General features: G+C 72.1%; 113 protein-coding genes and 2 pseudogenes (2 of these 115 only partly in view). 83 read left to right on the forward strand and 32 right to left on the reverse strand.

Annotation, left to right across the window (positions count from 1 at the left end; all coding sequences use genetic code 11):
* The 26 genes from rpsC to truA form a co-directional block, all read left to right on the forward strand.
* Positions 1-130, forward strand: partial view of a 30S ribosomal protein S3 gene (gene rpsC, locus ACNTMW_RS08700; RefSeq protein WP_426632914.1) — the 3' end only. Its footprint begins 704 nt before the window's first position; only the last 130 of its 834 coding nucleotides appear in the window; its start codon lies beyond the left edge, outside the window; its stop codon occupies positions 128-130.
* Positions 131-133: 3 nt separating this feature from the next.
* Positions 134-559 (forward strand): 50S ribosomal protein L16, encoded by a 426-nt coding sequence (gene rplP / locus ACNTMW_RS08705; RefSeq protein WP_167925039.1) that lies wholly within the window; start codon positions 134-136, stop codon positions 557-559.
* On the forward strand, positions 559-792 hold the full coding sequence (gene rpmC, locus ACNTMW_RS08710; protein WP_426632915.1) for a 50S ribosomal protein L29: 234 nt from the start codon (positions 559-561) through the stop codon (positions 790-792). Before rplP ends, rpmC begins: the two co-directional genes overlap by 1 nt.
* Positions 789-1058, forward strand: coding sequence for a 30S ribosomal protein S17 (gene rpsQ / locus ACNTMW_RS08715; protein WP_426632916.1), 270 nt, complete (start codon positions 789-791; stop codon positions 1056-1058). The genes rpmC and rpsQ overlap by 4 nt, the downstream gene beginning before the upstream one ends.
* Positions 1059-1132: 74 nt before the next feature.
* The gene (gene rplN / locus ACNTMW_RS08720; RefSeq protein WP_168116194.1) at positions 1133-1501 is read left to right on the forward strand and encodes a 50S ribosomal protein L14; all 369 of its coding nucleotides are present in this window, start codon (positions 1133-1135) and stop codon (positions 1499-1501) included.
* Positions 1502-1504: 3 nt separating this feature from the next.
* A complete protein-coding gene (rplX, locus tag ACNTMW_RS08725) occupies positions 1505-1819 on the forward strand; it encodes a 50S ribosomal protein L24 (protein ID WP_426632917.1) in 315 nt (104 codons plus the stop codon).
* Entirely contained in the window at positions 1819-2388 is a 570-nt protein-coding gene (gene rplE, locus ACNTMW_RS08730; protein ID WP_426632918.1) for a 50S ribosomal protein L5, read from the forward strand. The genes rplX and rplE overlap by 1 nt, the downstream gene beginning before the upstream one ends.
* 3 nt (positions 2389-2391) lie before the next feature.
* A complete protein-coding gene (locus ACNTMW_RS08735) occupies positions 2392-2577 on the forward strand; it encodes a type Z 30S ribosomal protein S14 (RefSeq protein ID WP_167925044.1) in 186 nt (61 codons plus the stop codon).
* 138 nt (positions 2578-2715) lie between these two features.
* Positions 2716-3123, forward strand: coding sequence for a 30S ribosomal protein S8 (gene rpsH / locus ACNTMW_RS08740; RefSeq protein ID WP_426632919.1), 408 nt, complete (start codon positions 2716-2718; stop codon positions 3121-3123).
* A 12-nt stretch (positions 3124-3135) separates the two neighbouring features.
* Positions 3136-3678 carry a 50S ribosomal protein L6 gene (gene rplF, locus ACNTMW_RS08745; RefSeq protein WP_426632920.1) on the forward strand — a complete coding sequence of 181 codons (543 nt, stop codon included), beginning with the start codon at positions 3136-3138 and terminating at the stop codon, positions 3676-3678.
* Positions 3675-4070 (forward strand): 50S ribosomal protein L18, encoded by a 396-nt coding sequence (rplR, locus tag ACNTMW_RS08750; protein ID WP_426632921.1) that lies wholly within the window; start codon positions 3675-3677, stop codon positions 4068-4070. The genes rplF and rplR overlap by 4 nt, the downstream gene beginning before the upstream one ends.
* A 13-nt stretch (positions 4071-4083) precedes the next feature.
* Positions 4084-4704 (forward strand): 30S ribosomal protein S5, encoded by a 621-nt coding sequence (gene rpsE, locus ACNTMW_RS08755; RefSeq protein ID WP_426632922.1) that lies wholly within the window; start codon positions 4084-4086, stop codon positions 4702-4704.
* The gene (rpmD, locus tag ACNTMW_RS08760; protein ID WP_167925049.1) at positions 4704-4886 is read left to right on the forward strand and encodes a 50S ribosomal protein L30; all 183 of its coding nucleotides are present in this window, start codon (positions 4704-4706) and stop codon (positions 4884-4886) included. The genes rpsE and rpmD overlap by 1 nt, the downstream gene beginning before the upstream one ends.
* Positions 4887-4890: 4 nt before the next feature.
* Positions 4891-5346 (forward strand): 50S ribosomal protein L15, encoded by a 456-nt coding sequence (gene rplO / locus ACNTMW_RS08765; protein ID WP_426632923.1) that lies wholly within the window; start codon positions 4891-4893, stop codon positions 5344-5346.
* A 247-nt stretch (positions 5347-5593) separates the two neighbouring features.
* Positions 5594-6919, forward strand: a complete 1326-nt coding sequence (gene secY, locus ACNTMW_RS08770; RefSeq protein ID WP_426632924.1) for a preprotein translocase subunit SecY — start codon at positions 5594-5596, stop codon at positions 6917-6919.
* Positions 6920-6956: 37 nt separating this feature from the next.
* Complete coding sequence (locus tag ACNTMW_RS08775) at positions 6957-7610, forward strand: adenylate kinase (RefSeq protein ID WP_426632925.1); 654 nt, start codon at positions 6957-6959, stop codon at positions 7608-7610.
* 23 nt (positions 7611-7633) lie between these two features.
* Positions 7634-8488: a type I methionyl aminopeptidase gene (map, locus tag ACNTMW_RS08780; RefSeq protein WP_426632926.1), complete on the forward strand. Its 855-nt coding sequence runs from the start codon at positions 7634-7636 to the stop codon at positions 8486-8488.
* A gap of 58 nt (positions 8489-8546) precedes the next feature.
* On the forward strand, positions 8547-9062 hold the full coding sequence (locus ACNTMW_RS08785) for a DUF1707 SHOCT-like domain-containing protein (protein WP_426632927.1): 516 nt from the start codon (positions 8547-8549) through the stop codon (positions 9060-9062).
* 335 nt (positions 9063-9397) lie between these two features.
* On the forward strand, positions 9398-9619 hold the full coding sequence (gene infA / locus ACNTMW_RS08790) for a translation initiation factor IF-1 (protein ID WP_007073013.1): 222 nt from the start codon (positions 9398-9400) through the stop codon (positions 9617-9619).
* Positions 9620-9770: 151 nt separating this feature from the next.
* Positions 9771-9884, forward strand: coding sequence for a 50S ribosomal protein L36 (rpmJ, locus tag ACNTMW_RS08795; protein WP_167925053.1), 114 nt, complete (start codon positions 9771-9773; stop codon positions 9882-9884).
* Between the two features lie 270 nt (positions 9885-10154).
* Positions 10155-10535, forward strand: coding sequence for a 30S ribosomal protein S13 (rpsM, locus tag ACNTMW_RS08800; RefSeq protein WP_426632928.1), 381 nt, complete (start codon positions 10155-10157; stop codon positions 10533-10535).
* Between the two features lie 24 nt (positions 10536-10559).
* On the forward strand, positions 10560-10970 hold the full coding sequence (rpsK, locus tag ACNTMW_RS08805; RefSeq protein ID WP_167925055.1) for a 30S ribosomal protein S11: 411 nt from the start codon (positions 10560-10562) through the stop codon (positions 10968-10970).
* Positions 10971-10990: 20 nt separating this feature from the next.
* A complete protein-coding gene (rpsD, locus tag ACNTMW_RS08810) occupies positions 10991-11617 on the forward strand; it encodes a 30S ribosomal protein S4 (RefSeq protein WP_426632929.1) in 627 nt (208 codons plus the stop codon).
* Positions 11618-11695: 78 nt separating this feature from the next.
* On the forward strand, positions 11696-12718 hold the full coding sequence (locus ACNTMW_RS08815) for a DNA-directed RNA polymerase subunit alpha (protein WP_426632930.1): 1023 nt from the start codon (positions 11696-11698) through the stop codon (positions 12716-12718).
* Positions 12719-12858: 140 nt separating this feature from the next.
* Positions 12859-13383, forward strand: a complete 525-nt coding sequence (gene rplQ, locus ACNTMW_RS08820; RefSeq protein ID WP_426632931.1) for a 50S ribosomal protein L17 — start codon at positions 12859-12861, stop codon at positions 13381-13383.
* 261 nt (positions 13384-13644) lie between these two features.
* A complete protein-coding gene (gene truA, locus ACNTMW_RS08825; RefSeq protein ID WP_426633154.1) occupies positions 13645-14466 on the forward strand; it encodes a tRNA pseudouridine(38-40) synthase TruA in 822 nt (273 codons plus the stop codon).
* Between the two features lie 44 nt (positions 14467-14510).
* Here truA and ACNTMW_RS08830 read toward each other — a convergent pair whose 3' ends face one another.
* Positions 14511-16958: a hypothetical protein gene (locus ACNTMW_RS08830; RefSeq protein ID WP_426632932.1), complete on the reverse strand. Its 2448-nt coding sequence runs from the start codon at positions 16956-16958 to the stop codon at positions 14511-14513.
* A gap of 165 nt (positions 16959-17123) precedes the next feature.
* Between ACNTMW_RS08830 and ACNTMW_RS08835 the strand changes: the two genes are divergently transcribed.
* From ACNTMW_RS08835 to ACNTMW_RS08930, 20 genes and pseudogenes are all read left to right on the forward strand, one after another.
* Positions 17124-17756 (forward strand): class I SAM-dependent methyltransferase, encoded by a 633-nt coding sequence (locus ACNTMW_RS08835; protein WP_426632933.1) that lies wholly within the window; start codon positions 17124-17126, stop codon positions 17754-17756.
* A 129-nt stretch (positions 17757-17885) separates the two neighbouring features.
* Complete coding sequence (locus tag ACNTMW_RS08840; protein WP_426633155.1) at positions 17886-19562, forward strand: ATP-binding cassette domain-containing protein; 1677 nt, start codon at positions 17886-17888, stop codon at positions 19560-19562.
* A 26-nt stretch (positions 19563-19588) separates the two neighbouring features.
* Positions 19589-20386, forward strand: coding sequence for a bifunctional hydroxymethylpyrimidine kinase/phosphomethylpyrimidine kinase (gene thiD / locus ACNTMW_RS08845; RefSeq protein ID WP_426632934.1), 798 nt, complete (start codon positions 19589-19591; stop codon positions 20384-20386).
* 381 nt (positions 20387-20767) lie between these two features.
* Positions 20768-21472: a hypothetical protein gene (locus tag ACNTMW_RS08850; protein WP_426632935.1), complete on the forward strand. Its 705-nt coding sequence runs from the start codon at positions 20768-20770 to the stop codon at positions 21470-21472.
* Positions 21473-21657: 185 nt separating this feature from the next.
* The gene (gene rplM / locus ACNTMW_RS08855) at positions 21658-22101 is read left to right on the forward strand and encodes a 50S ribosomal protein L13 (protein ID WP_426632936.1); all 444 of its coding nucleotides are present in this window, start codon (positions 21658-21660) and stop codon (positions 22099-22101) included.
* Positions 22102-22247: 146 nt separating this feature from the next.
* On the forward strand, positions 22248-22652 hold the full coding sequence (gene rpsI / locus ACNTMW_RS08860) for a 30S ribosomal protein S9 (protein ID WP_426633156.1): 405 nt from the start codon (positions 22248-22250) through the stop codon (positions 22650-22652).
* A gap of 90 nt (positions 22653-22742) precedes the next feature.
* On the forward strand, positions 22743-24095 hold the full coding sequence (glmM, locus tag ACNTMW_RS08865) for a phosphoglucosamine mutase (protein WP_426632937.1): 1353 nt from the start codon (positions 22743-22745) through the stop codon (positions 24093-24095).
* Between the two features lie 69 nt (positions 24096-24164).
* Positions 24165-24929, forward strand: a complete 765-nt coding sequence (locus tag ACNTMW_RS08870; RefSeq protein WP_426632938.1) for an SDR family oxidoreductase — start codon at positions 24165-24167, stop codon at positions 24927-24929.
* Positions 24930-25067: 138 nt separating this feature from the next.
* On the forward strand, positions 25068-26939 hold the full coding sequence (gene glmS / locus ACNTMW_RS08875) for a glutamine--fructose-6-phosphate transaminase (isomerizing) (protein WP_426632939.1): 1872 nt from the start codon (positions 25068-25070) through the stop codon (positions 26937-26939).
* An 81-nt stretch (positions 26940-27020) separates the two neighbouring features.
* On the forward strand, positions 27021-27413 hold the full coding sequence (locus ACNTMW_RS08880) for a holo-ACP synthase (RefSeq protein WP_426632940.1): 393 nt from the start codon (positions 27021-27023) through the stop codon (positions 27411-27413).
* Positions 27410-28882, forward strand: a complete 1473-nt coding sequence (locus ACNTMW_RS08885) for an NAD(P)H-hydrate dehydratase (protein WP_426632941.1) — start codon at positions 27410-27412, stop codon at positions 28880-28882. The genes ACNTMW_RS08880 and ACNTMW_RS08885 overlap by 4 nt, the downstream gene beginning before the upstream one ends.
* Positions 28883-29039: 157 nt before the next feature.
* The gene (locus ACNTMW_RS08890; RefSeq protein ID WP_426632942.1) at positions 29040-29795 is read left to right on the forward strand and encodes a hypothetical protein; all 756 of its coding nucleotides are present in this window, start codon (positions 29040-29042) and stop codon (positions 29793-29795) included.
* Positions 29796-29847: 52 nt separating this feature from the next.
* Positions 29848-30975 (forward strand): alanine racemase, encoded by a 1128-nt coding sequence (gene alr / locus ACNTMW_RS08895; protein ID WP_426632943.1) that lies wholly within the window; start codon positions 29848-29850, stop codon positions 30973-30975.
* Positions 30968-32026: an alpha/beta fold hydrolase gene (locus ACNTMW_RS08900; RefSeq protein WP_426632944.1), complete on the forward strand. Its 1059-nt coding sequence runs from the start codon at positions 30968-30970 to the stop codon at positions 32024-32026. The genes alr and ACNTMW_RS08900 overlap by 8 nt, the downstream gene beginning before the upstream one ends.
* Positions 32023-32514: a tRNA (adenosine(37)-N6)-threonylcarbamoyltransferase complex ATPase subunit type 1 TsaE gene (gene tsaE / locus ACNTMW_RS08905; protein WP_426632945.1), complete on the forward strand. Its 492-nt coding sequence runs from the start codon at positions 32023-32025 to the stop codon at positions 32512-32514. Before ACNTMW_RS08900 ends, tsaE begins: the two co-directional genes overlap by 4 nt.
* A 47-nt stretch (positions 32515-32561) precedes the next feature.
* The gene (gene tsaB / locus ACNTMW_RS08910; protein WP_426632946.1) at positions 32562-33224 is read left to right on the forward strand and encodes a tRNA (adenosine(37)-N6)-threonylcarbamoyltransferase complex dimerization subunit type 1 TsaB; all 663 of its coding nucleotides are present in this window, start codon (positions 32562-32564) and stop codon (positions 33222-33224) included.
* Positions 33221-33667, forward strand: a pseudogene (rimI, locus tag ACNTMW_RS08915) (ribosomal protein S18-alanine N-acetyltransferase); the annotation flags it as partial. The gene tsaB and the pseudogene rimI, both read left to right, overlap by 4 nt.
* 92 nt (positions 33668-33759) lie before the next feature.
* Positions 33760-34806: a tRNA (adenosine(37)-N6)-threonylcarbamoyltransferase complex transferase subunit TsaD gene (gene tsaD / locus ACNTMW_RS08920; protein WP_426632947.1), complete on the forward strand. Its 1047-nt coding sequence runs from the start codon at positions 33760-33762 to the stop codon at positions 34804-34806.
* A gap of 62 nt (positions 34807-34868) precedes the next feature.
* Positions 34869-35123: a hypothetical protein gene (locus ACNTMW_RS08925; protein ID WP_426632948.1), complete on the forward strand. Its 255-nt coding sequence runs from the start codon at positions 34869-34871 to the stop codon at positions 35121-35123.
* Between the two features lie 386 nt (positions 35124-35509).
* Positions 35510-35641, forward strand: a complete 132-nt coding sequence (locus ACNTMW_RS08930) for a hypothetical protein (protein ID WP_426633170.1) — start codon at positions 35510-35512, stop codon at positions 35639-35641.
* A gap of 72 nt (positions 35642-35713) precedes the next feature.
* Here ACNTMW_RS08930 and ybaK read toward each other — a convergent pair whose 3' ends face one another.
* A complete protein-coding gene (gene ybaK / locus ACNTMW_RS08935; protein WP_426632949.1) occupies positions 35714-36193 on the reverse strand; it encodes a Cys-tRNA(Pro) deacylase in 480 nt (159 codons plus the stop codon).
* A gap of 115 nt (positions 36194-36308) precedes the next feature.
* Between ybaK and ACNTMW_RS08940 the strand changes: the two genes are divergently transcribed.
* A complete protein-coding gene (locus ACNTMW_RS08940; protein WP_426632950.1) occupies positions 36309-36608 on the forward strand; it encodes a hypothetical protein in 300 nt (99 codons plus the stop codon).
* Positions 36609-36708: 100 nt separating this feature from the next.
* On the opposite strand, the gene ACNTMW_RS08945 is transcribed toward ACNTMW_RS08940, so the two are convergent.
* A complete protein-coding gene (locus tag ACNTMW_RS08945; protein WP_426632951.1) occupies positions 36709-37887 on the reverse strand; it encodes a class I SAM-dependent methyltransferase in 1179 nt (392 codons plus the stop codon).
* A gap of 195 nt (positions 37888-38082) precedes the next feature.
* Positions 38083-38280 carry a DUF1918 domain-containing protein gene (locus ACNTMW_RS08950; RefSeq protein ID WP_426632952.1) on the reverse strand — a complete coding sequence of 66 codons (198 nt, stop codon included), beginning with the start codon at positions 38278-38280 and terminating at the stop codon, positions 38083-38085.
* A 442-nt stretch (positions 38281-38722) separates the two neighbouring features.
* Between ACNTMW_RS08950 and groES the strand changes: the two genes are divergently transcribed.
* The 3 genes from groES (at position 38723) to ACNTMW_RS08965 (ending at position 42600) form a co-directional block, all read left to right on the forward strand.
* The gene (gene groES / locus ACNTMW_RS08955; RefSeq protein WP_168116236.1) at positions 38723-39037 is read left to right on the forward strand and encodes a co-chaperone GroES; all 315 of its coding nucleotides are present in this window, start codon (positions 38723-38725) and stop codon (positions 39035-39037) included.
* A gap of 85 nt (positions 39038-39122) precedes the next feature.
* Positions 39123-40766: a chaperonin GroEL gene (groL, locus tag ACNTMW_RS08960; RefSeq protein WP_426632953.1), complete on the forward strand. Its 1644-nt coding sequence runs from the start codon at positions 39123-39125 to the stop codon at positions 40764-40766.
* A 172-nt stretch (positions 40767-40938) separates the two neighbouring features.
* The gene (locus ACNTMW_RS08965) at positions 40939-42600 is read left to right on the forward strand and encodes a molybdopterin-dependent oxidoreductase (protein ID WP_426632954.1); all 1662 of its coding nucleotides are present in this window, start codon (positions 40939-40941) and stop codon (positions 42598-42600) included.
* Between the two features lie 415 nt (positions 42601-43015).
* Here ACNTMW_RS08965 and ACNTMW_RS08970 read toward each other — a convergent pair.
* Positions 43016-43387, reverse strand: a pseudogene (locus ACNTMW_RS08970) (WhiB family transcriptional regulator); the annotation flags it as partial.
* Positions 43388-43558: 171 nt separating this feature from the next.
* Here ACNTMW_RS08970 and ACNTMW_RS08975 point away from each other — a divergent pair.
* Positions 43559-44323 (forward strand): helix-turn-helix transcriptional regulator, encoded by a 765-nt coding sequence (locus tag ACNTMW_RS08975; protein ID WP_426632955.1) that lies wholly within the window; start codon positions 43559-43561, stop codon positions 44321-44323.
* A 133-nt stretch (positions 44324-44456) separates the two neighbouring features.
* On the opposite strand, the gene ACNTMW_RS08980 is transcribed toward ACNTMW_RS08975, so the two are convergent.
* Complete coding sequence (locus tag ACNTMW_RS08980; protein ID WP_426632956.1) at positions 44457-44849, reverse strand: DUF5319 domain-containing protein; 393 nt, start codon at positions 44847-44849, stop codon at positions 44457-44459.
* A gap of 170 nt (positions 44850-45019) precedes the next feature.
* Here ACNTMW_RS08980 and guaB point away from each other — a divergent pair, with 170 nt between their 5' ends.
* Both guaB and ACNTMW_RS08990 read left to right on the forward strand, forming a co-directional pair.
* Entirely contained in the window at positions 45020-46510 is a 1491-nt protein-coding gene (gene guaB / locus ACNTMW_RS08985; RefSeq protein WP_426632957.1) for an IMP dehydrogenase, read from the forward strand.
* A 27-nt stretch (positions 46511-46537) separates the two neighbouring features.
* Positions 46538-47656 carry a GuaB3 family IMP dehydrogenase-related protein gene (locus ACNTMW_RS08990; protein WP_426632958.1) on the forward strand — a complete coding sequence of 373 codons (1119 nt, stop codon included), beginning with the start codon at positions 46538-46540 and terminating at the stop codon, positions 47654-47656.
* A gap of 182 nt (positions 47657-47838) precedes the next feature.
* Here the strand turns inward: ACNTMW_RS08990 and ACNTMW_RS08995 are convergent, their stop codons facing one another.
* The 4 genes from ACNTMW_RS08995 to ACNTMW_RS09010 form a co-directional block, all read right to left on the reverse strand.
* Positions 47839-48768 (reverse strand): hypothetical protein, encoded by a 930-nt coding sequence (locus tag ACNTMW_RS08995; protein ID WP_426632959.1) that lies wholly within the window; start codon positions 48766-48768, stop codon positions 47839-47841.
* A 133-nt stretch (positions 48769-48901) separates the two neighbouring features.
* Entirely contained in the window at positions 48902-49741 is an 840-nt protein-coding gene (locus ACNTMW_RS09000) for a S1C family serine protease (protein WP_426632960.1), read from the reverse strand.
* A gap of 371 nt (positions 49742-50112) precedes the next feature.
* Positions 50113-50532, reverse strand: coding sequence for a roadblock/LC7 domain-containing protein (locus ACNTMW_RS09005; RefSeq protein ID WP_426632961.1), 420 nt, complete (start codon positions 50530-50532; stop codon positions 50113-50115).
* A 36-nt stretch (positions 50533-50568) separates the two neighbouring features.
* The gene (locus tag ACNTMW_RS09010; RefSeq protein WP_426632962.1) at positions 50569-53415 is read right to left on the reverse strand and encodes a sensor histidine kinase; all 2847 of its coding nucleotides are present in this window, start codon (positions 53413-53415) and stop codon (positions 50569-50571) included.
* A 253-nt stretch (positions 53416-53668) separates the two neighbouring features.
* Here ACNTMW_RS09010 and ACNTMW_RS09015 point away from each other — a divergent pair, with 253 nt between their 5' ends.
* The 5 genes from ACNTMW_RS09015 (at position 53669) to guaA (ending at position 61048) form a co-directional block, all read left to right on the forward strand.
* Complete coding sequence (locus ACNTMW_RS09015; RefSeq protein ID WP_426632963.1) at positions 53669-54895, forward strand: ABC transporter substrate-binding protein; 1227 nt, start codon at positions 53669-53671, stop codon at positions 54893-54895.
* Positions 54892-56043 carry a substrate-binding domain-containing protein gene (locus ACNTMW_RS09020; protein WP_426632964.1) on the forward strand — a complete coding sequence of 384 codons (1152 nt, stop codon included), beginning with the start codon at positions 54892-54894 and terminating at the stop codon, positions 56041-56043. The genes ACNTMW_RS09015 and ACNTMW_RS09020 overlap by 4 nt, the downstream gene beginning before the upstream one ends.
* A gap of 110 nt (positions 56044-56153) precedes the next feature.
* Positions 56154-57860: an FAD-dependent oxidoreductase gene (locus ACNTMW_RS09025; protein WP_426632965.1), complete on the forward strand. Its 1707-nt coding sequence runs from the start codon at positions 56154-56156 to the stop codon at positions 57858-57860.
* Between the two features lie 146 nt (positions 57861-58006).
* Positions 58007-59452 carry an ammonium transporter gene (locus ACNTMW_RS09030; RefSeq protein ID WP_426632966.1) on the forward strand — a complete coding sequence of 482 codons (1446 nt, stop codon included), beginning with the start codon at positions 58007-58009 and terminating at the stop codon, positions 59450-59452.
* A 42-nt stretch (positions 59453-59494) separates the two neighbouring features.
* Complete coding sequence (guaA, locus tag ACNTMW_RS09035) at positions 59495-61048, forward strand: glutamine-hydrolyzing GMP synthase (RefSeq protein WP_426632967.1); 1554 nt, start codon at positions 59495-59497, stop codon at positions 61046-61048.
* Positions 61049-61064: 16 nt separating this feature from the next.
* Here the strand turns inward: guaA and ACNTMW_RS09040 are convergent, their stop codons facing one another.
* A complete protein-coding gene (locus ACNTMW_RS09040) occupies positions 61065-61316 on the reverse strand; it encodes a PspC domain-containing protein (protein ID WP_426632968.1) in 252 nt (83 codons plus the stop codon).
* Between the two features lie 161 nt (positions 61317-61477).
* Here ACNTMW_RS09040 and ACNTMW_RS09045 point away from each other — a divergent pair, with 161 nt between their 5' ends.
* The 3 genes from ACNTMW_RS09045 (at position 61478) to ACNTMW_RS09055 (ending at position 64726) form a co-directional block, all read left to right on the forward strand.
* Positions 61478-62443: an NUDIX domain-containing protein gene (locus tag ACNTMW_RS09045; RefSeq protein ID WP_426632969.1), complete on the forward strand. Its 966-nt coding sequence runs from the start codon at positions 61478-61480 to the stop codon at positions 62441-62443.
* Between the two features lie 123 nt (positions 62444-62566).
* Complete coding sequence (locus ACNTMW_RS09050; RefSeq protein WP_426632970.1) at positions 62567-63379, forward strand: NUDIX hydrolase; 813 nt, start codon at positions 62567-62569, stop codon at positions 63377-63379.
* A gap of 306 nt (positions 63380-63685) precedes the next feature.
* On the forward strand, positions 63686-64726 hold the full coding sequence (locus ACNTMW_RS09055; protein WP_426633157.1) for a CDP-alcohol phosphatidyltransferase family protein: 1041 nt from the start codon (positions 63686-63688) through the stop codon (positions 64724-64726).
* Positions 64727-64811: 85 nt separating this feature from the next.
* On the opposite strand, the gene ACNTMW_RS09060 is transcribed toward ACNTMW_RS09055, so the two are convergent.
* From ACNTMW_RS09060 to ACNTMW_RS09070, 3 genes are all read right to left on the reverse strand, one after another.
* Entirely contained in the window at positions 64812-66065 is a 1254-nt protein-coding gene (locus ACNTMW_RS09060) for a phosphatidylserine decarboxylase (protein ID WP_426632971.1), read from the reverse strand.
* Positions 66066-66226: 161 nt separating this feature from the next.
* Positions 66227-66493 (reverse strand): hypothetical protein, encoded by a 267-nt coding sequence (locus ACNTMW_RS09065; RefSeq protein WP_426632972.1) that lies wholly within the window; start codon positions 66491-66493, stop codon positions 66227-66229.
* Positions 66490-68400: a PspC domain-containing protein gene (locus tag ACNTMW_RS09070; RefSeq protein WP_426632973.1), complete on the reverse strand. Its 1911-nt coding sequence runs from the start codon at positions 68398-68400 to the stop codon at positions 66490-66492. Before ACNTMW_RS09070 ends, ACNTMW_RS09065 begins: the two co-directional genes overlap by 4 nt.
* Positions 68401-68563: 163 nt before the next feature.
* On the opposite strand from ACNTMW_RS09070, the gene ACNTMW_RS09075 reads away from it, so the two are divergent.
* From ACNTMW_RS09075 to ACNTMW_RS09085, 3 genes are read left to right on the forward strand one after another with little or no spacing between them, the layout of a single operon-like run.
* Positions 68564-69808, forward strand: a complete 1245-nt coding sequence (locus ACNTMW_RS09075; RefSeq protein WP_426632974.1) for an ATP-binding protein — start codon at positions 68564-68566, stop codon at positions 69806-69808.
* The gene (locus tag ACNTMW_RS09080) at positions 69801-69932 is read left to right on the forward strand and encodes a hypothetical protein (RefSeq protein WP_426632975.1); all 132 of its coding nucleotides are present in this window, start codon (positions 69801-69803) and stop codon (positions 69930-69932) included. The genes ACNTMW_RS09075 and ACNTMW_RS09080 overlap by 8 nt, the downstream gene beginning before the upstream one ends.
* Positions 69929-70579 carry a response regulator gene (locus tag ACNTMW_RS09085; protein WP_426632976.1) on the forward strand — a complete coding sequence of 217 codons (651 nt, stop codon included), beginning with the start codon at positions 69929-69931 and terminating at the stop codon, positions 70577-70579. The genes ACNTMW_RS09080 and ACNTMW_RS09085 overlap by 4 nt, the downstream gene beginning before the upstream one ends.
* A gap of 75 nt (positions 70580-70654) precedes the next feature.
* Here the strand turns inward: ACNTMW_RS09085 and ACNTMW_RS09090 are convergent, their stop codons facing one another.
* Positions 70655-71395 carry a PIG-L deacetylase family protein gene (locus tag ACNTMW_RS09090; protein WP_426632977.1) on the reverse strand — a complete coding sequence of 247 codons (741 nt, stop codon included), beginning with the start codon at positions 71393-71395 and terminating at the stop codon, positions 70655-70657.
* A gap of 143 nt (positions 71396-71538) precedes the next feature.
* The gene (locus ACNTMW_RS09095; protein ID WP_426632978.1) at positions 71539-71850 is read right to left on the reverse strand and encodes a chorismate mutase; all 312 of its coding nucleotides are present in this window, start codon (positions 71848-71850) and stop codon (positions 71539-71541) included.
* Positions 71851-72374: 524 nt separating this feature from the next.
* Between ACNTMW_RS09095 and pcrA the strand changes: the two genes are divergently transcribed.
* The gene (pcrA, locus tag ACNTMW_RS09100; RefSeq protein WP_426632979.1) at positions 72375-74753 is read left to right on the forward strand and encodes a DNA helicase PcrA; all 2379 of its coding nucleotides are present in this window, start codon (positions 72375-72377) and stop codon (positions 74751-74753) included.
* Between the two features lie 211 nt (positions 74754-74964).
* On the forward strand, positions 74965-75369 hold the full coding sequence (gene icmB, locus ACNTMW_RS09105) for a coenzyme B12-dependent isobutyryl CoA mutase small subunit (protein ID WP_426632980.1): 405 nt from the start codon (positions 74965-74967) through the stop codon (positions 75367-75369).
* A 94-nt stretch (positions 75370-75463) separates the two neighbouring features.
* On the opposite strand, the gene ACNTMW_RS09110 is transcribed toward icmB, so the two are convergent.
* On the reverse strand, positions 75464-75634 hold the full coding sequence (locus tag ACNTMW_RS09110; RefSeq protein ID WP_426632981.1) for a hypothetical protein: 171 nt from the start codon (positions 75632-75634) through the stop codon (positions 75464-75466).
* Positions 75635-75818: 184 nt separating this feature from the next.
* Here ACNTMW_RS09110 and sucC point away from each other — a divergent pair, with 184 nt between their 5' ends.
* The 3 genes from sucC to ACNTMW_RS09125 all read left to right on the forward strand — a co-directional run bounded on the left by sucC (position 75819) and on the right by ACNTMW_RS09125 (position 79412).
* Complete coding sequence (sucC, locus tag ACNTMW_RS09115; protein WP_426632982.1) at positions 75819-77000, forward strand: ADP-forming succinate--CoA ligase subunit beta; 1182 nt, start codon at positions 75819-75821, stop codon at positions 76998-77000.
* A gap of 7 nt (positions 77001-77007) precedes the next feature.
* Complete coding sequence (sucD, locus tag ACNTMW_RS09120; protein WP_426632983.1) at positions 77008-77895, forward strand: succinate--CoA ligase subunit alpha; 888 nt, start codon at positions 77008-77010, stop codon at positions 77893-77895.
* A gap of 107 nt (positions 77896-78002) precedes the next feature.
* Complete coding sequence (locus ACNTMW_RS09125) at positions 78003-79412, forward strand: cell division protein PerM (protein ID WP_426632984.1); 1410 nt, start codon at positions 78003-78005, stop codon at positions 79410-79412.
* Positions 79413-79490: 78 nt separating this feature from the next.
* On the opposite strand, the gene ACNTMW_RS09130 is transcribed toward ACNTMW_RS09125, so the two are convergent.
* From ACNTMW_RS09130 to ACNTMW_RS09140, 3 genes are all read right to left on the reverse strand, one after another.
* Entirely contained in the window at positions 79491-79745 is a 255-nt protein-coding gene (locus ACNTMW_RS09130; RefSeq protein ID WP_426632985.1) for a hypothetical protein, read from the reverse strand.
* Between the two features lie 124 nt (positions 79746-79869).
* A complete protein-coding gene (locus ACNTMW_RS09135) occupies positions 79870-80616 on the reverse strand; it encodes a DUF4190 domain-containing protein (protein WP_426632986.1) in 747 nt (248 codons plus the stop codon).
* 87 nt (positions 80617-80703) lie between these two features.
* Positions 80704-81009 (reverse strand): CD225/dispanin family protein, encoded by a 306-nt coding sequence (locus tag ACNTMW_RS09140; RefSeq protein WP_426632987.1) that lies wholly within the window; start codon positions 81007-81009, stop codon positions 80704-80706.
* A gap of 414 nt (positions 81010-81423) precedes the next feature.
* On the opposite strand from ACNTMW_RS09140, the gene purN reads away from it, so the two are divergent.
* Together purN and purH are read left to right on the forward strand one after the other, a co-directional pair.
* Positions 81424-82047 (forward strand): phosphoribosylglycinamide formyltransferase, encoded by a 624-nt coding sequence (purN, locus tag ACNTMW_RS09145; RefSeq protein ID WP_426632988.1) that lies wholly within the window; start codon positions 81424-81426, stop codon positions 82045-82047.
* Positions 82044-83612, forward strand: a complete 1569-nt coding sequence (purH, locus tag ACNTMW_RS09150; protein WP_426632989.1) for a bifunctional phosphoribosylaminoimidazolecarboxamide formyltransferase/IMP cyclohydrolase — start codon at positions 82044-82046, stop codon at positions 83610-83612. The genes purN and purH overlap by 4 nt, the downstream gene beginning before the upstream one ends.
* A 62-nt stretch (positions 83613-83674) precedes the next feature.
* Here the strand turns inward: purH and ACNTMW_RS09155 are convergent, their stop codons facing one another.
* Entirely contained in the window at positions 83675-84661 is a 987-nt protein-coding gene (locus ACNTMW_RS09155) for a serine hydrolase (RefSeq protein WP_426632990.1), read from the reverse strand.
* Between the two features lie 68 nt (positions 84662-84729).
* On the opposite strand from ACNTMW_RS09155, the gene ACNTMW_RS09160 reads away from it, so the two are divergent.
* Positions 84730-85908, forward strand: coding sequence for a DNA glycosylase AlkZ-like family protein (locus tag ACNTMW_RS09160; protein WP_426632991.1), 1179 nt, complete (start codon positions 84730-84732; stop codon positions 85906-85908).
* Between the two features lie 218 nt (positions 85909-86126).
* Positions 86127-87344, forward strand: coding sequence for an NADP-dependent isocitrate dehydrogenase (locus tag ACNTMW_RS09165; RefSeq protein WP_426632992.1), 1218 nt, complete (start codon positions 86127-86129; stop codon positions 87342-87344).
* A 291-nt stretch (positions 87345-87635) separates the two neighbouring features.
* On the opposite strand, the gene ACNTMW_RS09170 is transcribed toward ACNTMW_RS09165, so the two are convergent.
* On the reverse strand, positions 87636-88652 hold the full coding sequence (locus ACNTMW_RS09170; protein WP_426632993.1) for a sulfotransferase: 1017 nt from the start codon (positions 88650-88652) through the stop codon (positions 87636-87638).
* A gap of 52 nt (positions 88653-88704) precedes the next feature.
* On the opposite strand from ACNTMW_RS09170, the gene ACNTMW_RS09175 reads away from it, so the two are divergent.
* Both ACNTMW_RS09175 and ACNTMW_RS09180 read left to right on the forward strand, forming a co-directional pair.
* On the forward strand, positions 88705-89460 hold the full coding sequence (locus tag ACNTMW_RS09175; protein WP_426632994.1) for a WecB/TagA/CpsF family glycosyltransferase: 756 nt from the start codon (positions 88705-88707) through the stop codon (positions 89458-89460).
* A 49-nt stretch (positions 89461-89509) separates the two neighbouring features.
* On the forward strand, positions 89510-89656 hold the full coding sequence (locus tag ACNTMW_RS09180; protein ID WP_426632995.1) for a hypothetical protein: 147 nt from the start codon (positions 89510-89512) through the stop codon (positions 89654-89656).
* A 6-nt stretch (positions 89657-89662) separates the two neighbouring features.
* Here the strand turns inward: ACNTMW_RS09180 and ACNTMW_RS09185 are convergent, their stop codons facing one another.
* From ACNTMW_RS09185 to cysC, 3 genes are all read right to left on the reverse strand, one after another.
* Positions 89663-89815: a hypothetical protein gene (locus tag ACNTMW_RS09185; RefSeq protein WP_426632996.1), complete on the reverse strand. Its 153-nt coding sequence runs from the start codon at positions 89813-89815 to the stop codon at positions 89663-89665.
* A gap of 9 nt (positions 89816-89824) precedes the next feature.
* On the reverse strand, positions 89825-91555 hold the full coding sequence (locus ACNTMW_RS09190; RefSeq protein ID WP_426632997.1) for a polysaccharide biosynthesis tyrosine autokinase: 1731 nt from the start codon (positions 91553-91555) through the stop codon (positions 89825-89827).
* 389 nt (positions 91556-91944) lie between these two features.
* Positions 91945-93471 (reverse strand): adenylyl-sulfate kinase, encoded by a 1527-nt coding sequence (gene cysC / locus ACNTMW_RS09195; RefSeq protein ID WP_426632998.1) that lies wholly within the window; start codon positions 93469-93471, stop codon positions 91945-91947.
* 559 nt (positions 93472-94030) lie between these two features.
* Here cysC and ACNTMW_RS09200 point away from each other — a divergent pair.
* Entirely contained in the window at positions 94031-98320 is a 4290-nt protein-coding gene (locus ACNTMW_RS09200) for a carboxypeptidase regulatory-like domain-containing protein (protein ID WP_426632999.1), read from the forward strand.
* A gap of 71 nt (positions 98321-98391) precedes the next feature.
* Here ACNTMW_RS09200 and ppc read toward each other — a convergent pair whose 3' ends face one another.
* The 3 genes from ppc to ACNTMW_RS09215 form a co-directional block, all read right to left on the reverse strand.
* Positions 98392-101187, reverse strand: coding sequence for a phosphoenolpyruvate carboxylase (gene ppc, locus ACNTMW_RS09205; RefSeq protein WP_426633158.1), 2796 nt, complete (start codon positions 101185-101187; stop codon positions 98392-98394).
* Between the two features lie 264 nt (positions 101188-101451).
* The gene (locus tag ACNTMW_RS09210) at positions 101452-101622 is read right to left on the reverse strand and encodes a hypothetical protein (protein WP_426633000.1); all 171 of its coding nucleotides are present in this window, start codon (positions 101620-101622) and stop codon (positions 101452-101454) included.
* Positions 101619-101888, reverse strand: a complete 270-nt coding sequence (locus ACNTMW_RS09215) for a hypothetical protein (protein ID WP_426633001.1) — start codon at positions 101886-101888, stop codon at positions 101619-101621. The genes ACNTMW_RS09210 and ACNTMW_RS09215 overlap by 4 nt, the downstream gene beginning before the upstream one ends.
* 178 nt (positions 101889-102066) lie before the next feature.
* Here ACNTMW_RS09215 and ACNTMW_RS09220 point away from each other — a divergent pair, with 178 nt between their 5' ends.
* From ACNTMW_RS09220 to ACNTMW_RS09230, 3 genes are all read left to right on the forward strand, one after another.
* Positions 102067-102945 carry a helix-turn-helix domain-containing protein gene (locus ACNTMW_RS09220; protein ID WP_426633002.1) on the forward strand — a complete coding sequence of 293 codons (879 nt, stop codon included), beginning with the start codon at positions 102067-102069 and terminating at the stop codon, positions 102943-102945.
* The gene (locus tag ACNTMW_RS09225) at positions 102938-103126 is read left to right on the forward strand and encodes a DUF397 domain-containing protein (RefSeq protein ID WP_426633003.1); all 189 of its coding nucleotides are present in this window, start codon (positions 102938-102940) and stop codon (positions 103124-103126) included. The genes ACNTMW_RS09220 and ACNTMW_RS09225 overlap by 8 nt, the downstream gene beginning before the upstream one ends.
* Before the next feature lie 72 nt (positions 103127-103198).
* Entirely contained in the window at positions 103199-104473 is a 1275-nt protein-coding gene (locus tag ACNTMW_RS09230) for an RNA polymerase sigma factor (RefSeq protein WP_426633004.1), read from the forward strand.
* Positions 104474-104498: 25 nt separating this feature from the next.
* Here ACNTMW_RS09230 and ACNTMW_RS09235 read toward each other — a convergent pair whose 3' ends face one another.
* The 4 genes from ACNTMW_RS09235 to ACNTMW_RS09250 form a co-directional block, all read right to left on the reverse strand.
* A complete protein-coding gene (locus tag ACNTMW_RS09235; protein WP_426633005.1) occupies positions 104499-105239 on the reverse strand; it encodes an alpha/beta fold hydrolase in 741 nt (246 codons plus the stop codon).
* A gap of 100 nt (positions 105240-105339) precedes the next feature.
* Positions 105340-106092 carry a hypothetical protein gene (locus ACNTMW_RS09240; protein ID WP_426633006.1) on the reverse strand — a complete coding sequence of 251 codons (753 nt, stop codon included), beginning with the start codon at positions 106090-106092 and terminating at the stop codon, positions 105340-105342.
* Positions 106093-106631: 539 nt separating this feature from the next.
* On the reverse strand, positions 106632-108203 hold the full coding sequence (locus tag ACNTMW_RS09245) for a methyl-accepting chemotaxis protein (RefSeq protein ID WP_426633007.1): 1572 nt from the start codon (positions 108201-108203) through the stop codon (positions 106632-106634).
* Between the two features lie 80 nt (positions 108204-108283).
* Positions 108284-109087: a formate/nitrite transporter family protein gene (locus ACNTMW_RS09250; RefSeq protein ID WP_426633008.1), complete on the reverse strand. Its 804-nt coding sequence runs from the start codon at positions 109085-109087 to the stop codon at positions 108284-108286.
* A 108-nt stretch (positions 109088-109195) separates the two neighbouring features.
* Here ACNTMW_RS09250 and ACNTMW_RS09255 point away from each other — a divergent pair, with 108 nt between their 5' ends.
* The 4 genes from ACNTMW_RS09255 to mfd form a co-directional block, all read left to right on the forward strand.
* The gene (locus ACNTMW_RS09255) at positions 109196-110092 is read left to right on the forward strand and encodes an SDR family oxidoreductase (protein ID WP_426633009.1); all 897 of its coding nucleotides are present in this window, start codon (positions 109196-109198) and stop codon (positions 110090-110092) included.
* A gap of 134 nt (positions 110093-110226) precedes the next feature.
* Positions 110227-110373 carry a hypothetical protein gene (locus ACNTMW_RS09260; RefSeq protein ID WP_426633010.1) on the forward strand — a complete coding sequence of 49 codons (147 nt, stop codon included), beginning with the start codon at positions 110227-110229 and terminating at the stop codon, positions 110371-110373.
* A gap of 152 nt (positions 110374-110525) precedes the next feature.
* Positions 110526-110741: a thioredoxin domain-containing protein gene (locus ACNTMW_RS09265; protein WP_426633011.1), complete on the forward strand. Its 216-nt coding sequence runs from the start codon at positions 110526-110528 to the stop codon at positions 110739-110741.
* A gap of 121 nt (positions 110742-110862) precedes the next feature.
* Positions 110863-112408: the 5' end (the start) of a transcription-repair coupling factor gene (gene mfd, locus ACNTMW_RS09270; RefSeq protein WP_426633012.1), read on the forward strand. It continues 2084 nt past the right edge of the window; only the first 1546 of its 3630 coding nucleotides appear in the window; its start codon is at positions 110863-110865; the stop codon falls past the right edge of the window.

A 112408-nucleotide genomic window follows, 5' to 3' on the forward strand; every position in this document is an offset into this window, starting at 1 on the left:
CGGCTCGTCGGGTACGACCGCCGGTGGCACCGAGGCTGGTCGTGCGGCCGCCGCCGCACAGGCCGCGGAGAGCAACGTGGCGGCTCCGGCCGAGCAGGTCGCGCCGGCAGAAACGCAGCAGGAGGGCTGATCAATGCTGATGCCGCGTAAGCCCCCGAAGGGCTTCCGCAAGCCGCACCACCCGGACCGTAGCGGTGCGGCCAAGGGCGGCACCCGGGTGAGCTTCGGCGAGTTCGGCATCCAGGCTCTCGAGCCGGCGTACGTGACCAACCGGCAGATCGAGTCGGCCCGTATCGCCATGACCCGGCACATTCGCCGTGGTGGCAAGGTCTGGATCACGGTGTTCCCCGACCAGGCGATCACCAAGAAGCCGGCCGAGACCCGGATGGGTTCCGGTAAGGGCTCGCCCGAGTGGTGGGTAGCCAACGTGAAGCCGGGAAGGATTCTCTTCGAGATGTCGTTCCCGAATGAGGCGGTTGCGCGAGAGGCGATGCGTCGCGCGATCCACAAGCTTCCCATGAAGTGCCGCATCGTCACACGCGAAGGGGCTGAGGGCTGATGGCAGCGGGCACCAAGGCTGCTGAGCTGCGTGAACTCTCCGACGAGGAGTTGGTCACGCGGCTGCGCGAGGCCAAGGCCGAGCTGTTCAACCTGCGGGTGCAGGCGGCCACCGGCCAGTTGGAGAACCACGGCCGGCTACAGGTTGTCCGGCGCGAGATCGCCCGGGTTTACACGATCATGCGCGAGCGCGAGCTGGGTCTCTCGGCCGCGCCGGTTGAGGTGGCGTCATGAGTGAGAACGTTGAGGAGCGCGGCCGGCGCAAGGTCCGTGAGGGCCTGGTCGTCAGCGACAAGATGGACAAGACCGTGGTCGTGGCCGTCGAGGACCGGGTCAAGCACCCGCTGTACGGCAAGGTCATGCGGCGCAACACCAAGCTCAAGGCGCACGACGAGCAGAACTCGTGCGGCATCGGCGACCGGGTGCTGCTGATGGAGACCCGACCGCTGTCCGCCACCAAGCGCTGGCGGGTCGTGGAGATCCTCGAAAAGGCCAAGTAAGCGCCCAACGGCGTTGAGTTCCGCCAGGCTTCGGGGCAGGTCTCCGAAGAACCGGCAGACATACAGGAGTTGACGTGATCCAGCAGGAGTCGCGACTGCGCGTCGCCGACAACACGGGTGCCCGGGAGATTCTGTGCATCCGCGTACTCGGCGGCTCCGGTCGGCGCTACGCAGGCATCGGCGACGTCATCGTCGCCACCGTGAAGGACGCGATCCCGGGCGCCGGCGTCAAGAAGGGCGACGTGGTCAAGGCCGTCGTGGTGCGCACCGCGAAGGAGCGGCGGCGGCCCGACGGGTCGTACATCCGCTTCGACGAGAACGCCGCCGTCATCATCAAGGACGGCGGAGACCCGCGGGGTACCCGTATCTTCGGCCCCGTCGGGCGTGAGCTGCGGGACAAGCGGTTCATGAAGATCATCTCTCTCGCCCCGGAGGTGTTGTAGACCGTGAAGGTAAAGAAGGGCGACACGGTTCTCGTCATCGCCGGCAAGGACAAGGGAGCCAAGGGTCGGGTCATCGCTGCCTACCCCAGGCTCGACAAGGTCCTGGTCGAGGGCGTGAACCGGGTCAAGAAGCACACCCGTGTGAGCACCACCCAGCGCGGCGCGAAGACCGGTGGCATCGTCACCCAGGAAGCGCCCATCCACGTGTCGAACGTGATGGTGCTCGACTCCGACGGCAAGCCGACCCGCATCGGGTACCGGCTCGACGACAGCGGCCAGAAGATCCGCGTCGCGCGCAGCAACGGTAAGGACCTGTGATGACGACGACCACTGCTGAGAAGGTCACGCCGCGCCTCAAGGAGCGCTACCGCTCCGAGATCGTCAGCCAGCTGCGCGAGCAGTTCGGCTACGCCAACCCGATGCAGATCCCGGGCCTGGTCAAGGTCGTGGTGAACATGGGTGTCGGCGAAGCCGCTCGTGACGCCAAGCTGATCGATGGAGCCGTCCGTGACCTGGCCACCATCACCGGCCAGAAGCCGCAGGTCCGGCGGGCGACCAAGTCGATCGCGCAGTTCAAGCTCCGCGAGGGCATGCCGATCGGCGCCAAGGTGACGCTGCGCGGCGACCGGATGTGGGAGTTCCTGGACCGACTGCTGTCCATCGCGCTTCCGCGTATCCGTGACTTCCGGGGCCTGGACGGGCGCAAGCTCGACGGCCACGGCAACTACACGTTCGGGCTCACCGAGCAGTCGGTGTTCCACGAGATCGACCAGGATCGGATCGATCGGCCGCGGGGCATGGACATCACCATCGTGACCACCGCGAAGACGGACGACGAGGGCCGGGCGCTGCTCAAGCTGCTGGGCTTCCCGTTCAAGGAGAGCTGATCCATGGCCAAGAAGGCGCTGATCCTCAAGGCGGCGCGTAAGCCGAAGTTCTCGGTGCGTGCCTACACCCGCTGCCAGCGGTGCGGGCGGCCGAAGGCGGTCTACCGCAAGTTCGGCCTGTGCCGGGTGTGCATCCGTGAGATGGCGCACCGCGGCGAGCTGCCTGGCGTGTCCAAGGCTTCCTGGTAACTCAATCGACGACTGGTCTGGAGGTCGCGGCGTGGCGTTAGACGCGCCGAGCCGGACCGGTCGCAAGGCTTCCCGCTTCGCCGTAGGCCCGCGGATCACACACGCGGGAACCGCGGTGAGAAAGGCTGACGAATACCCATGACGATGACCGACCCGATCGCAGACATGCTGACCCGTCTGCGCAACGCCAACCAGGCGTACCACGACCGGGTGACGATGCCCTACTCGAAGATCAAGGCGAACATCGCCGAGGTCCTCAAGGCCGAGGGTTACGTCTCCGCCTGGTCGGTGCAGGAGCCGGAGGGCGACGCCGTCGGCAGGACCCTGGTGGTAGAGCTGAAGTACGGCCCGAACCGTGAGCGCAGCCTGGCCGGTATCCGGCGCGTCTCCAAGCCCGGTCTGCGGGTGTACGCCAAGGCGCCGGAACTGCCGCGCGTACTCGGCGGTCTGGGCGTGGCCGTCATCTCGACGTCCCAGGGGCTGCTCACCGACCGGCAGGCCCGCAAGCGAGGGGTGGGCGGGGAAGTCCTCGCCTACGTCTGGTGAGGAAGGTCTGCAATGTCGCGAATCGGACGTAAGCCAATCCCGCTGCCCACGGGCGTCGATGTTGCCATCGACGGCCAGACCGTCACGGTCAAGGGCCCCAAGGGGCAGCTCTCGCACACGCTCGCCGAGCCGATCACGGCGGAGCGGGGCGAGGACGGCCAGCTGTACGTGAACCGGCCCAACGACGAGCGTCGGGCCAAGGAGCTGCACGGTCTGTCCCGCACCCTGGTCGCCAACATGGTGGTCGGTGTGACCGAGGGCTACCGCAAGAGCCTGGAGATCGCCGGTACCGGTTACCGCGTGCAGGCCAAGGGTTCGGACCTCGAGTTCGCCCTCGGCTTCTCGCACCCGGTGACGGTCACCCCGCCGGCCGGTATCACCTTCACCGTCGAGCGGCCGACGCTGTTCCACGTCGCCGGCATCGACAAGCAGTTGGTGGGCGAGGTTGCCGCCAACATCCGCAAGATCCGGCCGCCGGAGCCCTACAAGGGCAAGGGCGTCAAGTACCAGGGCGAGGTCATCCGCCGCAAGGCTGGAAAGGCAGGTAAGAAGTGACGGCCACGCTGCTCAAGCGCCGCAACTCCGGCGGTGCCGCCGCGGCGCGCCGCGTCGGGCGTGCGCGCCGGCACTTCCGCATTCGCAAGCACCTGGGTGGCACCGCGGAGCGTCCGCGCCTCGTGGTCACCCGGTCGCTGCGGAACATCACCGCTCAGGTGGTGGACGACACCAAGGGCCACACGCTGGCCTCGGCCTCCACGCTGGACGCCTCCATCCGCGGCACCGAGGGCGACAAGAGCGCCCAGGCCCGCAAGGTGGGTGCCCTGCTGGCCGAGCGGGCGAAGGCCGCGGGTGTCAGCAAGGTCGTCTTCGACCGTGGTGGCAACAAGTACGCGGGGCGGATCGCCGCGCTTGCCGAGGCCGCCCGCGAAGCCGGACTCGAGTTCTAGGAAGGAACCCCTAATGCCAGGTCAACAGCGCAGGGGCGGCGGGTCCGGTAGCACCGAAGGTGGCGGCCGTCGCGATAACCGCCGTGAGGGCGGCGGCCGGGGCGGCGCCCCGGCCGAGAAGACTCCCCACCTCGAGCGGGTAGTCGCGATCAACCGGGTGGCCAAGGTCGTCAAGGGTGGTCGTCGGTTCAGCTTCACCGCGCTGGTCGTGGTGGGCGACGGCGACGGCACCGTGGGCGTCGGCTACGGCAAGGCCAAGGAGGTGCCCGCGGCGATCGCCAAGGGCGTCGAGGAGGCCAAGAAGCACTTCTTCAAGGTGCCGCGGATCGGGTCCACCATCCCGCACCCGGTGCAGGGCGAGGACGCCGCCGGCGTCGTGCTGCTCAAGCCGGCCAGCGCCGGTACCGGTGTCATCGCCGGTGGACCGGTGCGCGCCGTGCTGGAGTGCGCGGGTATCCACGACGTGCTGTCGAAGAGCCTCGGCTCGTCGAACGCGATCAACATCGTGCACGCCACGGTGGACGCGCTGCGCCGGCTGGAATCGCCGGAGGCGGTCGCGGCGCGTCGTGGCCTGCCGGTCGAAGACGTGGCTCCGGCCGCCATGCTGGCGGCTCGGGCCGGGGCGGGGGCATAATGGCACGCCTCAAGGTGACCCAGGTACGTTCCGAGATCGGGTCGAAGCAGAACCAGCGGGACACGCTGCGCTCGCTCGGCCTGAAGCGGATCCGCGACGTGGTCGTCAAGGAGGACCGCCCCGAGATCCGGGGCATGATCCAGACGGTGACGCACCTCGTCCGGGTCGAGGAGGTCGAGTAATCCGATGACGATCAAGGTTCATGACCTGCGGCCGGCCCCCGGCGCCAAGACCGCGAAGACCCGGGTGGGTCGCGGTGAGGGCTCCAAGGGCAAGACCGCCGGTCGCGGTACCAAGGGATCCAAGGCCCGCAAGAACATCTCGGCGGCGTTCGAGGGTGGGCAGATGCCCCTCCACATGCGCCTGCCGAAGCTGAAGGGCTTCCGGAACAGGTTCAAGGTCGAGTTCCAGGTCGTGAACCTGGACCGGCTCGCGGAGCTGTTCCCACAGGGCGGCCAGATCGGCCCGGCCGAGCTCACCACCGCCGGTGCGGTCCGCAAGGGCCAGCCGGTGAAGGTGCTCGGCACCGGTGACCTCGGCGGCGTCCGGCTGGACATCACCGCGCACGCGTTCAGCGCCTCGGCCCGCGAGAAGATCGCGGCTGCCGGTGGCTCGGCCCGTGTGATCGGCGAGGAATCCTGACGGACCGCCCTTAGGCCAGTTCTCCCATGGACGACCAGGCACGATCTCCGATCGCGAAGCCCCGGCTGCGCGGTCGGAGATCGTTGCTTGGGAATGGGAGTGGTACGCGCGGGCGTGATGCCACGCGCGCGTGCTGTTAGAGTCCGTTCCGAACCACCCACTCATACGCATCCGACCGCATCTCGCGCTCACCGCGCGGGACGGTTACTCCGCCGACCGGCGGACGCTTTGGCGCAGGAGGAACCCCGTGTCGTCCCCCTTCATCAGCGCGTTCAAGACGCCTGACCTGCGCAAGAAGCTGTTGTTCACGGTCGCGATGATCGCGGTGTACCGGCTGGGTGCCACGATGCCCAGTCCGGGCGTGTCGTACACGAACGTCCAGAAGTGCATCGAGCGCGTCCACAGCAGCTCGTCCGCGGGCATCTTCACCCTGCTGGACCTCTTCTCGGGCGGCGCCCTGCTGCAGTTGTCGGTGTTCGCGCTGGGCATCATGCCCTACATCACCGCCAGCATCATCCTGCAGCTGCTCACCGTGGTCATCCCGCGCCTGGAGCAGCTGCGCAAGGAAGGCCAGTCCGGCCAGGCGAAGATCACGCAGTACACCCGCTACCTGACTCTCGGCCTGGCGATCCTGCAGTCGTCGGCGTTCGTGGCCCTGGCCCGGTCCGGGCAGTTGTTCGGCAACCAGTGCCCCGAGTACCCGATCGTCCCCGAGACCAAGCTGCCGATGTGGCTGACGGTCGGCGTCCTGGTGGTCACGATGACCGCCGGCACCGGCGTCATCATGTGGCTGGGTGAGCTGGTCACCGACCGCGGCATCGGCAACGGCATGTCGGTGCTGATCTTCACGTCGATCGCGGCCCGGCTCCCCTCCGAGGGATCGTCGATCTGGCAGCAGAGCCCGTACAAGTTCCTCGCGGTGGTCGCCATCGGCATCGTCGTCATCGGGTTCGTGGTCTTCCTCGAGCAGGCGCAGCGCCGGGTGCCGGTGCAGTACGCGAAGCGCATGGTCGGCCGGCGGATGTACGGCGGCACCTCGACCTACATCCCGCTGAAGGTCAACCAGGCCGGCGTCATCCCGGTCATCTTCGCCTCGTCGCTGCTCTACATCCCGCAGCTGGTGATCCAGCTGATGGGGCAGAAGGCGACGAACAACAGCGCGCTCGTCTGGATCGACCGGCACTTCGTGCAGCACCTGAACGATCCGTTCTACGTCGGCACCTACTTCCTGCTGATCATCTTCTTCACCTACTTCTACGTGTCGATCACCTTCAACCCGACCGAGGTGGCCGACAACATGAAGAAGTACGGCGGGTTCGTGCCGGGTATCCGTCCGGGCAAGCCGACCGCCGAGTACCTGGACTTCATCCTGAGCCGGATCACCCTTCCCGGCGCGATCTACCTGGGTATCATCGCGGTACTGCCCAACCTGTTCATCACCTACGTCGGCAACAAGCAGAACTTCCCCTTCGGTGGCACTGCCGTGCTGATCATCGTTGGTGTCGGTTTGGAGACCGTCAAGCAGATCGAGAGTCAGCTGATGCAGCGCAACTACGAAGGATTCCTCAGGTGACGGGCCCGGCGGCCATGAGCGGGCCGGAGGCATGCGAGTGAGGCTGGTGCTGGTCGGTCCTCCGGGGGCGGGCAAGGGGACCCAGGCCGAGTTCATTGCCGCGCACCTCGCCGTGCCCAAGATCTCGACCGGCGACATCTTCCGGGCCAACGTCTCGCAGGGCACGCCGCTCGGCGTGGAAGCCAAGCGCTACATGGACGCCGGCCAGCTGGTGCCGGACGAGGTCACCATCAACATGGTCCGGGACAGGCTCGCCGAGCCGGACGCCGCGGACGGGTTCCTGCTCGACGGCTTCCCGCGTACCGTGCCGCAGGCGGCCGCGCTCGACAAGCTGCTGGCCGACATGGGCTCGGCGCTCGACCTGGTGCTGGAACTCGTCGTCGACGACGACGAGGTGATCCGGCGGCTGTCCGGCCGGCGCACCTGCCGTGGCTGCGGCAAGATCTGGCATGTCGAGTTCGACGCCACGTCGCGTGAGGGCATCTGCGACCGCTGCGGGGCCGAGCTGTTCCAGCGCGACGACGACAAGGCGGAGACGATCGCCAACCGCCTGGTGGAGTACGCGGACAAGACCGCACCCCTGGTCGACTACTACGGCGCGCAGGGGAAGCTGGTCGGCATCGACGCCACGGGTCCGGTCGAAGACGTGACCGTCCGGGCGATCGACGCGCTGCGCTCGTACGGTGGGTAGGTAATGAGCGAGCGGGTCGAGTCATGATGGCGCGAGACTGGGACATCGAGTACAAGACGCCGGAGCAGATCGCCAAGATGCGGGTGGCGGGTCTGCTCGTGGCGGCGACCCTCGAAAAGCTGCGCGACGCGGTGGCGCCGGGGGTGTCAACGGCCGACCTCGACGCCGTTGCCGAGGAGAGCATCCGCTCCGGTGGCGGAATTCCGTCGTTCCTCGGATACCACGGCTACCCGGCGTCGATCTGCACCTCGGTCAACAACGAGGTGGTGCACGCGATCCCGAACACCGACGCGGTGCTCCGCGAGGGCGACGTCATCTCGATCGACTGTGGCGCGATCGTCGACGGCTGGCACGGTGACTCGGCGATCACCGTACCGGTGGGTGAGGTACGCCGCGAGGCGCTGCGGTTGGCCGAGGCTGCGGAGGACGCCATGTGGGCCGGCATCGCGCAGGCCGCCCGCGGGCTTCGCTCCGGCCGGGGTCGGTTGACCGACATCTCGCACGCCATCCAGTCGAGCGTCCGTAAGGCGGGCCGGTACGGCATCGTCGAGGGGTACGGCGGCCACGGTATCGGTACCCAGATGCACCAGGACCCGTTCGTACTCAACTACGGGCGGCCCGGCAAGGGGCCGGTGCTACGACCCGGCCTGTGTATCGCGATCGAACCCATGCTGACCCTCGGCCGGCCGCGGACCGTGGAGCTCGAGGACGGCTGGACGGTCGTCACGGCCGACGGCTCGCTGGCCGCGCATGTGGAGCACACCGTGGCCCTCTGCGACGATGGAGTCTGGGTGCTGACCGCGCCTGACGGCGGAAGGCAACGACTGGGGGAGCTGGCTTCGCAGGCTGCCCGGGCGGAGTCGGCCACGCAAGCGTGACCCGGTCGGCCCGACGTGGCATGCTCGCTGGCACATTTCATCGCGGGGGAGGCGGGTCGTGGCGGAGCGGCGGGAAGATCTGCGCGCGGCAGACGTCGATCGCCAGTTCGTGGCCGACCGGTTGAAGGCCGCGTTAGGCGAGGGACGGCTGTCGCTGCACGAGTACGACGAACGGCTGCGGGAGGCGTACACCGCTCGGACCTATGGTGATCTCGACCGGATCCTGGCCGACCTGCCGTTGACCGAGCGGAGCCAGCTCGTGCCGCCGCATCCGGCCGCACCGGCACCGTCGGCACCGTCGGCCGCCCCGGAGTCCGAGCCGGGACGGGGTTTCCCACGGTGGATCTTCGCGGCGTGGAGTGGCTGGTTGACCGTGACGCTCATCGTCAACGCGATCTGGTTGGCCAGCGGCACTGGTGACTACTGGCCGAAGTGGGTCATGCTGCCCTGGGGTGCGGTGCTGCTGGCCGGCACGGTGACCCGCCTGGCGGCGGGGAACCACCACACCGACGCGGGCAAGGAAGCCCGGCGCCGGGCCCGCCGCGCTCGCCGCCAGGCCCGCCGAGGCTACTGACAGCCCGCCGTCAGGCCCGCCGAGGCTACTGACCGCCCGCCGTCAGGCCCGCCGAGGCTACTGACCGCCGGCGGCGTTCACTCCCGGCCGCCGGCGGTTGACCGGTCCACCCGGGACGGCTGTGACACGCCCGACCGCGGGTGCTGGGAGCCCGGTTTGCTGTCCTGCACCTTTGGCGCGTAGACTGGATGACTGGCGCACAGCGTCTCGTCCGGCATGCCCGCCCCGCGCTTCGGGTGGGTAGCTGGATACCGCGGCTGGCATGGGCGATTCCCGTCGCCCATGAAAGACGTTGTGAGCTAGCCAACCAGTCCCGACGTCAGGTAGCGGAGGACATGCCGAAGAAGGACGGGGCCATCGAGATCGAGGGCCGGGTCATCGAACCACTCCCGAATGCAATGTTCCGGGTGGAGCTGGCCAACGGGCACAAGGTTCTGGCCCACATCAGCGGCAAGATGCGTCAGCACTACATCCGCATCCTGCCCGAGGACCGGGTCGTCGTCGAGTTGTCGCCGTACGACCTGACCCGCGGGCGCATCGTCTATCGCTACAAGTGAGCTGACGGTCGGGCCGACCGTTGTTCAGGGCCGTGGTGCGGTCCGGTGACGACGTGCGGAGACAGAGCTCGAATAATGGTCGGTTCCCCACTCGGGGCCGGACGACTGAGTGTGTCCGGGTGCGGCGGGGACGGGAAGTAAGGCACACACCGTGAAGGTCAAGCCGAGCGTCAAGAAGATCTGCAACAAGTGCCGCGTCATCCGCCGGCACGGCCGGGTCATGGTCATCTGCGCCGACCCGCGCCACAAGCAGCGCCAGGGCTGATCGGCGACTCCGGGCCGCGCATGACGCGCGAGCCGACGTCGTCGAGACTCTGGACACCAGCCAGCTGAATACAGGCTCGTCCCAGCCGCGAGCACAGTGCCGCCGACAGTGGTCGGCGCTTCGTGGCTGACCCCCGGTGTCAGAGGCCGGGGCCCGATCGGGCAACGACCGTTACGGGTCGAGACGCACATCCTGCGTCCGGCCGGTGCGGGCGGATCGGGGCGGGACGGGCACAGACCTCTGAGGTAACCACGAGGAGCACGCCCGCACATGGCACGTCTAGCCGGCGTCGATCTTCCCCGCGACAAGCGGATGGAGATCGCGCTCACCTACATCTTCGGCATTGGCCGTACCCGCGCCGTCGAGGCGCTCACCGCGACCGGCATCAGCCTGGACAAGCGCGCCAAGGACCTGACCGACGAAGAGGTCGTCCTGCTGCGCGACTACATCGAGGCCAACTTCCGGGTCGAGGGCGACCTGCGCCGCGAGGTCGCCGCCGACATCCGACGCAAGGTGGAGATCGGCTGCTACGCCGGTATCCGGCACCGCCGCGGCCTGCCCGTGCGCGGTCAGCGGACCCGCACCAACGCGCGCACCCGCAAGGGTCCCAAGCGCACCGTCGCCGGTAAGAAGAAGCCGGGCAAGAAGTAAGAAGACTTAGGAGCGCATACACACATGCCACCCAAGGCACGCGCCGGCTCGGCCGCCGTCAAGAAGGTCCGGCGCAAGGAACGCAAGAACGTCGCGCACGGCCAGGCGCACATCAAGAGCACGTTCAACAACACGATCGTCTCCATCACCGACCCGACCGGTGCGGTGATCTCCTGGGCCTCCGCCGGCCAGGTGGGCTTCAAGGGCTCGCGCAAGTCGACCCCGTTCGCCGCGCAGCTGGCCGCCGAGGCGGCCGCGCGCCGGGCGATGGAGCACGGCATGCGAAAGGTCGACGTCTTCGTGAAGGGCCCGGGCTCGGGCCGGGAGACCGCGATCCGTTCGCTGCAGGCCGTCGGCCTCGAGGTCGGTCAGATCTCCGACGTCACGCCGCAGCCGCACAACGGGTGCCGTCCGCCGAAGCGCCGCCGGGTCTAAGGGTCTGAGGAGACAGATAAATGGCACGTTACACAGGAGCCGACTGCCGTCGGTGCCGCCGCGAGAAGATGAAGCTGTTCCTCAAGGGCAGCAAGTGCGAGGGGCCGAAGTGCCCGTTCGAGTCGCGCCCCTTCCCGCCCGGTCAGCACGGCCGTGGTCGGCCGAAGGAGACCGAGTACCTGCTGCAGCTTCGTGAGAAGCAGAAGGCGCGCCGTATCTACGGCATCCTGGAGAAGCAGTTCCGCGGGTACTACGAGGAGGCCGTGTCCAAGCCGGGCAAGACCGGTGAGGTGCTGCTCCAGATCCTCGAGTCGCGGCTGGACAACGTGGTCTACCGGGCCGGGTACGCCCACTCCCGGGACATGGCCCGTCAGCTGGTCACGCACGGCCACATCCTGGTCAACGGCAAGAAGGTCAACATCCCGTCCTACCGCGTTCGCGAGCACGACATCGTCTCGGTGCGCGAGAAGTCGCGGGAGATGACGCCGTTCGTCGTCGCGGCGGCGCAGGCCGGTAGCCGGCCCGTTCCGGCGTGGCTGGAGGCGATCCCGAGCGAGATGAAGATCCTGGTCCACTCGATGCCGGCACGTCAGGTGATCGACACGCAGGTCCAGGAACAGCTGATCGTCGAGCTCTACTCGAAGTAAGCGTTGTGGGGGGCGACCTGCCCCCCACAAAACGTTGGCGTCATATGGCGGGCGCCCGACGTAACGGAGGAAAAGCAAGTGCTCATCTCTCAGCGGCCGAGCCTCTCGGAAGAGTCGCTCAGCGAGACCCGTTCGCGGTTCACCATCGAACCGCTCGAGCCCGGCTTCGGGTACACCCTCGGCAACTCGCTGCGGCGTACCCTGCTGTCGTCCATTCCGGGTGCGGCCGTCACCTCGATCAAGATCGACGGTGTCCTGCACGAGTTCACCACGATCCCCGGGGTCAAGGAGGACGTGGTCGAGCTGGTCATGAACGTCAAGGAGCTGGTCGTCAGCTCCGAGCACGACGAGCCGGTCTCGATGTACCTGCGCAAGCAGGGGCCGGGCGACGTCACCGCGGGCGACATCCAGCCGCCGGCCGGTGTCTCGGTGCACAACCCGGACCTGAAGTTGGCGACGCTGAACGCCAAGGGTCGTCTGGACATGGAGCTCACCGTCGAGCGTGGCCGCGGCTACGTCACGGCGGCGCAGAACAAGCAGGCGGGTCAGGAGATCGGGCGGATTCCGATCGACTCGATCTACTCGCCGGTGCTCAAGGTGACGTACCGGGTCGAGGCGACCCGTGTCGAGCAGCGGACCGACTTCGACCGTCTGATCATCGACGTCGAGGCGAAGCCGTCGATCACGCCGCGTACCGCGCTGGCCTCGGCCGGCTCGACGCTGGTGGAGCTGTTCGGCCTGTGCCGGGAGCTCGACGAGACCGCCGAGGGTATCGACATCGGCCCGTCGCCGCAGGACGCCCAGCTGGCCGCCGACCTCGCCCTGCCGATCGAGGAGCTGGACCTCACGGTCCGGTCGTACAACTGCCTCAAGCGGGAAGGCATCAACTCGGTTGGTGAGCTGATCGGGCGCACCGAGGCCGACCTGCTCGACATCAGGAACTTCGGGCAGAAGTCGATCGACGAGGTCAAGATGAAGCTCGCCGGTATGGGTCTGGGTCTGAAGGACTCGGCCCCGACGTTCGACCCGACGCATGTCGTGGACTCCTTCGCCGAGGTGGACTACGACGCCGAGGACTACCGCGAGACCGAGCAGCTGTAACACGCTGCCCGCCGTGGCCGGTGGCCACGCTGGACTGATGGTGGCCGGTTCGCCGGCTGCTTGACAGCGGCCGGTTCACCGGCCGCGGCGGAACCACGCGGCCGGGGGCCGCGCCGGATTGTTACTGAGGAGCCCGAAAGATGCCCACGCCCACCAAGGGTCCCCGTCTCGGCAACAGCCCCGCGCACGAGCGGCTGATGCTGGCGAACCTGGCCACGTCGCTGTTCAAGCATGGCCGGATCCAGACCACCGAGACCAAGGCCAAGCGGCTGCGTCCCCTGGCCGAGCAGCTGATCACCCGCGCCAAGCGCGGTGACCTGCACTCGCGTCGTCAGGTCCTCACCGTGGTGCAGGACAAGGACGTGGTGTACGCGCTGTTCGACCAGATCGCGCCCCGGTTCGCCAACCGTCCCGGTGGTTACACCCGGATCGTGAAGACCGGCCCGCGCAAGGGTGACGCCGCGCCGATGGCGATCATCGAGCTGGTCGAGGAGCTGGCTCCGGCCGCTCCGGCCAAGCCGGCCAAGGCCGCAGCTCGTAAGGCGGCCAAGGACGAGTCGGTCGCCGCGCTCGCCGGCGGCGACGAGGCCGAGACCCCGGCCGCGGTGTCGACCGAGGCCGCGGCCCCGGCTGCGAAGCCGGCGGACGAGGCCGACGAGTCCTGACCTTCGTTGCTGACAGCTGGCCCGGTCCCCGGCGGGGACCGGGCCAGCTGTGTCGAGACGACCGGATGGCGTGGGGCGAACGTGACTGACGAGACGACCGCGTGGCGCGAGGACCGCAGCGTGCGAGGACCAGCGCGGAGCGCGAGGAGCGAGGGTCCCGGGTCCACCCGCGCGGAGCGCCACGGAGCCGGAATCCTCGTGGAGCGAAGCGAGCCCCGCAGTCGCGAGCAGGAGGTGGGGCGGTCGCACGCCGATGGAACCGTGCGGCTACGGCTCGACGTGGCGTACGACGGCACCGGGTTCTCCGGCTGGGCCGTGCAGCCTGGCCGCCGGACCGTCGCCGGGGTACTGGGTGAGGCGCTCGACCGGCTCTTCGGTGCGGTCATCGGCCTGACCGTGGCCGGACGTACCGACGCCGGCGTGCACGCCACCGGGCAGGTGTGCCACGTGGACGTACCCGCGGCGGACTGGGCGAACCTGTCCACGACGCTGGTAAGACGGCTCGCCGGTCTGCTCCCGGCGGACGTCCGCGTGCCGGCCGTACGGGCCGTGCCGGCGGCCTTCGACGCCCGCTTCTCGGCACTGTCCCGCCGTTACGCCTACCGTGTCACCGACGCGCCCTACGGGGCGGATCCGCTGCGCCGCCACGACACCCTCGCCTGGCCGCGTCCGCTCGATCTCGACGCTCTCAACGCCGCCGCGGCCGGCCTGCGCGGGGAGCACGATTTCGCCGCGTACTGCCGACGCAAGGAGAACGCCACCACCATCCGGGCGGTCAGCCGGCTGGACTGGCGGCGGGACGCCGACGGGGTCCTGGTCGCCACGGTTCAGGCGGACGCGTTCTGCCAGGCCATGGTGCGGAGCCTGGTCGGTGCCATGCTCGCGGTCGGGGAGGGGCGTCGCTCGGCGGCGTGGCCGGCCGACCTGCTGAGCCGGCGGGAGCGGGCCAGCGAGGTCACGGTGGCCCCGGCGCACGGGCTGACGCTGGTGGAGGTGGCGTATCCGGCCGACCCGGCCGAGTACGCGCAGCGGGCTCGGGCGACCCGCCGCCGTCGGGACGATCCGGTGGTACCGGCCGGCTGAGCCGGCCCCCGACGTCGGCGGAGGCCCGTGCCGGTCCGGGCCGGTTACTTCGCCGAGGCCGGCGTCCGCCTCGCCCGGGTGGCGAGGACGTTGTCGCGCAGGTGACCCTCGACGATGTCGGCGATGACCTCCTTGGAACCGGCGTCGTCGGCCGTGATCGGCTTGCCGTCCGCCCGCGCCACGATGCAGTACACCAGGAAGTGCCCCAGCGGGTGCCAGCCGAGCGTCGTCGGCGCCCGGACGATCGCCTCGGCGCCGTCCGCGGCGAGCCCGGTGAACCGGCCCTGCTGCGCGTCGAGCGCGGGCTTGATCGCCTCGTACGCCTTGTTGGCGTTCGTCTCGTCCTTGAGGTTGAAGATTCCGGCGGTCATCAGGTACTGCCCGTCCGGCGACTTGAGGGTGCCGCGTACGACCTGGGTGCAGTCCAGTTCGCCGAGCAGCTTCACGAGAGCGTCGGTCGCCGCGTTGGGGCACTCCGTCGCCTCGGTCTTGAGGACCTGGTAGGGGGATCCGTCCACGGTGACCTGCGGACCGGGGAACACCTCCGGCTCGGTCAGTGCGGCCGGATCGACGTCGCGGGTGGAGATGTCGCGGGTGGCGACGCCGGCGGCCCCGGTCTTGCTCGCCGGGCTCGACGGTCCGTCGTTGACGAGTAGATAGCCGCCGACCAGGACCAGTACCAGAACGACCACCCCGCCGACGATGAGCGCCATGGTCAACCGGTTCCGGTCGCCGGCAGCGGGGGAGGTCTGCCCGGGGCGCCGCGCCGACGGTCGCGCCGTACCCTTCGGCACATCGGCCCCGGCCCGCGCCCCGGCCTCCGGCTCGGCCCTCCGCGGCTCGCGGCCACGGCGGCGGAGGGCGCCGCTGTCCTCACCGGCACGGCGCCGGATGGCCCCGCTGTCCTCGCCGGTACGGCGGCCGTCACGGCGGGGCAGTTCCGGTGGGCTCCACAGCCCGTCCAGATCCGGCTGCTGGCCGCCGGACGGGGCGGCCGGTGGGCGCGGCGGCGCCACCGGTACCCGGGCAGTTCCCGTCGGTGCCACCCTGGCGCTCGCCGCCGCGCGGGCCGGTGGCACCTCGGTCGGGTCCACCGAAACAGGTGGTGGACGCCATCCGCCCGGCGCGGAGGGTGGCGCGGTCGGTTCGGGACGTTCCGGGGCGGCCGGCGCGAGCGGTTGCGGCATGGTCCGGACGGGAGCCGCAGCGGCCGCCCGGGCGGTGGGAGCGGGCGGTGGCGGCACCGGGGTCGACGCGGTCACCGGTGGCGGTACCGGTACCGACGGAGCGGCCGGTGGTACCGGGCGGGCGGGGGCGGCCGGTGGTACCGGGCGTGCGGGGGCGGGTGGCGGTACCGGGCGGGCGGGGGCGGGCGGCACCGAGACCGCGGCACGCGCGGAGAAGTCGGCCGGCCGGTGCCCGCCGGACAACTCCTCGACCGGCTCCGGTACCCGCCGCCGCCCCGGGGCCGGCGTCTCCGCGCCCGCCGGGTAGCCCGCTCCCGGCCCGCTGGACGCCGGGTAGCCGGTACCGGGGCCATCGGACCCGGGGGAGGTGGGCCGCGGCCGGTCGGAGGTCGGGTAGGTACCGGCGGTCCGGTCGGCCGGCTGGTAGCCGCCGGCGGGCGGGTATGCGGGCGGGTACCCACCCACCGGGGCACGACCCGGCCGTGCCCCGGTGGGCGGTTGCGGGTCGGCCGGTGCGGTGTGACGTCCCCGGCCGTCCGGTGGCTCGGCGGGCCGTGGGCCGGTCCGGTCGTGCCGGGTATCGCCCCACGGAGCCGCCGGTTGCTCCGGTGCCGAGCCGTACGGTGCCGCGCCGTAGCCGGTGGGAGCGGTACCCCGGCCGTCAGGCTCCGGTACGGGGCGGCGGCCGGTGGGGGTCTCCGGTACGGGGCGGCGGCCGGTGGGGGTCTCCGGTACGGGGCGGCGGCCGGTGGGGGTCTCGGGCATGGACCGGCGGTCCTGCCCGCCCGGCCGGGGGGCCAGGCCGGGCGGCGTGGGCGCCGGCTCCTCGCGGGCGGGCGGGAAGCCGTGCGACGGTGGTTCCGGGTCGGTCCGGAAGCCGCCGCCGGCCAGGTCGGCCGGGGTCACCGGGGGCCAGCTCGGTGGCCCGTCCTCGCGGCGGGAGCGCCGCGAAGACCGGTCGCGCTCCGGCACGGCTCCGGCCGGTCGCTCGCGTTCGGCGCGCCGGCGTCGCTGCGACGTGACCTCGGGCAGCGGGGGCAGCGGTGGCTCAGGTGACGGCGGTACCTGCGGCGAGGGGGCCTGTGGCGAGGGCGGAGCGTCGGCCGGTGGGCCGAACGCCGGCGCGTGCGTGGCCGCCGGCGGACCGGCACTGAACAGGTCCTCCGCTTCGGCCTCGCCCACCGGCCGGAAGCCGGCGAGCCAGTTCTCGGCGTCCTCTTCCTCGGCAGCACGACGCGCCTCGGCGGCGCGCCGGGAGGAGTCCGACGACCAGCGCCTTCGTCGCGGCTCGCTCCCGTTCGTCATGCCGCACAGGGTAACCGACGTGACTGTGAGCCGAGCCGATCCCGGCGGCGGCCGCACCGCCCGCGGTCAGCCCCGCCGGTGGCGGCCGCACCACCCGCGGTCGCCTCCGCCGGCGGCGGCCATACCGTCGTACCGGTCACCCGGGCCGGGAGGAGAATGCGGTACGTGAGCGGAGAGCACTATTTCACGGCCGAACCGGCGACGCCGCAGTTCCAGCGACAGGTCGAGTTCGACGTGGACGGTCGGACGTACCGGCTGGCGTCGGCGACCGGCGTCTTCTCGGCGGACCGGCTCGACCCCGGTACGTCCGTCCTGTTGCACAAGGCGACCCTGCCCGCCCCGGACACCGGGGGTGCGCTGCTCGACCTCGGTTGCGGGTACGGGCCGATCGCCGCGGTGCTGGCCACGTCGGCGCCGGCCGCGACGGTGTACGCCGTCGACGTCAACGCCCGGGCCCTGGACCTGGTGCGCGTCAACGCCCGCGCTCTCGATCTGGACATCGTCGTGGGTACGCCGGATGAGGTACCCGAGGACGTCCGGTTCGCCGAGATCTGGTCGAACCCGCCGATCCGCGTGGGCAAGAGCGAGCTGCACGACCTGCTCGACCGGTGGCTGCCCCGGCTCACCGACGATGGTGTCGCCTGGCTCGTCGTCTCCCGCAACCTGGGCGCCGACTCGTTGCAGCGGTGGCTGGCCGACCGTGGCTGGTCGGTGCTGCGCCACGCCAGCCAGAAGGGCTACCGGGTGTTCCGGGTGGTCCGGGAACGGTCCGGAGGCCCGGGCGACACCACCGGGTGACCGCGAACGGTCCCGGAAAATCGGGCGACACCACCGACCGGAGAGGCGGAGAATCCCTGATCCGTGGGGTACATCGACGTCGCCGGGGTGGGGTACACGCTGCCCGACGGCAGGCAGCTGTTCGCGGACGTGTCGTTCCGCGTCGGCGAGGGCGCCAAGGTGGCGCTCGTCGGCCCGAACGGAGCGGGAAAGACCACCCTGCTGCGGATGGTCGCCGGTGACCTGTCGGTACCGGTCGGCACGATCAGTCGCGTCGGCGGTCTCGGGGTGATGCGCCAGTTCATCGGCATGGTGGCCGACCCGCCCGGGGCGCAGGGCGAAGCTACCCGGGCCACACCGGTCGCCGCTACGCGGACCAGACCGGTCGCCGACGAGAGCACGCTCGCGGAACTGGCGCTCGGCCTGCTGCCACCCGCGCTGCGCGCCGCGGGCCGTCGGCTGGAGCGGGCCGAGGAGCACATGCGGGCGGCCGAGACCCGGGGGAAGTTCAGCCCGGGGGCGGTGACGGCGCAGGTGGCCTACGCGGACGCGATCGCGGAGTGGGGCGAGTCGGGCGGGTACGAGGCCGAGATCCTCTTCGACACGGTCAGCGTCGCGGTCCTCGGCCAGCAGTGGAGCGCCGCCCGCGACCGGCCGGTCCGCACGCTGTCCGGCGGGCAGCAGAAGCGCTTCGCCCTGGAAGTGCTGCTGCGCGGCGCCGACGAGGTGCTGCTGCTCGACGAGCCGGACAACTTCCTCGACGTACCGGGCAAGCGCTGGCTGGAGGAGCGGCTGGCCGCCAGTGGCAAGAGCGTGCTGTACGTCTCCCACGACCGGGAGTTGCTCGCCCGGACGGCCGACCGGGTGGTGGCGGTCGAGGGTGGGTCGGCGTGGGTGCACCCCGGCGGGTTCGCGTCCTGGTACGAGGCCCGGTCGGCCCGGCACGAGCGGCTGGAGGAGCGGCGGCGGCGCTGGGACGAGGAGTGGGCCAAGCTGCGTGAGCAGATGCTCAGGTACAAGCAGAAGGCGGCGTACAACTCGGACATGGCCTCGCGGTACCAGGCGGCACAGACCAGGCTGCGCAAGTTCGAGGAGGCCGGGCCGCCGCCGCTGCCGCCGAAGGACTCCGAGATCCGGATGCGGCTGGCCGGTGGCCGCACCGGCAAGCGCGCGGTCATGTGCGAGCAGTTGGAGCTGGACGGGCTGACCTACCCGTTCGACCTGGAGTTGTGGTACGGCGACCGGGTCGCGGTGCTCGGCGCGAACGGCACCGGCAAGTCGCACTTCCTGCGGTTGCTGGCCCGCGGCGGCACCGATCCGGACGCTGACCATGCGCCGGTGGACGGCCGGCTGCCGGAGCCGGTGGCGCACGAGGGTGTCGCGCGGTTGGGCGCCAGGGTGTGCCCCGGACACTTTTCCCAGACCCACGACCGGCCGGACCTGGTCGGCCGTACCCTCGTCGAGATCCTCTGGCACGGTGACGACCGACGGGCCGGGCTGGCGCGCGACGCCGCGATGAAGGCGCTGTCGCGGTACGAACTGGCGGCGCAGGCCGAGCAGCGCTTCGGCACCCTGTCCGGCGGCCAGCAGGCCCGGTTCCTGGTGCTGCTGCTGGAGCTGTCCGGGGCGACGCTGCTGCTGCTCGACGAGCCGACCGACAACCTCGACCTGGCCAGCGCCGAAGCGCTGGAGGAGGGGCTGAAGGGCTTCGCGGGTACGGTCGTCGCGGTCACCCATGACCGCTGGTTCACCCGGTCGTTCGACCGGTTCGTGGTGTTCCGTGGTGACGGTGAGGTGGCCGAGAGCGCCGAACCGGTGTGGGACTGACAACTTCTTCGGGTAGCGCTACCGGCATGACACCACCGGTGGTGCTCACGGTCGGCGCCTCCGACTCGCTCGGTGGTAATGGCATCCAGGGTGACCTGCGCACGCTCGCGGCGCTGCGGGTGTACGGGGCGTCTGCGGTGACGTCGGTGCTGGCGCGCAACACCCGGGGCACCGCCGACCTGTACCCGGTGCCGGCCAACGTGGTGGCCACGCAGGTGGGCACCGTCCTCGACGACCTGCCGGTGTCCGCGGTCAAGACCGGTACGTTCGCCACGGCCGACGCCTGCGCGGCGGTCACCGCGCGGGCCCGGGCCGGCGACCTGCCCAACCTGGTCGTCGACCCGGTGCTGACCGCCACCGAGGGGGCGCGCAAGGGCCTGACCGCCGCGCTGGAGCGGCTCCTGCCGTACGCCTTGATCGCGACGCCGGACCGGGAGGAGGCGTCTGAGCTGCTGGGCTGGCAGGTGGCGAGCCCGGCCGACATGGCCGGAGCGGCCAGCCAGTTGGCGGCCGGCGGGCCGAGGTACGTGGTGGTCACCGGCGGTGACCTCGTCGTCGGGAACGAGGCGGTGGACGCGATGTGGTTGGAGGGCTCGGTCCGGATGCTGCGGTCGCCCCGGCTGGCCAGCCGCAACCGGTACGGCACCGGCTCGGCGTTCGCGACGGCCATCGCCGGGCGGCTCGCCCTCGGCGACAGCCCGGGGGATGCGGTCGCGCGGGCGAAGGACTTCGTCAGCCGGGCGATCACCGGCGCGGCCGGCTGGACGCTCGGCCGGGGCGGCGGCCCGATCGACCACTTCGGCTGGTCGACGCCGGGCCGATGATCCGCACAACGTCCGGGAAGTCGTGGTCTCCGTAGCGGGCTGACACCACAACTTCCCGGACGTTGTGTCGATCAAGGGGCGGGGGTCGGCTGTGTCGATCAAGGGGCGGGGGTCGGCTGTGTCGATCAAGGGGCGGGGGTCGGCGCACGGGCGGAATCAGTCGACGCGGAGCCGGTAGCCGCGCTTGACCACGGTCTGCACGTAGTCGCGGTGCCGGACGCGGAGTCGCGTACCCCCATGCCGCGCCAGCCTGCCCGCCGGTCGTTTCGGCGGCGGGTCCCGGTCGTTTCCCGCCGGCTAACGCGGCCGCGGAAAGTTCGCGGTTGGTGAATCTCCCGCGGCGGGTATAACGGGCACATATTCGTACCGGGAGGAGTACCGATGCGTACCACGAAGCTCGTCGTCGCCGCGGCCGGGTTGACCATGGGGCTGGCCGCCTGCTCGTCGACCGGATCGATCAACGGTTCGGCGTCGCCCGGGGCGTCCGGCACGGCGGGTGCGTCGAGCGGTGCGTCGGTCGGCTCCTCGGCCGGCGCGACCCCTACGGCCGGCGCCTCCGGCGTCGGCAACCCGTGCGTGGTGGGTACCTGGAAGACCACGGCGGTGACCATGGCCTTTGATGCCGGCGGCGCCCGCGGGTCGGCCTCCGGCGGCGGCGGGGCGTTGCTGACGGTCGCGCCGAACGGGTCGGTGGCCGCGGACTTCTCCGCCGCGCAGCCCATCACGTTCACCACCACCGCGGCGGGCACCGAGGTCAAGGGGCAGTTCGCGTACGGGGGAACGCTCAAGGGTGCGGTGCAGGTACCGGCGAGCGCGACGCCGACCGGCGTGTGGAAGCCGGTGGGCACCACCGACTGGAGCGCGGTCACGGTGACCGTCGAGATGACCGCCCCGGTACAGGCCCGCCTGTTCGATCATGCCAAGCTCGGCGACTACGCCAACGCCGGGACCAATCAGAGCGCGGGCAGCGTGGACGTCCAGCCGATCCTGCGCGAGGGGACGTACGAGTGCGGCAGCGGCACGCTCAAGCTGGGGCCGCCTCCGGGTTCGACCACCGGTGGCACCTGGGTGCTCCAGCGGGCCTGACCCGGTGGCGTCCGCCAGGTCACTTTGACCCACCGGCGTCAGCGGAGGTATCGTGGTGCGCTGTTGTGCGATGGCTGGGGCGTCCCCTCGTTCGGGTACGCTTGTCAGGTGCGCGCCCCGCCAATGTGGCGTCGCCCGCCTGGAGCCGGGCCGACACCCGCAACCGACGAGACGAAGGTAGACCTGTGCGTACGTACAGCCCGAAGCCGGGTGAGATTGAGCGTCAGTGGCACGTGATCGACGCTTCCGACGTCGTGCTGGGCCGGCTCGCTAGCCACGTAGCGACGCTCCTGCGCGGCAAGCACAAGCCCACGTTCGCGCCGCACGTGGACACCGGCGACTTCGTGATCGTCGTCAACGCGTCCAGGGTCGCGCTGACCGGCAACAAGCGCCAGACCAAGGTGGCCTACCGCCACTCCGGCTACCCGGGTGGTCTGAAGCGGGTCGGCTACGAGGAGCTGCTGTCCAAGCGCCCGGAGCGGGCGGTCGAGCTGGCCGTCAAGGGCATGCTGCCGCACAACAAGCTCGGCAACCGCCTGATCACGAAGCTCAAGGTGTACGCCGGCCCCGAGCACCCGCACGCCGCCCAGCAGCCGGTGCCGTTCGAGATCAAGCAGATCGCGCAGTGAGCGCGGGCGAAGGAACTGACGTGAGCGAGACCACCACCACCTCGCCGGCCGACGCCGCGCCGGCTGCCACCGAGACGCCGACCGCCACCGAGACGCCGACCGCCACCGAGACGCCGACCGCCACCGAGACGGCGACCGCCACCGTCGTGCGGCCCCGCCGCACCGACCGTCCGATCCAGACCGTCGGCCGCCGCAAGGAGGCCATCGTCCGGGTGCGACTGGTGCCGGGTACCGGGCAGTTCACCCTGAACGGTCGCACGCTGGAGAACTACTTCCCGAGCAAGGTGCACCAGCAGTTGGTGCGCGAGCCGCTCGTGATGACCGAAAAGGCCGAGAGCCTGGACGTGCACGCCAACCTGCGCGGTGGCGGCACCACCGGTCAGGCCGGCGCGCTGCGCCTGGCCATCGCCCGCGCGCTGGTCGAGTGGGAGAGCGAGGACCGTCCGGCCCTGAAGAAGGCCGGCTTCCTCACCCGTGACGCGCGCGCCACCGAGCGCAAGAAGTACGGTCTGAAGAAGGCCCGTAAGGCGCCGCAGTACTCGAAGCGCTGACGTTCCTTCTCGTCGGTCGGGATCATCGACGGCGGCCGGGCGCACCCCTTCGGGCGCGCCCGGCCGTTTCGTTCCTTGCGGAGGTAATTCATGGGTCGTCTCTTCGGCACCGACGGTGTCCGCGGTTTGGCCAATGCGGACCTCAGCCCGCAGCTCGCGCTGTCGGTCGCGGAGGCGGCCGCTCACGTGCTCGCGGAGCGGGACCGTACGCACCCGCCGCGGGCCATCGTGGGCCGCGACCCGCGCGCCAGCGGCGAGATGCTGGAGGCCGCGGTGGTCGCCGGCCTGGCGAGCGCCGGCGCCGACGTCCTGCGCGTCGACGTGCTGCCCACGCCCGGTGTGGCGTACCTCGTCGCCGCGACCCGGGCCGACCTCGGCGTGATGCTCTCCGCCTCGCACAATCCCATGCCCGACAACGGCATCAAGCTCTTCGCGGCCGGTGGGCACAAGCTGCCCGACGACGTCGAGGACCAGATCGAGGCGCTGGTCAACGGCGGAGGCGGGTCGTGGCACCGGCCCACCGGCGCCGGAATCGGACGGGTGCACGACCTGATCGACGGGCCCGAGGCGTACGTCACGCACCTGGTCTCGTCGACCCCGCACCGGCTCGACGGGCTGCGGGTGGTCGTCGACTGCGCCAACGGCGCCGCGTCGATGATCGCGCCGGAGGCGTACGAGCAGGCCGGTGCGGAGGTCATCGCGATCTCGGCCGAGCCCGACGGCCTGAACATCAACGACAACTGCGGCTCCACCCACCTGGAGGGCCTGCGCGCGGCCGTCATCGAGCACAAGGCGCACCTGGGCATCGCGCACGACGGCGACGCCGACCGGTGCCACGCGGTCACCGCCGACGGCGACGAGGTCGACGGTGACCAGATCATGGGCATCCTGGCGCTGGCCATGCGCGACGCCGGCACGCTCACCGACAACACGCTCGTGGCGACGGTGATGAGCAACCTCGGCCTGAAGCTGGCGATGGCCGACGCCGGGATCAACCTGGTCGAGACCAAGGTCGGCGACCGGTACGTGCTGGAGGAGCTGCGTGCCCGTGGCCTCGCCCTGGGCGGCGAGCAGAGCGGCCACATCGTGCTCCCGGCGTACGCCACGACCGGTGACGGCATCCTGACCGCGCTGCACCTCATGGCGCGCATGGCGGAGACCGGCAAACCGCTGGCCCAGCTCGCGTCGGTGGTGCGCCGGCTGCCCCAGGTGCTGATCAACGTGCGGGTCGGCGACCGCGCCGCAGCCGCCACCGCCGCGCCGGTCCTGGACGCGGCGAAGGCCGTGGAGGCGGAGCTGGGCGGTACCGGCCGGGTGCTGCTGCGCCCGTCGGGTACCGAGCCGCTGGTCCGGGTCATGGTCGAGGCGGCGACCGAGGCGGTCGCGCAGGAGTCGGCCGAGCGCATCGCGGCGGCGGTCCGGGCGGCGAGCCCGGCGGCGTGACACCCCCGGCGGGGAAGTTACCGACGGGTAGTACGGTCTCGGCGTGACCCGCACCCTCAAGGAGGCGCCATGACCGACCAGCCTGCCCGTACCGCGATCGTGACCGGAGCGTCCCGGGGGATCGGCCGGGCCACCGCCGAGTTGCTGGCCTCGCGGGGCTGCAACGTCGTGCTGACCTCCCGCGACCAGGGGACGCTCGACGAGGTCGCGGCCGAGATCTCCCGGGCGTACCCGGAGGTCGGGGTGCTCGCCCACGCCGCCCACGCCGCGGACCCCGACCAGGCCGCCGCCTGCGTCGACGCCACGATGGCGCGATTCGGCCGGGTCGACGTGCTGGTCAACAACGCCGGCACCAACCCGTACTTCGGCCCGCTGGTCGACCTGGACGCCGAGCGGGCGGAGAAGACCGTGCGGCTCAACCAGTTCGGCATCGTGCTATGGACCCAGCTGGCGTGGAAGGCGTCGATGGCCGAGCACGGCGGCACGGTGGTGAACGTGGCGTCGGTCGGCGGTCTGGTGACCGAGCCGGGTATCGGGTACTACAACGCGACCAAGGCCGCCGTCATCCACCTCACCCGCCAGTTCGCCCACGAGTTGGCACCGAAGGTGCGGGTGAACGCGGTCGCCCCGGGCATCGTCCGTACCAAGCTGGCCCGTGCCCTCTGGGAGAACCACGAGGAGCAGCTCAAGGCGCAGCTGCCGCTGGGCCGGATCGGCGAGCCCACGGATATCGCGGAGGCGATCGGGTTCCTGGCCGGCCCGGCGTCGTCCTGGATCACCGGGCAGACCCTGGTTATCGACGGCGGTGCGACGATCCGGTCCTCATTGACCTGATCCGCCCCGTCCCCGCGTGACCGGCGGGCGTCGACCCGACGGTGTACGCCCGCCGGCCGCAAATTGCGCAACACGTATGATTGAAAGCGGCTGTTTCGCTCATGTACTTTGCGCGGAACCCTGCTAGTGTCTTCGACCATGTGCGGGATCGTGGGTTACGCCGGCAGTCGACCGGCGCTGGGAATCGTCCTCGACGGACTGCGCCGTCTGGAGTACCGCGGCTACGACTCGGCCGGGGTCGCCGTCGTCAACGGTGAGCTGCTGACCGAGAAGCGCGCGGGCAAGCTGTCCAACCTGGAGAAGGCGCTGGCCGACGACGCCGTCGCCGGCCTCGACGAGGGCACCACGGGCATCGGGCACACCCGGTGGGCCACGCACGGCGGCCCCACCGACCGCAACGCGCATCCCCACCGCTCGCACGACGGCCGGGTGGCGGTCATCCACAACGGCATCATCGAGAACTTCGGCCGGCTGCGCGCCGAGCTGGAGGCGCGCGGCGTCGAGTTCGCCAGCGAGACCGACACCGAGTGCGTGGCCCACCTGCTCGCCGAGGAACTGGCCACGGTGGATGGCCCGACGCCGCCGGCGCGGCTGGCCGAGGCCATGCGCCGGGTCTGCCGGCGGCTCGAAGGAGCGTTCACGCTGCTCGCCGTCGACGTGCAGGCCCCGGGCGCGGTGGTCGGCGCCCGCCGCAACTCGCCGCTGGTGGTCGGCCGCGGCGCCGGCGAGAACTACCTCGCCAGCGACGTCAGCGCGTTCATCGAGCACACCCGCGAGGCGATCGAGCTGGGTCAGGACCAGGTCGTCCTGATCACCACCGAGGCGATCGAGATCACCGACTTCGACGGTAACGCCGCCGAGGGGCGCGACTACCACATCGACTGGGACGCCAAGGCCGCCGAGAAGGGCGGCTACGACTACTTCATGCTCAAGGAGATCGCCGAGCAGCCCCAGGCGATCGCCGACACGCTGCGCGGCCGGCTGTCGGATACCGGCGAGATCACCCTGGACGAGGTGCGCCTGAGCGACCAGGACCTGCGCGACGTCGACAAGGTCTTCATCGTCGGCTGTGGCACCGCGTACCACGCCGGCCTGGTCGCCAAGTACGCCATCGAGCACTGGACGCGCATCCCGTGCGAGGTGGAGCTGGCCAGCGAGTTCCGCTACCGCGACCCGGTGCTGGACCGGTCCACGCTGGTCGTGGCGATCTCGCAGTCCGGCGAGACCATGGACACGCTGATGGCGCTGCGCCACGCCAAGGAGCAGAAGGCGCGGGTCCTGGCGATCTGCAACACCAACGGCTCGACCATCCCGCGCGAGTCCGACGCGGTGCTCTACACCCACGGCGGGCCGGAGATCGCGGTCGCGTCCACCAAGGCGTTCCTCACCCAGCTCGCCGCGTGCTACCTGGTCGGCCTGCACCTGGCTCAGGTGCGCGGCGTGATGTACGCCGACGAGGTGGCCGCCGTCGTCGACCAGCTGCGCGACACGCCGTCCAAGGTGGACCGGGTGCTGGAGCAGATGGAGCCGGTCCGGGCGCTGTCGCGCGACCTGGCCAGCGCCCGCTCGGTGCTGTTCATCGGCCGGCACGTCGGGTTCCCGGTGGCCCTGGAGGGTGCGCTCAAGCTCAAGGAGCTGGCGTACATGCACGCCGAGGGGTTCGCCGCCGGTGAGCTCAAGCACGGCCCGATCGCGCTGATCGAGCAGGGTACGCCGGTCGTGTGCATCGTCCCGTCGGCCCGTGGCCGGGGCGTGCTGCGCGACAAGGTCATCTCGAACATCCAGGAGGTACGCGCCCGCGGCGCCCGTACCGTTGTGATCGCCGAAGCCGGCGACGACGCGGTGGCCGCGTACGCCGACCACCTGATCGTCGTCCCGCCGACGCCTACGCTGCTCGCGCCGCTGGTCACGACGGTGCCGCTACAGGTGCTGGCGTGCGAGATCGCCACCGCCCGGGGCCACGACGTGGACCAGCCCCGCAACCTGGCCAAGTCGGTGACGGTCGAGTAGCTCTCGCCGATCTTGGACACGTGGACCGCCTGTGGCCGGCCCACGTGTCCAAGATCTCCGGCATCGTGTCAGGGTGTACCTGTGATCGTCGCTGTCGGCATCGACGTCGTCCTCGTGGAGCGGTTCGCCCGGGCTCTGGCCCGTACGCCACTGCTCGCGGACCGGCTCTTCACCCAGGCCGAGCTGAAGACCGCGTCCGGCAACCCCCGCTCGCCGGAGTCCCTCGCCGCCCGGTTCGCGGCCAAGGAGGCGGTCGCGAAGGCGCTGGGCGCACCTGCGGGCCTGCACTGGCACGACTGCGAGGTGGTCAGTGACCCGGACGGGCGGCCGTGGCTGACCGTCTCGGGCACGGTGGCCGCCGAGGCCAGGAAGCGGGGCGTGACCCGCTGGCACCTGTCGCTGTCCCACGACGGGGGTATCGCCTCGGCCATGGTGGTCGCCGAGCACCTACCGGACCAGGGAGGAGCCGAATGAGGCCGGCCTGGCGGGTGGCGAGCGTCCGCGCCGCCGAGGAGGCGCTGATGGCGACCCTGCCGGCGGGCACGCTGATGCGGCGCGCCGCCGCGGGGCTGGCCCGCCGCTGCGGTGTGCTGCTCCGCGACCGGTACGGCAGCGGGTACGGCCGGCGGGTACTGCTGCTCGTCGGCGCCGGCAACAACGGCGGGGACGCCCTGTACGCGGGTGCCGACCTGGCCCGCCGGGGTGTGGCGGTGAGCGCGCTGCTGCTCAACCCGGAGCGGGCCCACGCCGGCGGCCTGGCGGCGCTGACCGCGGCCGGCGGCCGCACCTGCGACGCCGTCCCGGCCACCGTGGACCTCGTGGTCGACGGGATCCTGGGCATCGGCGGGCGGGGCGCGTTGCGCGAGGACGCGGCCGACCTGGTGGCGCGCGCCACGGCCGCGCGCGGTACGGACGGCGACCGTCCCACCGTGGTCGCCGTGGATCTGCCCTCCGGCGTCGACGCGGACACCGGGGCGGTTCCCGGCGCGGCGGTGACCGCCGACGTCACCGTCACGTTCGGGGTGCTCAAGCCCGGCCTGTTGATCGGCGCGGGCGCCGTGCACAGCGGGCTGGTCGACCTGGTCGACATCGGGCTCGGACCGTGGCTGACCGACGAGCCGGCCGTGCGCATGCCCGACCTCGAGGACGTCGCCGGGTGGTGGCCGCAGCCGAGGCCGGGTGACGACAAGTACACCCGGGGCGTGATCGGCGTGGCCACGGGCTCGGCGACGTACCCCGGGGCGGCGCTGCTGTCGACGGCCGGTGCGCTGGCCGGGCCGGCCGGCATGGTCCGGTACGCGGGTGCGGCCGTCGACGCGGTCCGCGACCGGTATCCGTCGGTCATCCCGACCGGACGGGTGGCCGATGCCGGCCGGGTACAGGCCTGGACATGCGGGTGCGGGCTGGGCACCGACGACCGGGCGGCGGGCGAGCTGCGGGCGGTCCTGGACGCGCCGGTACCGGCCTGCCTGGACGCGGACGCGCTCACGTTGCTGGCGGGCTCCGGTGTGGACGTGCTGCGTGGGCGGTCGGCCCCGGTCGTGGTGACCCCGCACGACCGGGAGTTCGCGCGGCTGGCCGGCGCCGAGCCGGGCGATGACCGGGTGACGGCGGCGCTGCGGTTCGCCGCGCGTACCGGCGTCGTCGTCCTGCTCAAGGGCGACCGGACGATCGTGGGCACGCCGGACGGCCGGGCCTACGTCAACCCGACCGGCACCCCGGCGCTGGCGACGGCCGGTACCGGCGACGTCCTGGCCGGGCTGCTCGGCGCCCTGCTGGCGGCGGGTCTGCCGCCGGAGCGGGCGGCGGTGGCGGCGGCGTACGCGCACGGCCTGGCCGGCCGGTACGCCGCCGAGTCGGGGCCGGTGACGTCGGCCGACGTGGCCGAGGCGCTGCGGCCGGCCCTGGCGCGGGCCGGGATGTGGCGGAGTGACCGACCGTGAGCGGCCGGGGTGTGGCGGAGTAGGCGACCGCGGGACGGGGTGTGGCGGAACGCATAGCGAAGTCGGCGCCACCGGGTGATCCGGCGGGTTAGATAGATCATCTAGCATGCGATCTTCGTGCCCGGCGCTGCCGGGCGATCCACCCCGGAATCGAAGGATGACCATGCTTCGCAAGCTCGCCACCGGCGTGGCGCTGTCCGCTGCGCTCCTCGTCCCGCTGTCGGCCTGTTCGTCGGGTGGCGACAAGGAGAGCCCGGCCGCCGCCAAGCCGACCCCCTCGCCGTCGCCCAAGCCCGCTGAACTGCTGGCGGCTGCGGTGGCCAAGACCGCGGGCGTGAACGTCAAGCTCACGCTGGGCGACGCGACCGACAAGATCTCCGGTGTCTACGACGCCACCAAGAAGGTCGCCGCGCTGGACGGCGAGAGTGACGGGGAGACGATGCACCTCGTCAGCACCGACGGTGACCTGTACCTGGGCGGCCTGAAGGACCTCCAGGGCCATACCCTGCACCTGGTGATCGCCAAGATCCCGGCCGACCACGACCTGATCGTCGCGACCGACCCGATGTTCGGCCTCGCTCTGCTCACCGGTGCCGTCACGGTCGAATCGCCGAGCGCCAACTTCTTCCAGGGCACCCTGGATCTCAACAAGGTGACCGTCGCCACCCAGGGTGGCCGGAAGATGCTCGAGTCGGCGATCAGGTCCGGTGGCGCCAAAGCCGGCGCGGTGCAGTTCAACGCGAAGGTCGACGCGCAGGGGTACGTCTCGGAGTTCAACGTGACGCTGCCGGGCGTGGACTCGGGCAGTGACCTCGCGTACAACGGGACGCTATCCGACTTCGGCGCGCCCGTGACCGCCGAGGTGCCGACCACCAAGGTGACCGAGGCGCCGGACGCGATCTACCAGAAGTAGTCAAAGGTTCACCTACCGGGCATCGTCCGGAGGTATCGCTACTCTGGTCGGCATGTGGCAGGCGGAAGTACGCGTCGACCTGGACGCGATCCGGCACAACGTGGCTCTGCTCCGGAGCCGTACGTCGGCCGAGGTGATGGCGGTGGTCAAGGGCGACGGGTACGGCCACGGCATGGTGCCCGTCGCCCGGGCCGCGCTGGAGGCCGGCGCCACCTGGCTGGGGGCCTGCACGCTGGGCGAGGCGCTCGCGCTGCGGGCGGCCGGGATCACCGCACCGGTACTGGCCTGGTTGCTGGCTCCCGGGCTGCCGTTGCACGACGGCGTGGCGGCCGACATCGACCTGTCCGCCGCCACGCTGGACGACCTGGCCGAGCTGGTCGCGGCGGCCCGCCGGGCCGGCCGGCCGGCCCGGGTGCACCTCAAGATCGATACCGGCCTCAATCGGGGCGGTTCGACCCCCGTGGAGTGGCCGGCGCTGCTCGAGGCGGCGGCCAAGGCACAGGCCGACGGCGCGATCGAGGTGGTCGGCGTCTGGAGCCACTTCGCGCGCGCCGACGAGCCCGGCCACCCCTCCGTCGACGCCCAGCTGGAGCGGTTCGGCGACGCCCTGGCCGTGGCCGCGCGCTACGGGGTCAACCCCCGGGTCCGGCACTTCGCCAACTCGGCGGCCATCCTGACCCGCCCCGACGCGCACTTCGACGTCGTCCGGGCCGGCATCGCCATGTACGGGCTGTCGCCGATCCCGGATCGCGACTTCGGCCTGCGGCCGGCCATGACCGCGCGGGCGCGGGTCATGCAGACCAAGCGGGTCCCCGCCGGCTCCGGCGTTTCCTACGGCCACACCTACGTCACGCCGGCCGAGACGACGCTCGCGGTCGTCCCGTTCGGGTACGCCGACGGCGTCCCCCGCGCCGCCAGCGGCCGCGGCCCGGTCGCCGTGGGTGGGAAGGTGCACCCGATCGCCGGTCGGGTCTGCATGGACCAGGTCGTCGTCGACTGCGGCGACGACGAGGTGTCCGCGGGTGATCTCGCGGTGCTGTTCGGCCCCGGTGACGGCGGCGAACCGACCGCCGACGACTGGGCGCGCGCGTGCGACACCATCAACTACGAGATCGTAACGCGGTTCGGCAGCGCCCGGGTGCCGCGGCACTACGACGGGGAGCGGGGCAGGGTTGGTTAGGACGAAATCTGCCCGACGTGCGGGCTTCTTCGGCGCGATCGTCGGTGTGGCGGCGGCGGGCATCGCCGCCGGGGTCGCCGCGGAGCGGATGCTGGTACGGCGCTCGCAACGGGTGGACGACCCGTTCGTCGACGAGCCGTTCGGCGTCCTGCCGCACGACGACGAGCTGACGGTCACCACCCCGGACGGCGTCGACCTGCACGTGGAGCTGCTGAAGTCCGAGACCGGCCCGGACGACCTGACCGTGGTCTTCGTGCACGGCTTCTGTTTGGACATGGGCACGTTCCACTTCCAGCGGCGCGCCTTCTCCGGCCAGTACCGGATGGTCTTCTACGACCAGCCGGGGCACGGCCGGTCCGGGCGGCTGCGGGAGGGGGAGTACACCCTCGACGCGCTCGCCGCCGGCCTGGAGGCGGTGATCGAGGCGACCGCGCCGACCGGCCGCATCGTGCTCGTGGGCCACTCCATGGGCGGCATGACGATCATGGCGCTGGCCGACCGCGCGCCGCACCTGTTCGTCGACCGGGTGGCCGGGGTCGTCATGGTCTCCACCTCGGCCGGCAACCTCGACCAGGTGACCTTCGGCCTGCCGGAGGTGGTGGCGCGGTTCCGGCACCCGCTGATGCCGCTGGTCCGCAACGCCGGCAAGATCACCGTGGCGATGGTCGACCGGGCCCGCAAGGCCGGCACCGACCTGGCCTGGCTGCTGACCCGGCGGTACGGCTTCGGTACCGAGCGCCCCAGCCCGGCCCTGGTCTCCTACGTCGAGAAGATGAACTCGTCGACCTCGGCCGAGGTGATCGCCCGCTACCTGCGTACGCTCTACACGCATGCCCGTCTGCTCGCCCTCGCCGCCCTGCGCGACGTGCCGGTGCTCGTCGTCTGCGGCGACCTCGACGTGCTGACCCCGCTGGCGCACTCGCGGGAGATCTGCGAGGCGCTGCCCGACGCGGAGATGGTGGTCGTGGAGAACGGCGGGCACGTGGTACTGCTCGAGCATGCCGACGAGGTCAACGCGGCCATCGGTTCGTTTCTGCAGAGGGTGTCATGACAGCTGTACTGAGCACCGTCGACGACACGAGGGCCTTCGGGCAGGCGCTCGCGCGGCTGCTGCGCGCCGGGGACCTGGTCGTGCTGAACGGCCCGCTGGGCGCCGGCAAGACCGCGCTGGCCCAGGGCATCGGCGCCGGCCTCGGTGTCCGCGGTGAGATCACGTCGCCGACGTTCGTCATCGCCCGGGTGCACCGGCCCGACCCGGCCCGCGGCGGCCGGGTGCCGCTGGTGCACGTCGACGCGTACCGCCTCGGTGCCGTCCCGGACCCGCGGGCCGAGGTCGACGACCTCGACCTGGACGCGACCGTGGACGAGTCGGTGACCATCGTCGAGTGGGGCGAGGGGCTGGTCGAGCAGATGGTCGACGCGTACCTGGAGGTGCGCATCGACCGTCGCGACGACGAGTCGCGCGTGGTCGACCTGGTCGGGCACGGCGGTGACTGGGCGGCCCGGCTGGCGACCCTGCCGGCGGCGGCGTCCCGGTAACCGGAGTCGTTGCCCGGTGACCCATCGGAGCGGACTAGGGTTGCTGCGTGCTCGTAGTGGTGGTTGACTCGGCGACTCCCGCCGTCACCGCGGCCCTCGCCGCGTTGCGGCCCGACGGGGTCGAGATTCTCGCGCAGCGGGTGAGCGTCGACGCGCGTGCCCACGGCGAACTGCTCGCCCCGGCGGTCCGGGGCGTGCTCGGCGACGCCGGGGTCAAGCCCGGCGAACTGGCGGCTGTCGTCGCCGGACTCGGGCCCGGACCCTTCACCGGCCTGCGGGTCGGCCTGGTGACCGCGGCCGCGCTCGGTCACAGCCTCGCCATCCCGACCTACGGCGTCTGCTCACTCGACGCGCTGGGCTGGCGGCAGCCGGGCACGGTGCTGGCCGCCACCGACGCCCGTCGCAAGGAGTTGTACTGGGCGCTCTACGCCGACGGCGAGCGGATCACCGGTCCGGCCGTCGACCGGCCCGACGAGGTTGCCGGCCGCGCCGCCGCGGCGGGGGCCGAGCGGGTCGTCGGCGAGGGCGCGGAAAAGTACGACCTGGGCCTGCCGGCCGGCGAGCCGCGCTACCCGTCGCCCGAGGCGCTGGCCGCGCTGGCCGCCGACCGGGTCCGCGGGCGCGCCCCGGGCGAGCCGCTCACCCCGCTCTACCTGCGCCGCCCCGACGCGACGCTGCCCGGACAGCCGCGGAAGTCCGTACTCCAGTGACGATCGAGCGGCTGCGCTGGTGGCACATCGAACAGTTGCTGCCGATCGAGGCGGACCTGTTCGGCGAGGAGCGCTGGACGGCGTCGATGTTCTGGAACGAGCTCGCCGCGGGCCACCACTACCTCGTCGCGACCGACGAGGCCGGGGTCGCCGGGTACGCCGGACTGGCCGTCAACCCGCCCGACGAGGGCTGGGTGCAGAACATCGCGGTCCGCCGGGACGCCCAGCGCCGGGGCCTCGGGCGGGCGCTGCTGGAGGCGCTGCTCGCCGAGGCGCGGCGGCGTGGGGTGCAGCGGGTGCTCCTCGAGGTCGCCGTGGACAACGTCGCCGCGCAGAAGCTGTACGCCGGGTACGGATTCGAGGCGGTCGGCGTGCGCCGCGGGTACTACCAGCCGAGCAACACCGACGCGCTCGTGATGGCGCGCGAGCAGGCAGCAGAGGATTGCGGCATGGCGCGCGAGCAGGCAGCAGAGGATTTCCACGTGTCGCAGGAGCAGGCATCAGCAGAGTCCGGCACGTCCCGGGAGGAGCCGGTATGACATCCGAACCGCTGGTTCTGGGCATCGAGACGTCCTGCGACGAGACCGGGGTCGGGATCGTCCGGGGGCACACGCTGCTGGCCGACGCGGTCGCGTCCAGCGTCGACCAGCACGCCCGCTTCGGCGGGGTGGTGCCGGAGGTCGCCAGCCGCGCCCACCTCGAGGCGATGGTGCCGACCGTGCAGCGGGCACTCGACACCGCCGGTGTGACCCTCGCCGACGTCGACGCGATCGCCGTCACCGCCGGCCCCGGCCTCGCCGGTGCGCTGCTGGTCGGCGTCGCGGCGGCCAAGGCGTACGCGCTCGCCGCCGACAAGCCGCTGTACGGCGTCAACCACCTCGCCGCGCACGTGGCTGTCGACACCCTCGAACACGGCCCGTTGCCCGAGCCGGCCGTGGCGCTGCTGGTCTCGGGCGGGCACTCCAGCCTGCTCGTCGTCGACGACCTGGCCGCCGGTGTGACCCCGCTGGGCGCCACCATCGACGACGCGGCGGGGGAGGCGTTCGACAAGGTCGCCCGCCTGCTCGGGCTGCCGTTCCCGGGCGGGCCGCCGATCGACCGGGCCGCGCGCGAGGGAGACCCGGCCAGCATCAGCTTCCCGCGCGGCCTCACCGGCCCGCGCGACCTGGAGCACCACCGGTTCGACTTCTCGTTCTCCGGGTTGAAGACCGCCGTCGCCCGATGGGTGGAGGCCCGGCAGCGGGCCGGCGAACCGGTACCGGTGGCCGACGTGGCGGCCAGCTTCCAGGAGGCGGTCTGTGACGTGCTCGCGACGAAGGCGGTCGACGCCTGCCGCACCCACGGCGTGGGCACGCTCGTGATCGGCGGCGGGGTGGCGGCCAACTCGCGGCTGCGCGCGGTGGCCGAGGAGCGTGCGGCGAAGTACGGGATCACGGTCCGGGTACCGCGGCCGAAGCTGTGCACCGACAACGGCGCCATGGTCGCGGCGCTCGGTTCGCATCTCGTGGCCGCCGGCGCCCAACCGAGCGCGCTGGACCTGCCGGCCGACTCCGCGCTGCCGCTGGGCGTGGTGGCGGGGTAAGGTCCCTGGCCGTGGCGGCCGGGCGAGATCGCCGGCCGCCGGCGACGGGGGAGGGGAGTGCGGTGATCGTACGGATGTGGGAGGTGCGAGCCCACCCGGAGGGCTTCGCCGACCTGCTGTCCTGGGTGTGCGAGGCGGGCGTACCCGAGATCGAGAGCCGCCCGCTGCATGTCAGCACCGAGGTGTTCTCCTCGGCTGACGACCGGATCGTGGTGATCTCGAAGTGGCGCGGCGCTCCGGAGGAGCTGCCCGCGCCACCCGGTCACCTGGTCGCCCGACGCCCCCACTCGTGGGACTTCACGCCGGTCGACCGATAGGCGTACCGGGCCGTGCGGCTGCGGCGGTCAGTCGGGTCCGCCGGTCAGGCAGGCTGACCGGTCAGCCGCTTGGCCGCGGCCATGATGAGGGAGATCAGCAGGGCGCTGACGACCTGCACGGCAATCGCGGAAACTACCTCGGCCATCTGTACTCGTTCTCCTTGTTCGACGCCTTCGGCAGGTGAAGGGTTGACGCCTTCCGGCAGGTGAAACGTAGGGCTGTCGGGTAAACCCGAGGTGACTGTAGCGGGATATCACGGTGACGTCGGGTCGACCGGGCGAGGTGGTCACCCGTCCCGGTTCGTCCGCCCGAACAGTTCGTCCGCCTGAACAGGAGGAAAACCGAAAGCGGTGGGCGGGCGTACCCCCATAGGGTCAGGATCACCATGAAGACCCTCCCCGTCGTCGAGGACGGGCGCATCACCGAGCTGGGCAGCCACCGGGAGCTGATCGAGGCCGACGGCGCGTACGCCGCGCCGTGGCGCTCCTGGCACGGCACGGCGACCGTCTCTTCGTAGATCGTGGACACGTGACGGTGCGGCAGGCCCCCTGAGCGTCCACGGTCGCGGAGCGGGGGCTGGAGCGGGGGGCTACGGCGCGGCGATCGGCGCCACCGTGGCGCCGGTGAGCCGGACCAGGTCGGCCGGGGCCAGTTCGATCTCCAACCCGCGCCGGCCGGCGGACACGTACACCGTCCCGTGCTCCGACGCCGAGGCGTCGACGACGGTGGGCAGCCGCTTGCGCTGCCCCAGCGGGCTGATGCCGCCGCGCACGTACCCGGTCGCCCGCTCGGCCTGGGCCGGATCGGCCATGGCGGCGCGCTTGCCGCCAACGGCGGTGGCGAGTGCCTTGAGATCCAGTGCGCCGGTCACCGGTACGACGGCGACGGTCAGCGCCCCGTCGACGGTGGTGACCAGGGTCTTGAAGCACCGGGTGGGGTCGATGCCCAGGGCGGCGGCGGCCTCCGCCCCGTACGACTCGGCGCGGGGATCATGGTGATACGAGTGCACCTGGTGGGCGACCTTCTGCTTGCCGAGCAGCACGGTCGCCGGCGTACCCTGCCCTGCCACGACACGCAGGGTACCGGTCGGCGTCGGCACCGTCCGCAGCGGCGGGCGTCCGGGCGCCGGATGGCCCGGCCGGCCGCGATCACCTATCTTGGGGCCGACGATGGAGGTGTCCGCAATGACGGGGAGTCGCCGGGCGTACGCCTGGGTGCCGGCCTGCGTCCTCGCCGCGGTGGTGCTGCTGGCCGCCTGCGCGTGGGCCGGAGCGACGTCGGCGGTGCACCGGAGGGCCACGGCGACCGTGCACCGGACCGAGGCGCGCTGCAACCGGCCGGCGGTGACCACGGCCGGTCGGGGCGCGGCGGTGACCGGACAGGACCCGCCATCGGCAACGTGGCGCACCCGCACCTTCCGGGCCGGCGGCTGCGGTGCGCTGCGCCAGGTACGCGACCTGCGCCAGCACCGGACCCGGCACTGAACCCGCCACCGGACCCGGCACCGACGGTACGGTCCGGGCCGGCGGAGCCGGCGCGGTCGCGAGCGGCCGCGACAGAAACCGCGTGGCTCCGGGCGGGCCGTCAGGCCGGTGTGCACAGCAGCGCGGTCGGCGCTCCGGCCACCCGGGTGAGCACCACCGTCAGCTCACCGGCGCCGACCAGTTTGAGGTCGCGGCGCAGCCGCTCGATGTCGACGGCCGAGCCGCGCTTGGCGATCGTGACCCGGCCCACCCCCCGGGCCCGTAGCGCCGCACGCAGTCGCTTCACCGAGAACGGCAGGGCGTCCAGCACCTCCAGGCACCGCCCGTACGGGGTGGGCACCGGGTCGTCGGCGTAGACGTAGGCGATCGTCGGGTCGGCCAGCGTCCCCCGTACGGTCGCGGCGAACTCGGCGACGAGGTGCGCCCGGACGACGGCGCCGTCGGGGTCGTACAGGTAGCGGCGCACCGGGCCGACCGGTGCCTGTTCCTCGCCGCTCCCGGTCAGCTCGTGCTCCTGCCCGCCGCGCAGGACGGTCGCGCGCCGGGGTACCTCGGCCAGCGGACCGCACCAGAACGCGGCCTCGACCACCTCGCCCTGCACCGACACCCACTGGGCCTCGGCGCCGTCCGGGATGAGCGCGTGGTCGATACCGGGGGCGAGCTTGAGCACCGTCCGGGGCACCCGCCGGGCGAGGCCGGCGACGAAGTCCCATGGCGGGGAGTAATCGGTCGGGTCGAACACCCGTCGCCCGGTGGCGGTGCGCCGGGCCGGGTCGCAGAAGACCGCGTCCACCTCGTCGAGCGCGACGTCGCGGGCGTCCGCCGCGGTCACGGTGGCCCGGTCGGCCAGGCCGAGCGCGACCAGGTTCGCGCTCGCCACCGCGGCGGTCAGCGGGTCGGCGTCGACGGCGAGTACCCGCAGCCCGGCCCGGGCGAACGCGATCGCGTCGGCGCCGACACCGCAGCCGAGGTCGGCGACGGTACGGGCGCCGGACGCCGCCAGCCGGGCCGCGCGGCGGGCCGCCACCTCGGCGCGGGTCGCCTGCTCCAGCCCGGCCCTGGTGAAGAACATCCCGGCCGCGTCGGCGCCGAACTTCGTGCCGGCCCGGCGGCGCAGTACCGCCTGGGTCAGCGCGGCGGCGGCCAGGTCGGACGCGATCTCCCGGGACCGCAGCGCGGATGCCGCCGCGAGCGGGTCGAGGTCGGCGACCTCGGTGGCGGCGGCGAGCGCCCGCGCACCCTCGACGCTACGCAGGGTCGCCAGCTGGTCGGTGTCCATCGCGCCATTGTGGGCGACCACGAGGGCGGCGACGCCGGGCGGGCCGGTGCGGGGACGCCGGGCGGGCCGGTGCGGGGACGCCGGGCGGGCCGGTGCGGGGACGCCGGGCGGGCCGGTGCGGGGACGCCGGGCGGTCCGGACGCCGTATCGTCCGGGCCGCCCGGGAACGTCCGTTTCCGGACGGTGTTCCCGCCGTCAGGCGTTCTCGTTCTCGCGGGTCTCGACCACGCAGTCCGGGCCGGGGTAGAGCAGGCTCTCGTGCCCGTCCGGGAAGCGCACCAGATACGGCGGCGCGCCGTCCCGGCCGCGTACCTCGATGATTTCTCCGAGTCGGTCCTTGTCGCCGACCGTACGCCCGTGGACGTGCAGTCGGTCACCGACGGTTGCCCGCATGCAGATCACCTCCTCGTGTGGGTGGCTCCGATGACGTGGTGGTGCACTCGGGAGTGTGGCGCATGGTGCTCTACCCGAGGCCGGCGCACTTTGCACTACGCGGGACCGACCTGTCGTGACCGGATGCCGCCCCGTTACCCAATATGGCCTGCCGTCGGCCGGACGGCGACCGGTGTCACCGGCGGCGATGGAGTCGATACCGTCCGGGCTGATTAAGCGACGCCAGGATGGGCAGTCCCGCTGGGCGGTCATCCGCGGGTGTGTCGGCGTGAGTGTTCGTTGGCACTCTCCTTGACGGAGTGCTAGCTCTGGGAATAACCTCCGGTTAGCACTCTCACCCTGAGGGTGCCAAACACACAGGTGCCTAGCCCGGAGTTTCCGGCACCCGCGACGACGGAAGCGCCAGGCGGCAGGAGACACGAACCTAATACCCCAGGAGGGTATGCCCGTGACTACCGCGACGAAGGTTGCGATCAAGCCGCTCGAGGACCGCATTCTGGTCCAGGCGAACGAGGCCGAGACCACCACGGCGTCGGGCATCGTCATCCCCGACACCGCGAAGGAGAAGCCGCAGGAGGGCACCGTCCTCGCTGTGGGCCCGGGTCGCTTCGACGACAAGGGCAACCGGATCCCGGTCGACGTGAAGGTCGGCGACACGGTGATCTACTCCAAGTACGGAGGCACCGAGGTCAAGTGGGGCGGCGAGGAGTACCTGGTGCTCTCCGCCCGGGATGTCCTCGCGGTCATCGAGAAGTGACCCACTAACACCCGTGGACGCCGCCCCGGGTCCGGTGCGCGACCAGCGCCGGCCCCGGGGCGGTGGCTCGTGAAGGGAACCCCATATGGCGAAGATCCTGAGCTTCGCGGACGACGCCCGCCACCGGCTCGAGCACGGCGTCAACGCGCTGGCCGACGCGGTCAAGGTCACGCTCGGCCCCCGTGGGCGCAACGTCGTCCTGGAGCAGAAGTTCGGCTCACCCACCATCACCAACGACGGCGTGACGATCGCTAAGGAGATCGAGCTCGCCAACCCGTACGAGAACCTCGGCGCGCAGCTGGTCAAGGAGGTCGCCTCCAAGACCAACGACGTCGCCGGTGACGGCACCACCACGGCGACCGTCCTGGCCCAGGCGATGGTCCGCGAGGGCCTGCGCGCCGTCGCCGCCGGATCCAGCCCGACCGGTCTCAAGCGGGGCGTCGACGCGGCTACCGCGGCCATCGCCGAGGCGCTGCGGGGCAAGGCCGCCGAGGTCGCCAGCCGCGACGAGATCGCCCAGGTGGCGACCGTGTCGGCGCAGGACCCGACGATCGGTGACCTGATCGCCGAGGCCATGGAGAAGGTCGGCCGCACCGGTGTCATCACGGTCGAGGAGGGTTCGACCCTCGCGACCGAGCTCGAGGTCACCGAGGGTATGCAGTTCGACAAGGGCTACATCTCGCCGTACTTCCAGACCGACCCGGAAGCCGGCGAGGCCGTCCTCGAGGACCCGTACATCCTGATCACGACGCAGAAGATCAGTGCTATCGAGGAGCTGCTGCCGCTGCTGGAGAAGGTCCTGCAGGCCAGCAAGCCGCTGCTGATCATCGCCGAGGACGTCGAGGGCCAGGCCCTGTCGACGCTCGTCGTGAACTCCATCCGCAAGACCCTCAAGGTCGCCGCGGTCAAGGCGCCGGCGTTCGGTGACCGCCGTAAGGCCATGCTGCAGGACATCGCGATCCTCACCGGTGGCGAGTTGGTCGCGCCCGAGCTGGGCTACAAGCTCGACTCGGTCGGCCTGGAGCAGCTCGGCCAGGCCCGCCGCGTCGTCGTGACCAACAACAACACGACGATCGTCGACGGCGCCGGCAGCGAGGCCGACATCTCGGCACGGGTCGAGCAGATCCGCAAGGAGATCGAGGCCAGCGACTCCGACTGGGACCGCGAGAAGCTGAACGAGCGCCTCGCCAAGCTCGCCGGCGGCGTCGCCGTCATCAAGGTCGGCGCGGCCACCGACGTGGAGCTCAAGGAGCGCAAGCACCGCATCGAGGACGCCATCTCCGCGACCAAGGCGGCCGTCGAGGAGGGCATCGTCCCCGGTGGCGGCGCGGCGCTGGTGCAGACCTCGCACGTGCTGGACGGCAACCTCGACCGTAGTGGCGACGAGGCGGTCGGCGTGCAGATCGTGCGCCGCGCCCTGGTCGAGCCGCTGCGGTGGATCGCCCAGAACGCCGGCTTCGACGGGTACGTCGTGGTCGAGCGGGTCCGCGACGCGGAGTGGGGCACCGGCTTCAACGCCGCGACCGGCGAGTACGTCGACCTGGTCAAGGCCGGCATCGTCGACCCGGTGAAGGTGACCCGCAGCGCGGTGGCCAACGCGGCCTCGATCGCGGGCCTGCTGCTCACCACCGAGAGCCTTGTGGTGGAGAAGCCCGCCGCGCCCGAGCCGGCGGCGGCCGGTCACGGTCACGGCCACGGCCACGGACACCAGCACGGCCCCGGTTTCTGACCGGAACCGACCCAAACGGCCGGCTCGCCCTCTTCGGAGAGGGTGAGCCGGCCGTTTCCACGTTCCAGGCGTGCCCCGGGTGATCGTTGTTCCACGGGTGCCTGCGGGATCGTTGTTCCACGCGTGCCTGCTTGATCGTTGTTCCACGGGTGCCTGCGGGATCGTTCTTTCGATGCTGGAGGTGGCGCCCCGGCGGCGCCCCGGCGGCGCGCAGGACCGCCGACTGCGCAAGACTGGAGGCGTGGACCACCGCCGATACGGCGCCCTCGCCGGTCTCGCCTCGGCCGCGGTCGCGCTCGGGGTAGCCGAACTGCTCGCGGTGCCGGTCGGCGCGCGGGCCGCGCCCCTGGTCGCGGTCGGTGGCGTGGTCGTCGACGCGGTGCCCGCCCCCGTCAAGAACCTCGCGGTCGACGTCTTCTACACCCATGACAAGGCCGCCCTGATGACCGGTACGGCGCTGCTGGTCGCCGGGCTCGCGGCGGTGGCGGGCGTGGTCGTGGTACGCCGGCCCCGGTTCGGGCTGGCCGGCGTCGCCCTGCTCGGCGTCGTCGGGGCCGTAGCGGCGCTCACCCGGCCCGGCGCCACCTGGTGGTACGCGTTGCCGTCGGCGGTCGGCGCACTCGTCGGTGCCGGGGTGCTGCTGGCCCTGCGGGGGCGGCTCGTCCCACGCCCCGACCCCGTCCCGCGCCCCGACCCCGTCCCGCGCCCCGTAGTGGCGGAGCAGGCCGGAGCGACGGAGCAGGCCGGATCGGCCGAGCAGGACCCGGACCGGGGTCGGCGGCGTTTCCTCCGGCTGTCCGGCGCGGCGCTCGGTGCCGGCCTCGGCGCGGCCGCCGCCGGCCGTTGGCTGGCGACCCGCCGCGGCGTATCGGCGGCCCGGGCCTCGGTGACGCTGCCGGTCCCGGCAAGCCCCGCGGCGTCGCTGCCCGCGGCGGTCGACGCCCACCTGCCCGGCCTGACCCCGTTCGTCACGGGCAACCGCAACTTCTACCTCATCGACACCGCCCTGAGCGTGCCGCAGGTCGACCCCGACACCTGGCGGCTGCGTATCCACGGCCGGGTACGCCGGCCGCTGACCCTGACCTACGCCGACCTGCTCGCCCGCGACATGGCCGAGCGGTACATCACGCTGGCCTGCGTCTCCAACGAGGTCGGCGGGGAGCTGATCGGCACCGCGCGCTGGCTCGGCGTACCGCTTGCCGACCTGCTCGCCGAGGCCGGGCCGCTCGGCGGCGCCGACCAGGTGGTCAGCCGCTCGGTGGACGGGTTCACGGCGGGTACGCCCACGGCGGCGCTCACCGACGGCCGTGACGCGCTGCTGGCCGTCGGCATGAACGGGGAGCCGCTGCCGCTCGCGCACGGCTTCCCGGTCCGCATGGTGGTGCCCGGGCTCTACGGCTACGTGTCGGCCACCAAGTGGCTGGCCGAGCTGGAGTTGACCAGCTTCGACGACTTCGACGCGTACTGGGTCCGGCGCGGCTGGGCGGCGCAGGCCCCGGTCCGTACCCAGTCCCGGATCGACACCCCGCGCGGGCGGTCGACCATCCGGCGGGGCCGGGTGGTGGTGGCGGGCGTGGCGTGGGCGCAGCACCGCGGGATCAGCAGGGTGGAGGTACGCGTCGACGAAGGACCCTGGCAGGTGGCGACGCTCGGGGCCGTCCCGTCGGTGGACACCTGGCGGCAGTGGACCTGGCAGTGGGACGCGCCGGCGGGGCGGCACCGGCTCCAGGTACGCGCGACCGACAACGGCGGGCAGACCCAGCCGCAGGCCGAGCGCCCGCCCGCGCCCGACGGTGCGACCGGCTGGCACCACGTCGACGTGACGGTCAACTGACCGTCACGGATGTGGAGGGCGGGGCCGCCGAGGTGCCTCACCCCCGCCGGGGTGAGGCAGCACGGCGTCAGCCGGCGACCGCGGGCCGGGACGTGAGCCCGGACCGGCGTACCGGGAGCATCCCCTGCTGGGCCAGGACGGCGGGAGCGGTGCGCGGTACGGCGGGAGCGGTGCGCGGTACGGCGGGAGCGGTGCGCGGTACGGCAGCCGCGGCGGCCGGGCGCTGTGCCGGCGGCATCCGTGACGGTTGCCGCCCGCCCGTCGGGGCGGCGCCGCCCGGTGGCTGGCCGTGCCCCGGTGCCCGGTCATGACCCGGCGTCTGACCACGTCCCGGCACCTGGCGGCGCTGTGGGACCTGCTCACGCGACGGCCCGTGACCACGGCTGTTCGCCGGCCGTCGGGCCGGCGGTGCGACCGGTACGACCGTGCGCTGCGGCGTCGGTCGTAGCCCGAGACGGGCCTCCAGACGGCCTACGTCGACGCGGGACTGTTGCCGGTCGGCCGTGTCCTCCCACCCAGTTGCCAGCAACCGAAGCCGTTCGGCCTCGGTGAAGCCACCCCAGACGCCGTACGGCTCGCGGGTCGCGAGAGCGTGCGCGGCACACTCGGCACGTACCGGACAGCTGCGGCACAGCTGCTTCGCGGCGGCCTCTCGCCGCCCCCGGGACGCGCCCCGCTCACCGTCGGGGTGGAAGAACTGGGCGCTGTCCCGGCCCCGGCACAGTCCCATGCGCTGCCAATCCCATATGTCGGCGATGGGACCGGGCAGCCGAGCGACGTTCGTCATGCGCACCCTCCTTCCGTACGTGCGGTTGAGATGACTTGCCAAAAACGCTGCTTACAAACCACCCGTTGCGTTCTGCTCTCTCGGGCCGTTGTACGGGCGAGGGGCGATTCCGGGGAAAGCAGAACTGATTTGCCCACATTTGTGGTCCCCTCACAGGAGAGGGGAGAGGCGTTGCGTACGGTTCTGGTCTGTGTGAGGACGCCGCTGGCCGCCCAGGCGATCGGGGCGTCGGCGAGTCGGCTCGGCGTCGGCACCGCGGTGCGGACGGCCCTGAGTACGGCCGAGGCCGTGTCGCAGCTCGCCGCGGAGCCGGCCGAGCTGGTACTGGTCGACACGGCCGTGGCGCGTCCGGACAGTGCCGACTTCACCCGGCGGGCGCTGGCGGCCTCACCGGGTGCGACGATCGTCTTCTTCGGTATCGAGGAGCCGCGCAACGCCGCGGCGGCCATCGCCGCCGGCGCCCGGGGCGTCATCCGCGCCGACCACACGGACGCCGTGACCCTGGTGACCAAGGCCGTGCTGCTGCTGTTGACGCAGCCGGCGGTCAGCCGCCCGCCCGCCACGGGGGCACTGAACGGCGCCCCGGTGGCGGCCCGGACGATCGGGCTGAACGGAGGCGTCAACGGCCTGGCCAGGAGCCTGCCCGGGGCCGACGCCGACGGCGCCGGGTCGCCGCTGCGCACCATGACGGCGGTACCCCACCAGCGCGGCGACGCGGTGGCCGAGCCACCGCGCCGCCGGGTCGAGCTCACCGAGCGGGAGTTGCAGGTGCTCCGCGGTATGGCGGACGGCAAGAGCAACGCCGAGATCGGTCGGGATCTGTACGTCTCCGAGGACACGGTCAAGACCCATGCCCGGCGGCTGTTCCGCAAGCTGGGTGCCCGGGACCGGGCGCACGCGGTGGCCTCGGCGTTCCGCGCTGGTCTGGTGAGCTGACCGGTCCTGGCATGCGGGGCCGGTACCCCCGGGTCGGCGCCGCTAAACCGGGCGGCCGGTGCGGATCACCGCGCCCGCCCGGGGCCGCCCCGGACGGGGTACGGGTGCCCGCCGACGGGCGCCCGGGGGCGGGTCAGCGCTCGCTGTCGTCGGTGGCGTCGGCCAGCGCGTCGTGCACCCCGTCGGCGTAGCCGCGGGCGTACTCCCAGGTCACGTAGTGATCGGGATCCGGGTCGTAGGCCGGCTCATGCACCCGCGGCCGGCCCGAGGTCAGCAGGTGGCGGAGGTTCGCGCGCAGCAGGTCCCAGTCGAAGTAGTGCGGCTCGTGGCAGTCCTCGCACTCGATCACGAGCCCGCGGATGCCGATCGGGGTCAGTAGCGCCTGGTAGATCTCCAGGTCCGCGAGATCCTCCAGCACGTCCTGCCGCTCGGCCTCGGTCAACGGTTCGCCGTCCTCGGTCGCGTCGAGGTCGGCGCTGGGGTCACCGGGATCACCGGCGAACGGGTCGATGGGCTCGTCCTGCACCCTTTCACCGTAGCCCCGAACAAGGCCGTATGCCGGCCCCCACACCGGTTCGCGGGACCGGCGTGCCGGGCCGCACGCCACAGCGCTGGTATGCGCCGCCGGAGGGTCGGCGGTCCGGTGGGTACGATGAATGCACCCGCCCGCCGACTTCAGAGCTGGGGAATTACTCCATGGATCTTGACAGCCGTTCGTTGCCGCTCGGGTTGACCTTCGATGACGTGCTCCTACTGCCCGCCGAATCCGAGGTCGTGCCCAGTGCGGTCGACACCTCGACGCAGCTCACCCGCAACGTCCGGCTCCACATACCACTGGTCTCCAGCGCCATGGACACGGTCACCGAGGCCCGCATGGCGATCGCCATGGCGCGGCACGGTGGCATCGGCGTGCTGCACCGCAACCTCTCCATCGAGGACCAGGCGCAGCAGGTCGACCTCGTCAAGCGCTCCGAGGCCGGCATGGTCACCAACCCGATCACCTGCTCGCCCGACGACACCGTCGGCGAGGTCGACGCGCTCTGCGGCCGGTACCGCATCTCCGGCGTGCCGGTGACCGACGCGGAGGGGGCGCTGGTCGGCATCGTCACCAACCGGGACATGCGCTTCGTCACCGACAAGACCGTGCGCGTGCGTGACGTCATGACCAAGATGCCGCTGGTCACCGCCCAGGTAGGGGTGGACAAGGAGACCGCGCTCGGGTTGCTGCGTCAGCACAAGGTGGAGAAGCTGCCGATCGTCGACGCCGCCGGCAAGCTGCGCGGTCTGATCACGGTCAAGGACTTCGCCAAGAGCGAACAGTTCCCGAACGCGACCAAGGACCCGGTGGGTCGGCTGCGGGTCGCCGCCGGGATCGGCGTCGGCGAGGAGTCGTACAAGCGGGCCCGCACCCTGATCGATGCCGGCGTCGACGTGCTGATGGTGGACACCGCCCATGGCCACAACAGCCAGGTGGTGGAGATGGTCTCCCGGCTCAAGCGTGAGGTGCCCGGCGTCGACGTGGTCGGCGGCAACGTCGCCACCTACGCCGGGGCGAAAGCGCTGGCCGAGGCCGGCGCGGACGCCGTGAAGGTCGGTGTCGGGCCGGGCTCGATCTGCACCACCCGGGTGGTCGCCGGCGTCGGCGTGCCCCAGGTCACCGCGATCATGGAGGCGGCGCGGGCCTGCCGGCCGCTCGGGGTGCCGGTCATCGGCGACGGCGGGATGCAGTACTCCGGCGACATCGCGAAGGCGATCGTCGCGGGCGCCGATACCGTGATGCTGGGCAGCCTGCTGGCCGGGTGCGAGGAGAGCCCCGGCGATCTGGTCTTCATCAATGGCAAGCAGTACAAGTCGTACCGGGGCATGGGCTCGCTCGGCGCGATGCAGTCGCGCGGGCAGCAGAAGTCCTACTCGAAGGACCGCTACTTCCAGGGCGACGTGCTCTCCGACGACAAGCTCGTACCCGAGGGCATCGAGGGCCAGGTGCCCTACCGCGGCCAGGTGTCGGCCGTCGCGTACCAGCTGGTCGGCGGTCTGCGCATGGCCATGGGCTACGTCGGCGCCCCGACCATCGACCAGATGCACGAACGCGGCCAGCTCATCCGGATCACCGCGGCGGGCTTGAAGGAGAGCCACCCGCACGACATCCAGATGACCGTCGAGGCCCCCAACTACTATTCCCGCTGATAATTTTGCGTCTAATTGGAGTTCACAGTGCGTGACTCGGTCGAGATCGGCCTGGGCAAGACCGCGCAGCGGGGGTACCACCTCGACGACATTGCCCTCGTGCCCACCCGGCGTACCCGCGACGTCGACGACGTCTCCACGACGTGGCAGCTCGACGCGTACCAGTTCAAGATCCCGTGCGTGGCGCACCCGTCCGACGCGACGATGAGCCCGGCCACGACGGTCGCGCTCGGCCGCCTCGGTGGCCTCGGCGTGCTCAACGTGGAGGGGCTGTGGTGCCGGTACTCCGACCCCACGCCGGTCCTCGAGGAGCTGGCCGGCCTGGACGAGGACGGCCCGACGACGCGGCGCCTGCAGGAGGTCTACTCCGAGCCGATCAAGCCTGAGCTGATCGTCGAGCGGGTCAAGCAGATCCGCGACGGCGGCGTGACGGTGGCGGTACGGGTGTCGCCGCAGCACACCCTGGCGCTCGCCCCGGTGATCCTGGACGCCGGCGTGGACATCCTGGTCATCCAGGGCACGCTGGTGTCGGCCGAGCACGTGTCGACCGTCGACGAGCCGCTCAACCTCAAGGAGTTCATCGCCGACCTGGACCTGCCGGTCGTCGTCGGCGGTTGCACCAACTACCAGACCGCGCTGCACCTGATGCGGACCGGCGCGGCGGGGGTGATCGTCGGCATCGGCGGGGACGAGTGGTCGACCACGGACCGGGTGCTCGGCATCCGGGTACCGATGGCGACCGCCATCGCGGACGCGGCCGCCGCCCGCCGGGACTACCTTGACGAGACCGGCGGCCGGTACGTGCACCTCATCGCAGACGGCGACCTGCACACCTCCGGTGACATCGCGAAGGCCATCGGCTGCGGGGCCGACGCGGTGATGCTCGGTGAGCCGCTGACCCGCTCGGAGAACGCACCGGCCGGTGGCGCCTGGTGGGTATCGGCCGCCAGCCACCCGAAGCTGCCGCGCGGCTCGTTCGGCGGCGCCGAGGAGCCGATGGGGACGCTGGAGCGGGTGCTGTTCGGCCCGTCCGACGACCCCGAGGGCGTGCTCAACCTGTTCGGCGGCCTGCGCCGGGCGATGGCCAAGTGCGGGTACCGCGACCTCAAGGAGTTCCAGAAGGTCGGCCTCGTCCTCGACCACTAGAACGGCGAAACGCACGCGAGCGCGGACACCCCGGTCGGGGATCCGCGCTCGCATGCGTTCGGCGTACGTCCGCGCGTGCGTTCGGCGTACGTCCGCGTGTGCGTTCGGCGTGCCTCGTAGATCTTGGAAGGTCAGGCGCCGATATCGGTGCCTGACCTTCCAAGATTGCCCCGGCTGGCGTCCTAGTCGAGGTACCGGTCGGCCTCCCGGCACACCGGCTGCGCCTCGGCCTGCTTCTTGGTCACGGTCGCCCGGTCACCGGCGTCCGCCGCCTGGCCGATCTCGATCAGCAGGGTGAAGCACTTGGAGATGACCTGCTTCTGGCGCTTCAACTCATCCGCCTGGTTCTTCGATCCGCTCAGGTCGGTCCTGGTCTTCGACAGGTCGTCGTTGGCGCGCTGAAGATCGCTGCGCAGCTTGTCGAGCTCGGTGTTGCGGGCCGCCAGCGTCGTGTCGCGCTGACTGATCGTCTTCTTGGCGCGGTCGTGCGCGCCCTTCTCGACCACGAACAGCACGCCCATGACGGCACTGGTCAGGAACAGCAGTGCCGCCACCACGGCGAGGACCGGTACGAGTGGCCCGCGCCTGGCCGCCGGCGCGGCGCCGGGTGCCACCGGACCGTCCGCACCGAGCGGCGCGGGCCCCGGCGGGTACGGCTGGCCCCAGGCGGGGACCGGCTGCGGGTACGGGGTGCCGGAGACGGGGGCGGTGGGGTACGGGGTGCCGGAGACGGGGGCGGTGGGGTACGGGGCGCCGAAGGTCGGCGCGCCACCGGCCGGCGAGAAGGCCATGGTGGGCTCGGCGGGTGTACCGGGTGTACCGGGCGTTTCCGGTGCGACCGATGCGGGGGCTGGCTGCGGTGCGACCGGGGTGATCGGGGCGGTGGGGGCTTCCGGCGCGACCGGGGTCGGCGTCTCCGCCTCGACCGCCGGTGCGGCGGCCGGCTGCGGCGCCGGTGCGGCCTGGGTCGGGTCGGCCGCCCAGCCGTACCCGGCCGGCGCCGGCGGCTGCACGCCGGGCTGCCCGGCGATCGCGACGGTCGGCTCGGCCTGGTCGGGGCTACTCGGGTTGAACTGGTTCTCCGCGTCGGGAGTACCGCCGGGGTGGTTCATCAGTCCTCCAGGTTCCCGCCGGGGGTGGTCCACCGGGGGTTACGGGTGGGGTCGAAGGGGTGGGATGGCGCGCCGGTCACTGCCCGCGACGCCGGAGGTCCCGCGGCGCTGGAAACCAGCGACCGCCGGAGGCTCAGCAGATGGCGAACGCGTCGCAGGCGACCGCGATCGGGATGGCGAGGCCGATCCCTTCGGCCTTGCTGGCCTTCGCGGTGGCGACCCCGACGACCTGCTTCTGCGCGTTGACGACCGGGCCACCGGAGTTGCCGGGGTTGATCGGCGCGTCGAACTGCAGGACCGGGCCGTCGGCGTTGGTACGCAGTGCGCTGACGACACCGGTGGTGACGGTGTCTTCGAGGCCGAGCGGGGCGCCGATCACGACGATCGGCTGGCCGGGTGCGGCGGCCGCCTTCGCCGGTTGCAGTCGGGTGAACTTCTCCGTGGTGTGCAGCAGCGCGATGTCCTTGCCGCCGTCGCCCACCTTCACGATCTTTGCGGTGTACCGCTTGTTGTCGCGTTCGAGCGCTACCTCGCGGACGCCGCTGTTGTACACGTCTTCCACCACGTGGAAGTTGGTCAGCAGGTCCGTACCGCCCCCGGCGGGCTCCTTGCCGATCGTGAAGGCCGTACCCGAGAAGTCGCCGGCCAGGACCCGGAACACGCTCGGGGTGACATCGGCCGCGACGGCTGCCGCGTCGAGTGACCGGCCGGCCTGCCGCTCCAGCTCCTTGACCCGGCCGTCCAGGGCCTGGACCCGGGCGTCGCTCGCGGCGCGGGCGCGCGCCGCCGTCTTCTTGGCGGCGTCCGCGCGCTGGTCGAACCGGACCAGGGCGACGGTCTGGCCGGCGACGACCACCACCAGCAGCCCGATGAGCCCGAACACGACGGCCGTGAGGCGACCGCGCCGGGCGGGTGCGGCGGGAACCGTGGTGCCGAACGGCGGAATGGGTGGTGCGGTATGGCTCAGCGGCACGGCTGGCGCGGCGTTACCGGCTGGCGCGGTGTGACCGGCTGGCGCGGTGTGACCGGCTGGCGTGGTGTTACCCGACGGCACGGGGTAGCCGGCTGGCGGGTTCACCGGGGACGGGCCGGTCGTCGGGTCGTACCCTGCCGTCATCCTCTGCGTCCCCCCGGGGAAGACCCGACCGCCGTCGGTGTGTATCTGCACGGGTCCGCCGGCCGGTGGACCCGGCGGGCGGCAGGAGCACGCTACCGACGGAGATCAAAATCCGTGTCACCTTTACGGGCGGACTTCGACCCTCTTTCATCGATTGAGGTCGCACTATGCGCGGCTATGGGGCATTTGGGGGTCGTACCCTCGGCGAGGTGTGACCAACCGCACGCTCAGCGCGGCAGGGCCTGCTGGAGTTCGGCGCGCAGCGCCGGGGTGAGCATCTCGCCGGCCTGCTTGGCCAGCCGGGCCATCTCGTAGCCGACGACGCCGATGTCGGCCTCCTTCGCCGCGAGTGTCGCGAGGATCGAACCGTCCCGGATGGACATCACCAGGAAGTACCCGCGCCCCATCTCCACGACCGTCTGGCGGACCTCGTCGCCGTCGAAGATGGCCGCCGCACCGCTGGTGACGCTGACCAACCCGGACGTCACGGCCGCCAACTGGTCGGCGCTGTCGCGGGGCAGGTGGTCGGAGACGGCGACCAGCAGCCCGTCCGAGGAGACGACCACGGCGTGCGCCACGCCGGGTACCCGCTCGGTGAAGGCGTTGATCAGCCAGTTGATATCCCTGGCTTGCTGGCTAAGGCTCACGCGGGGCTCCTCGACAATCCACTGCGGACGATCACGCTACTGTCCGGCCTCTCCGTTCTCCTCGGCCGTGGCACGTTGCACGCCATCGTAGAACCGGGAGAGCACGCTGCTGACCGCCGACGGGTCGGGTTCGTACGCCGGCCGCGCCGGCTCCTCGGCCGGACTCTGGGCGGGTACCGAAGTCCGGCCGGGCAGCTGCGCCATCGGCATCCGGACAGGCAACCCCGCGGCGCTGGTTCCGGCGCTGACCGGTTGGGCCGGTACTCCGGCCGCCGGCCGGCTCGCCGTGGGCACCGGGGCGGTCCGCGACCACCACCGGCTCGGCTCGGGGTTCGCGCCGCTGACGGCGCCGAGGACGTCCTCGGCGCGGGTCGGGGTGGACCGGCGCGGCAGCGTGCCGCCGGAGCGGCGGGTGCCGGCCGCCGCCGGTTCGGGCGCGGGCCGCCGGGCCGCGGGCACGGCCGTCCCGGACGCGGCCACCGCGGGCACGGTCGCCCCGGACGCGGCCACCGCGGGCACGGTCGCCCCGGACGCGGCCACCGTGGACACGGTCGCCCCGGACGCGGCCACCGCGGGCACGGTCGCCCCGGACGCGGCCACCGCGGGCACGAGGTGGTCGTCGCCGGTCGCGTGCGGGGCCACGGCGCGCGCGACCACCCGCCCGAGCGCGGCGGTGTTGCCCGCCACGGTGACGACCGGTACCCCGGCCGGTGGAGCGGGGTCACCGGAGGCGACCAGCACCGGTGGGCGGGTACCCGCGCCGGCCCGGCGTTCCACGGTCCCGGTGCCGTCCCCGCCGGTGCGGGGCGCCGCGGCCGCGGTGCCGTCCGCGGTGGCCGGGCGGGCCCCGTACCGGCCGGTCGCCCGGTGTACCGGTGGCACCGCCAGCAACCGCGGTGGCAGCGTGACCAGGGCCCGTACCCCGCGCTCGTCGCTTTCCAGCCGCACCGTGATGTCGTGGCGGGCGGCGAGGTTGGCGACCACCAGCAGGCCCATCCGCTCCGAGGTCGCGACGTCGAGCGCCGACGCCGTGGCCAGCCGCTGGTTGGCCGCGTCGACGGTGGCCGGCGACATGCCGAGGCCCCGGTCGGTGATGGTCACGGTGGCGTCGCCGGTGCCCTCGCGGCGCACCCCGGTCACCTGGACCTCCGAGTCCGGCGGCGAGAACATGGTGGCGTTCTCCAGCAGCTCGGCCAGCAGGTGTACCAGGTCCGCGACGGCGTGGCCGACCACGTGCAGATCGTCGGAGACGTGGTGGCGAATCCGGTGGTATTGATCGATCTCGGCCATCGCGGCGAGGACGACCGCCGGCAGCGCCACCGGCTCCGGCCACCGGCGGCTGTTGTCCGCCCCGGCGAGGACGAGCAGGTTCTCGTCGTTCCGCCGCATGCGGGTGGCGAGGTGGTCGAGGCGGAACAGGTTCGCCAGCTGGTCCGGATCGGTCTCGGCGGACTCCAGGTCGTCGAGCAGTTGCAGCTGCCGCTCGACCAGGGTCTGGCTGCGGCGGGCCAGGTTGACGAACATCGCGTCGACGGCCTGGCGCATCGTCGCCTGCTCCACGGCCAGCCGGACCGCGCTGCGGTGTACCGCGGTGAACGCGTTGGCCACCTCGCCGATCTCGTCGGCCGTGTCCACCGACGCGATGGCGACGTCGATGGCGGGCGGCCCGGTGGTGGTACGCAGGCGCTCGATCGCCTGTGGCAGGCGGTGCTCGGCCACGTCGAGCGCCTGTTCGCGCAGCCGGCGCAGGGACATCGCCATGGACCGCCCGATGCCCCACGAGGTGAACAGCGCGACGAGGAGGATGGCGATGATCAGCGCGGTGGCCGACAGCGTGCTGCGCCACTGGGACCGGCTGCGGGCGTCGGCGACCGCCACGGCGGAGTCGAGCATCCGGGTCTCGACCAGCCGGATCAGCTCGATCTCGTTGGTACTGGCCTGCCACCACTGCTGGGCGTCGATGGTGGGCCGGCCCGCGCGGGCATCCGTGACCGCCCGGTCGGCGAGCCGCTCGGCGTTGCGGACGGCCTGCCCGTGCACCAGGGTGTCGTAGACGGCCAGCTGAGGGCCGGGCGCGTCGGCGCGGAACTGGTCGAGCACCGTCTGCCGTTGCGCCGACAGTTGCGTGAGTACCTGGAACTGCTGCTCGTCGGGTTGCCCGGTGATGAGCAGCGCGTACAGGCGGCCCCGGGCCTGGTCGCTGAGCTCCTTGGTGTGCGCCAGGGCGGTCACGGCGCGTACCTCCTGGCTCAGCTGGTCACCGCCCGCGCCCGCCCCGGCCGGTGACGGCAGCAGCGCGAGCAGATCGGAGATGCTGCGGGTGTACGCGTCGAAGGCGGCCTGCCGGCGCAGCCAGCCGCCCTGCACCCCACCCCGTACCCGTTCCAGTGCCTGCATGGTGGTGTTCGTGCGGTCGTACAGCTCACGCACGCCCGGGTCGGCCAGCAGCGGTCGGGCCGTCTCGCGCAGGGCCTGCGCCGCCCGGTCGACGTTGGCCTGTTCCGGGGCGAGCGTGGTGGTGATGTGGCCGCGGTCCCCGGCGGTCGGGTTGACCTGGGCCACCACCTCGCCGAGCACACCCGCGGTGCGGTCACGCTCGCGTTGCAGTTCGTGGACGAGCGCGGTGACCTGCCTGGCCAGCCGCACCTGCCGGGAGTACCCCTGCAGGGCCGAAGCCTGCTGGACCGAGGTGCTGGCCTGGAACCCGGCGACGGACACGAACGCCATGGCGGGGATGGTCAGGACGGCACCGAGCTTCGTGCGCACCTTCCAGTCCCGTACCCGCAGCAGGCGCGACCAGCGGCGGCGCCCGGGCGGGCCCGCGGCCGGGTCCTGCGGGGCACCGGTGGCCGCGGGGGACGGCGGCGGTGCGGGTACCGACACTGCGTCTACACCCTTCGTGTCGGAGCTGGGCCGATGATTCGTGGTGCGCGTGGCGTCCGTCGAACGCGGGGCGCCCATCGAACCGTGTCCTCGATGGAACGCGTCGAACACGCGGCGTCCATCAAACCAGCAGCGGCTGACCAGTCAATCGTCGAGCCGGTCACAAAAATGCCCACCGGCCGGTGGGTTTGATCGATGCCGGTTGACCAGGAAGGATACGGCCGCCGATATCAGCAGGGAGGAAGGAGCACGCGTGTTCGCGCCCCGACGAGCGGCACTGGCGTCCGCCGTCGCGCTGGTAGCCGGCGCACCCGTGCTCACCGGCTGCACCATCACCACGTCGGCGACGCCGCGGGTGCCGGGCAGCGTCGTGATCGGACTGCTGGCCCCGACCAACGACGGTACGGCCGTGGCCAGCCGCCCGGCGGTACAGGGCGCGCGGCTCGCCGTGGACGTCGTCAACGTCGCGTACCCCGGGCTTCCGCTCCCGCTCGGCGCCTCCGCCGGCCTGGCCCGGGGTAGCCGGATCTCGCTCGTGGTCGCCGACACCAAGGGTGACGGGGAGACCGGCGGGCAGGCCACCGACTCGCTGGTACGGCAGGCGCACCCGGCCGGCATCGTGGTGGCCGACTCCGCCGACGTGGTCAGGACCGTCAGCCGGCACACCGAGGACGCCCTGGTGCCGCTCGTCGACGCCGCTGCGTCCGCGGACTACCTGGCCGAGTTGGGGCACGAGTGGTACTTCCGGATCGGCCCGTCCGACCGGATGATGCTGGCGACGGCGCTGGCCGCGGTGCGGCAGGGCACGCCGGCGGCCCGCCGGGTCGTGGTGCTCGACGGCGCGGGCGGCCAGGTCCTCGGCGGTGCCCCGGACCTGCCGGACCTGGCCCAGGCGCGGGGCTTCGCGGTGGTGGCCCGGCTGCCCCTCGGCGTGGCCGGCGCCGGTGCGGCGGAGCTGGCCGACAGGGTGGGCGCGCAGCGGCCGGACGCGGTCGTCGCGCTCGCCGGTACCGCCGCGGAGGCGGCCGCGGCCGGCGAGGTGGCGCAGCGGCTGAAGGGCGTCCCGGTGGTCGCGCTGGGCCCGGGTATCAACGGCGCCGGCGCGGACCTGCGGGGAGTCCTGTGCGCTACCGGCTGGTCGGCGGACTTCACCAGCCGCAACCCGGTCGCGCGGGCCGTCGGCGAGCTGTACCGGCAGCGCTACGGCGCACCGATGAACGAGGCGGCCGCGAACGCGTTCACCTCCGTGCTGACCCTGGCCGTGGCCGTCGACAAGGTCGGTACGACCGACACCACCGCCGTCCGGGCCGCGCTGCGGCAGGTCGACCTGTCCGCCACCGAGATCATCAATCCCTGGGACGGCGTCCGGTTCGACACCGACGGGCAGAACCCGCTGGCCGGCAGCGTGGTCGAGCAGTGGGTCGGCGACGGCCCGCGGATCGCGTACCCGCGTGAACTGGCACCGCGGGGAGCGCAGTGATCGCCCGGCGGGTGGTCGCCGCGGTCACCGCCGTGGGGCTGCTGGTCGCCGGCTGTGCCACCCCGGGAGGCGGCGGCGCGGCAGGCGGCGCGGCCCCGTCCCGCGACGCCGGCGACCTGTCCGGGGTCTGTCCGGCGACGGTCGTGGTGCAGTTGCCGTGGACCCCGCAGGCCGAGTACGGCGGGCTCTACCACCTGGTCGGGCCCGACCCCGCGATCGACCCGGCCCGCCGTAGCGTCGCCGGGGCGCTGGTGTCGGCCGGCCGCGACACCGGGGTGCGCATCGAGCTGCGGTCCGGCGGCCCGACCACGGGCATCGAGAGCGTGGTGGCCCGGATGTACGCCGACCCGTCCGTCATGCTGGGGGAGGTCTCCACCGACGACGCCATCGCGCTGTCCGCGCGGCAGCCGGTGGTCGCGGTGCTGGCCCCGCTGGACAAGGCGCCGTACATGATCCAGTGGGATCCCCGGCAGCACCCGGAGTTCCACTCGATCGCCGATGTCGGCATGTCGAGCACCACGGTGTCGTACGTCGGCGGTGCCACGTACATGGAGGTCCTCGTCGGCTCCGGGGTGCTGCGCCGTGACCAGGTCGACGGCTCGTACGACGGTTCCCCGGCGCGCTGGCTGGCCAGCGGTGGCCGGATCGCGCAGCAGGGCTTCGCCACGAGCGAGCCGTACCTGTACGAGAAGATCCTTCCGCAGTGGAAGCGGCGGGTGGAGTTCCAGCTCATCCACGACGCGGGCTACCCGATCTATCCGGAGGCGCTGGTTGTGCGCACCGACCGCCGAGCCGAGCACGCGGCCTGTCTGAAGCGGCTGGTGCCGGTGATCCAGCGGTCCCAGGTCGAGTTCGTCAAGGACCCGGACGCCACCATCGACCTGATCGTGCGGGCCAACGAGGCGTTCGGAGGCCCGACGTACCCGGCCGAGCTGGCCCGGTACTCCGTCGCGCAGCAGGTCAAGCTCGGCATCGTCGGCAACGGCGCGAACACCACGCTGGGCGACTTCGCCGCCGACCGGGTACAGAAGGTCATCGACGTGGTGACGCCGGCCTTCGCCGGACAGCGCCGCGAGGTGAAGCCGGGGCTGACCGTCGCTGACCTGTGTACGAACGAGTTCGTCGACGCCTCGATCGGGCTCCGGTAGCGCCCTCGGCCGGGGCGTGCGGTGGCGACTCCCGATCGAACGTTCACGATCTTGGGGGAGATCCCCGGTGGAGGTCTTCCCAAATCCTTACTCGTGAGTAACCATGTGGCATGCGGTACGACGTGGTGATCATCGGCTCCGGCTTCGGCGGCAGCGTGTCCGCGTTGCGCCTGGTCGAGAAGGGGTACAAGGTCGCCGTCCTGGAGGCCGGTCGGCGGTTCGCCGACGACGAGTTCCCGAAGACGTCGTGGCGTTCCAGGAAGTTCCTGTGGGCCCCGGCGCTCGGCTGCTACGGCATCCAGCGCATCAACCTGCTGCGCGACGTCCTCGTACTGTCCGGGGCCGGCGTCGGCGGTGGCTCGCTGGTCTACGCCAACACGCTGTACCGGCCGCTGCCCCCGTTCTACGCCGACCCGCAGTGGGCCGGCATCACCGACTGGGAGTCCGAGCTCGCGCCCCACTACGACCAGGCCGAGCGGATGCTCGGCGTGGTCACCTACCACCGGATGACCCGGGCCGACGAGGTGATGAAGCGGGTGGCCGCCCGGATGGGCGTGGCGGACACGTTCCACCCGACCCCGGTCGGCGTGTACTTCGGACAGTCCGGCGTGGACCCGTACTTCGGCGGCGTCGGGCCGGTCCGCAACTCCTGCACCCACTGCGGCGCCTGCATGACCGGGTGCCGGGTCAACGCCAAGAACACCCTGGTCAAGAACTACCTGTACCTGGCGGAGCGGGCGGGCGCCGAGGTGCACCCGCTGACCACCGTCGACGTGGTGCGGCCCGCCTCGCAGGGCGGTGGCTACGTCATCACGGCGCACCGGACCGGGCGGTCGTGGAAGCGCCGCACCTTCGAGGCCGACCAGGTGATCTTCGCGGCCGGTGCGCTCGGCACCCAGCGGGTCCTGCACCGGTCCAGGGCGGCCGGTGCGCTGCCGAACCTGTCGCCGCGGCTGGGCGCCCTGACCCGGACCAACTCCGAGGCGATCCTGGGCGCGCGGACCTTCCGCAAGGACGCCGACTACACCGACGGCGTCGCGATCACCAGTTCGTTCCACCCCGACGCGAGCACCCACATCGAGCCGGTCCGCTACGGCAAGGGCTCCAACGCGATGGGCCTGCTGCAGACCGTGCTCACCGACGGCGGGCCGCACCGGATGCTGCGCTGGTGGGGCGTGTTCTTCCAGCACCCGATCAAGCACCTGCGGGCGCTGTCGGTGCGCAGATGGTCGGAGAAGACGGTCATCGCTCTGGTCATGCAGTCGCTGGACAACTCGCTGCAGACCCACTACAAGCGGGGCTGGCTGGGGCGCCGGCGGCTGACTACTACCCAGGGGTCGACCGGTCTGGGTCGCGGCGTGGCGCTGGACACGCCGAGCCAGACTGGTCGAGGTGCGCCCAACCCGACCTGGATCCCGGCCGGCAACCAGGCCGCGCGGCTGCTCGCCGAGGAGATCGACGGCGTGCCCGGTGGCTCCTGGGGTGAGGTGTTCAACATCCCGATGACCGCGCACATCCTGGGCGGCGCGCCGATCGGCGCCGACGCGTCGAAGGGCGTGATCGACCCGTACCACCGGGTCTTCGGCCACCCCGGCCTGCACGTCGTCGACGGGGCGGCGGTCAGCGCCAACCTGGGCGTGAACCCGTCGCTGACGATCACCGCGCAGGCCGAGCGCGCGATGTCGATGTGGCCCAACAGGGGCGACGCCGACCCCCGGCCGCCACTGGGATCGGAGTACCGGCCGGTCGACGCGGTCGCGCCCCGGCAGCCGGCCGTGCCGGCGACCGCGCCCGCCGCGCTGCGCCCGACCTCTTAACGATCTTGGGCACGGGTGCCGACCGGGGACGGCACACGTGTCCAAGATCCGGGAGAGTTCACCCCGGGTAATCCGCCCGAAACTCACCCGAAATCCCCCGACGACAGGGTGAAGGGGAGTCTCGCCGATCCACCCCGGAGGCACCGGTGGATCCCTATCCCGGCTGGCTGAACCCGGGCGACAACGCCTGGCAGTTGGTGGCCGCCACGCTCGTCGGCCTCATGAGCATCCCGGGCCTGGCGCTGCTGTACGGCGGGCTGGTGCAGCGCAAGTGGGTCGTCAACACGATGCTCATGGCGTTCACCGGATTCGCGCTGGTCCTCGTCGCCTGGGTGCTCTACGAGTTCAGCATGGCGTTCGGGCGGCCACTGCGCCTGGGCCCCGGCATCCTGGGCGGCTTCGTCGGCGTACCGCACCCGATCCTCGATTCCGGGTCGCTGCAGGGGAGAGCCCGGATCCCGCTGCTCGACGGCGCGATGCCCGACTTCCGGTACCCCAGAGCGACCCTGGCCTACTTCCACTTCGCGTTCGCCGCGATCACCCCGCTGCTGTTCCTGGGCTCGGTACTCGGCCGGATGAGCTTCAAAGCCTGGCTCGCGTTCGTGCCGCTGTGGTCGGGCCTGGTGTACTCGGTCAACGCCTTCCTGCTCTGGGGCGGCGGTTGGTGGGGGCACGCCGGTGCGCTGGACTACAGCGGCGGGTACGTCATCCACCTGGCCGCCGGCACGACCGGCTTCACCGCGGCGGCGGTGATCGGTCCCCGCCTGGCCCGCGACCGGGCCCGTCCGCTGCCCAACAACCTGCCCATGGTGGCGGCCGGCGCCGGCATCCTCTGGCTGGGCTGGAACGGCTTCAACGGCGGCGACATGTACTTCGGTGGCGCGAACGCGGCGGCGGCGGTCCTCAACACCAATCTCGCGGCCGCCGTGGCGCTGCTGACCTGGCTGCTTCTGGACATGTCGGCCGGACCGCAGCGCAAGCCCACCTTCCTGGGCGCCATCAACGGCATGATCACCGGCTTGGTGGCGATCACGCCGGCAGCCGGGTTCGTCAGTGGCTGGGGTGCGCTGCTGACCGGTGTCGTCGCGTCGGCCGTGGTGTGGCTGTCGTGGAACCGGTTGTCGCGGCTGGCCCTCTTCCGCCGGGTCGACGACACGCTCGGCGTGTTCCACACCCACGGCGTCGCGGGCCTGACCGGCGGTCTGCTGGTCGGCCTGCTGGCAGACCCCGCCATGGCGGTGTATCTCAAGCCGGACGGGTCGAGCGCGGTCGCCGCGGCCGGCCTGATCTACGGGCACCCCCGGCAACTGGCGCTCCAGGCGGGCGCCGCGGTCACGGTCATCGTGTGGGACGCCGCCCTGACGTTCGCCATCCTCAAGCTGATCGGGCGGGTCGTGCCGCTGCGCCTGCCCGACGACGTCCTCGACACCGGCGACCTGGGCGTACACGACGAGGAGGCGTACCCGTCCGAGCCGGCGACGCCGGCGCCGCAGGCGCCTGCGGCGCCGGTGCCGCGGGCTCGGACCAGCGCCCAGACCGTGATCCTGAAGAGTTCACGCGGTCAGGGCCCCACGAAGTCCCCAGGATCATGACGGATTTCAGGTGCACCTGCGGCGCCGGATAGGCTCGGCGTCATGAGCACGCCGCCGCCGGTCCTCGTCGTCGACTTCGGAGCCCAGTACGCGCAGTTGATCGCCCGTCGGGTGCGCGAGGCCAACGTCTACTCCGAGTTGGTACCGCACTCGATGCCGGTGGAGCAGATGCTGGCCCGCAGGCCGTCCGCGATCATCCTGTCCGGCGGGCCGTCGAGCGTCTACGAGGAGGGCGCGCCGCAGGTCGACCCGGCCCTCTTCGACGCCGGGGTGCCGGTCTTCGGCATCTGCTACGGCTTCCAGGCGATGGCGCGCGCGCTCGGGGGTGAGGTGGCGCACACCGGCCGGCGCGAGTTCGGTGGCACGCCCCTCCACATCTCGGACCAGCCGGGCGTCCTGCTGGAGGGCCTGCCGGCCGAGCAGTCGGTGTGGATGAGCCACGGGGACAGCGTCTCGGCCGCGCCGCCCGGGTTCACCGTCACCGCCGGGTCGCCGGGCGCCCAGGTGGCCGCGTTCGAGAATCCGGACCGGCGGCTGGCCGGGGTGCAGTTCCACCCCGAGGTGGCGCACACCCCGCACGGCCAGGAGATCCTGCGCCGGTTCCTGACCGGCATCGCGGGCGTCGAGCCGACCTGGACCAACGAGGAGATCATCGACGAGCAGGTCCGGGCGATCCGCGCACAGGTCGGCGACAAGCAGGTGCTCTGTGCGCTGTCCGGTGGGGTCGACTCGGCGGTGGCCGCCGCGCTGGTCCACAAGGCGGTCGGCGACCAGCTCACCTGCGTCTTCGTCGACCACGGGCTGCTGCGGGCGGGCGAGGCCGAGCAGGTCGAGCAGGACTACGTCGCGGCCACCGGCATCAAGCTGAAGGTGGTCGACGCGGCGGACCGGTTCCTCGGCGCGCTCGCGGGCGTGACCGACCCGGAGCAGAAGCGCAAGATCGTCGGCCGCGAGTTCATCCGCGTCTTCGAACAGGCGGCCCGCGAGGTCGCGGCCGAGAACGACGTCGAGTTCCTGGTGCAGGGCACCCTGTACCCCGACGTGGTGGAGTCCGGCGGGGGCACCGGTACGGCCAACATCAAGTCCCACCACAACGTGGGTGGCCTGCCCGAGGACCTGACGTTCACGCTCATCGAGCCGCTGCGGACGCTGTTCAAGGACGAGGTGCGCGCGATCGGTGCCGCCCTCGGCCTGCCCGAGGAGATCGTCCAGCGGCACCCGTTCCCCGGCCCCGGCCTGTCCATCCGGATCATCGGCGAGGTCACCCGGGACCGCCTGGAGGTGCTGCGCGCCGCCGACAAGATCGCCCGCGAGGAGCTGACCGCCGCCGGGTTGGACCGGGCGATCTGGCAGGTACCGGTGGTCCTGCTGGCCGACGTGCGAAGCGTGGGGGTGCAGGGCGACGGGCGCACGTACGGGCACCCGATCGTGCTGCGGCCGGTGTCGAGCGAGGACGCCATGACGGCCGACTGGTCGCGACTGCCCTACGACGTGATCGCCCGGATCTCCACCCGGATCACCAACGAGGTGCCGGAGGTCAACCGGGTCGTCCTGGACGTCACCAGCAAACCTCCGGGCACCATCGAGTGGGAGTGATCCCACCCGCCGCGCCTCACGCGGCCGGTGGGGTGGTGGGCGCCGTCGTGGTCCAGGTGGTCGGCTGCTGCGGCGCCTCCGGCATCACCATCCACAGCACGGGGTACGCCAGCAGCGCGCCGCCGCCGGTGACGAAGGCGAGCACGACGAACAGCACCCGGACGATCGTCGGGTCCATCCGGGAGTAGTCGGCGATGCCGCCGCAGACGCCGGCGAGCATGCGGTCGGTACGGGAGCGGTAGAGCCTGCGGTACGCGTTCTCTGTCATGCCTCCACGATGCGGGGTGACCGGCCTGTTCCGCCTCGGGTGAGGCCCGGATTCGGGACCCTGATCAATCCCCGATACCGTCCCTGACCCTGCGGGTGAAGTCAGTGTCAGCAATCCGACAGTGTCACGGTCAGGTAACGTCTCTCGGCCAGAATTTCGCCGTGACGCCCGCTCTCGAACCTCTTCGCAAGATCGCGGCCTACGCCCTCTGTGTCGACCCCGCCGACCGGGTCCTCCTGGTCCGGGCGTCGCCCCGGTCGGGTACGCCAGGAGTCTGGTCGCTGCCCGGCGGCGCGGTCGACCACGGCGAGCACCCGCTCGACACCGTCGTGCGCGAGACCGCCGCGGAGACCGGCCTGTCGGTCACCGTGACGCGGCTGCGCGACGTCCTCGCCGACATGCGCGCGCTGCCCAGCCGCGGCATCGTGCTGCACACCGACCGGCTGCTGTACGAGGTGGCGATCCGCGGCGGCGCGCTGCGCGACCGGGTGGGCCAGCCCACCGACCTCGCCCGCTGGTTCACCCTCGGCGAGGCCGCGGCGCTGCCACTGCGCCCGTTCACGGCGACGGCCCTGGACCTGCCGCCGGCACCGGTCGACCTGCGGCCGGACGAGCCGCCGGAGGTGCCGTCGTTCTACGCGGTGCCCGGGCCGGACGGCCTGCACCGCGCCCAACGCTTCGCCGCGTACGCCGTGGCGACCGACCCGCAGGGGCGGGTGCTGCTGACCCGGGTGGCGCCGGGGTACCCGGGCGGTGGCAGCTGGCACCTGCCCGGCGGCGGCACCGACTACGGCGAGCAGCCCGGTGTGGCCCTGCTGCGGGAGCTGATCGAGGAGACCGGCCAGCGCGGCCACCTCGTCGAGCTGCTCGGTGTGGCCAGCCACCGGGACGCCGCCTCGCTCGGCCCCGAGGGGTACCCGATCGACTGGCACGGCGTGCGCGCGTTCTACCGGGTACGGGTGCCGCGGCCGACCCCGCCGAAGGTGCTGGACGTGGGCGGCTCCACCGACCAGGCCCGGTGGTTCGCGCCGGCCGAGCTCGCCGGCCTGCCCCGCACCGAGGTGACCGAGGAGGCACTGCACCGGGCCGGCCTGCTGGCCGGCGAGGCGCTGCACCGGTCGGCCTGACCTGACGGGTGAGCGCTGCACCGGTCGGCCTGACCTTGACGGGTGAGCGCGGCACTTCGCCCGTCCGATGTGACCGGTGAGGGCCGCACCGGTGTGATCCGACCTGCGGGTAGCGTCGGCCGCGTGGAGGAGACGGCGCGACAGCGGCGCATCGGCGCGTACGGCATCTGCACCGACGACGGGCTGGTCCTGCTGTGCCGGGCCGCACAGGCCGTGCTGGAGCTACCCGGCGGCGCCGTCGACCAGGGTGAGCACCCGGCCGACGCGGTGGTGCGCACGGTCGCGGCGCAGACCGGTCTGACGGTGGCCGTCACCGGGCTGCGCGACGCGGTCAGCGACGTCGTCCGGGGGCCTGCGGGGTGTACGCACAACGACCGGTTGCTGTTCGACGTCCGGGTGATCGGCGGTGCGGCGGCCGGACCGGTCGAGTGGGTCCCGGTGGCGGACGCGCCGGCCGTACCCTTGCAGGAGGTCGTCGGTGCGGCGCGGCCGCCGCGTTCGGTGCAGCGGTTCGGCGCGTACGGGCTGGTGACCGATCCGGCGGGGCGGGTGCTGCTGACGCAGATCGCTGCGGGCTACCCGGGTGCGGGGGAGTGGCATCTGCCGGGCGGCGGCACCGACTTCGGCGAGGCTCCCACCGCGGGCCTGCTGCGGGAGTTGGCCGAGGAGGCCGATCAGCGCGGCCGGATCACCGAGTTGTTGGGGCTGTCCAGCGGTCACAACCCGGCCGCGGTCGGGCCGGAGGGCTACCCGATCGACTGGCACGTGGTCCGGGTGCACTACCGGGTCGCGGTCGACGAGCCGTCACACCCCCGGGTGATCGAGGGCGCGGGCGGCTCGACGGCGCGGGCGGCCTGGTTCCGCCCCGGTGAGCTGGCTGATCTTCGTTTGACACTATCTGCAAAAAGGGTCATCGACGGCCATTTCTCCTCTTGACCGTGGACCGGCTCACATGCGGTCGGCGGCAGCGATGCTCGTCGCTACAATGGACGTTGGGTTAGCCATTTCGCTACTGAAAGTAGCGACTATTTATGCCGTTCGCCCCATTCGCGGCGCTTCGAGAAGAAAGATCTGGCGCTGGGCATCGCCAATCCTGGCTTCCGTATGCGATGGTGTAGGCCGCAAACCGCGCGGGTGGGAACCCCGTTCCTGCAGTGGAGGATTTAGGTGCCGAGAGCCCCTTGGCGTCGGCGTCGTACGACGGACAGCCCGCGTCCCGCGGGTCGCGGATGGGCCGGGCGGCTGCGCCGCAGCGGCTCGCTCGCCCGGCAGGTGCTTCTCGTCGGCCGTCCCGGCCAACGACACACCGAGTCGGTGTCCGGTGCGACGACGCTCATTTTGCCGGAGCACCGTGACCTCGACGGCCGCCGAGCCGGTCAGGTCCGGTTGCGTCGCCGTACGAGGGCGGTTCCGTCCGCGCCCTACGCCGCACCGACGAGCACGGTCGTCGTACCGGCCGCCCCCGCCGTGTCCGCGGAGTCTGTCACCGTGCCGTTGAAGCCGCCGACCGCGTCCGGCGCGGCGTCGTTGAACCCGCCGACCGCGTCCGGCGCGGCGCCGGCCGCCGAGGCCGGACCGACCGGGGGGCTGTCGATCCCGCTCCTGCCGGGCGACCCCACGCTGGCACGGCGGCTGCGCTTCGCCGCCGTCAACGCGTGCACCGTCAGCAGCCTGCTGCTCGGCATGTCGGCCATCTTCCTGGCGCTCAACGGTGGCTACGTGCGGTGGGCGGCGCTGTGTCTGATCGCCTGCGTCGTGTTCGACGGGCTCGACGGGGCGCTGGCCCGCAAGTTGGGGGTCGCCAGCCCGTTCGGCGCCCAGATGGACTCGCTGGCCGACATGTGCTCGTTCGGCATCGCGGCGCCGGTCGTCGTGTACGCCTGGCTCGCCGGTTCGGCGCCGGCGTGGCTGGCCATGCCGGCCTGCGCGCTGGTCGCCGTGTGTGCCGCGATCCGACTGGCCCGGTTCAACGTCTCGCCCAAGGACGGCCGGTTCTTCTGCGGCGTGCCGACGACCATGGTCGCGGCGGTGCTCGCCCTGGGCACGCTGATCGAGCCGCAACTGCCGCCGGCCGGCCGGCTCGGGGCGGTCGCCATGCTCGCCCTGGCGATGGTGTCGAGCTTCCCGTACGCGAAGTTGCCCCGGCTGCTGCGGCTTCCCCCGTGGCTGCTGGTCCTGCCGGCGGTGGGCGCGCTGATCGACTACCGGCTGACGTTCGCCGGGGTCGTGATGGCCTACCTGGTCAGTGGCCCGCTCGTCTGGCTGCGCCAGCGCACGGCGTAGTCACCACCGACGTCGTCACGTAACGAGGGCGCCCCTCCCCGGCACAGGCCGGGAGAGGGGCGCCCTCTTCGGTGTCCGGGGACGCCTACCGCCAGCGGGCGATCACCGTCACGCCACCTACCACCTTGTCGGCGGGGGCGACCTCCGGGACGGCCCGGTCGGCGGGCAGGTAGACGTCGGTCCGCGAGCCGAACCGGATCAGGCCGAACCGCTCGCCCCGGGCCAGCAGCGACCCGACCGGGGCCCGCTGCACGATCCGCCGGGCGATCAGCCCGGTCCGCTGGGCCACCACGACCCGCCCGTACGCGGTGTCGAGCACCGTGTACGCCGCGACGTTGTGCTCGGCGGCGGCCTTCATGGCGGCCGCGTACCCGCCGTCCTCGACGAAGTGCTCGACCACCCGGCCGGCCACCGGCGCGCGGTTGACGTGCACGTCCAGCACGGACAGGAAGACCGCGATCCGCAGGAACTCGCCGTCGCCGAAGCGCTCGTCATGCAGGCGCTCCACCGAGAGCACCTTGCCGTCGCTGGCCGCCACGACAGCCTTCGGGTCCTCCGGGGTCTCCCGCTGCGGATCCCGGAAGAACGCCGCGACCGGCGCCGCCGCCAGGGCCGGTACCAGCCAGAGCTTCGACTTGGGGCGGGCGGCCTTGGCCAGCGCGGCGAGGCCGAGCGCGATGCCGGCCGCCGCGACGCCGTTGGAGTCGATGTTCATGCCCCGGGTCAGCGCGACGCTGGAGGGCCGGTACGCCGGGAGTATCCGCTCGACCACCGCCTGGTCGGCGGCCGTGTAGCGCAGCCGGTGTACCCGGACCGGCGGCACGTTGCGTAGCACCAGGTCGTTGCCGACGCCGTACAGGGCGGCCTGCCGCTCGATCTCGTCGGCCGCGCCGCTCGGCAGCGTGGTCGCCGGTACGACCAGCGACAGGACGCCGCCCGAGTTCATGGTCTTGACCAGTTCCTCCAGCCGCGACCGGGTCTCCTCGGCCGTGCCGGACAGCGGCTCGGCCAGGATCACGATGTCGGCCGCGTCCACCTCGCCGAGCGACTCCACCACCCGGACCCGGTCCTCGACCCACCGGCCCTGGCCGGTCAGATGGGTGCGCAGCGCGGTGGCGGCGGACTGGTCGGCCGCCACCACGGTGAGCCGGTCGTCGGGCAGCAGCGCGTCGATCGCGGCCGCGAGGACCGACGAGGCGGCGTCGGCGCCGACCAGGAGTCCTGTCTTCGGGCCGCCGTGGCGGGCCAGTTCAGCGGCGAGCACCCGGGCGGCGCGCGCCCCGATCTGGATCGGGCGCCGTGACCCGCCGGGTACGGGGACTGCGGGGAACTGCGTCAAGGTCGGCTCCTGAATCGTGACCGACCGATCCGCACCCGTGACGGTGCGGATCGGCCTGGTTCATGGTCTCGCGGGCCAGCATATTCGCCCGATCGGCGGAGTGCCTGGTGACGATCGCTCAGCTCACTTTTTGCGGGGAGCGCCTCAGCGTAGGGGGCGACTCAGCTCACGTTCCGCGGGTCGTCCTCGTCGTACGCCGGGTCGGCGTCGTACGCCGGGGCGTCGTCGGTCCGGGACCGGCGACCGGGGTCCGACCGCAGCGCCCCGACCAGGCCGAGGACACCGAAGACGATCAGAGCGGCGGCCACCAGCCAGCCGAGCTGCGGCAGCGCGAGGTCGACGGTACGGCCGAAGAACCACCAGCCGACCGCGGCCAGGAACACGAGGCCGAAGGTGAGCGAGAGCCCGTCGGTACGGTGTGCCTTCATCGGTGTACCTCCAACTTGCCGAGGTCGACGGAGGCCGTGAGCCGCAGTTGGCCCCCGCCCGGGCCGTCGGCCCCGTTGTCATGGATCTCGTGGGTGCTCGTACCCAGTCCGCCCCAGCTCTGCCCCAGCACGTCGGCGCTGCCGGCGTCGACCTGGGCGGTGACGTCCACGTCCACGTTCGGGGGCAGGATGACCACCAGCTTGCCCGCGCTGGTGCGGACGGTCACGTCGGCGCTGCGGTCGCGGAAGTCGATCTGGGACAGGTCCAGCGTGGCGTCGCCGCCGTCGGTGCGGTAGGTGCTGTTCAGCTCCGACACGCTCGTCGGCGCCCAGCTCACGCTGGCCATGGAGCGTCCCGGGCGGCCGATGTGCCAGTTGCTGGCGGTCGCGACGATGGGCAACGCGACCAGCAGGACCATGCCGGGGAAGATCAGCCAGCGGGCCCGGCCCAGCCAGGCGCCGACGACCAGGCCGAGGCCGATGACGGCGAGCGGCACCGCGATGTACGCCGAGGCCGGGTACGACTCGCCGGCCACGTCGGTGACCACCAGCGCGCCGAGCGCGAGGCAGGTCAGCGACAGCACTACCCGACCCAGCCGGGACCGCTCGCGCGGCGGCTTCGGCGGCCGCGGCGGCGCGGGCGGCGCCAGGCCCGGGTACTGCGGTGGCGGCGGCGCGCCGTACCCCAGCGACTGGGCGTACGGGCTGCTGCTCGCGTACGGGCCGTGCGGCGCGAACGGCGGGCGGTACCCCGCCGGTGCCTCTCCGGTACCCGCCTCGGTGGCGGTACGTGCCGTCGGCGCACCGGTGCCCGCCGCGAACGACGTCGTCGCGCCCGCCGGCGGAAACGACATGGTGCTGCCCGCGGCCGGGAACGGCGTCGGCGCGCTCGGGAACGGTGTCGTCACGCCCGCCGGCGGAGCGAACGGCGCGCCCGCCGGCGGAGCGAACGGCGCACCGGGCGGTGGCGGTACCGGGCCGCCGGGCTGCGGCGGCGTGTTCGCCGGGCGCCCGAAGGTGGACCCGCCCCGCGACACGAGGGCGGCCGCGCCGAGGATGACCGCCGCGCCGAGCAGCGCCGTGCGGACGGAGTTGGAGAACGCGACACCGAACATGACGACGGCGAGCACCGCCAGGCCCAGGGCGAGCGGGGCCGAGGTGCTGGAGTGGCCGCGCCCGATGAGCGCCTCGGCGGCGGAGCCGGTGTCGCCCTCGGCCGGAATGAGCAGCCAGCCGAGAACGTAGATGAGCAGACCGACGCCCCCGAAGAGGATCAGGACCCCGAGCAGCACCCGCCACAGCACCGGGTCGGTGTTCGTGGCGCGGCCGATCGCGGCGGCGACCCCGGCGAACCAGCGCCCCTGTACCGGGCGGATCAGCCCGTACTTCGTGGCGAACGCCCCGCCGGTGGGCTGCGGCGGAGGGAAGAAGCTGCCCGACGGCGGCGGGAAACCCCCGCCCGGTGGCGGGAAGCCCCCGGAAGGCGGCGGGTACCCGCCCGGCGGCGTGCCACCGGCCTCGGCCGGCTCCGGCCGTGGCTCCCCGGCCTCGGCTGGCTCCGGCCGTGGTTCCCCGGCCTCGGCGTCGGCCCCGGTCCCGGCGCTGGTGTCGACCCTGGTCCGGTCGCTGACATCGGCCTCGGCGTCGGCACCTGCCGGGTGCCCGGCCGCGGGCTCGACCTTGGTGTCAGCGTCCGTGCCGGTTGCCACGTCTGCCGGGTGCCCGGCCGCGGTGCCGACCGAGGTCGCGGCCTCGTCACCGGCCGTCGGCCCGTCGGCCGGGCGGAGCGGGATGGTGTCGTCGGGTAACCGCCGGGTCTCGTCCTGTGGCTGCCGCGCCTCGGCGCCCTGCGGTGTTTCGTCCGGGCGTGGCGCGGTCGGCCCGTTCCCGGCAGGCTTGTCGGTCATGCCATCGATGGTGCCGCCGCCGGAGCCCCAGGTACCTCAGGAATCGACCCTGAGCCGACCCTGAGTTCCCGGGCCAGGGACGGATCCGGTGGTCACGACGGCCCGGCGCATGTGACCATCGACAGCGTCACCCCTTCCTGCCCTGCTCACGAGGATGTCGCCGATGACCACGCCCATCGAGGCCCGTCGCCTGTACCGGGTGACGGACGGCCGGGTCGCCGCCGGTGTGGCGGCGGGCATCGCGGCGCACCTCAACGCGTCCGTGACGCTGGTACGCATCGCGTTCGTCGTCCTCGCGAGCTTCAGCGGCCTGGGTGCGCTGCTGTACGCCGCCTTCTGGGCGGTCCTGCCGACCCAGCCCGGCGAGCGGACCAGTACCCGCAACCGCCGCCAGGTCGTACCGTTCGTCGCGCTCGGCGTCGGCATCCTGCTCGTCCAGGCGTTGTCCGGCACGGGTGGCGTGAAGTCGGTGATCGGCTGGCTGGTCGCGATCGTGGCGGTCGGCGTCGGCATCATCTGGCGGCAGGCCGACCCGAAGCGCCGGGAGCGCTGGACAGCCACCGTGCCGCAGGCCCCGTGGTTGGGCGCGGTCCTCGAAACGGACCGGCGCGGCCTGATGCTGCGGCTCGTCGGCGGAGGGGCGCTGGTGGTCGCCGGCATCATCGGTACCGTCGCGGTGGCCTCCGGCGCCGACCTGTCGGTGCTGGCCAACGGGTTGCTGTTCGCCGGCCTGGCGCTCGCCGGCGTCGGGCTCGCGCTGGCGCCGCTGCTGTGGCGGGTCTTCGGCCAGTTGCGGGCCGAGCGCGAGGCCCGCATCCGCGAGCAGGAGCGCGCCGACATCGCCGCGATGATCCACGACCAGGTGCTGCACACGCTCGCACTGATCCAGCGCAATGCCGGTGACACCAAGGCCGTGCTGCGGCTGGCCCGCGGCCAGGAGCGCACCCTGCGCGGCTGGCTGTACAAGTCGACCGCCTCGCCGGCCGAGCGCTTCGGCGCTGCCCTGGAGGAGGCCGCCGCGGAGGTCGAGGACACCTACACGGTCGCCGTCGAGGTGGTCATCGTCGGTGACCGGGACGTCGACGACCGGATCCGCGCGCTGGTGGCCGCCGCTCGGGAAGCGATGGTGAACGCCGGCAAGCATGCCGAAGTGTCCTCGGTGTCGTTGTACGCCGAGGTGGAACCGGATCAGGCCAGCGTCTTCGTGCGCGACCGCGGCGTCGGCTTCGATCCGGGAGCCGTCGACGACGACCGGCACGGCGTACGCGGGTCGATCATCGGGCGGATGAAGCGCCACGGCGGGCGGGCGGAGATCCGCAGCGAGCCGGGCGAGGGCACCGAGGTACGCCTGTTCATGCCGACTCCCGGATGGAGTCCGGTGGAGGAGAAGGAAAAGATCAGTGAGTGAGCGAAGCGAACGAACCGGTGGGCTCAGCCTGACCGAGCCTCATGCCGGCTGCGAACAGTCCGGCACGCGCAGCCGCGCGGGGCGGCCCGGACTGTTCGCCGAGCGCAGCGAGGTGGCGGCGTGAGCGAGCAGGCGCGCCTGAAGGTCTTCCTGGTCGACGACCACGCGATGTTCCGTGCCGGGGTGCGGGCCGAACTCGGCGTCCACGTCGACGTGGTGGGGGAGGCCGGTACCGTGGCCGAGGCCGTGACCAGGATCGCGCAGACCGGACCCGACGTGGTCCTGCTCGACGTGCACATGCCCGACGGGGGCGGTCGGGCGGTGCTGGAGGCGATGCGGCGTACCCATCCGCAGGTGCGGTTCCTCGCGTTGTCGGTCTCCGACGCCGCCGAGGACGTGATCGGCCTGATCCGGGCCGGCGCCCGTGGGTACGTGACGAAGACGATCTCCCCGGACGAGCTGGCCGCCGCGGTGCGCCGGGTGGCCGAGGGCGACGCGGTGTTCAGTCCCCGGCTGGCCGGGTTCGTGCTGGACGCCTTCTCGGCCCGGCCCGAGGCACAGCTCACCGACCCGGAGTTGGACCAGCTCACCAACCGTGAGCGCGAGGTGCTGCGGCTGCTGGCGCGCGGGTACGCGTACAAGGAGATCGCCAAGGAGCTGTACATCTCGATCAAGACGGTCGAGACGCACGTGTCGAACGTGCTGCGCAAGCTCCAGATGTCCAACCGGTACGAGCTGTCGCGCTGGGCCGCCGACCGGCGCCTCATCTGACCGCTTCGTAGATCTTGGACACGTAGCGGTGCCACGACGGGCCCACAGGTCCGTCACGTGTCCAAGATCCACAAGTCATTCGGTGCGGATGACGGTGAACGCCTCCGCCAGGCGCCCCTCCGGCAGCCCCAGCGTCCGTGCCATGGTCGCGTGCCGTTCGCGCAGCATCTCTTCGAACCCGTCGAGGTGACCGACCTGCGACACGTGCGCCCGGAGGGCGGCCAGCTTGCGGTCGAACGTGTTGGTGACGTCGACGGCGTGGTCGGGGGCGGGGCCACCCGAGTACCACACCTCCCGAACGGTCCAGGCCTGAAGTCCCTGGTCGGTCAGCAGGTCGCCGAACGCGAACGGGTTGCGTGAGTCCGGGTACACCGCGCAGGTGGTCGCCTCGCCGACGGCGAGGTGGTCGGGGTGGCTCGGCCCGGCGATCCGGTCCCAGCGGCGCAGCGGCGAGTTCGTGAGGATCCGGTCCGGTCGGAACCGCCGGATCGCCGCAGTGATGTCGCGCCGGAGCGCGATCGACGGCGTCACGGTGCCATCGGCGTACCCGTCGAGGAACTCCACCTGCTTGACCCCGACGCATGCCCCGGCGGCGCGCTGCTCCGCCTCGCGGAGGACCGGCATCCGCTCCCGTGGCGTGTCGTCGAAGCCGCCCGCGTCACCCCGGGTGACCAGCAGGTACGCCACGTCCAGGCCGTCGTCGACCCAGCGTGCGATGGTGCCGGCCGCGCCGAAGTCGACGTCGTCGGGGTGGGCGTGGACGCACAGTACGCGTGCGACGTCGGGCAGCGGCTGGGCGGAGGGCGGGAACGTCACGGCAACCGATGCTACGTCGGATCGGGCCGGTGTTCCGTCGGGCCGGGTGTGCCGTCGGGCCGGGTGTGCCGTCGGGCCGGTGTGCCGTCGGGTCGGGTGTGCCGTCGGGCCGGGTGTGCCGCCGGGCGGGGCCGCGCCCGCGGTTACAGCGGGCCGCGGCCGGCGCGCAGGATGAGCAGCGCGAGCTGGACGCCGTCGTCGCCGAGGACGGCGCGGAAGCGGTCGAGGATCTGGCGCTCCCGGGCGAGGACTAGGCGGGTACCGCCGGAGGCGACCCGGGTGCGGCCCACCTCCTGCGACAGGGCCGCCCGCTCCTGCCACAGGCGGATGATCGTCTCGTCGATCTCGTCGATGCGGTTGCGCAGTGACGAGATGTGCGCGTCAGGAGAGGCCGGTTCCGGCTCGGTGCTGGCTGCGGCGCTGTTGTTCGTTGCGTCCACGGTGATCGGTGCCATCTCTGTAGTCCCGTTCTCGGTAGGGCCTCGGGCTCGTCCCGGAACGGCAAACGCCCCGGGCTTGGGAACCCGGGGCGTCGTCAGGTCTTGGTTCAGGCGTGACCTACGGCTGCCGGATTCCCGGAGCCGTAAAAAAAGTAGTGGTGCGCCTGTGAAGTCACGTAGCCGAGTATGCCACAGGCGAACCCGGGCATGGGAAGGGTGACCACCAGGCGGGAACGCTTTCGTCCTCGGGGTCTGCGCGGCATGCGGGCGTCCGGACCCGCACCTCACCTGCTCCATCCAAGATCCGCGCTCCATGAGATCCGCGCTCCAAGATCCGCGCAATGTCGCAAACATTGCCGTTATCCCGGCGCGGGTAGCAGCAATGTTTGCGACATTGCGTGGATCTCGTGGAGTGGCGGGCGTCGCCCGGGGGGAATGCGCGGATCTTGCGGCGCTCGGACCTCGTGGGGAACGGTGTGGGGGTCGGCGGGCCTGTCGGGGCGGGGTTCGTCGTACCGGCGGCATAGACTCGCCGTGCGATGCACCCTCTCTTCGACATCCCCCAGGTCCCGGTCCAGGCCGACGCGTCCGCGTCGCATCCGCCGCACCGGAGTCCCAGCCGTGATCCACGGGATCTGCTCGACGGGCTCAACGAACCTCAGCGGGCGGCCGTGACCCACCGGGGGGCGCCGCTGCTCATCGTGGCCGGCGCGGGATCGGGCAAGACGAGGGTGCTCACCAACCGGATCGCCTACCTGCTGGCGGCCGGCGACGTGCACCCCGGTGAGATCCTCGCGATCACGTTCACCAACAAGGCCGCGGGGGAGATGAAGGAGCGGGTCGCCGCCCTGGTCGGCGGCCGCGCCCGGCTGATGTGGGTGTCGACGTTCCACTCCGCGTGCGTTCGGATCCTGCGCGCCGAGCACGAGCACGCCGGCCTCAAGAGCACGTTCTCGATCTACGATGCCGACGACTCCCGGCGGCTGATGACGCTGGTGGCCCGCGAGCTCGACCTGGACCCGAAACGGTTCCCGGCCCGGGGGCTGGCCGCGCAGGTGTCCAACCTGAAGAACGAGCTGGTCGACCCGGAGACGGCGGCGGCGAACGCGGCCGGCCCGCAGCAGCGCACGGTCGCCGAGGCGTACGCGTTGTACCAGCAGCGGCTGGGCGAGGCGCAGGCACTCGACTTCGACGACCTGATCATGCGGACGGTCCGGATGTTCCAGCAGCATCCGCTGGTGGCCGACGCTTACCGCCGGCGCTTCCGGCACGTGCTCGTCGACGAGTACCAGGACACCAACCACGCGCAGTACGTGCTGATCAAGGAGCTCGTGGGGGGGACCGGCGAGCTCTGTGTCGTCGGTGACGCCGACCAGTCGATCTACGCGTTCCGTGGCGCGACGATCCGCAACATCCTGGAGTTCGAGCGCGACTACCCGCAGGCGCGCACGATTCTGCTGGAGCAGAACTACCGCTCCACCCAGACCATCCTGTCGGCGGCCAACGCCGTCATCGACCGCAACACCGAACGCAAGCCGAAGCGGCTGTGGAGCGACGAGGGCACCGGGGAACAGATCGTCGGGTACGTCGCCGACACCGAGCACGCCGAGGCGGACTGGATCGCCCGCGAGATCGACCGGCTCTGCGACGACCACGGGTTCCGGCCGGCCGACGTCGCGGTCTTCTACCGCACCAACGCCCAGTCCCGCGTGTTCGAAGAGGTGTTCATCCGGTTCGGGCTGCCCTACAAGGTGGTCGGTGGGGTCCGCTTCTACGAGCGTAAGGAGGTCCGCGACGCGCTGGCCTACCTGCGGGCCGTGGCCAACCCCGACGACACGGTGAACATCCGGCGGATCCTCAACACGCCCCGGCGGGGGATCGGCGAGCGGGCCGAGGCGTGCGTGGAGGCGCTCGCGTCCCGCGAGCGGATCTCGTTCGGCGCCGCGCTGGCCCGGGTCGATGAGGCGATCGGCGTCTCCACCCGGGCGGCCAACTCCATCAAGGACTTCGTGGTGCTGCTGGAGAGCGCACGCGAGCTGGCCACGACCGCGCCGCCCGAGGAGATTCTGGAGGCGGTGCTCCAGCGCAGCGGGTACCTCGCCGAGCTGGAGGAGAGTCTCGACCCACAGGACGCCGGCCGGGTGGAGAACCTCCAGGAACTGGTGAGCGTCGCCCGCGAGTACACCGAACGCGCCGCCGCGGCCGAGGAGGAGGCCACGCTGGCCGGCTTCCTGGAGCAGGTGGCGCTCGTCGCCGACGCCGACGAGATCCCGTCGGGCGACCCCGACCACCAGGGCGTGGTCACGCTGATGACCCTGCACACCGCCAAGGGGCTGGAGTTTCCGGTCGTCTTCCTCACCGGCCTGGAGGACGGCGTCTTCCCGCACCTGCGTTCGCTCGGCGACAAGAAGGAGCTGGAGGAGGAGCGCCGGTTGGCGTACGTCGGCATCACCCGGGCCCGTAAGCGGCTGTACCTGTCGCGGGCGGTCACCCGGTCGGCGTGGGGCCAGCCGCAGTACAACCCGGCGTCGCGCTTCCTGGAGGAGCTGCCCGAGGACCTGGTGCGCTGGGAGCGCACCGAGGGGTCGTACACGAGCTGGTCCGGCGGTGGCGGGGTCGGCGGCCGGGCGGCGGCGCCCCCGCGGGAGCGCAACACCCGGTTCGTGGGTGGCACCCCGAAGGCGGCGCAGCTGGCGCAGCGGCTGGGCCTGGACGCGTCCAAGCTGTCGACGGCCAGCGAACTGAAGCAGGCCGACGTGCCGGCGCTCGCGGCCGGTGACCGCATCAACCACCAGCGGTACGGCCTGGGTCGGGTGATGGCCGTCGAGGGGTACGGCACGCGCGCACAGGCCCAGGTGGACTTCGGCGACCAGGTGATGTGGATCGTCCTGCGGCACGCGCCGATCGAGAAGCTGTGACGGGACCGATCGAGAAGCTGTGACGGGACCGGCCACGTTCCCGGTGGCGGTACCTGTGGCGTGCATCTCACCGCACAGCATGCCGGCGGGACGTGATCCGCGCCGCATTTCGGTCGGCGGCCCGCTCGGGGTACGTTTCGCCCGGGGGGCATCGGCGCCCCGTCGCGCGCACGACACGCAGCGCGAATGAACCGGAAAGGACGCGGGCACGATGAGCTCACGGATTCGGGTTGTTGTCGCCAAACCGGGCCTGGACGGTCACGACCGCGGGGCGAAGGTCGTCGCACGCGCGCTGCGTGATGCTGGTATGGAGGTCATCTACACCGGCCTGCACCAGACTCCCGAGCAGATCGTGGAGACCGCGATCCAGGAGGACGCCGACGCCGTCGGGCTGTCGGTGCTCTCGGGCGCGCACATGACGCTGTTCCGCAAGGTGGTCGAGCTGCTGGGCGAGCGCGGCGCGGACGACATCGTGGTCTTCGGCGGCGGCATCATCCCCGACGCGGACATCCCCGAGCTGGAGAAGCTGGGCGTCGCGAAGATCTTCACGCCCGGCGCCACCACTCAGTCCATCGTGGACTGGGTACGCGCGAACGTGGCGACCTCGGTGGTGTGAGCACCGGGGCCCCACCTGGCACGTGACCCGGCGCCGTGACCCCGGGCGGCGGCCCGGGTACCTGACCGGAAAAGGTGGGGGCCGGACGTACCCCTCACACGTCCGGCCCCTCATGCACGATGCCCCGCCGCCACCCCTCGACCGACAGGGCATCGGCCGTCTGCTCGCCGTACCGGGCTGATTTGCCCGTTTCGTACGCCGACATCACACTCAACGACGCGGTCGGCGGCCGGTTACGCCCGTCGTCGCCGACTTTTTCTTCCACTTTCGTGCGTCCGTCGTTCGTCCTTCGCTGGTACGTGGCCGATCGACCGCGCGACGGTGAAAACTGGTCCGCGGTGTGCGATCGAGCACAGGGCGTACCCGCTCGAACTATTGCGATACCACGCTCGCTAGGCTGCGCCGAAGGCGGCCACACCCGGCCGGCGAGATCACCAGAAGAGGTTGTTGTGGACCTGTACGAGTACCAGGGGCGCGAGCTGTTCGCCCGGCACGGGCTGCCGGTGCTGGACGGCGATGTCGCTACCACTCCGGATGAGGCCGCAGCCATCGCCGAGCGACTCGGTGTGCGCGCGGTTGTGAAGGCCCAGGTCAAGGTCGGAGGCCGGGGCAAGGCCGGCGGTGTCAAGCTGGCCGAGAACGCCGAGGAGCTGCGCGGGCACGCCGAGCGCATCCTCGGGATGGACATCAAGGGCCACACGGTCCACAAGGTCATGGTGACGACGACCGCGTCGATCGAGGAGGAGTACTACTTCTCGTACCTGCTCGACCGGGCCAACCGCACCTTCCTGTGCATCGCCAGCACCGCCGGCGGCATGGAGATCGAGCAGGTCGCGGAGGAGTCGCCGGAGAAGGTCGTCAAGTTCCCGATCGACGCGGGCAAGGGCGTCGACTCCGCGACCGCCCGCGAGATCGTGACGAAGGCCGCCTTCCCGGCCGAGGTCGCCGACCAGGTCACCGAGATCGCGGTCAAGCTGTGGCAGGCGTTCGTGGCCGAGGACGCCACGCTCGTCGAGGTCAACCCGCTGGCGAAGGTCGCCGGTGGACAGGTCCTGCTGCTCGACGCCAAGGTGACGCTGGACGAGAACGCCGACTTCCGGCACCCGGAGCGCGCCGAGTACGTGGACAAGTCGGCGGTCGACCCGCTGGAGCAGGCGGCCAAGGCCAAGAACCTCAACTACGTCAAGCTCGACGGTCAGGTCGGCATCATCGGCAACGGCGCCGGCCTGGTCATGTCGACCCTGGACGTCGTCGCCTACGCGGGCGAGGAGTTCGGCGGGGTCCGCCCGGCCAACTTCCTCGACATCGGCGGTGGCGCGAGCGCCCAGGTGATGGCCAACGGCCTGGAGATCGTGCTGTCCGACCCGGACGTGAAGAGCGTCTTCGTCAACGTCTTCGGTGGCATCACCGCCTGCGACGCCGTGGCCAACGGCATCGTGCAGGCGCTGGAGCTGCTGGGGCAGCGCGGTGAACAGGTGAGCAAGCCGCTGGTCGTACGGCTGGACGGCAACAACGCCGAGGAGGGTCGACGCATCCTCGACTCGGCGGCCAACCCGCTCATCGAGCGGGTGGACACGATGGACGGTGCGGCAAAGCGAGCGGCCGAACTGGCCGCGGCGGCAGGGAAGTGACCTGACAATGGCAATCTGGCTCACCAAAGAATCCAAGGTCATCGTCCAGGGCATGACCGGCTCCGAGGGCTCCAAGCACACCCGGCGCATGCTCGCCGCGGGTACGAACATCGTCGGCGGCACCAACCCGCGTAAGGCGGGCACGCAGGTCGACTTCGACGGTACCAAGGTGCCCGTCTTCGCGAACGTCGCCGAGGCGATGGCCGAGACCGGCGCGGACGTGTCCGTGCTGTTCGTGCCGCCGGCCGGCACCAGGAGCGCGGCGATCGAGGCGATCGACGCCGGTATCGGCCTCGCGGTCGTCATCACCGAGGGCGTCCCGGTGCACGACACCGCCGCCGTCTGGGCGCACGCCTGCGCCACCGGCAACCGGACCCGGATCATCGGCCCCAACTGCCCGGGCATCATCAGCCCCGGCAAGTCCAACGCCGGCATCATCCCCGCCGACATCACCGGCCCCGGCCGCATCGGCCTGGTCAGCAAGTCCGGCACGCTGACCTACCAGATGATGTACGAGCTGCGTGACTTCGGCTTCTCCACCGGCGTCGGTATCGGTGGCGACCCGGTCATCGGCACCACGCACATCGACGCGCTCGCGGCGTTCCAGTCCGACCCGGAGACCGAGGCGATCGTGATGATCGGCGAGATCGGCGGCGACGCCGAGGAGCGGGCGGCCGAGTTCATCAAGGCCAACGTCACCAAGCCGGTCGTCGGGTACATCGCGGGCTTCACCGCCCCGCCCGGCAAGACCATGGGCCACGCCGGTGCGATCATCTCCGGCTCGTCGGGTACGGCCGAGGCGAAGAAGACCGCGCTGGAGGCGGCCGGCGTGCGCGTCGGCAAGACCCCCAGTGAGACCGCGCGCCTCATGCGCGAGGTGATGAGCGGTCGCTGACGCGTACCGCTGGGGGTACGGGCGCGTCACTCGCCCGCGCGACACGAGATGATGAGCGGCCGGTCAGCAACGACCGGCCGCTCACATTTTTGAAAGAGTGGACCGCGATGGCTAGCACCCCTGATGAAGCGACCGACGCGGCACCCGAGACCGAGGTCGCCGCGCCGGCGGCCGGTACCCGACGCGCCGCCGCGGCGGCGGCCGACGTTCCGCGGACCCCCGGCGTGGCCGACGCCCCGCGGCCCGCGCCGGGCGGCACCGCCCCGCGCGAGCCGGCCCGTGGCCGGCCGGGCCGGCGGGCCCCACTGGCGCTCGCGGCCTCGGTCACGACCGCGTGGGCCGCGCTCGTGTCGCTGGTTCCGGTCCTCGTCGTCGCGACGCTCGCCCAGCTCGTTTCCGGCGGGTCCGGTCAGCTCGGCCAGGTGTTGCGGATCGGGCTGGCCGGGTGGCTGCTCGCCCACGGCGTACAGCTGCGGACCGGTATCGGGCCGCTGGGCCTGGCGCCGCTCGCGTTCACCGTGCTGGCGGCGTGGCGGGTGGTTCGCGCCGGGGTGCACACGACCCGCGCCATCGGTGGCCGCCGTCGCGGATCGGTGCGGTCGGCGATGGTCTCCGCGGCGGGCGTCGGAGTCGTGTACGGGCTGCTCGGTGCCGCTGCGGCGGCCCTGGCCACGATGCCCGGTCTCGGCATCCCGGCGTCGTTGGCCGGGTTCACGCTGGGCCTGTTCGGTTTCGTCGCGGCGCTGGCCGGCGCGCTGGTCGAGAGCGGAGTGCACCGCCGGCTGATCCGGCGGACCCCGATGATGGTGCGGGACGCCACCCGCACCGGCCTGGTCGCGGCGCTGCTGATCCTCGGGGCCGGCGCGGCGGCGGGCGGTACGGCCCTGGCGCTGTCGGGCGGCGCGGCGAGCCGGGTCCTCGCCGCGTACCACACGGGCGTGGCGGGACAGGCCGGCCTCACCCTGGTGTGCGTCGTGTACGGGCCCAACCTTGCCATGTGGGCCGCCAGCTACCTGATCGGACCGGGCTTCGCGCTCGGTACGGGCACCGTCGTGAGCGCCGCCCGCGTCTCGCTGGGCACCGTGCCGGCCGTGCCGGTGCTCGCCGCGGTGCCGACGAAGCCGGCCTCCGGCTGGGCCGTCCTGCTGCTCGTCGTACCGCTGGCGGCCGGCATGGCGGCGGGGTGGCTGCTCGCGCGGCGGCGGTTGCGCGGTCGGAGCGCCCGGGCGGGCGCCGTGACCGACCGGAGCGTGCGTACGCCGGCGGAGGCGGCGGGTGCCGGGGTCGGCTGGGGTCCGCTGCTCGCGGCGGCCGCGCTGACCGGCCCGGTGGCCGGGTTGGCGCTGGCGGTCGCCGCACGAGCCTCGGCCGGTCCGCTCGGCGGGGGTCACCTAGCCGACGTCGGACCGGATGCGTGGCCGCTGTCCGGGGTGGCCGCCGGCCTGGTCTCGGCCGGTGCGGTGGTCGCCGCGGCGGCGACGAAGACCCTGATCGGGGTGCGCCGCAAGGGCGCCTGAACCGGTGGGCGCCCGGTACGCGCCCCGATACCCCGATGGGGCGCCCGAGGGCGCCCCATCGGGGTTTCCTTGCTGTCGTTACTTGCCGATGTTCGACAGGGCACCGGTGGCGATCGCGATGATGTTGACGACGACGATCACCGCAGCCAGACCGAAGGTGACGTAGGCCAGCGTGGGCTGCTTGCCCGCCTTCTTCGCCTCCAGCAGCGACAGGACGCCGAACACGACGCCGAGCGGCCAGCAGCAGAAGTCGAAGATGATGCCGAGCACACCCCACAGGGTGGTCTTGTCGTTGCCGGCGGGCGCGGCAGCGGGCGGCATGGGAGCGGTCAACGTGTTCCTCCTGATAGTTGGTCCCGCGGCTCCGGGTGCCGCGCGAACGGCATGATCGTCGCGGGTTGATCATGTCCTGGTCAAGCGGGTTGACCGCGGCTGCAACCGAGGTGTTGTACAGCTATCAGGGAGAAGTCGGGAAGTTGGGCAGGTTCAGGGCGAACGCGGCGATGACCGAGGCGATCGACAGGACGATGCCGACCGCGCCGCAGATGACCCCGGCGAGGGACTGTCCCCGGTTGCTCGCCTCTCCGGCATTGGCCTTCTTCATCCCGATGATGCCGAGAACCAGTGCGACCACGCCCGCGGCGAAGCCGATCACCGAGCAGCACACCGCGAACGGGATCGAGAGGATGCCGAGGATCATCGCGGCCATGCCCATGTTGTTCTGCTGGGTCGACATGCCGTAGCCGGCGCCCGGGTAGGGCGCGGCGGTCGGGTAGGGCGGGTAGGGCGGGTAGGGCGGGTAGGGGCCACCGGAGGCCTGCTGCGCGTACGGGTCCTGGTACTGGTACTGCGGTGGCTGCTGGCCGTAGGGGTCCTGGTACTGCGGCGGCTGCTGGCCGTAGGGGTCCTGGTACTGCGGCGGCTGCGGAGCCTGCTGACCGTACGGGTCGCCCGATGGCTGCGGTGCCTGGGGTGCCTGGGGCTGCGGTGGCTGCGGTGCCTGGGGCTCCTGGGCCTGCGGTTCAGGTGGCTGCGGCGCCTGCGGTGCCGGCGGCTCCTGGGCCTGCGGTGCCTGCGGTTGCTCGGGCTCGGGCTGGGACGGGGAGGGCGGCTGGTACTGCGGTTGTGTGTACGGGTCCGAGTACGGCTGCTGCTGCTGCTGCCCGTACGGGTCCTGGCCGGATCCGGGGTAGCCAGGCTGCATGACGGTTGCTCCTAGATTGATGCGGACCATTGGCAAGGGGCGTGGTCGGGATACCTAGTACCCAGCCCACGCCCCCGGAAGCAGCGACTAGTACGTAGAGGTGCTGCTCGAGCTGATGGCGCTGAGGATGCCGGCGCCCACGCAGCACAGGATGCTGACGACCCACAGGCAGATGCCGATGATGATCGCGAGCTTGGACCACTTCCTGGACTCCGTGGCGGCCGCCTGTGCGCCGGCGTAGTCGCCCTGCTGCAGCAGTGGGTTGACCTTGGAGGCGTTGATGATCGCGGGGATCGCCAGCGGCCAGAACAGGAAGATCGACACGATGGACGCGGTCATGTTGTTGTTGACCGGGGGTGGCGGCGGTCCCTGCGGGGGGTATCCGGGCTGCATGTATCGCTCCAAGCATCGTCGAACGTAGAGAATGATCGGCAGCGTACTGGCCAGGGACAACCTTGCGCATCTACCTGCCCGGGCCTATCGCCTACGCGACACCTTTTCTGCGGTCCGTGTCGATGTCGGCCCCGGTGGCGCCCGATCGTCCTCGATGTCGTGGAACGCCGTGGTGTCCTCGGCCCGCCGCCGGGCTGCGCGACCGCGGCGGATAGGGTAATCCGCCGGGAGGTACCGAGGTCCGAGCCCGGAATGCTCCCGTCGTGCCACATCGAGGTGGCGTCGGCGACGGCTCCGGGTCGCGGCGGGAGCGTCAGCGACAGTTCCGGGTCGCCTGGAGTCGAGCCAGAGCCGAGGAGACCGCCCGTGCGAGACGCCGAGAGAACTCCCCACTCGATGGAATTGGGAGCAGTTGTGACATCACCGCCGGCCAGGTTGGCCCGCCTGCTCGTTCTCATCTCCGGTTCGGGCACCAACCTGCAGGCGCTTCTCGACGCCTGCGGTGACCCGGGTTACGGTGCGGCGGTGGTGGCGGTCGGCGCCGACCGGCCGGGCGCGACCGGTCTGGCCCGGGCGGCCGACCGGGGGGTCCCGACGTTCGTCACCAGTGTCAAGGACTTCGCCAGCCGGGAGCAGTGGGACGCGGCGCTGACCGAGGCGTGCGCGCGGTACGAGCCCGACCTGGTCGTCTCGGCCGGTTTCCTGAAGCTGGTCGGTCCGCTGTTCCTGGCCGAGTTCGGCGGGCGGTACGTCAACACCCACAACGCGTTGCTGCCGTCGTTCCCCGGCATCCACGGGCCCCGGGACGCCCTTGAGTACGGCGTGAAGGTCGCCGGCGCCACCCTGCACTTCGTCGATGCCGGCGTCGACACCGGGCCGATCATCGCCCAGGTCGCCGTGCCGGTCCTCGACGACGACAGTGAGGAGTCCCTCACGGAGCGGATTAAAGAGGCCGAGCGGCGGCAGTTGGTGACGTACGTGGGCCGCATGGTTCGTGAGGGCTGGACCGTCAACGGAAGAAAGGTCACGATCCCGTGAGTCAAGAGTCGCGCCGTCCCATCCGCCGGGCGCTGGTCAGCGTCTACGACAAGGCCGGGCTGGACGAACTGGTCCGCGCGCTCGCGGACGCCGGCGTCGAGATCGTGTCGACCGGTTCGACGGCCGCCCGGATCGAGGCGGCGGGTGTCCGGGTGACCCGGGTCGAGGAACTGACCGGGTTCCCGGAGTGCCTCGACGGGCGGGTGAAGACCCTGCACCCGCGGGTACACGCCGGTCTGCTGGCCGACCTGCGGCTGCCCGCGCACGTCGCCGAACTGGCCGAGTTGGGAATCGAGCCGTTCGACCTGCTGGTGAGCAACCTGTACCCGTTCCGTGAGACCGTGGCGTCCGGCGCCGGCGTCGACGAGTGCATCGAGCAGATCGACATCGGCGGCCCGGCGATGGTCCGGGCGGCGGCCAAGAACCACGCCAGCGTCGCGGTCGTGACGACGCTGCTGGCGTACCCGCTGATCGTCAACGCGCTGGCCGACGGCGGCTTCACGCTCGAGCAGCGGCGCTGGCTCGCGGCCCGCGCGTTCGCCGACATCGCCGAGTACGACGTGGCGGTCGCGAACTGGACCGCGGTCGCGCTCACCCCGCCGCGGGGAGAGGGCGAGGTCTGGCCCGAGTTCGCCGGGCAGGCGCTGCGCCGGTCGGCGGTGCTGCGGTACGGCGAGAACCCGCATCAGGCGGCCGCGCTCTACCTGGACCCCGACGCGTCGCCCGGTCTCGCCCAGGCCGAGCAGCTGCACGGCAAGGAGATGTCCTACAACAACTACGTCGACGCCGACGCCGCCTGGCGGGCCGCGCACGACTTCACCGAGCCGTGCGTGGCGATCATCAAGCACGCCAACCCGTGCGGGATCGCGGTCGGCGCGGACGTCGCCGAGGCGCACCGCAAGGCGCACGCCTGCGACCCGGTCTCCGCGTACGGTGGCGTGATCGCCACCAACGTCCCGGTGACGGTCGCGATGGCCGAGCAGGTCAAGGACATCTTCACCGAGGTGATCGTCGCGCCCGCCTACTCCGACGGCGCGGTCGAGGTACTCCAGAGCAAGAAGAACATCCGCATCCTGCGCGCGCCCGAGTGGGCGCCGGCGCCGGCCGAGTACCGGCAGGTCTCGGGCGGTCTGCTGGTGCAGACTCCGGACCGGCTCGACGCGCCCGGTGACGACCCGTCCACCTGGCGACTGGTCTCCGGTGAGGCGGCCGACTCCGCGACCATGGCCGACCTGGTGTTCGCGTGGCGGGCGGTGCGGTCGGTGAAGTCCAACGCGATCCTGCTCGCGTCCGGCCGGGCGACGGTCGGTGTCGGCATGGGCCAGGTCAACCGGGTCGACTCATGCCGCCTCGCGGTCTCCCGGGCGGGGGACCGGGCGGCCGGTTCGGTCGCCGCGAGCGACGCGTTCTTCCCGTTCGCCGACGGCCCGCAGATCCTGATCGAGGGCGGCGTGCGGGCGATCGTGCAACCCGGCGGCTCGATCCGTGACGAGGAGGTCATCGCCGCCGCGAAGGCGGCCGGCGTCACGATGTACCTGACCGGCACGCGGCACTTCTACCACTGAACCACGTCCGCGATCGTGGACAGTTGGACCGGCTACGGGCGGTCCAACTGTCCACGATCGTGCTAGGGCAGGGAGACCTTCGCCGGGGTCGGGGCGCCGAACAACGTCGCGACGGCGTCGCTGACGGCGTGCACCCCGTCGCCGACGGAGCGGCCGGGCGGCAGGCTGTACATCACCACGACCACGTACCGCTCGTCGGGGCCGGCGAAGCCGGCGGTGTGGGTGACCCAGTGCTCGCCGCCCGGGTCGGGCTTGACCGCCCACCCGTCCTTGTTGCCCGGTCGTAGCTGCGATCCGGCCGCCCACACGCCCCAACGCTGGTTGTCGGCCACCCCGCGCAGCGCGTTCACCAGGTAGGCGCGGTCGTCGGGGTGCAGGTTGCCGCCGAGGACGTAGGTCATCACGTGGTCGAGGTCGTCGGCCGTGCAGCGCAGGTTGCGCCAGTACGTCTCGCGCCCGGCGACCACCGACAGCGAGGCCATGCCGTACCCGGCGCGGAACCGGTCGAGCATCTGCGGGCCGTCGTAGCGGTTCCACAGACTGTCGGTCGCCTCGTTGGACGAGAGCCGGAGCATGTCCGCCATCGCCTTGCGGTCGGCGTCGGTGAGCCGGATCCGGCCGGCCCGGTTGCGTTCCAGCAGGTTCGCCGCGATCGCCACCTTGATCGTGGAGCCGGTCCACATCGGCTCGGTGGTGGCACCGGTCCGCCACGCCGCGCCGGTGGTGCGGTCGCGCAGCACCATGCCCATGTGGCCGGGGCGGCCGGCGACGTACGCCGCCGTGGCGTCGAACCGGCCCCGCAGGGCGCAGTCCCACCCGGCCGCGCAGCCCGTGGACGCGGACGCCGACGGGGACGCCGGCCCGGTGGCGGTGGGCGGGCCGTCGGCCGGCGGGGCGTCGGACGGCGCCGGGGCCGCGGACCAGGCACCGACCGGCGTGGCGGTGATCCGGTCACGGCCGCAGCCCGTGACGACGAGCAGCGCGGCGACGGTGAGGACGGACAGTCGGGTACCGAGGACGGGCAGTCGGGTACACAGCCGGGTACGCATGATTTCTCGCACGCTACCGGCCGGCGGTGCGCACGTCACCGCCGGCCGCGGGGCGCGACAATGTCGGCATGGATGCGAGATCACGGATGGCCTGGTGGTGGCGCCGCCAGGGGCTCGACGGGTCGCTGGCCACGGCGGCCCCCGCCGTGGTGCTGGCTGCGACCGGCTGGGCGCGGTCGGTCGGCGGGGCCAACCCGTATCTCACCCTGTTCGCCCGCGCCGGCACCGGTCGGGCCGACGCCGACGCGGCGGTACGGGCGCTCGACCTTCACGAACTGCCGGCGGCGCGGGGCTGCACGTACGTGGTGCCGGCGGCGCACTTCGCGCTGGCGTTGCAGGTGGGTCGGGGCGTCGCCGAGGGGGAGTTGGCGACCCTGGCCAAGCTCGGGGTGGCGCGGGGAGAGGTCGACAAGCTCTGCGACGCGGTTCTCGAGGTGGTCGGTACCGAGCCGCTCGACCCGGCCGCGCTCAAGGACCGGCTGGGTGACGCGGTGCGCAACCTCGGCGAGGAGGGGCGCAAGCGCGGTCAGTCGACCACCCTGCCGGCGGCGCTCGGACTGCTCCAGGCGGCCGGCGAGATCCGGCGGGTACCGGTCAACGGCCGACTGGACCAGCAGCGGTACGGGTATGTGCGGTGGAGCGCCCCGCGTACCGGCTTGACCGACGAGCAGGCCCGCGCCGAGCTGGCCCGGCTGTACTTCCGGTGGACCGGCCCGGCGGGCCTCGCGCACCTGCGCTGGTTCACCGGGTTCACCGTCGCCGCGGCGAAGGCGGCCGTGGTCGACCTTGAGCTGGTCGACGTCGGGGAGGGGTTGCTGCTGCCGGCCGACCTGCGCGACGAGTACGCGGCCCACCGGGTGCCCGAGCGGCCGGCGTACGCGCTGCTGGCCGGCATCGACGCGCTGGTCCTGCTGCGCCGCGACCACCGTGCGTTGCTCGACGCGGGCGACGTGGAACGGGCCACTCCGGGCGGTAGGCCGCTGGGCGGCCTGGCCGACCTGCCCGACCACCCGATCGTCGACCGGGGCCGGATCGTCGGGCTGTGGCAGTACGACCCGGGCGAGGAGCGGATCGTGTGGTGGTCGTTCGGGCCGCCCGAGGACGAGGTGGCGCTGCGGGCCGCGGTCGGCCGCACCGAGGAGTACGTGCGCGACCAGCTCGGCGACGCCCGCGGCTTCAGCCTGGACAGCCCGAAGTCGCGGGCGCCCCGGCTGGCGGCGCTGAGGGCGGCCGCCGCGGCGTCCTGACCGGGACCCGCGGCGCCGTCCTGACCGCTGCCCTCGGCGCGTGGGCACGGGGGCCGTCCCGACCGCGGGCACGGGTGCCGTTCTTGCCGCGGGTACGGTCGTCGGGGAGCGTCGTCCGGTTTCGGGATTGTTGCCACACCTCAGACCGCCGGGGCGTCGATCCGCTCGACATCCAGTACGCTCGTACTGCTAACTTTCCGGAGAGGAGCGCCCCGCCGATGGCGAAGATCAAGGTTGAGAACCCGGTCGTCGAGCTCGACGGCGACGAGATGACCCGGATCATCTGGAAGCAGATCCGCGACCAGCTGATCCTGCCCTACCTCGACGTCAACCTCGAGTACTACGACCTGTCGATCCAGTACCGTGACCAGACCGACGACCAGGTCACGATCGACGCGGCCAACGCGATCAAGCGGCACGGTGTCGGGGTCAAGTGCGCGACGATCACGCCGGACGAGGCGCGCGTGGAGGAGTTCGGCCTCAAGAAGATGTGGCGGTCGCCCAACGGCACGATCCGCAACATCCTCGGCGGCGTCGTGTTCCGCGAGCCGATCATCATGTCCAACGTGCCGCGGCTGGTGCCCGGCTGGACCAAGCCGATCGTGATCGGCCGGCACGCCCACGGTGACCAGTACAAGGCCACCGACTTCGTGGCGCCCGGCCCCGGCACGATGACCGTCACGTTCACCCCGGACGACGGCAGCGCCCCGATGGAGTTCGAGGTCGCCAAGTTCCCCGGTGGCGGCGTCGGCATGGCCATGTACAACTTCGACGACTCGATCCGCGACTTCGCGCGGGCGTCGTTCCGGTACGGCCTGGACCGCAAGTACCCGGTCTACCTGTCGACCAAGAACACGATCCTCAAGGCGTACGACGGCCGGTTCAAGGACCTGTTCGCCGAGGTGTTCGAGGCCGAGTTCGCGCAAGAGTTCAAGGCCGCCGGCATCACGTACGAGCACCGGCTCATCGACGACATGGTCGCCGCCGCGCTGAAGTGGGAGGGTGGCTTCGTCTGGGCTGCCAAGAACTACGACGGTGACGTGCAGTCCGACACGGTGGCCCAGGGCTTCGGTTCGCTCGGCCTGATGACGTCGGTCCTCATGACCCCCGACGGCCGTACCGTCGAGGCCGAGGCCGCGCACGGCACGGTCACCCGGCACTACCGGCAGTGGCAGAAGGGCGAGAAGACCTCGACCAACCCGATCGCCTCGATCTACGCCTGGACCCGGGGTCTGGCCCACCGCGGCAAGCTCGACGGCACCCCGGCCGTCACCGAGTTCGCCAGCACTCTGGAGCAGGTCATCGTGTCCACCGTCGAGGGCGGCCAGATGACCAAGGACCTCGCGCTGCTCATCTCGCGCGACGCGCCGTGGCTGACCACCGACGAGTTCATGAACGCGCTCGACGAGAACCTCGCCCGCAAGCTCGGTGCGTAGTTAGTCCGCTTTTACGTAAAATATACATCGGCCGATCCACCGAGGCTCCTCGGCGGATCGGCCGACGTATATCGGGCGAACGGGTGCGTCACCGCGGCGCCCACCGGATCGTTGAACCTGGCGTGGGCGTGATGTGAGTCGCGCCTCACGGATGACTCGGGCAAGTCCCCGCCACGGCGTGAGCCACGGTGTGTCCGGGTCGGTCCGCACTGGTGATGCCTGCGGTCCCTTCCCAGGCGGGGCCCGGTCCGTCCGGGCCCCGCCCCCATGTCTATCCCGCTTCCGCGGGTGTCACGCCCCCGACCTCAGCGGGTACCCGTACGCGCCCATCAGTGGCGCGGTCAGCGCGCCGATCAGCCGGCGTTGCCGGGGTCGTAACGCCTGCCGCCAGGCGTCGTCGCGGCGCAGCGCGATGGTGCCGGCGGTGAAGCGCATCGGACTGCCGGCGGCGCTGTGGCCGGGGCGCAGGTCGACGTGGTCGGTACCGTCCGGTTCGCGGCGCAGGTACGACAGGTCGAGGGCGTCGGCCTCCAGCCCGGCGTACGCCGCGAGCGCGCGTACGCATCCCCGCGGGTCGGCCAGCAGTTGCTCGTAGCGCAGTCGCCGTACCGGCACCCCGCAGCGGCCCAGCAGTTCGAACGCGTAGTTGTGGGCGTTCCACAGCAGCGCCGAGCGGCCGGGGGTGCGGCCCGGCGACACCACCGTCCGGCCGACCTCCGGGGTGGCCGTGCCGCCGACCTCCGGGTTGGCCGTGCCGCCGACCTCCGGCGTGGCCGTGCCGTCGATCTGCGGCCCGCCGGTGGGCGCGGCCCAGGAGTGCGCGACCCCGCGGCTGTCCCGGACCACGTGGACCACCCGCAGATCGACCCCGGCCGCCTGGCGCAGGCAGAACGCGAGCCCGGGGTGCTTGGAGGAGTCGACGAGCACCCGCGCGCCGGACACCGCCGCGGCGGCGTCGTAGAGGCGGGAGTAGTAGGTGGCGTACTCGACCAGGTTGGAGTTGACCGACCCGGCGGCGAGGCGCGGGATGTGGCGCAGGCGCTCGACCGCCCGGCGCAGTGTGAGCACCCGGTCGACGTCGACGCGGTGCCAGCCGCCGAACGCCTCCTGGCCGACGCAGCGCCAGAAGTCGCAGTCGGCGAACGGGGTACCGCAGCCGCACCGGTCGCCCTGGCGCAGGTCGCGCTCCCAGAGGTGGATGACCTCGCCGAGGCCGCACACGCCGGGTAGCCCGCCCAGGATCCGCTCGAGCAGCGTGGTACCGCTGCGGCCCAGGCCGCCGAGGAAAAGTACGCGTACCAATTGCACCCCTTGTCTCGTTTTCACAGTCATAACGAGCTATCCGCGGGGTGGAGACGAGATGGGGCAGCGCGTCGTCCTCGACGGCATCGCCATTGACCGCCGTACCGAGACCGAGATCGTCGCGTACGTGCGCGAGAGCCTCGACCGGGGCGACGGCGGGCGGATCGTGACACCGGACGTCGACCTCCTGCGGCTGGCCCGGCACGATCCCGGCCTGCGCGCCCACCTGGCCGGCGCGGACCTGGTGGTCGCCGCCGGCGCGCCGTTGGTGTGGGCGTCCCGGCTGGCTCGGGCACCGCTGCCGGAGCGCGTGACCGGCCCGGACCTGGCCCGCGCGCTGGCGCTCGTCCTGGCCGCGGACGGCCGGTCGCTGTACCTGCTCGGCGGCGCGCCGTCGGTGTTCGGCCGGCCGGAGGGGGCGCACCGGGCGGCCAAGGCACTGGTCCGGGCGTATCCGGGCCTGCGCATCGCCGGGCACGCCAGCCCGCGGCACGGCTTCGACCGCGATCCCGCCACGTTCGACGCGGTGTGCCGGGAGATCGTCGAGTCCCGGCCCGACGTGGTCTACATCGGACCGAGCTGCCGCCGGCCGGACCTACTGGCGGACCGGTTGCGCGGTGAGGCGCCCGGCGCGTGGCTGATCGGCTGCGGCGCCGCGATCGACGTCCTGGCCGGCGACCGGGCGCGACGGGCAGGTGCGGAGTGGGCGCACCGGTTGCGCCGGAAGCCTCGCCGGCTGGCCGACCGGTACCTGCGCCGCGCCGCCCCGTACGCGCTGGGCCTGCTGATCCGCGCGGCGATCCGCCGCCGGTAGCCGCCGCGACGACCGGTGCACCGATCGGGAAAACCGATATTCCTCCCTTGTGGCGGGACAGCCGGCCGGCGCGGTCGGACTGGTGGTGACGCCGCCGGACGAGACCACCCAGCTCACCGTCGAGGCGGCGGTCGACGACGTCTGCCAGCACGGCTGGATGTCGACGTCGCCGATGGCGGCCGAGCGCGGCGACTGACCACGGTCAGCGACGGACGAACGCGGCCGGCGCGTCGGGCAGCGGCGGCGGGGACGGCGGTACGTCCGGCCGCGCGGTCGGACGGCCGCACGTGGTCAGAACCAGCAGCGCGGTGAACGCGAGTACCAGGGTGCAGCCGATCAGGCCGAAGCGTCGCACCTGTCCTCCTTAGGGGGTCGGGTCGAACCGGCGCGGCGCCCGGTGCGCGACGCCGACGGAGGGCCGGCTGTCGTCGTGGGCGTCGTGGTCGTCGACGATGTCGAGGTCGGCCGCGTCCGCGAGGCCGGCGTACAGGTCGTCGTCGTCCTCGATCCGGCGGAAGATGAGGGTCGGGGTGTCCGGCAGGCTCAGGTCCGGCCCGCCGACCGGGTCCGGGCGGGTGCCGTCGCCGGCTGTCGCCTCCGCCGGTACGCCGGCTGCCAGCACGGCATCCGCCGGCCGGGCGTGCGGCGCCGGCCGGCCCAGACGGGACAGCACGACGGCGCCGAGTACCGGCGTGCCGACCCGGCGGAGCTGGTCGGCCGCGTCGGTGATCTGGACGTACCGGGTACGGCGCGCCTCCACGGCGAGGATCGCGGCGTCGGCGAGGCTCGCCAGGCTCTGCGCATCCGCGCTCGACGCCGTCGACGGTGCCTCGATCACCACGTACTCCGCCTGGTGGCGCAGCGCCGCCAGGGTGTCGCGCAGCGACTGCGACTGGAGCAGCCCACCGGCGCTCGCGGTCGCCCCGGTGGTGACGACCCGCAACCCGGGCGTGCGGGGCGTGCGCTGGGCGGCGTCGGCCAGCGTGGCCCGGCCACTGAGGACGTCGGACAGGCCGGGCGCCGGTGCCACGCCGAACAGGGCGGTGACCGGTGCGGCGTCGCCGATGCTGTCCGGTAGCTGGGCGCTGATCAGTACGGTCTCGCTGCCGGTACGGGCGAACGCCGCCGCGAGGTTCGCCGCGACGACGGTGGCGGCGGCGCCCCGACTGGGGCCGGTGACCGCGATGACCCGGCAGTCCCGCACCGGCAGGCTCGCCAGTACCTCGTTGCGCAGCCGGTGGAAGATGCGGCCACCCGCGCCGAACGGGGGGAGTATGCCGTCGAGGCTCGGCTTGAGGTCGGCGGGAACGGTCGCCAGTACCGCCACGCCGGTGCGGCGGCGCAGGTCCGCTCCGTGGCGTACCCGGCGGTCCAGGCGTTCACGGGCGACCGCCAGGGCGAGGCCGAGCAGCAGCCCGCAGGCGGCCCCGACGGCCAGGTCGACCCGGAGGTCGGGGCCGTGGGGGCGCCGGGGCAGGGTGGCGTCCCGGATGATGCGGCCCGGCTGCACCGTGGTCGTGGCGAGCTGGTCCATCCGGGTGTTGAGCGCGTTGAGTTGGCTCTGCAGGGTGTCGCGTCCACTGATGAGATTGGCCCGGCTGGGGCTGTCCGACCGCATACCGGTGAGCTGCTGGTTGACCCGGACGAGGGAGTTGTTGAGCTCCTTGAGCTTGCCGCCCACGACGGTCATCTCGTTGGTCAGCTCGGCGGTGGCGGTCTCCTGGCGGTTGCGCAGGTACGCCTCGGCGAACGCGTGGGAGGCCGTCCGGGCGGCCTGCGGGCTACCCGCCGCGTACGTGACGACCAGGACCGACGTGTTGGCCGGAACGGCGACGGTGACGCCGGCCGCCAGCTCGTCGGGCGGGGTCCGGCTGCCCATCAGCCTCGCCGCGCCGGTGGCGACCGGTGTCGAGGCGACGAGCTGTGCCTCGGTGTCGAGGTTGAGCTCGCCCCTGGCGCGGCCACCGGTGGCGGTCGGGTCCTGGGTCATCGCGGGCTCGACCAGGACCGAGGTGGACGACTCGTAGACCTCGGGCCGGGTCTGGGCGTACCCGTACGCCGCGGCCGTCCCGGCGACGATGGACAGCAGCGCCACCCAACGGTGGCGAGAGAACCGACCAATGAAACCTGACATATCGGATGAGACCGGTTGAGTCAGATCCATCGGGCGGGGCCCCCTCGGCGCGAGTTACCTACGGTGTCCGGGGACGCACGCCCCGGTAGGGCTAACGTGCGTGACCGCCGTACGTAACTCCGCCTTATCTTCACTTAGGCCACAATTCGCCCCAAGGTGGATAAGTCAGCCTTCTCGGGCGACCACTCAGGGAGGTCCGATCGTCCGGCCGGCCAGGGATCCGGATCGTTCGGCCGGCCAGGGATCCGGATCGTTCGGCCGCTCGGGATGTGCGGGTCGGCCGCCTGGGGTCGGGGTGTGCGGGTCGGCCGCTGGAAGCGCCGGAGGTTCAGGTGGCGCGGCCGCGAACCTCAGGCCGGCTGACGGGGGTCGATCCAGCCGCTCGCACCGAGATGGCGCAGCACGACCGTGACCGCTTCGCCGATCTTCATTCCGGTCGTGTCGATCACGAGATCGGCGTCCGTGGGCGGCTCGTACGGGTCGTCGATGCCGGTCATCCCGGTGATCTCGCCGGCCCGGGCCTTGGCGTACAGGCCCTTGCGGTCGCGGCGCTCACACTCCTCCAGCGGGGTGGCGACGTGGACCAGTACGAAATCCGCGCCGGCCTCCAGCGCGAACCGGCGGGCCGCCGCCCGGGACACCGCGTACGGCGCGATAGGGCAGCACAGGGCCACTCCACCGTGTCGGGCGGTCTCGGCCGCCACCCAGCCGATCCGCCGGACGTTGGTGTCGCGGTCGGCGGCGGAGAAGCCCAGGCCCTTGGACAGGTGCCGGCGGACCACGTCGCCGTCGAGGAGCGTGACCGTACGCTCGCCGGTCTCCTTCAGCACGTCGGCCACGCCACGGGCGATGGTCGACTTGCCGGAGCCGGACAGACCGGTGAAGAACACCACGAGCCCGCGGTGCCGGCGGGCGGGCCGGGTCCGGGCCAGTTCCTTGGCCACCGCCGGTGGGGTGTGCCACTCCGGTAGCGCGACGCCCCGGTCGAGCAGGTCGTCGATCTCGGTGACGGTCAGCGGTGCGCGCTGGTGCCGTGGCGGGATGTCGTCGCGCGAGCGCCACTGGCCGTCCCGCCCGTCGTAGGCCAGTTCGCGCGGCACGAGGACCCGCAGGCCGCCGGACATCATCGAGGTACCGGTGGCGAGCAGGTGGGTCACGCCGTACGCGGCGGCCACGCGGGCCCGCAGCAGCGCGTCACGGACCTCGTCGCCGTGCGGGACGAGGGGCACGGCGACGATCGTGGCCGGGGGCATCCGGTCCCGCGCGGCGAGGATGCAGCGCATCAGCGGCTCCGGTGCCAGGCCGTCGGGCCCGGACGACGCGACCGGTACCAGCACCAGGAGGTGACCGGCGAGGGTACGCGCGGCGTGCGCGACCTGGGCGAGCTGCGGCCGGTGCAGCGGCCGGTCTGCGATCACGCCGAGAACCCGGCCGGGCGGCAGCAGTTCCTGGACGTCGGCCGGGGTCCGGCGCAGCCGGCGGAAGGGGCCGTGGGTGCTGTCGCCGATCCGGCGGACCCGCCCGGCCACGCCGTGCATCCCGTCGCGGGTCGGCCACATCTCCGTGACGTCGACGGCGGCGACCGGTGCGCCCTCCGTGTCGGTGAGCATCAGCACCCGCCGCAGCGGATTGGTCACGTCGATCTCGCGGACCAGCTCGCTGGGGACGTCCAGGGTGATCGGCACCGGCCAGACCGTGCCGTCGAGGAGTCGGCCCGTGCGGGCCACGCTGATCAGATCGGCGCGGCCGAGGAAGCCGGTCAGTGGGGTGTAGACCTCGGTGAGCAGCAGCTCGAGGTCGGCCAGCTCGTGCATGCGCGGCGTGTACGCCGGTGCGTCCCGCAGCACGCCGTCGGGCAGCACCCACCCGTTGTTCATGTCACCTCTCACGCCCTGCTCACGCCCTGCGTTCCCGCGGATCCGGCACCCAGTCTGTCAGCCTCACGGCCCGTGGTCGAGGGCCCCCGGCGTGGCGGCCGGTCCGGGCGGACGGGGTACCCGGCCAGCCAGCTCAATCCGGAGCTTTCCCGCTGCCGCGCGAAAATTCGGATGTCTCACTCGGAAAACAGCCGTGACGGTCGGATATTCCACGAGTCGGACGTCTCGCGCCTTGATATTTTCTGACTGCGATGCGCGATTTCTTCGGCCGCGCTGCGCGTTTCCGTCCGGCCGATCCCCGAGGCGGGGTGCGCAACTCCCCGAGGCGGGGTGCGCAACCCGGCCGTGGGTTGCGCGATAAGGCATTTCCAGCCCGCTCCGGCCATTGACTACCGTATCGACCATGAAGTGACACCGATAAATCTTGTCCGGGTCGCCGGTCGCTCCTACTGTGCGCTCAGGAGCCGGACCGCCGCATGCCGGGCGGCCCGTTCCACGCTGGTCCGCGCCGCGACGGGAGAGCGGCTCCTCGTCGAGCGCGTATTCGGGGGAGGGTCGCGTGGGTCGACGAGCCAACCGGACGGGAAGAATCGCCGCCGTCGTCGCGGTCGTGGCGGCGGTCGGTTTCACCGGAATCGCGGTAGCCGTACCGGCGCAGGCGGCCCCGGTTCCGGCCGGCGCGCAGGCACAGACCGGCATTCAGCGACAGGCCGACCTTCGGCAACCGGCGGGTATTCAGCAGCCGGCCGGCATTGGGCACCGGACCGGTATTCAGCAGCAGGCCGGCACCGGCTCACCGGGCAAACAGGTCGGACCGGTGCGGCCGCTCTGCGGTGCGCCGAAGACCGCGACCGAGATCCGGTGCCTGGCCCTGGCCCGCCTGGACGTCCAGGGTGGCACCGGGATCAGGCCGCAGGTGACCCCCGGCGGGTACGGGCCGGCCGATCTCCGGTCGGCGTACGCGCTGCCGTCGGCGCCGGCCGGTGCCGGGCGGACCGTCGCGATCGTCGACGCGTTCGACAACCCCAACGTCGAGGCCGACCTGGCCGTTTACCGTGCCCAGTACGGCCTGCCGGCCTGCACCACGGCCAACGGCTGCTTCCGCAAGGTCAACCAGAACGGACAGGTCGCCCCGCTGCCGGCGCCCGAGGCCGGCTGGGCCGGTGAGATCTCCCTCGACGTCCAGATGGTGTCGGCGATCTGCCCGAGCTGCGACATCCTGCTCGTCGAGGCCGACTCCAACGCCGATGACGACCTGTACGCCGCCGTCAACAAGGCCGTCGAGCTGGGCGCGGCGTTCGTCTCCAACAGCTGGGGCGGCGCGGAGTACGCCACCCAGACCGCCGACGACGAGACCTACTTCAACCACCCCGGCGTCGTCATCACGGCGGCCTCCGGCGACGACGGCTACGGCGCGTTGTACCCGGCGTCGTCGGCGTACGTGACCTCGGTCGGCGGCACGTCGCTGGCGCGCACCGACGGCGGCCGGGGCTGGACCGAGACGGTGTGGAGCGGTGCCGGCAGCGGCTGCTCGGCGTACGAGGCGAAGCCGGTGTTCCAGGCCGACCCCGACTGCGCGCGGCGCTCGTCCGCCGACGTGGCCGCGGTCGCCGACCCGGCCACCGGCGTGGCGGTCTACAACACCTACCGGTCACCCGGTTGGGTGGTGTACGGCGGCACCAGCGCCTCCGCGCCGATCATCGCCAGCGTGTACGCCCTCGCCGGTACCCCGCCGATGGGTACCCGGCCAAACGCCTTCCCGTACGCCTCGCCGTCCGCGCTCAACGACGTGACCAGCGGCGCCAACGGCAGCTGTGGCGGGTCGTACCTGTGCGCGGCGGTGCCCGGGTACGACGGGCCGACCGGCCTGGGCACCCCGAACGGGGTACGGGCGTTCGCCCCGGCGACCCCGTACGGGACGGTCACCGGCCGGGTCACCGACGCGGGCGACGGGCACCCGCTCGCCGGCGTGCGGGTGGAGGCGGGCACCGCGGCGGACACCACGGGCGCCGACGGCCGCTACGAGCTGGGCCTGCCGGTGGGCCGTTACGACGTGACCGCGTCGGCGTACGGGTACGGCCGCCGGACCAACAGCGGCGTGACCGTGACCGAGGGGACGACCACGATCTCCGACTTCACCCTCGCGGCGGTGCCGCGCACCAGCGTGAGCGGCACGATCCGGGACGGCTCCGGCCACGGCTGGCCGCTGTACGCGACGGTGACCGTCGCCGGCGTGCCCGGCGGGCCGGTCTTCACCGACCCGACGACCGGCCGGTTCAGCCTCGACCTGCCGACCGGCGACACGTACACGCTGCACGTCGCGGCCAACTATCCGGGCTACCGGACGGTCGACCTGACCGTGCCGGTCGGCACCGGCGCCGTCACCCGGGACGTCAGCGTGCCGGTCGACGCGGCCGCCTGCGCCGCACCCGGGTACGCGGTCCGCCACTACGGCGCGTTCGAATCCTTCGACGCCGATACCACCCCGCCGGGTTGGACGGTCGTCGACCACACCGCCGACGGCGGGTGGCGCTTCACCGACCTCGGCGACCGGGGCAACCTGACCGGCGGTACCGGCGGCTTCGCGATGATCGACAGCGACAAGCTCGGCGTCGGCCGGCACCAGGACACCGAGCTGCGGTCGCCGGTGGTCGACCTGACCGGACAGTCCGCGCCGGTGATCAGCTTCAACAGCGACTACCGGGCCTGGAACTCCTCGGTGGCCGACGTCGATCTGAGCCTGGACGCCGGCGAGACCTGGCGGAACGTCCTGCACCAGACCGACAGCGCGCGCGGGCCGCGGCTGGTCGAGCTGCCGATCCCGCAGGCCGCGGGCAAGGCCGGCGTGCAGGTCCGGTTCCACTACACCGGCACCTTCGCGTACTGGTGGGAGGTCGACGACGCGCTGGTCGGTACGCGCGCGTGCGAGCCGGTACCCGGCGGCCTGCTGGTCGGCCGGGTCACCGACCACAACACCGCAAAGGGCGTCAACGGCGCGACCGTGACCAGCGGCGACCACCCGGCCGACACGGCCCGTTCGGCCGCCGCGCCCGGCGACGCGAGCCTCGGCGACGGCTTCTACTGGATGTTCTCGCACGTCACCGGCGGTCACCCGGTCACCGCGTCGCGCACCGGGTACACCGACCAGACCAAGACGGTGACCATCGCCGCCGACTGGGCCACCCGGGCGGACTTCGCGCTGGAGGCCGGCCACCTCACCGTCACGCCCGGCGCGGTCGCGAAGAGCGTGAAGCTCGGCGAGCAGACGACGGCGAAGGTGACGGTACGCAACGACGGCACCCGCCCCGCCCAGGTACGCCTGACCGAGCGGGACGGCGGCTTCGCGATGCTCACCAGGCAGGGCGGCGGCGCGCCGGAACAGACCGTCGCCGGCCGGTTCAGCCCGCGCCGCCTGGTGTCCGGCGCCGGGTCGGCCGCCGGGTCCACCGTGGCGGCCGAGGCGGGAGCCGCCGCTGCCGGAGCCGCCGCGGTCCGGCCGGCGGCCTCGCCGTCCGCGGCGCCGTGGACCGACATCGCCGACCTGCCCATCCCGATCATGGACAACGCGGTCGGCGTGTCCGACGGCAAGCTGTACTCGTTCGGCGGCGCCACCACCGACTCGATCGTCGGTACCAGTGTGGTGTTCGACCCGGCGGCCGGGGCCTGGACCCGCATCGCCGGCCTGCGGACGGCGCGGGAGAAGCCGGCGGGCGCCTTCATCGGCGGCAGGTTCTACGTCGTCGGCGGCTGGGCCGTCGACGGTGACCCCGAGCCGAGCCTGGAGATCTACGACCCGGCGTCGAACACCTGGTCGGCCGGGGCGCCCGTGCCGACCGCGTTCGCGGCCGCCGCGGCGGCCGTGCTCGACGGCAAGCTGTACGTCGTCGGCGGCTGCGACGGGTCGGTCTGCGGCACGCGGCAGGTGTACGCCTACACCCCGGCCAGCAACACCTGGGCCCGGGTGGCGGACTACCCGATGCCGATCGCGTGGAGCGCCTGCGGCGGCCTCGCCGGCCAGGTCTACTGCGCCGGCGGCACCGACGACACGGCCGACACCACGAAGGGGTACTCCTACAACCCGGCGACCAACGCCTGGTCGCCGATCGCCGACCTGCCGCTGGATCTGTGGGCGGGCAGCTACGCGACGGCCAACGGGGTGCTGCTCATCTCCGGGGGAGTGACCAACGGCGCCTCCACCGTGACCAACCGGGGCGTCGCATACGACCCGGCGACCGACTCCTGGACGGCGATCGCGAACTCCAACAACACCGTGTACCGGGGCGGCGCCGCCTGCGGCTTCTACAAGGTCGGCGGCTCGGTCGGCAACTTCAACCCGGTGGCCCGGGCGGAGGTGCTGCCCGGCCTCGACCAGTGCGCGGCGGCCACCGACGTCAGCTGGCTGTCGGAGAGCCCGGCGTCGTTCACGCTCGCCCCGGGCAAGAGCACGACCGTCACGGTCACGCTCGACGGTTCGGTCAGCCAGCCGGGGACGTACGCCGCCCGACTGGCGTTCGTCACCGACACGCCGTACCCGGTGGCCCCGGTCGACGTGACGATGACCGTCACGCCCCCGAAGACCTGGGGCAAGATCACCGGTACGGTCGTCGGTGCCGCCTGCGACGGCGGCACGGTCCCCCTGGCCGGTGCCACGGTCCAGATCGACACCTGGGCCGCCCACTACACCCTGCGCACCGACGCGGACGGCCGGTACGCGCTGTGGCTCGACAAGCGCAACAACCCGCTCGACGTGATCGTGGCGAGGGACGGCTGGCAGCCGAAGTACCGGCAGGTGAAGATCGCCGCCGGCACCACCACGACGGTGGACTGGACGCTGTCCTGCGCCCCGTAGCTTCCGCGATCGGTGGACACGTGGGCCGCCCAACGCCGGTCCACGTGTCCACCGATCTGGGCGACGTGGGGTCAGCCCGTGTTGCGCAGGCCGGCCGCGATGCCGTTGATCGTGGTCAGCAGTGCCCGCTGGAGCGCCGGGTCGGCCGGCTGGCGCTGCACGGCGGCCTCGCGGTGCCGGGCCAGCAGCGACGCCTGCAGGTGGTGCAGCGGTTGCAGGTACGTGTCGCGTACCCCCAGCGTGCGGGCCAGGACGGGCTGCTTCTCCAGCAGTTCCGACTCGCCGGTGATGGCGAGCACCTCGGAGACGGTCCGGTCGTACTCGGCGCGGATCATTTCGAAGATCGGCCGCAGCGGCTCGGGTACCAGTGAGTCCACGTACCGGGCCGCGATGTCGAGGTCGGTCTTGGCGAGCATCATCTCCACGTTGGACAGGAACGTCCGGAAGAAGTGCCACTGCTCGTGCATCTCGGCCAGGACGTCGGACAGGCCCGCCGCCCGCGCGGCGGCCAGGCCGGTGCCCACGCCGTACCAGCCGGGCACGATCTGCCGGGACTGGGTCCAGCCGAACACCCACGGGATCGCCCGCAGGCCCTCCAGGCCGGCGCCGGTGTTCGGGCGCTTCGACGGCCGCGAGCCGATGTTGAGCGCGCCGAGCAGCTCGGTCGGGGTGGAGGCCCAGAAGTACGCCGGCAGGTCGGGCTGCTCGACCAGGCCCCGGTAGGCGCGGTACGCCGCGTCGGAGACGGTGTTCATCGTCGAGTCCCACTTCGCGAGGGCCTCGGCGGGCTGGCGGGGTTCGGTGTGCAGCAGCGCGCTCTGCAACACCGCCGCCAGGGTCAGCTCCAGGTTCTCGCGGGCCAGCGCCGGCAACGTGTACTTGTCGGAGATGACCTCGCCCTGCTCGGTCACCTTGATCGCGCCGTCGAGCGTGCCGTACGGCTGGGCCAGGATCGCCTCGTGGGTCGGCCCGCCGCCCCGGCCGACGGTGCCGCCCCGGCCGTGGAACAGCCGCAGCCGTACCCCGTGCTTGGCGGCGACGTCGCGCAGCGCCCGCTGGGCCCGGTGGATCGACCACTGCGAGGTGGTGATGCCGGCCTCCTTGTTGGAGTCGGAGTAGCCCAGCATCACCTCCTGCACGTCACCGCGGGCCCGGACCACCGACCGGTACGTCGGCAGCGACAGCAGCGCGTCCAGCAGCGGGCCGGCGGCGTCGAGCTCCACCGGCGTCTCCAGCAGCGGCACGAACCCGATCCGCGCCCTGACCGGGTCGGCGCCGAGGTCGACCAGGCCGACCTCGCGGGCCAGGACGACCGCCGCGAGCAGGTCGTCGATGCCGCGGGTCATGGAGACGATGTACGACTCGACGACGCTCGGCCCGAAGCGGTCCTGGGCCTCCCGGATCGCACCGAACACGCCGAACGTCTTGCGGGCGGGGTCCGACAGGGGAGTGTCGACCCCGGACAGCGGCCGGCGCGAGGACATCTCGTTGACCAGCAGCGCGGTCCGGTCGCCCCGGTCCAGCGAGGCGTACTCCACCTCGCCGACCCGGGCGTACAGCTCGGTGAGCACCGCGTGGTGGGCGTCGGCGTGCTCGCGGATGTCGAGCGTGGCGAGCTGGAGCCCGAACGCCGAGATCACCTGGATCGCCGAGGCGAGCCGGCCGGCCGCCGCGAGCTGGCCGCCGTTGCGGGCCAGCGACGCCCGGACCAGTTCCAGATCGGTGATCAGTTCATCGGTACCCAGATAGTCGCGGCCGGGCTGGTGCGGCGTGCCGGCGACCAGCCGGTTGCGGGTGTTGGCCAGCTTGAGCCGGATGTAGCGCAGCTTCAGCCGGTAGGGCTCCTCGGCGTTGACCCGCCGGTACCGGGCGGGCAGCTCGGGCAGCGCGTCGACGTCGGCGGCGAGGCTCGCCGAGAGGTCCAGGGAGGTGCCGCGCAGCCGCTTGGAGACCGACAGCGAGTCGATCAGCTCATCGACGATGCGCTCGGCGGTGCGGATGCCGTACTCGTGCTGGATGAGCAGCACCTCGCGGGTGACCGCCGGGGTGACGAACGGGTTGCCGTCCCGGTCGCCGCCGATCCACGACCCGAAGGTCAGCGGGCGGGCCGCGGGCGGCAGCTTCACGCCCAGGTCGCGGAGGATCTCCGACAGCTCGTCGAGGACCGCGGGTGCGGCGTCGCGGGCCAGGTCGGCCAGGTAGTAGATCGCGTTGCGGGCCTCATCGGTCGGCTCCGGCCGTTCCAGCCGCAGCTCGTCGGTCTGCCACAGCATGTCGAGCAGCTCCGCGAGCCGGCGGTCGGTCCGGCTGGCCCGCGCCGGGTCGCGCCACCCGTCGATCGCCGTGGCGGTGGCCTCGACGTCCAGCTCGTCGGCGACCGCGCGCAGCTTGGTCAGGATCGACCGGCGCGCCGCCTCGGTCGGGTGCGCGGTGAACACCGGCCGTACGGCCAGCCGCCCGGCGATCGTGCCGATCTCGCGGGCGCCGACGCCCCGGTCGGCGATCAGCTTGGCGGCCCGGTCCAGCCAGCCACCCTCGCGTACCCGGATGCGGCGCAGCTCGCGCGCCCGGTGCACCTGTTCGGTGACGTTGGCGAGGTGGAAGTAGGTGGAGAAGGCCCGGGCCAGTTGGGTGCCGGTGGTCAGATCGAGGCCGGCCAGCCGCTCCGCCGCGGCCTCCGGGTCGGAGCGCACCAGCGCCCGTACCTCCTCGACCAGGTCCAGCAGGTCCTGGCCGTCCTGACGGACGAGACTCTGGCCGAGCAGGGTGCCCAGCCGGCGGATGTCCGCGCGCAGGGCGGCGTCGGCCTCGTCGGTCTGCGGGGTGTCGGCGTCCTGGCTGGGGGCGGTCCGGTCCCGGTCGAACAATTCCTGGTCAGGCTCGGTGCTCACGCTGGCTCCTTCGCTACGGCTACGCGGGGACAGCGCTGTCCAGAGCTCATGCAGATGCTATCGGGTCGGCCAGCGGCCCACGCCGTCGGTGGGCTACCCGCGCGGATGCGACCTAGCCGCGCCCCGCGAGATCGTCTTATTCGGGTGTCGGCGGGTGGAGCGGTCGCTATGGTCGGCGGGTGCGATATCCGTCGAAACCCAAGGCGGGTGACCGGGTCGCGGTCCGGCACTGATCGCGGGTCACCATGGGCGCCGTCCGGCGAGCAGGTATGCGGCCCAGATGGTCACCGAGCACGGGTACGGGGTCAGATGTCCCCACAGTTCCCGGCATCCGAGGCAGAAGCCGAGCCGGTCGGGTACGTGTACCGCGCTGGTCCGCAGGGCCGCCGTCACGGCCCGGTCGGCGCTCACCACCGGCCTTCGTTGGTGCGCCACCGCTGCGTGAGCGTCAGCCAGTCGGGCCGGCCGACCCGCTGGTACGCCACCGTCGGCGCGTTCCCGTGCGGGTCGTTCCGGCCAGTGTCGTTCCGGCCCGTGTCGTTCTTACCGGCGGCGTCGCGGCCGGTGAACCGGTCCGGGCAGGGCCAGCGCAGGCCACAGGTGCACCAGCGCCGGAAGCGCCGCCAGACCGGGCGGTGCTGCGGGGCGTACGAAACGGGCTGCTCTTTCCGCGTCATCTCTTTCCCCTGCCGCTCGTCGGACAACCGTCGCGGGCAGCGTCACGCCCCATTGCCGATCCGGGCAACGAATCGCGCTGAGATTTGCGCAAGAATATTTACACCGTATCGGGTGGCGCATTTACTCCGTCTCGAATGGACCGTTCGGTGTGGTCATAGTGAGACAGGGAGGTGCGCAGTGATCGATGGTGGGTCATCCGTTCCCCGCCGTCAGCTCGGCCGGTACCTGAAGAAGGCGCGGGAGGAGGCGGGGGTCGCCCTGGAAGCCGCCGCGCGGGAGTTGGAGTGGTCGCGGGCGCGCATGTATCGCATCGAGAGCGGCCACACGTCCGTGCGCAGCCACGACGTCGTCGCGATGTGCGCCCTGTACGGCGTGTCGAAGGAGATGGCCGAGGTGCTGGTCGGCCTCGCCAAGGAGTCCAAGGCGAAGGGCTGGTGGCATCCGTACAGCGAGGTGGTGCGCCCGCATCTCGAGCTTTACTTCGGGTTGGAAGCTGCCGCGAGCCGGCTCCGGCAGTACCAGGCCGCGCTGATTCCCGGTCTGCTACAGACGCGCGAGTATGCGGAAGCAGTCTTCCGTACCCTGCCCGGCACCACCGAGGACGAGGTCGCTCAGAAGGTCGCGGTCCGCTTGGAGCGCCAGAGACTCCTCGGTCGACGCCGGCCGAAGGCGCCCGAGTTGGAGGTCGTCCTCGATGAGGCTGTCCTTCGCCGGACCATCGCCGATCGCGAGGGAATGCAGCGGCAACTTGCGCATCTGGTCAACATCGCCCAGAAGCCGGGGATCGGTGTCAGGGTGCTGCCCCTGGAGGCCGGGCCGCACCCTGCGTCGGCCGCGGCGGAGTTCGTCATTCTGGAGTTCCCTGGCGTGGGAAATCGTGATCCCGAACCGACGACCATCTACAGCGATGGCATTACGGGCTCCCTGTACCTCGACAAACCGGGTGAAGTGGCGGCGTACGAAAGGGCCTGGCAAGCACTCGACTCCTTGGCGTTGGGTCAGCGGGAGTCCGAAGACTTGATAGGAACGATCATTAAGGAGATCGGGGATGACTGACCTGAACGGCGCCCGGTGGCGTAAGAGCCGCCGTAGCAGCAATGACGGGGCATGTGTCGAGGTGGCCGACGACCTGGCCGGTGTCGTGTACGTACGGGACAGCAAGGATCCCGACGGCCCGGTGCTGGCGTTCGAGCCCGACGCGTGGCGGGCGTTCATCGAGGACGTTAAGAGCCTCTGACTCCCGGCGCGTAGGGATTCCGCGCGCGCCGGGGGCGTGCACGGCGCGCGGACGGATGCTTTAGTCGACCTCGTGACAGGTTCTGACACGCATCGCACGATCGACGCGATCTGGCGGATCGAGTCGGCCCGGGTCATCGCCGGCATCGCGCGCATGGTGCGCGATATCGGCCTGGCCGAGGACTTCGCTCAGGACGCGCTCGTCGCCGCCCTGGAGCAGTGGCCCGAGTCGGGCGTACCGGACAACCCGGGAGCCTGGCTCATGGCCATCGGGAAGCGCCGGGCGATCGACGCGCTGCGGCGGAAGGCGACCCTGGAGCGCAAGCAGGAGGAGCTCGGCCGGGCCCTGGAGATCGAGCAGGAGTACGGCCAACCGGACCTCGACGCCGCGATCGACGACGACATCGACGACGACATGCTCCGCCTGATCTTCACGGCCTGCCACCCGATCCTGTCCGCCGAGGCGCGCGTCGCGCTCACTCTCCGCCTGCTCGGCGGGCTGACCACCGATGAGATCGCCCGGGCGTTCCTGGTACCCGAGCCGACCGTGGCCCAGCGGATCGTGCGGGCCAAGCGCGCCCTGGCCGACCGGCGCGTACCCTTCGAGGTCCCCACCGGCGCCGACCGCGCCGCCCGGCTGTCGTCGGTGCTCGAAGTCATCTACCTCGTCTTCAACGAGGGCTACTCGGCGACCGCCGGGGACGACTGGCTCCGGCCGGCGCTGTGCGAGGAGGCGCTGCGCCTCGGCCGGATCCTGGCCGCGCTGGCGCCGAAGGAAGCGGAGGTGCACGGACTGGTCGCGCTGATGGAACTGCAGGCGTCGCGGTTCAAGGCGCGGGTCGGCCCGTCGGGGGAACCGATCCTGCTGCTCGACCAGGACCGGATGCGCTGGGACCGGCTGCTCATCCGGCGCGGTCTCGCCGCGCTCGAACGCGCCGAGCAGCTCGGCGCCGGGCCCGGGCCGTACACCCTCCAGGCCGCGATCGCCGCCTGCCACGCGCGGGCACTCGCTCCGGAGGACACCGACTGGATCCGTATCGCCGCGCTCTACGCCGGCCTCGCCAGGCTGTCGGCGTCGCCGGTGGTGGAGCTCAACCGCGCGGTCGCGGTGGGGATGGCGTTCGGGCCGGCGGCCGGCCTGGAGGTGATCGACGCGCTGACCGACGTGCCGGCGCTGAAGAACTACCACCTGTTGCCGAGCGTGCGCGGTGACCTGCTCGCCAAACTCGACCGCTTCGAGGAGGCACGCGCCGAGTTCGAGCGGGCGGCGTCGCTGACCCGCAACAACCGCGAACGCGAACTGCTCCTCGACCGGGCCGCCGCGTGCGTACGCGGGTCGGCGTCGTAGCTACCGGCCCGGTGAGGTCGGGTGACTACCGGTTCCCGGTGAGGAACGGAACGACGGTCGCGCGGAACCGCTCCGGGCTGCGGCTGTGCACCCGGTGGCCGACCGGGATGGTGACCAGGCGGCAGTCGGGGATCGCCCGCGCGACCTCGGCGAGGCGCTGCGGCGATATGTGGCTGGAGGGTCCGCCCGAGATCATCAGGGTCGGTGCCGTGATCACCGACAGCCGGTCCCACCAGTCCGGATCGGGCCGGCGCAACTGCGCGACGGCCGATGTGACCGCGGCCGGGTCGTAGCGGCGGCGACGGCTGAGGCTGCCCAGCCCGAGCAGGAGCATCCGGGCCCTGGACAGGCCGCCGTCCGGCGTCGGCTCGCGCGGTGGCGGCGGCGGATCTTCGAGTACCAGGCGCGTCACCCGACCGGGCTGCTGCTGTGCGACCAGCGACGCGGCGTGACCACCCAGGGAGTGGCCGACCAGCGCGACCCGGTCCAGCGCCAACGCGTCGAGCAGCCCGACGATGTCGTCGCGGAAACCGGAGAGCGGGTAGGCGGGCGTCCGGGTACTGCCGCCGTGGCCCCTCAGGTCGGGGGCGACGACCCGGTGGCCGCCCGCCGTGAGTACGGCCGTGAGCCGGTCCCAGGTGCCGGAGTTGCTGGAGCCGCCGTGCAGCAGGACGACGGGCGGGCCGTCCGGAGCGCCGGTGTCCCGGTAGGCCAGCTCCACCCCCGCGACGTCGACGGCGCGGACCGCGGTGGTGTACTGGGCCATTGTGGACGTACCGCCTTCCGTGGGTCGTCCCCGCACGGGACTCCACCGGCGACGGTAGCGGCCCGGGTCCACCGGACCCGGACCGCTACGGCGGTGGTACTCAGCCGACGCGTTCGATGACCGCGCGGCGGATCAGGAACTTGCCCGGCTCGCGGACCTGCTCGAACGCCGCGTTGTTGAGCAGGACGCAGCTGCCCGACACCGAGGTCACCGAGACGGTCGTGGACTTGTTGTTGTCGAGGTTGGTGACCTTCAGCTTGGTACCGAGCGGGAACTGGTTGCTGGACGCGGCCGGGGCGCCGCCCTCGCCGGAGAGGGTGACGGTCGAGCCGCGGCACACCACGTCACCCGTCGCACCGCCCGCGTTGGCGGCATTCCCGGCGTTGGCACCGCCCGCGTTGCCGGCGTTAGCGGCGTTGCCGGCGTTCATCCCGTTCCCGGCGTTGTTGCCGGCCGCGTTCCCGGCATTGTTGCCCTTCCCGGCGTTGGCCGCGTTACCGGCGTTGGCCGCGTTGCCGTTGTTGCCGGCGTTACCGGCGTTGGCCGCGTTGCCAGCCTGCGGCTTCTTCGCCACCACGGTGGCGGTGCAGCCGGCCGCCTGGCGGCGCTGCTGGATCAGGTCGACCACGGCCTGCCGGTTGGCGATCCGGGCCGCCGACTGGGCGTCCGGGTTCGCCTGCTGGTCGGCGATGAAGTCCAGGTTGTTCTGCAGCGCCGTGTCCAGGCCGGCGCACGACTCCCCGGCGTGCCCGGCGCGGGTACTGAGCATGAAGATGCCGCCCCCGAGAACCACTGCGGCGCCGATCACCGCCATGAGCTGCTTGGCTGGGCTGACTGCGCTGATTCGAGACACTCGTGCTCCTTCACTGACGCGGCCCGGACCTACGGCTGGACGTCAGGGGGTACGGGCGACAGGCGGAGCCTGGTTCAAAATCGGCAACAAAATTTACCGAGAGGTGGGGGTGTTGCGCGCCACACCGCGAGGCCGACCGCGCCGGGCGGACCGGCGTTCACGCGGGCGCGTTCGCCGCCAGGAAATCGTGGACGGCCGACCGGACGGCGGTCGCCTCCGGCCCGCCGGCCGCGTCCGTCACCTGCGCCCCGCGCCTGGTGCAGTTCGGTACGACCAGCAGTTTCCTGGCCGCGCCGGCCGCGGTGCCGGAATAGCGCGCCGGCCGCCGTGCCGGAATGGAGGGTCTGCGCGTCCGCCGCGAAGTCCTCGTCGCCGGCGCAGGCCGCGTACCGGACGGGTGCCGCCAGGTTCTTCGCCGCCGCGGCAACGGGGCTGTCCGGTCCGGCGTCGCGACCCACCCTTCACCCATGATCATCGGGAGTTGGAGCGGCCACGGCCCCACGAACTCCCGATGATCGTGCGGGATGCGGATCGCGTCATCAGTCAATCCGGAACTGCTTGACGAGGGCCCGCAACTCCTCCGCGCCGCGGGCGACCTCGGCGCTGCTGTCCCGGGCCTGGGTGGCGGCTTCCAGGGAGGCGGCACCGGCGGTCGCCACATCGGTGATCCGGCCGTTGATGTCGCCGGCGGCGCCGCCGACCTCGCCGATGCTGCGGCTCATCTCGCTGGTGGTCGCGGCCTGTTCCTCGACGGCACTGGCGATCGTGGTCTGGTACTCGTGGATCTTGGTGATCACCTCGTTGATGCGCTCGATCGCCTCGACCGCGCCCGCGGTGTCCTGCTGGATGGCGCTGACCCGGGCGCCGATGTCCTCGGTCGCGCGGGCCGTCTCCTGGGCGAGGTCCTTGACCTCGCTGGCGACCACGGCGAAGCCCTTGCCGGCGTCGCCGGCGCGGGCGGCCTCGATGGTGGCGTTGAGCGCCAGCAGGTTGGTCTGCTCGGCGATCGAGGTGATCAGCTTGACCACGTTGCCGATCTCGGCCGACGACTCGCCGAGCTGCTCGATCGCGCTGGTCGCGCGGGCGGCCTCGGCCACCGCGACGGACGCCACCCGGACCGCCTCGTCGGTGTTGCGCGAGATCTCGCGGATCGACAGGCCCATCTCCTCCGCGCCGGCCGCGACGGTCTGCACGTTGCGGGCGATCGCGTCGGCCTGACCGGAAGCGGCCACGGTCTGCTCGTTGGTCTCACCGGCCGACGTGGCGATCTGCGCGCTGACCGCGGACAGTTCCACGGACGCGGCGGCGAGGACGTCGGCGTTGCCCGCCATCGACCGGAACGACCGCCGGAGCGCGTCGGTGGCCCGGTCCAGGGCGGACGCCATCTTGCCCAGCTCGTCCCGGGTGTCCACCGGCGCGCGGCGGGTGAGATCGCCCTTGGCGAGCGCCTCGAGTACCTCGCCGACCTGGCGTACCGGCCGGATCACCGACCGCGCGAGCGGCACCGACAGCGCTACCAGCAGGGCCAGCCCGATCAGGGCCACGGCCCCCAGGATCATGCGGGTGCGGCTGACGGCCTGATCCATGTTCTTCTGCTCCTGTGCCACGGCGGCGTCGACCATCTCGTGCAGCGCGCCGAGCTTGTCGTCCACCACGTGGTTGCGGTCGGCGATCTCGAGTTCGCGGGCCGCGGCGGCCGCGCGGTCGCGCTGGACGTCGGCGATGAAGGAGACGATGAACTCGCTGAACGCTGTGACATCCGTCTTCACGCCGTTGACCTGGGCGCGTACGTCGGCCGGTAGCGCAAGGGCGTCCATGGCGGCGACGGCCTCCACCACGGAGCCGGTGTCGTCCTTGGCGTCGCCGGCGACCTTGCTCGGGTCGGGCTCAGTGAGGGAACGGTACGCGTCAGACTTGAGTTCACTCTCGCGGGTGTCGAGGTGGTTGAGCGCGGCGTTGGCCGCCTCCAGGGTCCGCACCCGCTCGGCCTGGGTGGCCAGCTGGCCCTGCTCGTGCACGCCGACGCCGGCCACCCCGCCCGCCGTGAGCACGCCGACGCCGACGAGAAGGGACAGTCGCTTTGCGACACTGAGATCGGCCAGTTTCGCCACCGTTGCCTCCACACTATGCCTTCCCCGTCAGATCGGCTCCGGCGAGCGTGTATGAGGCAAATAGCAGATTTCGCCAATTTTTAGGTACTTTCGGCCCTCTTTTCCTGCAACTGGTGTCTGGTGCGGACCAACCGCAACAGCGTGACCAGCCCGATACCGCCGACCACGTTGCCGACCACCGCCCAGGCCAACCAGCCCAACCAGTCGAGGTAGCCGAACGGCGCGTGCCCGGTGTGCAGCCCGGTGAAGATCAGTAGCGAGTCCAGGATCGAGTGATTGAGCTGCAGCCCCGCCAGCAGGAAGCCGGCGGCGATCGCGGCGACGATCCGGGCCGGTACCGACTCCGTCCCGTGCTGCATCCGGGTCATCAGTGTGATCACGCCGCCGCCGAGGACGGCCAGGCAGAACGAGCGCAGGTTGATACCGAGATCGATGTAGTGCCGGCCGCTCTCGACGGCCCGCGTGGACAGTTGGGGAAACGCCGTGATGATCAGCCAGGTGATGAGCCAGCCGCCGACGAGGTTCGCCACCAGCGTGCCGCCCCACAGTCGGAGCATGTCGACCACCCGGGCCCGGCCCGCGGCGAGCACCGTCACCGGTACGAGAAAGCCCTCGGTGAACAGTTCGCTGTGTCCGAGCAGCAACGCGATCAGCCCGATCGAGAACGCCAGCCCGCCCAGTAGGTGACTGTCGGTGGTGGCGAGCACCCCGAGCAGCGCCAGCACGCCGGTGGCGACGTCCAGCCCGCCGAGGGTGCCGGTGGCGAGCAGGGCGGGCCAGCCACGATGTAGTCGGGGCTGGCCCTCCTCGACGATCCGGTCGAGTGAGCGCTCCACCCGCGCCTCGCCGGGTTCGGTCAGCTCATGGGTGTTGCTTTCGCTCATACCCGTGCCGTACCCGACCCGGTGGTGGGCAACCTGGCCGGTTGAGCGTCGCGCCGTCCGGGCACCTAGAGGGTCACGACGTCGCACCGGCGAGGAGGAACGGCATCGATGGCCGAGGACCAGTACGGCAGGCAGGACCCGCGGGGGCAGTACGGGCAGCCCGCGGAGGGTGAGGGCGTGGAGATCGGGCATCCCGGCCGGACGGAGGAGATGCCGGACAAGCCCGACCACGGTGAGGCCAGCTACCGCGGCTGTGGCCGACTGGAGGGGCGCAAGGCGGTCATCACCGGGGGCGACTCGGGCATCGGCCGCGCCGTCGCGCTCGCCTTCGCCCGCGAGGGCGCCGACGTCCTCATCTCCTACCTGCCGGAGGAGGAGCAGGACGCCCAGGAGACGGTACGGCTGGTGCGCGACGCCGGTCGCACCGCGGTCACGGTACCCGGCGACATCCGCCAGGAGGAGCACTGCCGGGAGGTCGTCGACCGCGCGGTGGCCGAGTTCGGGCGGATCGACATCCTCGTCAACAACGCGGCCTACCAGATGGCCCAGCCCGGCGGCATCGCCGACATCACGACCGAGCAGTTCGACCGGGTGCTCAAGACCAACCTGTACGCGATGTTCTGGCTGTGCAAGGCCGCCATCCCGCACATGCGCCCCGGCTCGACGATCATCAACACCTCGTCGATCCAGGCGTTCAAGCCGTCCGCGATGCTGCTCGACTACGCCACCACCAAGGGCGCCATCGTCAACTTCACGATGGGCCTGGCCGACGGCCTTCTCGACAAGGGCATCCGGGTCAACTCGGTCGCGCCCGGCCCGGTCTGGACGCCGCTGATTCCGGCCACCATGCCGGAGGACAAGGTCGAGTCCTTCGGCAAGGAGGAGTCGCCGATGGGCCGGGCCGCCCAGCCCGCCGAACTCGCCCCGGCGTACGTGTACCTGGCTTCCCAGGAGTCCAGCTACGTCACCGGCGAGGTGATCCGGGTGACCGGCGGCAACCGCTGACGCCCCGGCTCTCGTCCAGCCCGCGCCCTCCCGTGATCTGTGAAGAGTCTGCGCTGTTGTGGCAACGAAAACTCTCCCTGATCACGGGAGGGGGTGGCCGGTTGGCCCGTCCCGCCTGTGGGTACCCGACGGTCATGAACACTGGTGACGAGCCGGCGCGCAGCGCTGAGAAACAGGACAGGATAGACCGCGACCACCAGGAGTTGGGGCGTAACCCGCTGGAGAAGAGCGACACCACCCAGGCGCCGGCCGAGGGCGCCGGCAGCGAACCGCCGGACTGACGCCCGGGACTGACATCCAGGATCGACACCCCGGACTGGCGCCTTCCGTGGCGTCCCCCGGGGACCGATGCGTCCGGTATGGACCGGGTCGCGCACTCAGGCCGATTGAGTATCTCCGCTCATCCCGCGGGTTGACCGGGACCTGGCTGATTATGGAGATCAATACCGGAGCGGCGAACTGCCCGCCCCGCGACGGCGCCGGCCCGACCTGCACCGCCCCGAGCAACACCACCCGGTGGTTCCTGCGCTTCTCCGGAGCCGGTTGGGAGGTCATCGCCGGTTCCCGGCGTGCGGGGTGTACGGACGTGCAGGTCCGCGAGCCAGCCTTCCCGGCCCGGCTCTGCGCCGACCTCGGACCAGTGGGGTAGCGCCGGTCGCGGCCGACGTCCCGGTTCTGGTCGGTGGGGAGAGCTAGGCTGGATGGCGTCACCCCCACCCTTACGCAGGTTGCGGGGTTTTCGTCGTGCCCTCCCCACTCAAAGGTTTGCCATGAAGCTGTCCGGCCTGCTCCGCGCCGCCCTCGCCGATCCGGCCCTCACGCGCGCCCGTGACCTGGTCCGCGCCGGGCACGTGGAGATCCCCGTCGAGATCACCGCCCCGATGTCGCTGCGCCCGTTCGTGGTCGCCGCGGCGGCGGCCGAGGGCGAGGTCGGCGGCGGGCGGCCGGTCCTCGCCGTCACCGCGACCAGCCGGGAGGCCGACGACCTCGCCGCCGCGCTCGGCTGCCTGCTCGCGGGTGACCAGGTGGTGGTGTACCCGTCCTGGGAGACGCTGCCGCACGAGCGGCTCTCGCCGCGCTCCGACACGGTCGGCCGGCGGCTGGCCGTCCTGCGCCGGCTGGCCCACCCCGACCCCGAAGACCCGACCCGCGGGCCGGTCCGGGTCGTCGTCGCGCCCGTCCGCAGTGTGCTCCAACCGCAGCTCAAGGGCCTCGGCGACCTGGAACCCGTGGAGCTGCGCGCCGGCAGCGGCGCCGACCTCGATGACGTCGTCCGGCGCCTGAGCGACATCGCGTACGCCCGCGTCGACCTCGTCACCAAGCGCGGTGAGTTCGCGGTACGCGGCGGCATCCTCGACGTCTTCCCGGTATGCGAGGAGCACCCGCTGCGGGTGGAGTTCTGGGGTGACGAGGTCGAGGAGATCCGCGCGTTCGCGGTGGCCGACCAGCGCACCCTCGCACCTGTCGACCGGCTGTGGGCGCCGCCGTGCCGGGAACTGCTGCTCACCCCGGCGGTCCGGGAGCGGGCCAAGGCCCTCGCGACCGACCACCCGGAGCTGGCGGAGATCCTCGACAAGCTGGCCGAGGGCATCCCGGTGGAGGGCATGGAGTCGCTCGGCCCGGCGCTGCTGTCCGGCAGTGACTCGATGGAACTGCTGCTGCACGCGATGCCGGCCGGTACCCATGTCGTGCTCTGCGACCCGGAGCGCATCCGTACCCGCGCGCACGATCTGGTCCGCACCAGCGAGGAGTTCCTCCAGGCCAGCTGGGCCGCCGCGGCGGTCGGCGGCACCGCGCCGATCGACCTGGGCGCGGCGTCGTTCCACACCCTGGCCGACGTACGGGCGACGGCGGCCACCCTCGGGCAGGCATGGTGGTCGGTCTCGCCGTTCGGGGTGGACGACTCCACGAAGGCACCCGAGCCGCTGCCGTGGGAGGAGGGTGAGACGTCGTCGGTGGACGTGACCGACGACGCCGCCAAGATCACCATCGCCGCCCAGCCGGTACCGCTCTACCACGGTGAGACCGGTCGCGTCGTCGACGACCTCACGCGGTGGACCGCCGACGGCTGCCGGGTCGCGCTCGTGTTCGAGGGCACCGGCCCGGCCCGGCGGGCGGTGGAGGTGCTGCGCGACGCCGGCCTCGGGGTGACGCTCACCGACGCGGTCACCGCCGAGCCCGCGACCGGGTTGGTCACCGTCACCACCGGGTCACTGGGCAACGGCTTCGTCGACGAGGCCGGCCGCCTGGTCGTCGTCACCGGTACCGACATCTCCGGTGGCCGTGGCGCATCCACCAGGGACATGCGCAAGATGC

Source organism: Planosporangium spinosum, assembly GCF_049999945.1.
Classification (GTDB): domain Bacteria; phylum Actinomycetota; class Actinomycetes; order Mycobacteriales; family Micromonosporaceae; genus Planosporangium; species Planosporangium spinosum.

What these genes read in the sequence shown, in the direction of transcription:
- rplP (WP_167925039.1), top strand. Translation starts at nt 134, where the DNA reads ATGCTGATGCCGCGTAAGCCCCCGAAGGGCTTCCGCAAGCCGCACCAC.
- rpmC (WP_426632915.1), top strand. Translation starts at nt 559, where the DNA reads ATGGCAGCGGGCACCAAGGCTGCTGAGCTGCGTGAACTCTCCGACGAG.
- rpsQ (WP_426632916.1), top strand. Translation starts at nt 789, where the DNA reads ATGAGTGAGAACGTTGAGGAGCGCGGCCGGCGCAAGGTCCGTGAGGGC.
- rplE (WP_426632918.1), top strand. Translation starts at nt 1,819, where the DNA reads ATGACGACGACCACTGCTGAGAAGGTCACGCCGCGCCTCAAGGAGCGC.
- ACNTMW_RS08735 (WP_167925044.1), top strand. Translation starts at nt 2,392, where the DNA reads ATGGCCAAGAAGGCGCTGATCCTCAAGGCGGCGCGTAAGCCGAAGTTC.
- rpsH (WP_426632919.1), top strand. Translation starts at nt 2,716, where the DNA reads ATGACGATGACCGACCCGATCGCAGACATGCTGACCCGTCTGCGCAAC.
- rplF (WP_426632920.1), top strand. Translation starts at nt 3,136, where the DNA reads ATGTCGCGAATCGGACGTAAGCCAATCCCGCTGCCCACGGGCGTCGAT.
- rpsE (WP_426632922.1), top strand. Translation starts at nt 4,084, where the DNA reads ATGCCAGGTCAACAGCGCAGGGGCGGCGGGTCCGGTAGCACCGAAGGT.
- rpmD (WP_167925049.1), top strand. Translation starts at nt 4,704, where the DNA reads ATGGCACGCCTCAAGGTGACCCAGGTACGTTCCGAGATCGGGTCGAAG.
- rplO (WP_426632923.1), top strand. Translation starts at nt 4,891, where the DNA reads ATGACGATCAAGGTTCATGACCTGCGGCCGGCCCCCGGCGCCAAGACC.
- map (WP_426632926.1), top strand. Translation starts at nt 7,634, where the DNA reads ATGATGGCGCGAGACTGGGACATCGAGTACAAGACGCCGGAGCAGATC.
- infA (WP_007073013.1), top strand. Translation starts at nt 9,398, where the DNA reads ATGCCGAAGAAGGACGGGGCCATCGAGATCGAGGGCCGGGTCATCGAA.
- rpsM (WP_426632928.1), top strand. Translation starts at nt 10,155, where the DNA reads ATGGCACGTCTAGCCGGCGTCGATCTTCCCCGCGACAAGCGGATGGAG.
- rpsK (WP_167925055.1), top strand. Translation starts at nt 10,560, where the DNA reads ATGCCACCCAAGGCACGCGCCGGCTCGGCCGCCGTCAAGAAGGTCCGG.
- rpsD (WP_426632929.1), top strand. Translation starts at nt 10,991, where the DNA reads ATGGCACGTTACACAGGAGCCGACTGCCGTCGGTGCCGCCGCGAGAAG.
- rplQ (WP_426632931.1), top strand. Translation starts at nt 12,859, where the DNA reads ATGCCCACGCCCACCAAGGGTCCCCGTCTCGGCAACAGCCCCGCGCAC.
- ACNTMW_RS08830 (WP_426632932.1), bottom strand. Translation starts at nt 16,958, where the DNA reads ATGACGAACGGGAGCGAGCCGCGACGAAGGCGCTGGTCGTCGGACTCC.
- thiD (WP_426632934.1), top strand. Translation starts at nt 19,589, where the DNA reads ATGACACCACCGGTGGTGCTCACGGTCGGCGCCTCCGACTCGCTCGGT.
- ACNTMW_RS08850 (WP_426632935.1), top strand. Translation starts at nt 20,768, where the DNA reads ATGCGTACCACGAAGCTCGTCGTCGCCGCGGCCGGGTTGACCATGGGG.
- glmM (WP_426632937.1), top strand. Translation starts at nt 22,743, where the DNA reads ATGGGTCGTCTCTTCGGCACCGACGGTGTCCGCGGTTTGGCCAATGCG.
- ACNTMW_RS08870 (WP_426632938.1), top strand. Translation starts at nt 24,165, where the DNA reads ATGACCGACCAGCCTGCCCGTACCGCGATCGTGACCGGAGCGTCCCGG.
- glmS (WP_426632939.1), top strand. Translation starts at nt 25,068, where the DNA reads ATGTGCGGGATCGTGGGTTACGCCGGCAGTCGACCGGCGCTGGGAATC.
- ACNTMW_RS08885 (WP_426632941.1), top strand. Translation starts at nt 27,410, where the DNA reads ATGAGGCCGGCCTGGCGGGTGGCGAGCGTCCGCGCCGCCGAGGAGGCG.
- ACNTMW_RS08890 (WP_426632942.1), top strand. Translation starts at nt 29,040, where the DNA reads ATGACCATGCTTCGCAAGCTCGCCACCGGCGTGGCGCTGTCCGCTGCG.
- alr (WP_426632943.1), top strand. Translation starts at nt 29,848, where the DNA reads ATGTGGCAGGCGGAAGTACGCGTCGACCTGGACGCGATCCGGCACAAC.
- tsaE (WP_426632945.1), top strand. Translation starts at nt 32,023, where the DNA reads ATGACAGCTGTACTGAGCACCGTCGACGACACGAGGGCCTTCGGGCAG.
- tsaD (WP_426632947.1), top strand. Translation starts at nt 33,760, where the DNA reads ATGACATCCGAACCGCTGGTTCTGGGCATCGAGACGTCCTGCGACGAG.
- ACNTMW_RS08930 (WP_426633170.1), top strand. Translation starts at nt 35,510, where the DNA reads ATGAAGACCCTCCCCGTCGTCGAGGACGGGCGCATCACCGAGCTGGGC.
- ACNTMW_RS08940 (WP_426632950.1), top strand. Translation starts at nt 36,309, where the DNA reads ATGACGGGGAGTCGCCGGGCGTACGCCTGGGTGCCGGCCTGCGTCCTC.
- ACNTMW_RS08945 (WP_426632951.1), bottom strand. Translation starts at nt 37,887, where the DNA reads ATGGACACCGACCAGCTGGCGACCCTGCGTAGCGTCGAGGGTGCGCGG.
- ACNTMW_RS08950 (WP_426632952.1), bottom strand. Translation starts at nt 38,280, where the DNA reads ATGCGGGCAACCGTCGGTGACCGACTGCACGTCCACGGGCGTACGGTC.
- groES (WP_168116236.1), top strand. Translation starts at nt 38,723, where the DNA reads ATGCCCGTGACTACCGCGACGAAGGTTGCGATCAAGCCGCTCGAGGAC.
- groL (WP_426632953.1), top strand. Translation starts at nt 39,123, where the DNA reads ATGGCGAAGATCCTGAGCTTCGCGGACGACGCCCGCCACCGGCTCGAG.
- ACNTMW_RS08965 (WP_426632954.1), top strand. Translation starts at nt 40,939, where the DNA reads ATGCTGGAGGTGGCGCCCCGGCGGCGCCCCGGCGGCGCGCAGGACCGC.
- guaB (WP_426632957.1), top strand. Translation starts at nt 45,020, where the DNA reads ATGGATCTTGACAGCCGTTCGTTGCCGCTCGGGTTGACCTTCGATGAC.
- ACNTMW_RS08995 (WP_426632959.1), bottom strand. Translation starts at nt 48,768, where the DNA reads ATGAACCACCCCGGCGGTACTCCCGACGCGGAGAACCAGTTCAACCCG.
- ACNTMW_RS09025 (WP_426632965.1), top strand. Translation starts at nt 56,154, where the DNA reads ATGCGGTACGACGTGGTGATCATCGGCTCCGGCTTCGGCGGCAGCGTG.
- guaA (WP_426632967.1), top strand. Translation starts at nt 59,495, where the DNA reads ATGAGCACGCCGCCGCCGGTCCTCGTCGTCGACTTCGGAGCCCAGTAC.
- ACNTMW_RS09040 (WP_426632968.1), bottom strand. Translation starts at nt 61,316, where the DNA reads ATGACAGAGAACGCGTACCGCAGGCTCTACCGCTCCCGTACCGACCGC.
- ACNTMW_RS09065 (WP_426632972.1), bottom strand. Translation starts at nt 66,493, where the DNA reads ATGAAGGCACACCGTACCGACGGGCTCTCGCTCACCTTCGGCCTCGTG.
- ACNTMW_RS09070 (WP_426632973.1), bottom strand. Translation starts at nt 68,400, where the DNA reads ATGACCGACAAGCCTGCCGGGAACGGGCCGACCGCGCCACGCCCGGAC.
- ACNTMW_RS09075 (WP_426632974.1), top strand. Translation starts at nt 68,564, where the DNA reads ATGACCACGCCCATCGAGGCCCGTCGCCTGTACCGGGTGACGGACGGC.
- ACNTMW_RS09095 (WP_426632978.1), bottom strand. Translation starts at nt 71,850, where the DNA reads ATGGCACCGATCACCGTGGACGCAACGAACAACAGCGCCGCAGCCAGC.
- pcrA (WP_426632979.1), top strand. Translation starts at nt 72,375, where the DNA reads ATGCACCCTCTCTTCGACATCCCCCAGGTCCCGGTCCAGGCCGACGCG.
- icmB (WP_426632980.1), top strand. Translation starts at nt 74,965, where the DNA reads ATGAGCTCACGGATTCGGGTTGTTGTCGCCAAACCGGGCCTGGACGGT.
- sucD (WP_426632983.1), top strand. Translation starts at nt 77,008, where the DNA reads ATGGCAATCTGGCTCACCAAAGAATCCAAGGTCATCGTCCAGGGCATG.
- ACNTMW_RS09125 (WP_426632984.1), top strand. Translation starts at nt 78,003, where the DNA reads ATGGCTAGCACCCCTGATGAAGCGACCGACGCGGCACCCGAGACCGAG.
- ACNTMW_RS09135 (WP_426632986.1), bottom strand. Translation starts at nt 80,616, where the DNA reads ATGCAGCCTGGCTACCCCGGATCCGGCCAGGACCCGTACGGGCAGCAG.
- ACNTMW_RS09140 (WP_426632987.1), bottom strand. Translation starts at nt 81,009, where the DNA reads ATGCAGCCCGGATACCCCCCGCAGGGACCGCCGCCACCCCCGGTCAAC.
- ACNTMW_RS09155 (WP_426632990.1), bottom strand. Translation starts at nt 84,661, where the DNA reads ATGCGTACCCGGCTGTGTACCCGACTGCCCGTCCTCGGTACCCGACTG.
- ACNTMW_RS09160 (WP_426632991.1), top strand. Translation starts at nt 84,730, where the DNA reads ATGGATGCGAGATCACGGATGGCCTGGTGGTGGCGCCGCCAGGGGCTC.
- ACNTMW_RS09165 (WP_426632992.1), top strand. Translation starts at nt 86,127, where the DNA reads ATGGCGAAGATCAAGGTTGAGAACCCGGTCGTCGAGCTCGACGGCGAC.
- ACNTMW_RS09175 (WP_426632994.1), top strand. Translation starts at nt 88,705, where the DNA reads ATGGGGCAGCGCGTCGTCCTCGACGGCATCGCCATTGACCGCCGTACC.
- cysC (WP_426632998.1), bottom strand. Translation starts at nt 93,471, where the DNA reads ATGAACAACGGGTGGGTGCTGCCCGACGGCGTGCTGCGGGACGCACCG.
- ACNTMW_RS09215 (WP_426633001.1), bottom strand. Translation starts at nt 101,888, where the DNA reads ATGACGCGGAAAGAGCAGCCCGTTTCGTACGCCCCGCAGCACCGCCCG.
- ACNTMW_RS09225 (WP_426633003.1), top strand. Translation starts at nt 102,938, where the DNA reads ATGACTGACCTGAACGGCGCCCGGTGGCGTAAGAGCCGCCGTAGCAGC.
- ACNTMW_RS09235 (WP_426633005.1), bottom strand. Translation starts at nt 105,239, where the DNA reads ATGGCCCAGTACACCACCGCGGTCCGCGCCGTCGACGTCGCGGGGGTG.
- ACNTMW_RS09250 (WP_426633008.1), bottom strand. Translation starts at nt 109,087, where the DNA reads ATGAGCGAAAGCAACACCCATGAGCTGACCGAACCCGGCGAGGCGCGG.
- ACNTMW_RS09255 (WP_426633009.1), top strand. Translation starts at nt 109,196, where the DNA reads ATGGCCGAGGACCAGTACGGCAGGCAGGACCCGCGGGGGCAGTACGGG.
- ACNTMW_RS09260 (WP_426633010.1), top strand. Translation starts at nt 110,227, where the DNA reads ATGAACACTGGTGACGAGCCGGCGCGCAGCGCTGAGAAACAGGACAGG.
- ACNTMW_RS09265 (WP_426633011.1), top strand. Translation starts at nt 110,526, where the DNA reads ATGGAGATCAATACCGGAGCGGCGAACTGCCCGCCCCGCGACGGCGCC.